The sequence below is a fragment of the Microbacterium sediminis genome (assembly GCF_004564075.1).
In the GTDB taxonomy this organism is placed as follows: domain Bacteria; phylum Actinomycetota; class Actinomycetes; order Actinomycetales; family Microbacteriaceae; genus Microbacterium; species Microbacterium sediminis.
Window position 1 is genome coordinate 1473587 of record NZ_CP038256.1, and the last position, 112753, is coordinate 1586339.

Annotated in this window: 105 protein-coding genes, 3 tRNA genes and 1 pseudogene (2 of these 109 cut by a window edge); 31 read left to right on the forward strand and 78 right to left on the reverse strand. The window is 73.0% G+C overall.

Annotated elements, in window-relative coordinates; genetic code table 11:
• The 7 genes from E3O41_RS06975 to E3O41_RS07005 form a co-directional block, all read right to left on the reverse strand.
• On the reverse strand, positions 1-1036 hold the start of the coding sequence (locus E3O41_RS06975) for an NEW3 domain-containing protein (RefSeq protein ID WP_135012195.1). The gene continues 3380 nt to the left of window position 1, outside the view; 1036 of the gene's 4416 nt are visible here — the first part of the coding sequence; it begins with the start codon at positions 1034-1036; its stop codon lies off the left edge, out of view.
• Positions 1037-1178: 142 nt separating this feature from the next.
• On the reverse strand, positions 1179-4187 hold the full coding sequence (locus tag E3O41_RS06980; protein ID WP_067023413.1) for a helix-turn-helix transcriptional regulator: 3009 nt from the start codon (positions 4185-4187) through the stop codon (positions 1179-1181).
• A 301-nt stretch (positions 4188-4488) separates the two neighbouring features.
• Positions 4489-7419 carry a helix-turn-helix transcriptional regulator gene (locus E3O41_RS06985; protein WP_067023416.1) on the reverse strand — a complete coding sequence of 977 codons (2931 nt, stop codon included), beginning with the start codon at positions 7417-7419 and terminating at the stop codon, positions 4489-4491.
• Positions 7420-7627: 208 nt separating this feature from the next.
• A tRNA-Ile gene (locus E3O41_RS06990) sits at positions 7628-7702 on the reverse strand.
• A gap of 12 nt (positions 7703-7714) precedes the next feature.
• Complete coding sequence (locus E3O41_RS06995; RefSeq protein WP_067023418.1) at positions 7715-8875, reverse strand: DMT family transporter; 1161 nt, start codon at positions 8873-8875, stop codon at positions 7715-7717.
• An 84-nt stretch (positions 8876-8959) separates the two neighbouring features.
• On the reverse strand, positions 8960-10579 hold the full coding sequence (locus E3O41_RS07000) for an NAD-dependent epimerase/dehydratase family protein (RefSeq protein ID WP_135012197.1): 1620 nt from the start codon (positions 10577-10579) through the stop codon (positions 8960-8962).
• A gap of 65 nt (positions 10580-10644) precedes the next feature.
• A complete protein-coding gene (locus E3O41_RS07005; protein ID WP_067023424.1) occupies positions 10645-11187 on the reverse strand; it encodes a metallophosphoesterase family protein in 543 nt (180 codons plus the stop codon).
• A 58-nt stretch (positions 11188-11245) separates the two neighbouring features.
• Here E3O41_RS07005 and def point away from each other — a divergent pair, with 58 nt between their 5' ends.
• Together def and E3O41_RS07015 are read left to right on the forward strand one after the other, a co-directional pair.
• Positions 11246-11812, forward strand: a complete 567-nt coding sequence (gene def / locus E3O41_RS07010; RefSeq protein WP_067023427.1) for a peptide deformylase — start codon at positions 11246-11248, stop codon at positions 11810-11812.
• A gap of 201 nt (positions 11813-12013) precedes the next feature.
• Positions 12014-13282, forward strand: a complete 1269-nt coding sequence (locus E3O41_RS07015; RefSeq protein ID WP_158231513.1) for a glycerophosphodiester phosphodiesterase — start codon at positions 12014-12016, stop codon at positions 13280-13282.
• A gap of 51 nt (positions 13283-13333) precedes the next feature.
• Here E3O41_RS07015 and E3O41_RS07020 read toward each other — a convergent pair.
• The 5 genes from E3O41_RS07020 to dusB form a co-directional block, all read right to left on the reverse strand.
• Positions 13334-13409 (reverse strand) — tRNA-Asn (locus E3O41_RS07020).
• A 53-nt stretch (positions 13410-13462) separates the two neighbouring features.
• Positions 13463-14245, reverse strand: coding sequence for an ATP-binding cassette domain-containing protein (locus tag E3O41_RS07025; RefSeq protein WP_067023432.1), 783 nt, complete (start codon positions 14243-14245; stop codon positions 13463-13465).
• Between the two features lie 27 nt (positions 14246-14272).
• On the reverse strand, positions 14273-16123 hold the full coding sequence (gene dnaG, locus E3O41_RS07030; RefSeq protein WP_067023435.1) for a DNA primase: 1851 nt from the start codon (positions 16121-16123) through the stop codon (positions 14273-14275).
• Position 16124: 1 nt separating this feature from the next.
• A complete protein-coding gene (locus E3O41_RS07035; protein ID WP_173849885.1) occupies positions 16125-17495 on the reverse strand; it encodes a deoxyguanosinetriphosphate triphosphohydrolase in 1371 nt (456 codons plus the stop codon).
• Positions 17488-18663: a tRNA dihydrouridine synthase DusB gene (dusB, locus tag E3O41_RS07040; RefSeq protein ID WP_067023451.1), complete on the reverse strand. Its 1176-nt coding sequence runs from the start codon at positions 18661-18663 to the stop codon at positions 17488-17490. The genes E3O41_RS07035 and dusB overlap by 8 nt, the downstream gene beginning before the upstream one ends.
• Positions 18664-18753: 90 nt before the next feature.
• Here dusB and E3O41_RS07045 point away from each other — a divergent pair, with 90 nt between their 5' ends.
• Positions 18754-19248, forward strand: coding sequence for a glutathione peroxidase (locus E3O41_RS07045; RefSeq protein WP_067023455.1), 495 nt, complete (start codon positions 18754-18756; stop codon positions 19246-19248).
• Positions 19249-19274: 26 nt separating this feature from the next.
• Here the strand turns inward: E3O41_RS07045 and E3O41_RS07050 are convergent, their stop codons facing one another.
• The 3 genes from E3O41_RS07050 to recO are packed head-to-tail and all read right to left on the reverse strand — an operon-like array spanning position 19275 to position 21518.
• Positions 19275-19943: a DsbA family oxidoreductase gene (locus E3O41_RS07050; protein ID WP_067023467.1), complete on the reverse strand. Its 669-nt coding sequence runs from the start codon at positions 19941-19943 to the stop codon at positions 19275-19277.
• 46 nt (positions 19944-19989) lie between these two features.
• Positions 19990-20793 carry an isoprenyl transferase gene (locus E3O41_RS07055; protein WP_067023469.1) on the reverse strand — a complete coding sequence of 268 codons (804 nt, stop codon included), beginning with the start codon at positions 20791-20793 and terminating at the stop codon, positions 19990-19992.
• Complete coding sequence (recO, locus tag E3O41_RS07060; RefSeq protein ID WP_067023471.1) at positions 20790-21518, reverse strand: DNA repair protein RecO; 729 nt, start codon at positions 21516-21518, stop codon at positions 20790-20792. The genes E3O41_RS07055 and recO overlap by 4 nt, the downstream gene beginning before the upstream one ends.
• A 70-nt stretch (positions 21519-21588) precedes the next feature.
• Here recO and E3O41_RS07065 point away from each other — a divergent pair, with 70 nt between their 5' ends.
• Both E3O41_RS07065 and E3O41_RS07070 read left to right on the forward strand, forming a co-directional pair.
• Positions 21589-22380, forward strand: a complete 792-nt coding sequence (locus E3O41_RS07065) for a trimeric intracellular cation channel family protein (protein ID WP_083990800.1) — start codon at positions 21589-21591, stop codon at positions 22378-22380.
• A 100-nt stretch (positions 22381-22480) separates the two neighbouring features.
• Positions 22481-23452 (forward strand): IS481 family transposase, encoded by a 972-nt coding sequence (locus tag E3O41_RS07070; protein ID WP_067023474.1) that lies wholly within the window; start codon positions 22481-22483, stop codon positions 23450-23452.
• Between the two features lie 90 nt (positions 23453-23542).
• Here the strand turns inward: E3O41_RS07070 and leuA are convergent, their stop codons facing one another.
• The 13 genes from leuA to lepA all read right to left on the reverse strand — a co-directional run bounded on the left by leuA (position 23543) and on the right by lepA (position 37178).
• The gene (gene leuA / locus E3O41_RS07075) at positions 23543-25294 is read right to left on the reverse strand and encodes a 2-isopropylmalate synthase (RefSeq protein ID WP_067023476.1); all 1752 of its coding nucleotides are present in this window, start codon (positions 25292-25294) and stop codon (positions 23543-23545) included.
• Positions 25295-25530: 236 nt separating this feature from the next.
• Complete coding sequence (locus E3O41_RS14420; protein WP_240482240.1) at positions 25531-25992, reverse strand: hypothetical protein; 462 nt, start codon at positions 25990-25992, stop codon at positions 25531-25533.
• A gap of 103 nt (positions 25993-26095) precedes the next feature.
• The gene (era, locus tag E3O41_RS07085) at positions 26096-26992 is read right to left on the reverse strand and encodes a GTPase Era (protein ID WP_067023484.1); all 897 of its coding nucleotides are present in this window, start codon (positions 26990-26992) and stop codon (positions 26096-26098) included.
• Positions 26985-28361 (reverse strand): hemolysin family protein, encoded by a 1377-nt coding sequence (locus E3O41_RS07090; RefSeq protein WP_067023486.1) that lies wholly within the window; start codon positions 28359-28361, stop codon positions 26985-26987. Before E3O41_RS07090 ends, era begins: the two co-directional genes overlap by 8 nt.
• Positions 28361-28825 carry an rRNA maturation RNase YbeY gene (gene ybeY, locus E3O41_RS07095; RefSeq protein ID WP_067023489.1) on the reverse strand — a complete coding sequence of 155 codons (465 nt, stop codon included), beginning with the start codon at positions 28823-28825 and terminating at the stop codon, positions 28361-28363. The genes E3O41_RS07090 and ybeY overlap by 1 nt, the downstream gene beginning before the upstream one ends.
• Entirely contained in the window at positions 28822-29841 is a 1020-nt protein-coding gene (locus E3O41_RS07100; protein ID WP_099566269.1) for a PhoH family protein, read from the reverse strand. Before E3O41_RS07100 ends, ybeY begins: the two co-directional genes overlap by 4 nt.
• A 40-nt stretch (positions 29842-29881) precedes the next feature.
• Positions 29882-30229 carry an HIT domain-containing protein gene (locus E3O41_RS07105; protein ID WP_067023495.1) on the reverse strand — a complete coding sequence of 116 codons (348 nt, stop codon included), beginning with the start codon at positions 30227-30229 and terminating at the stop codon, positions 29882-29884.
• Positions 30230-30253: 24 nt separating this feature from the next.
• Complete coding sequence (locus E3O41_RS07110; RefSeq protein ID WP_067023498.1) at positions 30254-30979, reverse strand: 16S rRNA (uracil(1498)-N(3))-methyltransferase; 726 nt, start codon at positions 30977-30979, stop codon at positions 30254-30256.
• 1 nt (position 30980) lies between these two features.
• Positions 30981-32084: a molecular chaperone DnaJ gene (gene dnaJ, locus E3O41_RS07115; RefSeq protein ID WP_067023501.1), complete on the reverse strand. Its 1104-nt coding sequence runs from the start codon at positions 32082-32084 to the stop codon at positions 30981-30983.
• Positions 32085-32138: 54 nt separating this feature from the next.
• Positions 32139-33179, reverse strand: coding sequence for a heat-inducible transcriptional repressor HrcA (gene hrcA / locus E3O41_RS07120; protein ID WP_067023503.1), 1041 nt, complete (start codon positions 33177-33179; stop codon positions 32139-32141).
• A gap of 254 nt (positions 33180-33433) precedes the next feature.
• Complete coding sequence (hemW, locus tag E3O41_RS07125) at positions 33434-34654, reverse strand: radical SAM family heme chaperone HemW (RefSeq protein WP_135012199.1); 1221 nt, start codon at positions 34652-34654, stop codon at positions 33434-33436.
• Between the two features lie 16 nt (positions 34655-34670).
• Positions 34671-35321, reverse strand: coding sequence for a DUF1990 domain-containing protein (locus E3O41_RS07130; protein ID WP_067023510.1), 651 nt, complete (start codon positions 35319-35321; stop codon positions 34671-34673).
• A gap of 9 nt (positions 35322-35330) precedes the next feature.
• Positions 35331-37178: a translation elongation factor 4 gene (lepA, locus tag E3O41_RS07135; protein WP_067023514.1), complete on the reverse strand. Its 1848-nt coding sequence runs from the start codon at positions 37176-37178 to the stop codon at positions 35331-35333.
• 268 nt (positions 37179-37446) lie between these two features.
• On the opposite strand from lepA, the gene E3O41_RS07140 reads away from it, so the two are divergent.
• The 6 genes from E3O41_RS07140 to rpsT all read left to right on the forward strand — a co-directional run bounded on the left by E3O41_RS07140 (position 37447) and on the right by rpsT (position 44863).
• Complete coding sequence (locus E3O41_RS07140; protein ID WP_067023516.1) at positions 37447-39186, forward strand: ABC transporter family substrate-binding protein; 1740 nt, start codon at positions 37447-37449, stop codon at positions 39184-39186.
• Between the two features lie 119 nt (positions 39187-39305).
• Positions 39306-40826 (forward strand): ABC transporter permease, encoded by a 1521-nt coding sequence (locus tag E3O41_RS07145; RefSeq protein WP_067023518.1) that lies wholly within the window; start codon positions 39306-39308, stop codon positions 40824-40826.
• Positions 40823-41998: an ABC transporter permease gene (locus tag E3O41_RS07150; protein ID WP_083990801.1), complete on the forward strand. Its 1176-nt coding sequence runs from the start codon at positions 40823-40825 to the stop codon at positions 41996-41998. The genes E3O41_RS07145 and E3O41_RS07150 overlap by 4 nt, the downstream gene beginning before the upstream one ends.
• Positions 41995-43668, forward strand: a complete 1674-nt coding sequence (locus tag E3O41_RS07155; RefSeq protein ID WP_067023520.1) for an ABC transporter ATP-binding protein — start codon at positions 41995-41997, stop codon at positions 43666-43668. Before E3O41_RS07150 ends, E3O41_RS07155 begins: the two co-directional genes overlap by 4 nt.
• 60 nt (positions 43669-43728) lie before the next feature.
• The gene (locus E3O41_RS07160) at positions 43729-44484 is read left to right on the forward strand and encodes an alpha/beta fold hydrolase (RefSeq protein WP_083990802.1); all 756 of its coding nucleotides are present in this window, start codon (positions 43729-43731) and stop codon (positions 44482-44484) included.
• 118 nt (positions 44485-44602) lie between these two features.
• Complete coding sequence (gene rpsT, locus E3O41_RS07165) at positions 44603-44863, forward strand: 30S ribosomal protein S20 (RefSeq protein WP_067023522.1); 261 nt, start codon at positions 44603-44605, stop codon at positions 44861-44863.
• 351 nt (positions 44864-45214) lie between these two features.
• On the opposite strand, the gene holA is transcribed toward rpsT, so the two are convergent.
• From holA to leuS, 4 genes and pseudogenes are all read right to left on the reverse strand, one after another.
• Complete coding sequence (gene holA / locus E3O41_RS07170; RefSeq protein ID WP_067023525.1) at positions 45215-46264, reverse strand: DNA polymerase III subunit delta; 1050 nt, start codon at positions 46262-46264, stop codon at positions 45215-45217.
• Positions 46265-46844: 580 nt separating this feature from the next.
• Positions 46845-47924 (reverse strand): annotated as a pseudogene (locus E3O41_RS14425) (ComEC/Rec2 family competence protein); the annotation flags it as partial.
• Between the two features lie 722 nt (positions 47925-48646).
• Positions 48647-49303 carry a ComEA family DNA-binding protein gene (locus tag E3O41_RS07180; RefSeq protein WP_067023532.1) on the reverse strand — a complete coding sequence of 219 codons (657 nt, stop codon included), beginning with the start codon at positions 49301-49303 and terminating at the stop codon, positions 48647-48649.
• Positions 49304-49419: 116 nt separating this feature from the next.
• Positions 49420-51987 carry a leucine--tRNA ligase gene (gene leuS / locus E3O41_RS07185; protein ID WP_240482242.1) on the reverse strand — a complete coding sequence of 856 codons (2568 nt, stop codon included), beginning with the start codon at positions 51985-51987 and terminating at the stop codon, positions 49420-49422.
• A gap of 140 nt (positions 51988-52127) precedes the next feature.
• Between leuS and E3O41_RS07190 the strand changes: the two genes are divergently transcribed.
• From E3O41_RS07190 to E3O41_RS07205, 4 genes are read left to right on the forward strand one after another with little or no spacing between them, the layout of a single operon-like run.
• A complete protein-coding gene (locus E3O41_RS07190) occupies positions 52128-52814 on the forward strand; it encodes a DedA family protein (protein ID WP_067024250.1) in 687 nt (228 codons plus the stop codon).
• Between the two features lie 13 nt (positions 52815-52827).
• On the forward strand, positions 52828-53853 hold the full coding sequence (locus E3O41_RS07195) for an App1 family protein phosphatidate phosphatase (RefSeq protein WP_067023540.1): 1026 nt from the start codon (positions 52828-52830) through the stop codon (positions 53851-53853).
• A gap of 40 nt (positions 53854-53893) precedes the next feature.
• Complete coding sequence (locus tag E3O41_RS07200) at positions 53894-55180, forward strand: M18 family aminopeptidase (protein WP_179954874.1); 1287 nt, start codon at positions 53894-53896, stop codon at positions 55178-55180.
• Between the two features lie 2 nt (positions 55181-55182).
• Positions 55183-56097, forward strand: coding sequence for a 3-methyladenine DNA glycosylase (locus E3O41_RS07205; protein ID WP_067023542.1), 915 nt, complete (start codon positions 55183-55185; stop codon positions 56095-56097).
• Here E3O41_RS07205 and E3O41_RS07210 read toward each other — a convergent pair.
• Positions 56070-57299: a glycoside hydrolase family 3 N-terminal domain-containing protein gene (locus tag E3O41_RS07210; RefSeq protein ID WP_240482244.1), complete on the reverse strand. Its 1230-nt coding sequence runs from the start codon at positions 57297-57299 to the stop codon at positions 56070-56072. The two genes, E3O41_RS07205 and E3O41_RS07210, sit on opposite strands and share 28 nt — an antisense overlap.
• A 69-nt stretch (positions 57300-57368) precedes the next feature.
• Here E3O41_RS07210 and E3O41_RS07215 point away from each other — a divergent pair, with 69 nt between their 5' ends.
• A complete protein-coding gene (locus E3O41_RS07215) occupies positions 57369-58049 on the forward strand; it encodes an NUDIX hydrolase (RefSeq protein ID WP_067023544.1) in 681 nt (226 codons plus the stop codon).
• On the opposite strand, the gene fdhD is transcribed toward E3O41_RS07215, so the two are convergent.
• Genes fdhD through modA form a run of 5 tightly spaced genes read right to left on the reverse strand, consistent with a single transcriptional unit; the run spans position 58050 to position 62775 of the window.
• Complete coding sequence (gene fdhD / locus E3O41_RS07220; RefSeq protein ID WP_067023546.1) at positions 58050-58901, reverse strand: formate dehydrogenase accessory sulfurtransferase FdhD; 852 nt, start codon at positions 58899-58901, stop codon at positions 58050-58052. It lies immediately after the preceding gene.
• A gap of 21 nt (positions 58902-58922) precedes the next feature.
• The gene (moaA, locus tag E3O41_RS07225; RefSeq protein ID WP_067023548.1) at positions 58923-59984 is read right to left on the reverse strand and encodes a GTP 3',8-cyclase MoaA; all 1062 of its coding nucleotides are present in this window, start codon (positions 59982-59984) and stop codon (positions 58923-58925) included.
• A 26-nt stretch (positions 59985-60010) separates the two neighbouring features.
• On the reverse strand, positions 60011-61192 hold the full coding sequence (locus E3O41_RS07230) for an ATP-binding cassette domain-containing protein (protein WP_067023550.1): 1182 nt from the start codon (positions 61190-61192) through the stop codon (positions 60011-60013).
• A complete protein-coding gene (locus tag E3O41_RS07235) occupies positions 61189-61992 on the reverse strand; it encodes an ABC transporter permease (protein WP_135012201.1) in 804 nt (267 codons plus the stop codon). The genes E3O41_RS07230 and E3O41_RS07235 overlap by 4 nt, the downstream gene beginning before the upstream one ends.
• Positions 61993-62031: 39 nt before the next feature.
• The gene (modA, locus tag E3O41_RS07240; protein ID WP_240482252.1) at positions 62032-62775 is read right to left on the reverse strand and encodes a molybdate ABC transporter substrate-binding protein; all 744 of its coding nucleotides are present in this window, start codon (positions 62773-62775) and stop codon (positions 62032-62034) included.
• A gap of 32 nt (positions 62776-62807) precedes the next feature.
• Here modA and E3O41_RS07245 point away from each other — a divergent pair, with 32 nt between their 5' ends.
• The 6 genes from E3O41_RS07245 to E3O41_RS07265 are packed head-to-tail and all read left to right on the forward strand — an operon-like array spanning position 62808 to position 66754.
• The gene (locus tag E3O41_RS07245; RefSeq protein ID WP_067023554.1) at positions 62808-63965 is read left to right on the forward strand and encodes a ThiF family adenylyltransferase; all 1158 of its coding nucleotides are present in this window, start codon (positions 62808-62810) and stop codon (positions 63963-63965) included.
• Between the two features lie 2 nt (positions 63966-63967).
• The gene (locus tag E3O41_RS07250; RefSeq protein ID WP_099566271.1) at positions 63968-65191 is read left to right on the forward strand and encodes a molybdopterin molybdotransferase MoeA; all 1224 of its coding nucleotides are present in this window, start codon (positions 63968-63970) and stop codon (positions 65189-65191) included.
• A 12-nt stretch (positions 65192-65203) separates the two neighbouring features.
• Positions 65204-65677 (forward strand): cyclic pyranopterin monophosphate synthase MoaC, encoded by a 474-nt coding sequence (gene moaC / locus E3O41_RS07255; protein ID WP_067023557.1) that lies wholly within the window; start codon positions 65204-65206, stop codon positions 65675-65677.
• Positions 65674-66255 (forward strand): molybdenum cofactor guanylyltransferase, encoded by a 582-nt coding sequence (mobA, locus tag E3O41_RS07260; RefSeq protein ID WP_067024262.1) that lies wholly within the window; start codon positions 65674-65676, stop codon positions 66253-66255. Before moaC ends, mobA begins: the two co-directional genes overlap by 4 nt.
• Positions 66252-66521 (forward strand): DUF6457 domain-containing protein, encoded by a 270-nt coding sequence (locus E3O41_RS14335; protein ID WP_067023560.1) that lies wholly within the window; start codon positions 66252-66254, stop codon positions 66519-66521. The genes mobA and E3O41_RS14335 overlap by 4 nt, the downstream gene beginning before the upstream one ends.
• Positions 66521-66754 (forward strand): MoaD/ThiS family protein, encoded by a 234-nt coding sequence (locus tag E3O41_RS07265; protein ID WP_067023563.1) that lies wholly within the window; start codon positions 66521-66523, stop codon positions 66752-66754. Before E3O41_RS14335 ends, E3O41_RS07265 begins: the two co-directional genes overlap by 1 nt.
• A 3-nt stretch (positions 66755-66757) precedes the next feature.
• On the opposite strand, the gene E3O41_RS07270 is transcribed toward E3O41_RS07265, so the two are convergent.
• The 9 genes from E3O41_RS07270 to E3O41_RS07310 form a co-directional block, all read right to left on the reverse strand.
• Positions 66758-67234 (reverse strand): tetratricopeptide repeat protein, encoded by a 477-nt coding sequence (locus tag E3O41_RS07270; RefSeq protein ID WP_067023576.1) that lies wholly within the window; start codon positions 67232-67234, stop codon positions 66758-66760.
• Positions 67231-67662 (reverse strand): molybdenum cofactor biosynthesis protein MoaE, encoded by a 432-nt coding sequence (locus tag E3O41_RS07275; RefSeq protein ID WP_067023579.1) that lies wholly within the window; start codon positions 67660-67662, stop codon positions 67231-67233. The genes E3O41_RS07270 and E3O41_RS07275 overlap by 4 nt, the downstream gene beginning before the upstream one ends.
• A complete protein-coding gene (locus E3O41_RS07280; RefSeq protein WP_067023582.1) occupies positions 67659-68147 on the reverse strand; it encodes a MogA/MoaB family molybdenum cofactor biosynthesis protein in 489 nt (162 codons plus the stop codon). Before E3O41_RS07280 ends, E3O41_RS07275 begins: the two co-directional genes overlap by 4 nt.
• Positions 68144-70450: an FdhF/YdeP family oxidoreductase gene (locus E3O41_RS07285; RefSeq protein WP_135012203.1), complete on the reverse strand. Its 2307-nt coding sequence runs from the start codon at positions 70448-70450 to the stop codon at positions 68144-68146. The genes E3O41_RS07280 and E3O41_RS07285 overlap by 4 nt, the downstream gene beginning before the upstream one ends.
• A gap of 38 nt (positions 70451-70488) precedes the next feature.
• Positions 70489-71709, reverse strand: coding sequence for a DUF6716 putative glycosyltransferase (locus E3O41_RS07290; RefSeq protein ID WP_067023589.1), 1221 nt, complete (start codon positions 71707-71709; stop codon positions 70489-70491).
• Positions 71706-72578 (reverse strand): N-acetylneuraminate synthase family protein, encoded by an 873-nt coding sequence (locus E3O41_RS07295; protein ID WP_067023593.1) that lies wholly within the window; start codon positions 72576-72578, stop codon positions 71706-71708. The genes E3O41_RS07290 and E3O41_RS07295 overlap by 4 nt, the downstream gene beginning before the upstream one ends.
• Positions 72575-73789, reverse strand: coding sequence for an acylneuraminate cytidylyltransferase (locus E3O41_RS07300; protein WP_067023596.1), 1215 nt, complete (start codon positions 73787-73789; stop codon positions 72575-72577). The genes E3O41_RS07295 and E3O41_RS07300 overlap by 4 nt, the downstream gene beginning before the upstream one ends.
• Positions 73786-74721 carry a hypothetical protein gene (locus E3O41_RS07305; RefSeq protein ID WP_067023598.1) on the reverse strand — a complete coding sequence of 312 codons (936 nt, stop codon included), beginning with the start codon at positions 74719-74721 and terminating at the stop codon, positions 73786-73788. The genes E3O41_RS07300 and E3O41_RS07305 overlap by 4 nt, the downstream gene beginning before the upstream one ends.
• A gap of 95 nt (positions 74722-74816) precedes the next feature.
• Entirely contained in the window at positions 74817-75572 is a 756-nt protein-coding gene (locus E3O41_RS07310) for a lytic transglycosylase domain-containing protein (protein WP_135012205.1), read from the reverse strand.
• A 156-nt stretch (positions 75573-75728) separates the two neighbouring features.
• Here E3O41_RS07310 and E3O41_RS07315 point away from each other — a divergent pair, with 156 nt between their 5' ends.
• Positions 75729-77057 (forward strand): serine/threonine-protein kinase, encoded by a 1329-nt coding sequence (locus tag E3O41_RS07315; protein WP_067023602.1) that lies wholly within the window; start codon positions 75729-75731, stop codon positions 77055-77057.
• Here the strand turns inward: E3O41_RS07315 and E3O41_RS07320 are convergent.
• Both E3O41_RS07320 and E3O41_RS07325 read right to left on the reverse strand, forming a co-directional pair.
• Positions 77054-78076, reverse strand: a complete 1023-nt coding sequence (locus tag E3O41_RS07320) for an NAD(P)H-dependent flavin oxidoreductase (RefSeq protein WP_067023604.1) — start codon at positions 78074-78076, stop codon at positions 77054-77056. The genes E3O41_RS07315 and E3O41_RS07320 overlap by 4 nt on opposite strands.
• A 26-nt stretch (positions 78077-78102) precedes the next feature.
• On the reverse strand, positions 78103-78987 hold the full coding sequence (locus tag E3O41_RS07325; protein WP_135012207.1) for a helix-turn-helix transcriptional regulator: 885 nt from the start codon (positions 78985-78987) through the stop codon (positions 78103-78105).
• A gap of 156 nt (positions 78988-79143) precedes the next feature.
• On the opposite strand from E3O41_RS07325, the gene E3O41_RS07330 reads away from it, so the two are divergent.
• A complete protein-coding gene (locus E3O41_RS07330; protein WP_067023610.1) occupies positions 79144-80217 on the forward strand; it encodes an FUSC family protein in 1074 nt (357 codons plus the stop codon).
• A gap of 10 nt (positions 80218-80227) precedes the next feature.
• Here E3O41_RS07330 and E3O41_RS07335 read toward each other — a convergent pair whose 3' ends face one another.
• Both E3O41_RS07335 and E3O41_RS07340 read right to left on the reverse strand, forming a co-directional pair.
• The gene (locus tag E3O41_RS07335) at positions 80228-81094 is read right to left on the reverse strand and encodes an AraC family transcriptional regulator (protein ID WP_067023613.1); all 867 of its coding nucleotides are present in this window, start codon (positions 81092-81094) and stop codon (positions 80228-80230) included.
• An 87-nt stretch (positions 81095-81181) separates the two neighbouring features.
• Positions 81182-81592: a cupin domain-containing protein gene (locus E3O41_RS07340; protein ID WP_067023616.1), complete on the reverse strand. Its 411-nt coding sequence runs from the start codon at positions 81590-81592 to the stop codon at positions 81182-81184.
• Between the two features lie 300 nt (positions 81593-81892).
• On the opposite strand from E3O41_RS07340, the gene E3O41_RS07350 reads away from it, so the two are divergent.
• Both E3O41_RS07350 and E3O41_RS07355 read left to right on the forward strand, forming a co-directional pair.
• Positions 81893-82918, forward strand: a complete 1026-nt coding sequence (locus E3O41_RS07350; protein WP_067023619.1) for a zinc-dependent alcohol dehydrogenase family protein — start codon at positions 81893-81895, stop codon at positions 82916-82918.
• A 97-nt stretch (positions 82919-83015) separates the two neighbouring features.
• Complete coding sequence (locus E3O41_RS07355) at positions 83016-83576, forward strand: GNAT family N-acetyltransferase (protein ID WP_240482254.1); 561 nt, start codon at positions 83016-83018, stop codon at positions 83574-83576.
• A gap of 69 nt (positions 83577-83645) precedes the next feature.
• Here the strand turns inward: E3O41_RS07355 and E3O41_RS07360 are convergent.
• The 10 genes from E3O41_RS07360 to rplU all read right to left on the reverse strand — a co-directional run bounded on the left by E3O41_RS07360 (position 83646) and on the right by rplU (position 90539).
• A tRNA-Ala gene (locus E3O41_RS07360) sits at positions 83646-83721 on the reverse strand.
• Between the two features lie 71 nt (positions 83722-83792).
• A complete protein-coding gene (rsfS, locus tag E3O41_RS07365) occupies positions 83793-84155 on the reverse strand; it encodes a ribosome silencing factor (protein WP_420845462.1) in 363 nt (120 codons plus the stop codon).
• Between the two features lie 23 nt (positions 84156-84178).
• Positions 84179-85417 carry a hypothetical protein gene (locus E3O41_RS07370; RefSeq protein ID WP_067023628.1) on the reverse strand — a complete coding sequence of 413 codons (1239 nt, stop codon included), beginning with the start codon at positions 85415-85417 and terminating at the stop codon, positions 84179-84181.
• Positions 85414-85977, reverse strand: coding sequence for a nicotinate-nucleotide adenylyltransferase (gene nadD / locus E3O41_RS07375; protein WP_067023631.1), 564 nt, complete (start codon positions 85975-85977; stop codon positions 85414-85416). Before nadD ends, E3O41_RS07370 begins: the two co-directional genes overlap by 4 nt.
• A gap of 43 nt (positions 85978-86020) precedes the next feature.
• Positions 86021-86218 (reverse strand): hypothetical protein, encoded by a 198-nt coding sequence (locus E3O41_RS07380; protein WP_067023633.1) that lies wholly within the window; start codon positions 86216-86218, stop codon positions 86021-86023.
• 40 nt (positions 86219-86258) lie between these two features.
• Entirely contained in the window at positions 86259-87542 is a 1284-nt protein-coding gene (locus tag E3O41_RS07385; protein WP_067023636.1) for a glutamate-5-semialdehyde dehydrogenase, read from the reverse strand.
• Entirely contained in the window at positions 87539-88366 is an 828-nt protein-coding gene (gene proB / locus E3O41_RS07390) for a glutamate 5-kinase (RefSeq protein WP_067023639.1), read from the reverse strand. The genes E3O41_RS07385 and proB overlap by 4 nt, the downstream gene beginning before the upstream one ends.
• A 5-nt stretch (positions 88367-88371) precedes the next feature.
• On the reverse strand, positions 88372-89874 hold the full coding sequence (gene obgE, locus E3O41_RS07395; RefSeq protein WP_067023641.1) for a GTPase ObgE: 1503 nt from the start codon (positions 89872-89874) through the stop codon (positions 88372-88374).
• Between the two features lie 80 nt (positions 89875-89954).
• Positions 89955-90209 carry a 50S ribosomal protein L27 gene (gene rpmA, locus E3O41_RS07400; protein ID WP_067023644.1) on the reverse strand — a complete coding sequence of 85 codons (255 nt, stop codon included), beginning with the start codon at positions 90207-90209 and terminating at the stop codon, positions 89955-89957.
• 21 nt (positions 90210-90230) lie between these two features.
• Entirely contained in the window at positions 90231-90539 is a 309-nt protein-coding gene (gene rplU, locus E3O41_RS07405; protein WP_067023647.1) for a 50S ribosomal protein L21, read from the reverse strand.
• 250 nt (positions 90540-90789) lie between these two features.
• Here rplU and E3O41_RS07410 point away from each other — a divergent pair, with 250 nt between their 5' ends.
• A complete protein-coding gene (locus tag E3O41_RS07410) occupies positions 90790-91062 on the forward strand; it encodes a DUF4031 domain-containing protein (protein WP_067023650.1) in 273 nt (90 codons plus the stop codon).
• A 12-nt stretch (positions 91063-91074) separates the two neighbouring features.
• On the opposite strand, the gene E3O41_RS07415 is transcribed toward E3O41_RS07410, so the two are convergent.
• Entirely contained in the window at positions 91075-93609 is a 2535-nt protein-coding gene (locus E3O41_RS07415) for an Rne/Rng family ribonuclease (RefSeq protein WP_067023653.1), read from the reverse strand.
• A gap of 300 nt (positions 93610-93909) precedes the next feature.
• Here E3O41_RS07415 and E3O41_RS07420 point away from each other — a divergent pair, with 300 nt between their 5' ends.
• Positions 93910-94506: a vitamin K epoxide reductase family protein gene (locus tag E3O41_RS07420; protein WP_173849886.1), complete on the forward strand. Its 597-nt coding sequence runs from the start codon at positions 93910-93912 to the stop codon at positions 94504-94506.
• A gap of 58 nt (positions 94507-94564) precedes the next feature.
• On the opposite strand, the gene E3O41_RS07425 is transcribed toward E3O41_RS07420, so the two are convergent.
• From E3O41_RS07425 to mnmA, 4 genes are all read right to left on the reverse strand, one after another.
• Positions 94565-95320, reverse strand: coding sequence for a YebC/PmpR family DNA-binding transcriptional regulator (locus E3O41_RS07425; RefSeq protein WP_067023659.1), 756 nt, complete (start codon positions 95318-95320; stop codon positions 94565-94567).
• Between the two features lie 34 nt (positions 95321-95354).
• A complete protein-coding gene (locus E3O41_RS07430) occupies positions 95355-96533 on the reverse strand; it encodes a pyridoxal phosphate-dependent aminotransferase (RefSeq protein WP_067023662.1) in 1179 nt (392 codons plus the stop codon).
• Positions 96534-96544: 11 nt separating this feature from the next.
• A complete protein-coding gene (gene ligA, locus E3O41_RS07435; protein ID WP_420845463.1) occupies positions 96545-98782 on the reverse strand; it encodes an NAD-dependent DNA ligase LigA in 2238 nt (745 codons plus the stop codon).
• 203 nt (positions 98783-98985) lie between these two features.
• A complete protein-coding gene (gene mnmA / locus E3O41_RS07440; RefSeq protein WP_083990804.1) occupies positions 98986-100089 on the reverse strand; it encodes a tRNA 2-thiouridine(34) synthase MnmA in 1104 nt (367 codons plus the stop codon).
• Between mnmA and E3O41_RS14140 the strand changes: the two genes are divergently transcribed.
• Positions 100070-100219, forward strand: a complete 150-nt coding sequence (locus E3O41_RS14140) for a hypothetical protein (protein ID WP_158231514.1) — start codon at positions 100070-100072, stop codon at positions 100217-100219. The two genes, mnmA and E3O41_RS14140, sit on opposite strands and share 20 nt — an antisense overlap.
• Before the next feature lie 4 nt (positions 100220-100223).
• On the opposite strand, the gene E3O41_RS07445 is transcribed toward E3O41_RS14140, so the two are convergent.
• From E3O41_RS07445 to E3O41_RS07455, 3 genes are read right to left on the reverse strand one after another with little or no spacing between them, the layout of a single operon-like run.
• Complete coding sequence (locus E3O41_RS07445; protein ID WP_067023668.1) at positions 100224-101384, reverse strand: cysteine desulfurase family protein; 1161 nt, start codon at positions 101382-101384, stop codon at positions 100224-100226.
• A 10-nt stretch (positions 101385-101394) separates the two neighbouring features.
• Entirely contained in the window at positions 101395-102324 is a 930-nt protein-coding gene (locus E3O41_RS07450) for a tetratricopeptide repeat protein (RefSeq protein WP_067023671.1), read from the reverse strand.
• Positions 102325-102340: 16 nt separating this feature from the next.
• Positions 102341-104176: a DUF8094 domain-containing protein gene (locus tag E3O41_RS07455; RefSeq protein ID WP_083990805.1), complete on the reverse strand. Its 1836-nt coding sequence runs from the start codon at positions 104174-104176 to the stop codon at positions 102341-102343.
• 184 nt (positions 104177-104360) lie between these two features.
• On the opposite strand from E3O41_RS07455, the gene E3O41_RS07460 reads away from it, so the two are divergent.
• The gene (locus E3O41_RS07460) at positions 104361-105410 is read left to right on the forward strand and encodes an AI-2E family transporter (protein ID WP_067023677.1); all 1050 of its coding nucleotides are present in this window, start codon (positions 104361-104363) and stop codon (positions 105408-105410) included.
• Between the two features lie 6 nt (positions 105411-105416).
• On the opposite strand, the gene E3O41_RS07465 is transcribed toward E3O41_RS07460, so the two are convergent.
• The 9 genes from E3O41_RS07465 to rpsB all read right to left on the reverse strand — a co-directional run bounded on the left by E3O41_RS07465 (position 105417) and on the right by rpsB (position 112253).
• Positions 105417-106157 carry an alpha/beta hydrolase gene (locus tag E3O41_RS07465; protein WP_067023680.1) on the reverse strand — a complete coding sequence of 247 codons (741 nt, stop codon included), beginning with the start codon at positions 106155-106157 and terminating at the stop codon, positions 105417-105419.
• Positions 106154-106465, reverse strand: a complete 312-nt coding sequence (locus E3O41_RS07470; RefSeq protein WP_067023683.1) for a hypothetical protein — start codon at positions 106463-106465, stop codon at positions 106154-106156. Before E3O41_RS07470 ends, E3O41_RS07465 begins: the two co-directional genes overlap by 4 nt.
• Before the next feature lie 3 nt (positions 106466-106468).
• A complete protein-coding gene (locus E3O41_RS07475; protein WP_240482255.1) occupies positions 106469-107200 on the reverse strand; it encodes an aggregation-promoting factor C-terminal-like domain-containing protein in 732 nt (243 codons plus the stop codon).
• Between the two features lie 50 nt (positions 107201-107250).
• Positions 107251-107964 (reverse strand): DivIVA domain-containing protein, encoded by a 714-nt coding sequence (locus tag E3O41_RS07480; RefSeq protein WP_135012209.1) that lies wholly within the window; start codon positions 107962-107964, stop codon positions 107251-107253.
• 10 nt (positions 107965-107974) lie between these two features.
• Entirely contained in the window at positions 107975-109015 is a 1041-nt protein-coding gene (locus tag E3O41_RS07485) for a phosphatidate cytidylyltransferase (protein WP_135012211.1), read from the reverse strand.
• A 9-nt stretch (positions 109016-109024) separates the two neighbouring features.
• Complete coding sequence (gene frr / locus E3O41_RS07490; RefSeq protein WP_067023690.1) at positions 109025-109579, reverse strand: ribosome recycling factor; 555 nt, start codon at positions 109577-109579, stop codon at positions 109025-109027.
• A gap of 87 nt (positions 109580-109666) precedes the next feature.
• Positions 109667-110383: a UMP kinase gene (pyrH, locus tag E3O41_RS07495; RefSeq protein WP_067023693.1), complete on the reverse strand. Its 717-nt coding sequence runs from the start codon at positions 110381-110383 to the stop codon at positions 109667-109669.
• 124 nt (positions 110384-110507) lie between these two features.
• Positions 110508-111335 (reverse strand): translation elongation factor Ts, encoded by an 828-nt coding sequence (gene tsf / locus E3O41_RS07500; RefSeq protein ID WP_067023696.1) that lies wholly within the window; start codon positions 111333-111335, stop codon positions 110508-110510.
• Between the two features lie 72 nt (positions 111336-111407).
• Positions 111408-112253, reverse strand: a complete 846-nt coding sequence (gene rpsB, locus E3O41_RS07505) for a 30S ribosomal protein S2 (RefSeq protein ID WP_067023699.1) — start codon at positions 112251-112253, stop codon at positions 111408-111410.
• A 337-nt stretch (positions 112254-112590) separates the two neighbouring features.
• Between rpsB and E3O41_RS07510 the strand changes: the two genes are divergently transcribed.
• Positions 112591-112753, forward strand: partial view of a M23 family metallopeptidase gene (locus E3O41_RS07510; RefSeq protein ID WP_083990807.1) — the 5' portion only. Its footprint extends 449 nt past the window's final position; only the first 163 of its 612 coding nucleotides appear in the window; its start codon is at positions 112591-112593; the stop codon falls past the right edge of the window.

A 112753-nucleotide genomic window follows, 5' to 3' on the forward strand; every position in this document is an offset into this window, starting at 1 on the left:
GCTCGATCTCGAGGAACCGCGTCATGGTCGCGTCGCCCACCGACGGGTTCAGCGCGAGGGTCGGGTTGCCGTCCGTGAGCACGATCGCCAGGTCCGCATCGCCCGCCAGCGGGGCGAGACTGCGCAGGCCCGCGTCCCAGTTCGTGCCGCCCGTCGTCGAAGGCGTGAGCCCCTGCAGCATCGCCCGCGCGGTGGCCACGCCGGTGCCGCCCGGGTCGGCGACGGACTGCCAGCCGAGGTTGCCCGCTCCCGACGGGCTCGCGGCGGCGAAGGTGTGGACGGCCAGGCGCGAGGGCGTGCCCGTCAGGGCGTCGAGGAACGACAGCGAGGCGGCGCGCAGCTCGTCGGTGCCGCCGGCGTTCGCGACGGAGCGCGACAGGTCGACGAGCAGCGCCACGTCGAGGCCGCACGACGGGGCGATCACCGGGTTCGCCCGGGTGAACATCCATCGGCCCGCGCTCGCGGTCGGCCCCTCCCCCGGGCCCGGGACGAGGTACGGCTGCGCGCCGTCGCCCGAGTCGCCCGTGTGGAACCGGTACGGCGCGGGGTTCCACGGCGTGTAGCCGGCGCGGAACCGGGTGTTGACGGTCCAGCCGGCGGGCGCCGCCTCGGCCTGCACGAGGTAGCCCCGGTCGCTGCCCTCGGGGCCCGTCCGCGCGGGCAGGTCCATCCAGCAGCTGCCCGAGGCGTCGGTCGTGCACCAGGCGACCGGCGTCCGCTCCGACACGTCGGCGTCGACCGAGCCCACGTCGTAGGCGGCGAACTGCGCCCCCGCGAGGGGCAGCACCGCGTTGGACGCCCCGTCGCGATCCCCGCCGGCACGCACCTCGATCGCGATGCGGCCGTCCGCTATCGCCTGCGGCGCGGGTCCGGGTGCGCCGGCGTTCGGGCTCGGGCTGTGCGGCGTGGCGAGCGCGGCGGCGGCGGGCGCGGCGGTGAGGGCGCTCACGCCCGCGAGCAGGAGGCTCAGCAGCGCCAGCAGGGCCGCCGCGCGCATGGTCGCGGCCGCTCGGCGTGCACCGGACGTGGCCGTCATCGCTGAAGTCATGGGGTGCTCCGTCGGGCTCAGAGGAATCACGCCGACCCTATGGACGCGCCCCACGCCGGCGCGCGCTGTCGGAGCAGAGTCAGGTGGCGACCACGGTGCAAACCCGGTGACCACCACCGGGTGCCCGGGGTCAGGCGTGCGCGCCGGAGGTGCGCAGCAGCCGGCGCAGCTCCACCCGCGACGACAGGTCGAGCTTGTCCAGCACGTTCGCGACGTGATACTCGACGGTGCGCACCGACAGCACGAGCTCCGCCGCGACCTCGCGGTTCGCCAGGCCCGCCCCCACGAGCATGGCGATCTGGCGCTCGCGGGCGGTGAGGCGCGACAGGCCCTCGAGGGCGGGCCCCACCGCGCTGCCGACCGCCCGCAGCGGCACGAGCGGCAGCGAGCGTGCGGCGGGCGTGCGGCCCTGGCGCAGGCGGTCGGCGAACCCGCTCGCGGCGGCCTGGAGGGTGGCGGCGCCGCAGCGGTGGAAGATGTTCGACGCCCACGTCGCGATCCGGATCACGGACTCGCGCTCCTCACCGAGGTCGGCGTCGATGTCGCACGCGAACTCGGCGATGTCGAGGGCGAGCACCGCGCGCGTCAGGCGCAGGCCGTGCACCCGGTCGAGCGACTCCCGCAGCACCGGCTCGGCGTCGAGGTGCTCGAGCGCCTCGCGGAACAGCGCCCCCGCCGCCCTCGCATCCCCCATCGCCCGCGCGTGAAGCGCGCGCACGTGGGCGATCGCGGCGGCGCGCACGCCGGGGATCGCGGGGATCGCGGCGTTCTGCAGGCGGTCGGCGAGCTCCGGCAGCAGCTCCGGCCGGCCGATCTGCGACAGCCCCCGCGCGAGCAGGCCGCCCGCCGGAACGCCGACGAGCCACCATCCGACGGTGCTCTCGCTCACGCGCGTCATCTCGAGGACCAGGCGCTCGGCGTCGCCGGCGCTGAGGGCGGCCCACGCGCGGGCGTAGTGCGCCAGCGCGGCGGCGTTGCCGCTGGCCTGGGCGGCGCGCAGGTCGTCCACGCGCTGCAGGTGTTCCTCGGCCGCCGCGGTCTCGCCCCGGCTGCCGAGGATCAGCGCGGCCACGGCATAGACCATGGCCATCCCGGCGTCCTCGCCGTTCTCCATCGCGTGCGCGAGGGCCACCTCGATCGCGCTGTACGCCTCGTCCCACAGCGCCGCCTCGAAGAGGATGAGCGCCAGCTGCACCTGCGCGCCGACGTTGACCCCCGCCTCCGGCGTCAGCCGCGTCGTGATCTCCTGCAGCTCCCGGTAGGCCTCGCCCCGCGCGCCCATGAGCCGCAGCCGCGCCGCGATCACCGCGCGGATCTCCCGCCGCGCGGGCTCGGTTCCGGGCACCTCCTCCAGCTCGCTCACGAGCGTGCGCAGATCGTCGATCATGCGGACCGCCTGCTGCGGGGCGACCGTGTCGAAGCGGTGCCACATCGTGATGACCGCCCGGCGACTGGCGACCGCCGCGCGGGTGCGGGTGACGTCGGGCAGGGACGCGACGGGATCGGGCGCGACGGGCAGCGCCCGCTCCAGCTCGGCGAGCGCCACCAGGGTGGCGGGCAGCACCTGCCCGATGCGCCCGCGATGGCCGGCCTCGATGAACTGGCGCGCCAGGTCACAGGCGACCTGCGCGTAGATGAGCAGGGTGTCGGCGTCGAGGTCGCGCAGCGGGGCGCCCTGCATGGCGCGCACCGCCTCGTCGCCCGCGCCGCGGACCAGGCTGAGGCGCGCGACGAGCGCGCTGCGCAGCGCGGAGCGCGGCAGGCTGCGCACCTGCGGCTCGATCTCGCTCAGCCGCGCCGGCGCGTTCGCGCGAAAGGCACACTGCGCGGCGAGGGCGACGACGTCGCGGCGCGGCGCATAGCGGACGGCGGCGAGGAGGAAGTCGAGCCCGCGGGCGGGGCGATCCTCGACCATCGCGCGCACGCCGGCCTTCACGAGATCGCCGACGAGGAGCTCGCGCTCGGCGGGCACCGGCGCGGCGTCCATGGCCCCGACGCGGGCGCGGAGGCGCTCGATCTCGCTGCCGTGCCGGGCCAGCCGGCGGAAGATGTGCGCCAGCTCCGCGCGCGAGAGCGGCGCGCGGATCGCCTGGGCGACGTTCGGGTGCTCGATCGCGTAGGCCCGCTCGCGCGCGTGCCACCGCACGAGGCCGGTGGCCATGAGCTCGTCGTGGTCGACCGGCGTGCCGACCAGTTCGGTGAGCACCTCGCGCTTGACCCGGCGATCGGCGACGCCGAGCACGTTCTGGGCGGAGCGGACGGGCTCCCCCGCCGCCGCGACGATGTCGCCGATCGCGCGTTCGAACACCACCAGCCGAGGGTCGGTGGGATCGCGCAGCGCGGTGAGCGCATCGTCGATCGTGCGCTGCCCCCGCGGCGCGCGCTTGAGCCAGCGCGTGAGCACGCCGAGGTGCAGCGGGTAGCCGCCGGTCGCGACATGGGCCCGCTCGGCCACCCGCCCGCTCACTCGCACGCCGAGGTGCTCCTGGAGGTACTGCTGCGACTCGGCGGCGTCCAGCGGCGCGAGAGGCAGGTGCGCGCCCTGCGGGCTGGACTGCGCCAGCCGGCGCAGCCGGGCGAACTGCGGCAGCTCGCTGGGCCGCATCGTGGCGATCAGCAGGCCAGGGTACGTGTCGATCGCCCGCAGCACGTGCCACAGCACCTCCGCCGAGGTGTCATCGATCCAGTGCACGTCCTCGATGACGACGATCGTCGGCTGCGTGTTCGCGTCGCACACCGCGATGTACTGCGCCACCTGGTCGGCGACCGTTCCCGGCACGCTCGACGGCGGCTCCTCGCCCCCGTGGAACACCCGCCACGCCGCCGCCCCGCGGGTCGTGCGGTCCTGCTCGTCCAGCCGCACGTGCAGCTGCCGCCAGCCGTCCAGCGGCGCGAGGGCCTGGTCGACGAGCGTGGTCTTGCCGATCCCGGCCTGGCCCTCGATGACCACGAGCTGCGTCAGCCCGTTCGCCGCGCGGGCGGCGCGGTCGCGCAGGACGGTGATCTCGGCCGCGCGGCCGACGAAGACGTCGTCGGGCTCGAGGAGCGGCGCGGTGCGCTGGCGCGGGTCCAGGGCGAGCAGCCGCTGGCGGGGCGCGGTGGGGAGGCGTTCGGGGATCGCGAGGTCTGACGGGATCATGATCGGGGCTCCTTGTACGAGGCCGCGCGGGACCGCGCGGAGGGGGAACCGGAGACGGGGGACTCTCGGTCGCGGGCACGAAGGGTGGCCGTGCGCCGCGGCATCGGGCTGCGTCCGGGCCGGGCACGCCCCGGGGAGCGCGCGAGCGCCGACATCGCCGCCTGCGGCCGAAGCTAGCCAGTGCCCGGGGCCGGGCGCACCCGCTCCGGGCCCACTCCCGTGGTGTCTACGGGGTCAGTCCCGTAGCGAGCACGAGGTCGCGCCGCGCGGTCTCCACGGGCACCGGTACCGGGCCCGTGCGTCAGGGGTGGCGCCGCGCACGCAGCAGGCGGCGCAGCTCGACGCGCGAGGGAAGCCCGAGCTTGTCGAGCGCGTTCGCGACGTGGAACTCCACCGTCCGCGGCGACAGGAACAGCTCGTCGGCGATCTCGCGATTCGACAGCCCGTCGCCCACCAGAAGGGCGATCTGGCGCTCCCGCGTGGTGAGCGCATCGAGCGCGGTCGTGTCGACGGCCTCGGCCGGCGCCGGGGTCGGGGGTGCCGAGCGGCGGGCGCGCAGCCGCTCGGCCAGATCCATCGCGCGGGCGTGCAGGCCCTCGGCGCCGCACCGGTGGAACAGGTTCGCGGCCCAGGTGACGAGGGCGATGACGTTCTCGCGGTCGGCTCCCACGTCGTCGGCGTTCTCGCACGCGAAGGCCGCGACGTCGAGGGCGAGCACGGCGCGGTGCAGCCCCAGCCCGTGGACGCGCCGGAGCGCCGGACGCATCGGCGGCAGCGCGTCGACGTGCGCGAGCGCCAGGCGGAACTGATCGCGTGCCGCGGCGCGCACGCCGAGCGCCCGCGCGTGCTGGGCACGCACGTGCGCAAGCGCGTAGTCGCGCGCCTCGGGGCTGGCCGGGATGGCGCTCGCCTCCAGGCGGAGCCCGAGGTCGCCGAGCATCTCCGCACGCCCCGCCTCGTACAGGGCGTGCGCGATGAGCCCGGCGGTGGGCAGGCCGAGGAACCACCAGCCCATGAAGTTGTCGCCGACCCGCTCCATGGCGATCGCGAAGCGGTCCGCGTCGCCGGCCGCGAGGGCGCCCCAGGCGTGCGCGTAGTCGACGGCCATCGCGACGATCGGCTCGGCGGCGCGCGGCCCCGACGCCTCGATGCGCCGCAGATGCCGTTCGGCGGCCTCCGTCTCGCCCCGCGCGCCGAGGATCATGGCCGCCACCGCGGCGGCGCACAGGCTCTCGGTCGACAGGGGCCGCTCGACGGCGTGCGCGAGCGTGACGTCGATCGCCGCCCACGCGTCGTCCCACTGCCCCGCCTCGAAGAGGGTCATCGCCAGCATGGTGTGGGCGTACAGGTTCACCGGTGCGGCGGTCGGTGCCGTGATGTCGAGCAGCTCCTCGTAGGCCTCCGCGCGCCGACCCATGGAGCGGTGGCGCGAGGCGGTGAGCATGCGGATGGAGACCTGCGCCGCCTCCGTGCCCGCCTCGCGCCGGAGCGTCTCGAGCACGTCGGGCAGCTGCGCGGCCTGATCCGCCGCGCCGGCGGCTCCCTCGCCGTCGAAGTCGCGCCACAGCGTCGCGAGCGCCCGGGCCGCGACCGCTCGTCCCCGGATGCCGGGGGCGGCGAGCTCGTGCTCGGCCTCGGCGATCTGGGCGGGGTCGGCGAGCAGGGCGTCGAGTCCGGCGACGATGCCGGCGAAGGCGGCGGCGAAGCGACCGCGCCCGAGCTGCCCCGCCGCCATCAGCTGGCTGCCGACCTCGGCCATCTCCTCGGCGAACAGCAGCCGCACGCTCGGCGGCATCGCCGTCGTGCCGCCGGGCGCCGCGATCGTGCGCAGCTCCGTCACCGAGCCGCCGCGCAGCAGCACGAGCCGGTCTCGCAGCACGGTCCGCAGCGGGCCCTCGGGCAGCGCCTCGATCGGATCCGCCAGCTCGAGCAGCAACGATGGCGTCCCGGCCCGGCGCGCGGCCTCGGTCGCGGCGAGGATCCCCGCCGGGGTCGGCGCCGCGCGGCAGGCCGCGACGAGCAGGGCGCTCGCGGCGGCGGCGCGCCCGTCGGCGAGGGCCTCACGACCCGCGGCGAGGAGCGCCGCGGCCAACTCGTCGCGCTGGTCGTCGGTCGGATCGTCCTCCATCGCGTGGGCGCGGTGCAGCAGGGCGTCCGGGCCCGAGGCGAGACTCGCCAGCGCGCGATGCAGGGCGGCCCGGCGCTCGCCCGTCATCGCCCGCCGGATCGCCCGCGCCACGTTCTCGCGGGCGATCTCGTACCCGCTGCCGGGCGTCGTCCACGTCACCATCCCGCGCGCGAGGAGCGCGTCCCGCGGGATCGGCGCGCCCGCGAGCCGCTCCAGCTCCGCCGGCGCGAGCGGGCGGCCCGCGAGCGCGAGCGCCTCGTGTGCGGCGCGATGCGGCTGCGGCAGGTCCGCCACCGCGAGGGCCACGGCGCGATCGAACGCCGCCAGCCGCGGCTCGGCGGCGTCGCGCGCGGCGCACAGGGCGCCGTCGACGGTCCGCTCCGACGGCGGTGCGTGCTCCAGCCAGCGCGTGAACGCCGCCACGTGGAGGGGCGAGCCGCCCGTGTCGGCATGCACCCGACGGGCGGCGGCCTCGGTGAGCGAGTGGCCGATCCCCCGTCGCACCACCTCGCGGGTCTCCTCGAGCGTCAGCGGGTCGAGCACCACGTGCGCGGCTCGGGGGCTCGACTGCGCGAGATGCCGGAACCGGCTCTGCAGCAGCCGGGCCTCCGGGCGCATCGTCGCCACGAGCAGCCCCGGATAGGTGTCGATGGCGCGCAGGACGCGCCACAGCACCTCGGCGGAGGTGTCATCGAGCCACTGGATGTCCTCCATCACGACGATCATCGGCTCGGTGACGGAGTTGCAGATCTCGATGTAGGCGTCGACCTGCTCCTGGACCGACATCGTCACCGGCGCCACCGGCTCGGCGCCCCAGTGGAACACTCGCCACGCGGCCGCGCCCTGGCGGGGCCGGTCGTGCTCGTCCAGGGGCACGATGAGGAGCGGGAACTCCGTGAGCGGCGTGAAGGCGGCGTCGATCAGCGCGGACTTGCCGATCCCCGCGGGGCCCTCGATGAGCGCCATCTGCGTCAGACCGCTCGCGGCGCGGTGGGCGTGCGCCCGGAGCACCGCGATCTCGTCGTCCCGTCCCGCGAAGGCGCCGCCGAGTGCGCCGGAAGCGCGCGCCGGACCACTCTCTGACGCGGGCACGGGCTCGGACATGCGAACATCCCCCTCGAACGTTCCTCGGCCGACCTCCTCGTCGCGCGGCGACGTCGATCATCGCCGACCGGCGCGGGCGGGTGGGGTCCAGCCGGGCGACGACGGAGGCGGGATCTCCGCGCGTCGGGGAGGGTGCTGAGGCCTCAAGCGTACCCATATACTGCTCGCATCGGGCCCCATTTGCCCCGGCCTACCCGGGCACACACTGTGGGGCGGGCGGGACTTGAACCCGCGGATCGTCGAGTTATGAGCTCGCTGCCTTGACCATCTTGGCTACCGCCCCGTGGGTCCGAGCCTACCGCGGCGCGTCGCCGGAGCCCGGCGCGGGAGGGTTGCGGCGGCCGAGCAGATCGTCGGGATCCCGCAGCGCGCGCAGGTCGTCGAGCGGCGTCGAGGCGGCGCGCGGCTCGTCCCGGATCACGGCGTCGTCCTGATCGAACGCGCGCCGCGACTCGACCGAGCGCGCGGCCGCGTCCACTCCCCCGTCGCTGCCGCGGGCGATGCCGAGCTTCTGGCTCTCGCTGATCACCTGCGGGTGGTGGCGCGCGAGCAGGAAGACGCCGATCGAGGCGACCACCCCGGCCCCGACGAACACGAACAGCGCCCACAGCGGCGCATGCGCCGCCTCGCCGAGGACGAGCGCGCCGATCAGCACGGCGACGATCGGGTCGATCACCGTGAGCCCGGCGATCACGAGGTCTGGCGGCCCCGACGAGTAGGCGGTCTGCACGAAGTACCCGCCCACCACGGCCGCCGCCACGAGCGCCACGAGGCAGACGATGGTGATCCATTCGAAGTCGCCGGCCTGGATCCGCTTGATGACGACCTTGGCCAGCGTGGCGACGAACCCGTACAGCACGCCGGCCGCCGTGATGTAGAACAGCGCGCTGAGGCGCTTGCGCAGCAGCGCCCACGCGCCGCCGAGGACGATGACGACGACGAGCAGGATCGCGAGCACCACGAGCAGCTCGTACTCGCTGAGCGTGCGCTCCGACGCGAACATCGCCGCGACGATCACGAACACGAAGATGCCGCCGACGCACAGGCCGATCGCGGTGAGGGACTTGCGGGTGGGCAGGTGCCCGGTGGCCTGCGCGTTCAGCAGCGTGGTGATCACCAGCGAGACCGCACCCAGCGGCTGGACGACGATGAGCGGCGCCACGGCGAGGGCGCTGAGCTGGCAGAGGATCGCGAAGCCGAGCAGCACCGTGCCGATGAGCCACGAGGGCCGCCGCAGCAGCCGCAGCAGGTGCAGGGCGCCCAGGCCGGTCTCGCCGGTCTCGCCCGAGAGGGTCTCGACCTTGCGCACGCCGCGGCTCTGGAACTGCGCGCCGAGCGACATGAACACGGCGCCCGCGAGGGCGAGCGGGATGCCCAGCAGCAGCCCGGGGTTCTGGAAGGCCCCGACGAACTGCTCGCCGACGTCTGCCGCTCCCGGTGCGATCCCCCCATACACGTCTTCGAGCCTAGGCCACGCGGCCCGCCGCGACCGGGTGCGACGGGGCCTCGGCGGCCAAGTCGCGTGCCCGCGGCGGCACCGTCAGCGGTCGTCGCGGCGGAACGCGTCGGGAAGGACGCGCGCGTGCAGCTCCTCGAACGTCGCCGCCTGTGCGCGGGCGCGATCGGCGAGATCGCGGAACGTCTCGACCGGCAGCCCGAGGTCCGGGGCGAGCGCAGCGAGGGTCTCCCACCCGCCGAGCTTGCCGATCACCGCGCTCCGCATGAGCTCCAGCTCGAGCACTGGTGTCATGGGCGATCCGGTGACGCGACCGTTCGTCTTGAGCCGACCGGCGCGCTCCGCGAGCCAGGCCACCGCCTGCCGGTAGGGCCTCCGGCGCAGCTCCAGGCCCGAGATCAGCTCGCGCAGGAACGTCCGCTCCGCCGCGATCTCGTCGGCGATGCGCCCGAGATCCGGGCTCAGCTCCGTGTCGGCGAAGGCCGTCGCCATCCGCCGGATGCGCGCCACGCCCGCCGTCGCGCCGGTGAGGTGGTCCGACAGATACAGCCCGAGCAGCTCGCGGTCGATGCCGACCGGCACCCGATGCCCGTCCGCCGCCGTCGTGGGCGCATCCGAACGGCCGGCCGGGACGTCGCCCGGCGGCAGCTGGTCGTGCGGCCAGCGGCGCCGGGGGCGCATCGGGGCGCTCGCGGTGCCCGTGCCGTCGGCGATCGCGCGCAGCACCTCCCGCAGCGTCTCGGCGGCGCCGTGGCTCGGCGCCCATCCCAGCTCGTCGCGGGCGCGCGCGGTGTCCATCACCGGCACGCGCATCGCCATGTCGAGCCAGCCGGGGTCGGCGGCGACGGCGTGCAGCCGCCACGCCGCGTGCAGGAGCGGCCGCAGCGCGGCCGGCGGGACCGGCACGTGTCGTCCGTGGTCCACGATCGCCGCGATCGCCTCCGCATCGAGGACCGGTTCGGTGGCGATGTTGAACGCGCCGTCGGCCCCGCCGACGACGATCCGCCGATACGCATCGGCGAGGTCGTCGCCGTGCACCACCTGCATCCGCAGGCCCGCCGGCAGCGGGAGGATCGGCAGGGTTCCCGGCCGCAGCAGGCGCGGCGGCACGAGCGCGCCGACGAACAGCCGCGTGATCTGCGCCCCGGCGTAGCCGTCGAAGACGAGCGCGGGGCGCACGCGGGCCACGGACAGGCCCCGCGCCTCGGCGTCGTCGAGCACGCGCTCCTGATCCGCCTTGTCCGCGGAGTAGTGGGAGCTGCGGATGCCCTGCGTCGGCCAGGACTCGTCGCGGCGGTCGTCGTCGCGCACGCCGGAGTACGCGCCGACGGACGACGCGCACACCAGCCGGCCGACGCCCGCTCGCTCCATCGCCGCGACGACGCGGCGGGTGCCGTCGACGTTCGTGCGCCGCAGCAGCTCGCGGTTGCGGTTCGGCTGGATGAGCCAGGCGAGATGCACGACCACATCCACGCCCACGAGCGCCTCCGCGAGCCGCGCCACCGCGCGCTCCTCGCCCGCCGCGTCCGCCGTCGGCACCGCGATGTCGATGCGCTCCCAGCGCGCCGCGCGGTACGGATCACGCGTGACGTCGGGCAGGCGGCGCGCGATGCCCACGATGTCGTCGACCTGCGGCTCGTCCCCGAGCGCGCGCAGCAGGGCCGTGCCCACGTGTCCGCTCGCGCCGATGATGGCGACCTTCATCCCGCGCCTCCTCCCGTGCTCCCTCACGATCGTGCGGCACGGCCGTGCCGGGCCGAAGGGGCTTGTCAGCGGGCGGCGCCGCGAGTAGGACCGCCCCCGCGGGGCACGGTGACGAGGTCCACGTCCACGATGCGCCCGGCGTCGACGGCGACGGTCATCATCGTGCACACCGGCTGACGGCGCCGATCGGTCGGCGAACCCGGGTTGAGCAGCCGCATCCCGCCCGGCGTGACGCTGTCCCACGGGATGTGACTGTGCCCGAAGACGACGAGATCGGGCCGGTCGTCGCCCGCGAACGCCGCGTCCAGTCGGCTCTCCCGGCCCGTCGCCGGTCCCGTCTCGTGCACCACCGCGATCCGCAGCCCGTCGATCTCCGCCCGCGCGACCTCCGGCAGCCGGGCGCGCAGGTCCGGGCCGTCGTTGTTCCCATGCACCGCGACGAGCCGCGCGGCGCGATCCTCGATCGCCTCGAGCGTGGCCAGGTCCACCCAGTCGCCCGCATGGACGACGACGTCGGCGTCGTCGATCGCGCGCCAGACGGCATCGGGCAGGCGCTTCGCGCGCAGCGGCACGTGCGTGTCGGCGAGGAGGAGCACGCTCGTGGTCATGCCTCCATCCTGCCCGGCCGGAGCGGGATCGGTCAGGCGGCGAACGTAGGCTGGGAGGATGGCCATCCTCCCCATCCGCATCTGGGGCGACACCGTGCTGCACGCCGTCGCCGCGCCCGTCGACGAGATCACCGACGAGATCCGCCCCCTCGTGGCGGACATGTTCGAGACGATGGATGCCGCACCCGGCGTGGGCCTGGCGGCCCCGCAGGTGGGCGTCGGCCTGCGCATCTACACGTACTCGTACGAGGACGACGAGGGGGCACCCTGGCGCGGCGTGGTGATCAACCCGGAGCTGTGGATGACGCCGCCCGAGCCGGGCGAGCCGGACGAGGACACCGAGTCCGAGGGCTGCCTCTCGTTCCCGGGCGAGCGCTTCCCGCTGCGCCGCAGCGACCGCGTGATCGTGACGGGCATCGACCTCGACGGCGAGCCCGTGCGCATCGAGGTCGACGGCTGGCGCGCCCGCATCATGCAGCACGAGTTCGATCACCTCAACGGCGTGATCTACATCGACCGGATCTCGGACGGCGACTGGAAGACCGCGCAGAAGATCTCCAAGAAGCGCGGCTGGGGCCGCCCGGGCGTGAGCTGGACCCCGGGCGTCGACGACCTGGAGGCCTGACCGGCCGCCCGGTCTTCCCCGCGTCGGCGCGGCCCTGCTCGCGCGCCGGGCGCGCTGCCCGGTGAGCCTCGGGCACCGACAACCCAGGGTTCGAACGCGCGTCGGTGACGGACTACCGACGATTCACACGCGGTTCATGCGGGGCCGCTCGGCTGAGGACGTTCCGTCGTTCTCCGCTGAAAGGACCCGATGTCCCTCTCGTTGCGTTCTCGGACCACCCGCCTGCTCGCCGCGGGCCTCACCGCGGCCGCCGCCCTCGGGCTCGCCCTCACGGCGCCGGCCGGCGCCGCGGTCGAGCCGCCGCCCTACAGCGGCGAGCCGCTCGACGGTCGCATCACCGTCGTCGCACATCGCGGCGCGTCGTCGTACGTGCCCGAGCACACCTTCCCGGCGAACGACCTCGCGATCGAGATGGACGCCGACATGCTCGAGTGCGACGTCATGCTCACCGAGGACGAGCAGCTCGTGTGCCTCCACGACACCACCATCGACCGCACCGCCCGCGACCCCGAGACGGGCGAGCGCCTCACCGGCAGCGTCGACAGCTACACCCTCGCCGAACTGCGCGCGATGGACTGGGGCCTATGGAAGGGCGAGGAGTTCGCCGGCGCGACGATCATGCCGCTGGCCGAGCAGCTCATGTGCTACCGGGCGATCAACCCCGACATCCGCTTCCACCTCGAGACGAAGCCGAGCTCGCCCGTGGGCGACCAGCTGCTCGTCGACCTGCTCGACCGCCTCGGCTTCATCCACGAGGGCGCACAGCCCGACCCGCAGCACGATCAGGTGATGATCCAGTCGTTCCACGCCGACAGCCTGCGGCGCATCAAGGCGATCGAGCCCTCGCTGGCGACCGCCTACCTCGGCGTCACCTTCCCCGAGGGCACGATCGTGCCCGACACCTACGACGCGGTCGCGCCGAACTACAAGCAGATCCTCGAGGACCCGGCGTTCGTGGGCCGCATGCACGAGCAGGGCATCCCCGTGCACACGTGGACGGTCGACGACCGCGCCGTGATGGACACCCTCATCGGCTACGGCGTCGACGGCATCTTCTCGAACAAGCCCGACGTGGCGCGCGCCGCGGTCGACGAGGCCGGGCTCGGCATCCCCGCGTCCGAGCGCGGCAACCCGGACGCGTTCGCGCACGGCTGCGAGGGCATCGCCGGCACCGTGCACAGCATCGACGACGTCCCCATCACGCCGGCCGCGATCGTGGGCGACGCACCCGGCATCGTCCAGCCCGGCCGCACCGTTCCGGTCCCGTTCGAGCTCGACCTGCGCGGCGGCGACGACGCCGGCGCCGTCCAGGCCGAGGTCACCCGTCCCGACGGCAGCGTCATCGCCGCCGAGATCCGCGGCGGGAACATCCTCGTCCACACGGCGCAGGCGCTTCCCGGCACCTACACGATCGAGGTGCAGGACGAGGTCGGCTTCGCGATCGGCGAGGGCACGATCACGACCCGCTGACCGCCCCAGATGCAAGAAGACCCCCACGAACTCGTGGGGGTCTTCTTCGCTTGGCTCCCCGGCTTGGACTCGAACCAAGAACCTGCCGGTTAACAGCCGGCTGCTCTGCCAATTGAGCTACCGAGGAATGCTGTCCGCTCTCGCGGCAACTAGAAAATCTTAGCAAACATCAGAGCGTGCTCACGACACGGCCACGCCGCCGGGCGTGTGCGTGTCGGGAGTGCGCAGGGCGCCGTCGGCGTCGCCGCGCGCCACGACGTGCCCGCCCTGCAGCCGGATCTGGTCGGCGCCCAGCTCGCGCGCGAAGGCGGTGTCGTTGGTGACGAGCAGCGCGGCCATCCCCCACTGGCGCCGGCGGCTCACGATCGCGTCGTACACGAGGTGGCGCACCTCGAGATCGAGGTTCGCCAGCGGCTCGTCGGCGATGAGCAGCTTCGGGTCGAGCATGAGGGCGCGCGCGAAGGCGACGCGCTGGCGCATGCCGGCGCTCAGCTCGTAGGGGAACTTGTCGGCGGTGCCGATCGGCAGGTGCAGTTCGTCGAGCAGCGACGCGATCCGGATGCCGAGCGCGCGCCCGTCGACCCGCCGGTCGCGCGAGAGCAGCGGCTCCGAGAGCACCTCAGCGACCGAGAGGCTGGCCGGCAGGTCGTTGCCCGCGCCCTGGGGCAGGTAGCCGGTTCGGAAGGTGAGGACCCGGCGGGCGCGGCCCGGGTTGCGCACCGACACACCGCAGACGGTGGCGTCTCCCCCGGCCACGGCGATCGTCTCGTCGCGCTCCCCCGTGAGGATCGCCGCGAGGCTCGACTTGCCCGATCCCGTGGGGCCCGAGACGCACAGCGCCGCGCCCCACGGCAGCGTGAACGAGACCCCGTCGACGGCGCGGATCGCGGGGCCGCGACCCGATCGCGAGACGCTCAGATCGTCGCAGCGGATCGCGACGTCGGGATCATCGGGCACGCGCATGTGTCCATGATGCCGGATGGCGCCGGCTCAGTCGTCCGGCTGCAGGCGGTGGCGCTCGGCGTCGAGGTCGCGCAGCTGCACCCGCAGCGCCCGGCCCTCCTCGGAGTCGGGCGGGACGCGCTGGATCGCGCCGAGCAGCTCGTTCTTGCGCTGCGCGAGCGCCGCGATCACGATCTGGCGCGCGAGGTCGTTGATCGAGGCGACGGCGTGCTCCTCGGTGCGGGCCGGGAAGTCGCGCGCGAGCAGCTCGCCCGCCAGCGTGCGGTACGCGGCCGGTGTGCCCTCGACCACGGCGAGGGCCCACCCGGGCCGCGAGCGATCGGTCGCCTCGAGCGTGGCGCGCACGGCCTCGAGCGCCGGGTGGTGGAACGGCACGGCCAGCGCGCGCAGGAACAGCTCGGGGTCGACGCGGTGGCCGTACTGCAGGAACCCCGTGAGGGCGTCGCGCTCGCGCGCCACGGCCACCGTGCGGGGCAGCGCGGCCAGCGTCACGGCGGGTGCGGCCACCGCCGGCTCCGCCGCCTCGGCGCGCCCCGTGCGCGCCTCGCGCCCGTTCGCCGCGGCGCGTCGCTGCACCTCCTGGTGCACCTCGCGCGGGTCCATGCCCAGGCGCCGGGCGAGCACGCGCTCGTAGCCCGGCTGCAGCAGCCGGTCGCGGATCTCGGCCACGATGGGCGCGGCCGAGCGCAGCGCCCCCACGCGCCCCTCCACGGTGCCGAGGTCGAAGCCGGAGATGCGGCGATCGATCATGAACTCGAACATGGGCACCTTGTGGTCCATGAGCGCGCGCACGGCGCCGTCGCCGCGCTGCAGCCGCAGATCGCACGGGTCCAGCCCGTCGGGCGCGACGGCCACGAAGCTCTGCGCGTTGAAGCGCTTCTCCTCCGCGAAGGCGCGCACCGCCGCCTTCTGACCGGCCTCGTCGGGATCGAACGTGAACACGACCTCGCCCGAGGCGTCGTCGTCGCCCATCACGCGCCGCAGCACCGTCACGTGCTCGGAGCCGAAGGCCGTGCCGCAGGTGGCGATCGCCGTCGTCACGCCGGCGAGGTGGCACGCCATGACGTCGGTGTAGCCCTCCACCACGACGACGCGCTTGGGATCGCCGCGCGAGATGTCGCGCTTGGCCAGATCGAGGCCGTACAGCACCTGGTTCTTCTTGTAGATCGGCGTCTCGGGCGTGTTCAGGTACTTGGGGCCCTGGTCGTCGTCGTAGAGCTTGCGGGCGCCGAAGCCGATCGTCTGGCCCGTGACGTCGCGGATCGGCCACATCACCCGCCCGCGGAACCGGTCGTACACCCCGCCGCGCTGGTTGGTCGAGACCAGGCCCGCGGTGGTCAGCTCCTCGCGCGTGAAGCCCTGCTTCGTGAGCGCGTGCAGCATCGCGTCCCAGCCCTTGGGCGCGTAGCCGACGCCGAAGTGCGCCGCCGCGGCCGGATCGAAGCCGCGCTCGCCCAGAAAGCGGCGGGCGGTCTCGGCCTCGGGCGTGACGAGCTGCGCACGGAAGAACTCCGCGGCGGCGGCGTTGGCCGCCAGCAGCCGGGCGCGGCCCGAGGTCTCGGGCGCGGGGCCGCCGTCCTCGTAGTGCAGCGTGATGCCCACGCGGGCCGCGAGCTTCTCGACCGCCTCGGTGAAGGAGAGGTGGTCCATCTGCCGCAGGAAGCTGTACACGTCGCCCGACTCGCCGCAGCCGAAGCAGTGGTAGTAGCCGTGCTGGGGGCGCACGTGGAAGCTCGGCGACTTCTCGTCGTGGAAGGGGCACAGGCCCTTGAGCGATCCCACACCGGCGGACTTCAGCGCGACCCGCTCCCCGATGATGTCGGCGATGTTGGTGCGGGCCTTGACCTCGTCGACGTCGGCTTGACGGATGCGCGGCATCTCAGCGTGCCCCTGCCGCCAGGCCGACCCCCGGGCGCGTGCGCCCGTCGTGCCGATCGTGGCGCGACGACCAGATGCCGACCTCGCGGGGATCGATCTCGCCGACCAGCCGGTTGTGCCACTCGACCGCCGTCTGGTCGGTGAGGCTGGCGATCTGGTCCACGATCACGCGCTTGCGGGCCGCGTCGGTGTCGGCGGCGTGGAAGTCGGCGGCGAAGGCCGGCTCCAGCGCCTCGGCGCCGGTGGACCACAGCGTGTCGGTGGACAGCAGCGCCTCGGCGATGCGCTTGAGCACCCGGCGCTGCTCCTTGTAGACGCCCTTGCGGGCGTCGATCGTGACGATCGTGGCGCCCATGAGGCCCTTGAGCACGGCGATCTCGACCTCGATCACGCGCGGCACGATGACGTGCGCCTGATACCGGGCCAGCGACTCCCCCGGGTACGCCTCGCGCGTGGCGCTGACCGCGGCGCGGGCGAAGCGGCCGATGAGGTCGCTGGTGAGGTTCTTCAGCCGCGCGAGGTCGGCGCGCGAGCGGTCGAAGCTGCGCAGCCACATCGGCTGGCGCGTGAGGCGGTAAAGGCCGTCGGCGAGCTCGTCGCGCGTGTACTCGTAGCCGACCCACTGCTGGATCTGGCCGATGAGCGGGTGGTGCTCGACGGGATCGCTCAGCCGCGCCAGGTCGAGATAGCCGTTGAGCACGGCGTCCTCGAAGTCGTGCACCGAGTAAGCGATGTCGTCGGAGAGGTCCATCACCTCGGCCTCGATGCAGCGCAGCCGCCCGGTCGCGCCCTGCCGCATCCAGTGGAAGACATCCTCGTCCTCGGGGTACACGCCGAACTTCAGGCGTCCGCCGGGGTCGGGCAGGGGGTTGTCGACCGTCCACGGGTACTTGCACGTGGCGTCGATGCTGGCCCGGGTGAGGTTGAGGCCGTACGAGCGGCCGTCCTCCTCGATCTTCGCCTCGAGGCGCGTGAGGATGCGCAGGCTCTGGGCGTTGCCCTCGAACCCGCCCACGTCGGCGGCCCACTCGTTCAGCGCCCGCTCGCCGTTGTGGCCGAAGGGCGGGTGGCCCAGGTCGTGGCTGAGGCACGCCGTATCGACGACGTCGGCGGCGAGGCCCAGCGCGTTGCCGATCTCGCGGCCCACCTGCGCCACCTCGAGCGAGTGGGTCAGCCGGTTGCGCGCGAAATCGGCGGGGCTGGCCGGGCTGAGCACCTGGGTCTTGGCGGCCAGGCGCCGCAGGCCCGCCGAGTGCAGCACGCGCGCGCGGTCGCGCGCGAAGTCGTCACGCTCCGATCGGTGCTTCTCGTGGAAGAAGCGCTCGGCGTCGGCGTCGCTGTAGCCCGGATGACGGGCAGCCGCCTCAGCCACCACTGGTGTCCAGCTCCGCGTCCGCGAGCTCACGGGTGGCCGAGTCGTCCATCGTGCGCGACTCGAGCCAGCGGTCCGGCAGCACGGTGCGCTTGGGGCGCCCGGCCCGGCCCCGCTGGCCCTCGGCCGCGTCGCCCGGGTACGGCGCGTCGAGGTCGAGCTGCTCGATGAGCGAGTCGATGTGGGCCAGGCTCGTGACCTGGGCGAACTGGCCGCGCAGGTCGCCGCCCACCGGGTAGCCCTTGAAGTACCAGGCGGCGTGCTTGCGGATGTCGCGGCAGCCGCGCTCCTCGCTCTCGAAGAACTCCACGAGCAGCTCGGCGTGCCGGCGGAACGCGTTCGCGACGAAGCCGAGCGTCGCGTCCACGCGCGTGCCCTCGCCGCCGAACGCCGCGGCGAGCTCGCCGAACAGCCACGGGCGCCCCAGGCAGCCGCGGCCCACCACGACGCCGTCACAGCCGGTCTCGTCCATCATCCGCACCGCGTCGGCGGCGCTCCAGATGTCGCCGTTGCCGAGCACGGGGATGCTCGTGACGGTCTCCTTGAGCTTGGCGATCGCCGACCAGTCGGCGTGCCCCGAGTAGAACTCATTCGCCGTGCGCGCGTGCAGCGCGACGGCCTTAACGCCCTCATCCTCGGCGATCTTCGCCGCGTCCAGGTACGTGAGGTGATCGGCGTCGATGCCCTTGCGCATCTTCACGGTCACGGGCAGCCCGCCCGCGCCCTCCACCGCGCCGCGCACGATCGAGCGGAACAGGTCGAGCTTCCACGGCAGTGCGGATCCGCCGCCCTTGCGGGTGACCTTGGGCACCGGGCAGCCGAAGTTGAGGTCGATGTGATCGGCCCGGTCCTCCTCGGCGATGAGCCGTGCGGCCTCGCGCGTGTAGTGCGGGTCGACGCCGTAGAGCTGGATCGACCGCGGCGTCTCGGACTCGTGGAACTGCACGAGCCGCATCGTCACCGGGTTGCGCTCCACGAGCGCGCGCGTGGTGATCATCTCGCTCACGTACAGCCCGGCGCCGTACTCGCGGCACAGGCGCCGGAAGGCCGTGTTCGTGATGCCCGCCATCGGGGCCAGCACGACCGGCACATCCGAGCGGATGTCGCCGATCTGCAGCCCGCGGGTGTGCGCGGGAGCGGTCGGAGCATCGGCGAGTACGGGGGTCACGCGTCCATTCTTTCAGAACCGGCCTGGGCGAAGGCGAAGCGGCCTAGAGTGGCGGCATGCGATGCACCGAACGAACGAAGGCGAGCTGACGTGAGCGACCCCGTGGACCTTCACCGCATCCCGTTCGCCGACGCCGAGGGCGCCGAGCGCACGCTCGCCGACTACGCTCCCGGCCCCGTTCTCGTCGTGAACGTCGCCTCGAAGTGCGGCCTCACGCCCCAGTACGAGCAGCTCGAGCAGCTGCAGCGCACCTACGGCGACCGTGGGCTGACCGTGCTCGGCTTCCCGTGCAACCAGTTCATGGGCCAGGAGCCGGGCTCGATCGACGAGATCCTCGACTACTGCGCCACGACCTGGGGCGTCTCGTTCCCGATCAACGACAAGATCAACGTCAACGGTCGTCACGCGCACCCGCTGTACAAGGCCCTCAAGAAGACGAAGGACGCCCACGGCCTCGCCGGACCGATCGCGTGGAACTTCGAGAAGTTCCTCATCGCGCCCGACGGATCGGTCACCCGCTTCCGCCCGCCGGTCAAGCCCGACGCCCCCGAGGTGATCGCCGCGATCGAGGCCGCGCTGGCCTAGCGCCGCGGTCGAGGCCTGCGCCGGCGTCAGGCCTGTTTCTCGGCCCAGACCTGGCGGGCGACCTGCGCGAACGCCTCGGGCGGCTGCGCGCCGCTGACACCGTACTTCCCGTCGATCACGAAGAAGGGCACGCCGTTGATCCCATAGGCCTGCGCCTGCGCCTGGTCCGCGCGCACGGCGTCGAGGTAGGCGTCCGACTCCAGCGCGTCGCGCGCGGCGACCGGGTCGAGCCCGACCTCCTCCGCCATCGCCACGAGCTCGTCGATGCGGCCCACGTGGCGCCCCTCGACGAAGTACGCGCTCAGCAGGCGCTCCTTCATCTCGAGCTGCTTGCCATGCGCCTTGGCGAAGTGGATCAGCTCGTGCGCCTTGACCGTGTTGGTGTGCTGCTGCAGGTCGAAGCGATAGTGCAGCCCCGCGCCCTCGGCGATCTGGGCGACGCGCTCGTTCATCGCGCGCGCCTCGTCGATGCCGATGCCCTTGCGCTCGGCGAGGAACTCGGCCGAGCTGCCCTCGAAGTCGACGGGCGTGTCGGGCGAGAGCTCGAAGGAGTGATACTCGATCTCCACGCGCGGAGCGTCGTCGTCGCCGGCCGTCTCGGCGAGCCCCTTCTCCAGGTTCCGCTTGCCGATGTAGCACCACGGGCAGGCGATGTCGCTCCAGATGTCGATCTTCAGGGGTGCGCGAGAGGTCATATGGATCCCAACGCTCGATGCGTGCGCATATTCCGGGCCGGCCGGATCAGGACGCCGTCGGCCTGTCGATCGCCCCGCCGAACCGGCGGTCGCGGTCGAGGTAGAGCTGGATCGCGTGCCACAGGTCCGTGCGCGAGAAGTCGGGCCACAGCGTGTCGAGGAAGACCATCTCGGCGTACGCCGACTCCCACAGCATGAAGTTCGACGTGCGCTGCTCGCCGCTGGAGCGCACGAACAGGTCGACATCGGGCATGTCGGGCACGTAGAGGTGCCGCTGCACCGTCTTCTCGGTGATCGCGGAGGGGCTGATGCGGCCGGCGCGCGCGTCCTCGGCGATCTGCCGGATCGCATCGACGATCTCGTTGCGGCCGCCGTAGTTGACGCACATCGACAGGGTGAGGACGTCGTTGCCCTCGGTGAGCCGCTCGGCCGCCTGCAGCTCGCTGAGCACCGAGCGCCACAGCCGCGGCTTGCGCCCCGCCCAGCGCACCCGCACGCCCCACTCGTTGAGCTGATCGCGCCGACGGCGCAGCACGTCGCGGTTGAAGCCCATGAGGAAGCGGACCTCGTCGGGCGAGCGCCGCCAGTTCTCGGTCGAGAAGGCGTAGAGCGAGAGGTGCTTGACCCCGGCCTGGATCGCGCCCGCCACGACGTCGAGGATCACGGCCTCGCCGGCCTTGTGCCCCTCGATGCGCGAGAGCCCGCGGCGGTTGGCCCAGCGCCCGTTGCCGTCCATGACGATCGCGATGTGGTGGGGAACGCGGCCCTCGAACGCCGGCGGCTGCTGCCCGGTCCAGTCGAGCGGGCGGGAGGGCTCGGCCTCCTTGGTCGTGAACGGCTTGGGGCTCAACGCTTCCCTCCCACGTGCGAGAGCGCGCGCAGGCCGCGCTCGAGGTGCCACTGGACGTATGCCGACACGAGCCCCGACGCGGCGGCGAGCTCCCGCTCGGCGGCCGCGTCGACCACGGCCCAGTCGCCCGCCAACAGCGCGCGCAGCAGCTCGAGCGTGCGCGCGTCGATCCGCGGGCTGCCCGCCGGCGCGCAGCGGGCGCAGACGGTGCCGCCGAGCTGCGAGACAAAGGCGTCGTGCGGGCCGGGCGAGCCGCAGCGCGCGCAGTCGCCCAGCGCCGGCGCCCAGCCGGCCAGCGACATCGCCCGCAGCAGGTACGAGCTCATGGTCGCGCCGTCGGCGTGCTCGCCGCGTGAGAGCGAGCGGAGCGCGCCGACGAGCAGATAGAAGTGATCCGGGTTCGCCTCGTTCTCGTTGAGGCGATCGGCCGCCTCCACCATCGCGCTCGCGGCGGTGTATCGGTCGTAGTCCCCGGCGATGTCGGCGCCGTACGAGCCGAGCGACTCGACCTGCTGCACGATGTCGAGGCTCCGCCCCGCATACAGCTGCACGTCGACGACCATGAACGGCTCCAGGCGCGCGCCGAACTTCGACGAGGTGCGCCGCACCCCCTTGGCGACCGCGCGGACCTTGCCGTGGCGGCGGCTCAGCATCGTGACGATCCGGTCGGCCTCGCCCAGCTTGTGGGTGCGCAGCACGACGGCTTCGTCTCGATAGGTGGGCACACTCGATTATCCGCCCGGATCATGCGCGCGGCCTGGAGGCGCGACGTGCGCCGGCTGGCACGATGGAGGCGTGGACGCTCCCCTCTTCGTCATCCCGCTGTGGGCCGACCTCCTGGCCGTCGCCCTCGGCGGCATCCAGGGTGCCGTCTTCGCCGCGGGCTTCCAGGGGCAGCGCCGCCTCGACTGGCTCGGGGTCGCCCTCATCGGCATCATGCTCGGCATGGGCGGCGGTCTCATCCGCGATCTGCTGCTGAGCGTGACGCCCGCGACGCTGCAGTCGAACTGGTACCTGCTCACGGCGGTCACCGCGTCGCTCGTCGGCATGCTCCTGGCCGGCGTCTTCCAGCGCCTGAACCGACTCATCATCGGCCTCGACGCCGTGGCGATGGGCCTGTTCGGCGCCGTCGGCACGTCGAAGGCGCTGGCGTACGGGCTGCCGATCGTGCCCGCCATCTTCGTCGGCGTCTGCGCCGCGGTGGGCGGCGGCATTATCCGCGACATCGCGATGGGGCTGCCGATCGCGATCATGCACGTCGGCTCGCTGTACGCGATCGCCGCGCTCGTGGGCAACGCCGCGCTCGCGGCCTCGTTCACGCTCGGCATGGAGATCGGCTGGGCCGCGGCGATCGGCGTCGTCGTGACCACCGTGATCCGCCTGCTCGCCGTGATCTTCGACGTCTCGCTCCCCGAGCAGCGGCGCATCCACCGCCGCAAGGTCGCCCTGGAGACCACCGCGATCCCGGTGATCACCACCCAGGAGGTTCGCGACGGCGCGGAGATCCCCCTGACGGGCGCGATCATCCTGCCCGATGCCGCCGGCGCGCCGAAGCGGCGCCGGTTCCGCTGGCATCGGCGCCGCTAGATGTACTCGGCAGAGACGTTGGTGACACGGGCGTTGTGAAAGGAGGAGACCTCCTGGCGTAGTGGAGCTGTCTAGTTCCCCACGTTGACCAGGAGGTCTCGTGTCACACGCTAACGCGCGGCTGAATGTCCGCGGCAGGTTGTTGCTGGTCGAACGGGTGATCGGTGAGCACCGCCCCGTCGCGCATGTCGCGAAAGAGCTCGGTGTCTCGCGCCAGTGCGCGCATCGCTGGGTGAACAGGTTCCGAGTCGAGGGCATCGAGGGGCTGCAGGACCGCTCATCTCGACCGCACTCGTCACCGCGACGGACACCGGCCGATGTCGAAGAGCGGGTGCTTGCGCTGCGGCGCGAGCTGCGCCAGGGACAAGACCGGATCGGACCGGTCGCCGGCGTTCCCGCTCGCACGGTCGGGGCGATCCTGGCACGGAACCGAGTACCGTGCCTGGACGAATGCGACCCGTTGACCGGCGTGGTGATCCGCGCGTCGAAGCAGACCGCGACGCGCTACGAGCGGTCCGAGCCGGGCGAGCTGGTCCACATGGATGTGAAGAAGCTCGGCCGCATCCCCGACGGCGGCGGCTGGAGAGCAAACGGCCGCGAGCACGGCCAGACCTCAGCGCAGAAGCGAGCCCGGATCGGCTTCGACTACGTCCATTCCCTCGTCGATGACCACTCCCGGTTGGCCTACTCGGAGATCCTCCCCGACGAGAAGGGCCCCACCTGCGGAGCATTCCTGCTGCGCGCCGCGACCTACTTCGCCGGGCACGGCATCACCCGCATCGAACGAGTGATGACCGACAACCACTTCAGCTACCGGCTCTCGGGCGACGTCCGCGCCGCGATCGCCGTCCTGGGCGCAAAGCACGTCCTCATCCGGCCGCACTGCCCCTGGCAGAACGGCAAGGTCGAACGCCTCAACCGCACCCTGCAGACCGAATGGGCCTACCGCCAGGTGTTCCGCTCAAACGACGAGCGAACCGCCGCCCTTGCGCCCTGGCTCGAGCACTACAACACTCAACGACACCACTCCGCTGTCGGAGGCCCACCGATCAGCCGACTGTCACCAACGTGACTGCCGAGTACAGCTAGACCTCGACTGCGGCGCTGCGCGGCTCCGCTCGGCCCGTCTCCGCTCCGCGCTTCGCGCGTCGACGACCGAGCGTCAGACCGCGACGAGCTCCCGCTCGCGCGCCCGGATCGAGCGGTTCACCGACGAGACGATCGCCTTCAGCGATGCCATCGAGATGTCACCGTCGATCCCGACGCCCCACAGGCGCTGGTCGTCGACCTGCAGCTCCACGTAGGCCGCGGCCTGCGCGTCGCCGGAGGCCGCCATGGTGTGCTCGACGTAGTCGTAGAGCGTGACCTCGTGGCCGGCCTCGCGCAGCACCTCGAGGAACGCGGCGATCGGGCCGTTGCCGCGCGCGTGCACCGTGCGCTGGTCGTCGCCGTCGCGCAGCACGACCGTGAGCGCCACGTCCGACCCGGAGCTCTGGGTCTCGGTCGAGAGGATCTCGAACCGGCCCCAGCGCTCGGCCGGGTTGGCGGCGGGCAGGTACTCGTCCTGGAAGATCCGCCAGATCTCGGCGCTCGTGACCTCGCCGCCCTCGGCGTCGGTGTGCTCCTGCACGACGCCCGAGAACTCGATCTGCAACTTGCGCGGCAGGTCGAGCGCGTGGTCGGCCTTGAGCAGGTACGCGACGCCGCCCTTGCCCGACTGCGAGTTGACGCGGATGACGGCCTCGTAGGAGCGGCCCAGATCCTTCGGGTCGACGGGCAGGTACGGCACCGCCCATTCGATCTCGTCGACCGAGACGCCCTGCGCCGCGGCCCGGGCCGCCATCGCCTCGAAGCCCTTCTTGATGGCGTCCTGGTGCGATCCGCTGAACGCCGTGAAGACCAGGTCGCCCGCCCACGGGCTGCGCTCGGGCACGGGGAGCTGATTGCAGTACTCGACGGTGCGCTTGATCTGGTCGATGTCGCTGAAGTCGATCTGCGGGTCGATGCCCTGCGTGAACATGTTCACGCCGAGCGCCACGAGATCCACGTTGCCCGTGCGCTCGCCGTTGCCGAACAGGCAGCCCTCGATGCGATCGGCGCCGGCGAGGTATCCCAGCTCGGCGGCGGCGATCCCCGTGCCGCGGTCGTTGTGCGGGTGCAGCGAGAGGATCACGTTCTCGCGGTGGTTCAGGTGCCGGCTCATCCACTCGATCGAGTCGGCGTAGACGTTGGGCGTGGCCATCTCGACGGTGGCGGGCAGGTTCAGGATCAGCTTGCGCTCGGGCGTGGGCACGAACACCTCCATCACCCGGTTGCAGATCTCGGCGGCGAACTCCAGCTCGGTGCCCGTGTACGACTCGGGCGAGTACTCGTAATACACCGTGGTCTCGGGCACGGTCGCCTCGTACGTCTTGCACAGGCGCGCGCCCTCGAGCGCGATGTCGATGATGCCCTGCTTGTCGGTGCGGAACACGACGTCGCGCTGGAGAACGCTCGTCGAGTTGTACAGGTGCACGATCGCCTGCTTGGCGCCGCGGATCGCCTCGTAGGTGCGGGCGATGAGGTGCTCGCGCGCCTGCGTCAGCACCTGGATCGTGACGTCGTCCGGGATCGCGCCGTCCTCGATGAGGTGGCGCACGAAGTCGAAGTCGGTCTGGCTCGCCGACGGGAAGCCGACCTCGATCTCCTTGTAGCCCATCTTCACGAGCAGGTCGAACATGACCCGCTTGCGCTGCGGATCCATCGGATCGATGAGGGCCTGGTTCCCGTCGCGCAGGTCGACGGCGCACCACCGGGGCGCCTTCTCGATGCGCTTCGAGGGCCAGGTGCGGTCGGGCAGATCCACGACGATCTGCTCGTGATACGGGCGGTACTTGTGGATCGGCATCGCCGAGGGGCGCTGGTTGTTCTGCATGTTCTGCTCTTTCGCTGGTGGCGGGTGCGGGCCACGCGAAACTCCGCGACGAGAGAGGCCCTAGATCGAGGTCTCGCCGCGGCAGCTAAGAAGGAGCACGCCGACATGCATGCTGCGAGCCTACCACGCAATCTGCGCGGCGCGCGGGCCTCGCTGCGCCGCCCCACTGAGCAGGAAGATCGAGAAGGGGCCACCGGGGCGACAGAGTGCACCCGGTGGCCCCGACGCGGGGTGCGTCAGCGGCGCTCCTCCTCGTGCTTGAGGGCGACGCCCAGGGCGAAGAGGGTCGGCGCCCACTCGCCGATGAACAGCCCCGTGCGGTCCGCCTGCTCGCGCGGTTCGTGCGTGAGGGTCAGCAGCCACTTCACCACCGTGGCGCCGATCGCCAGGAAGCCCGCCGCGTACGCGTGCGAGCTGCGGATGCCCCACCGGCCGAGCACGGCGAGCGGGTTCCAGTTCGTCTTCTCCGCCGCCTGGCGGACGGTGCCCTCGGCGCGGTGCATCGCCTGCTGCGCCTTGCCGGCCACCTCCTGGGCCTTGTCGGCCACGTCCCCGGCGACCTTGCTCGCCGCCCCCTGCGCCTTGTTCGCCACGCCCTGGGCCTTGCCGGCGACGTCCTCGGCCACACCCTGCGCCTTGCCGGCCGCCTGCTCGGCCTTGTCCCCCAGGTCCTGGGGCTTGCCGGAGATATCGCTCATGGTCGTTCCTCCCGAGTCGGATCGTTGGAGATTCCAGACTCGGCGCCGCCGCGGGGCCGCAGAAGGGACTTGACGCGTGGCGAGCCGCCGCGTAGGCGTCCGTTCAGAACCCGAGGCGGCCGAGCTGCTTGGGGTCGCGCTGCCACTCCTTGGCCACGCGCACGTGCAGGGCGAGGTAGATCTTCGTGCCGATGAGCGGCTCGAGCTCGGCGCGGGCGCGCGCGCCCACATCCTTCAGCCGCGCACCCTTGCGACCGATGATGATCGCCTTCTGGCTGTCGCGCTCGACCACGATGTTCGCGTAGACGTCGGTGAGGTCGTCGCGCCCCTCGCGCGGGGAGATGTCCTCGACCGTGACGGCGATCGAGTGCGGGAGCTCGTCGCGCACGCCCTCGAGGGCGGCCTCGCGGATGATCTCGGCCACGCGATCCTCGAGCGTCTCGTCGGTGGTGACGCCCTCGGGGTACAGCGCGGGCCCAACCGGCATGAGCTTCAGCAGCTCATCGGTGAGCACGTCGAGCTGGTCGCCCGAGACGGACGAGAGCGGGATCACCGCCGCCCAGTCCTCGCGCAGCGCGTTCACCTCGATGAGGCGCTCCATGATCTCGTCCTTCGTCGCCGCGTCGGTCTTGGTCACGAGCGCGACCTTCTTCGCGCGCCCGTAGCCGTCGAGCGACTCGGCGATGCGCCGGTCGCCGGGGCCCACCTTCTCGGTCGCGGGGGCGCAGAACGCGATCACGTCGACGTCGCCGAGCACCTGCTCCACGAGGTCGTTGAGGCGCTGGCCGAGCAGCGTGCGGGGGCGGTGGATGCCGGGGGTGTCGACGACCACGAGCTGACCGCCGGGGCGGTTCAGGATGCCGCGGATCGCGCGCCGCGTGGTCTGCGGCTTCTCGCTGGTGATCGCGACCTTCTCGCCCACGAGGGCGTTGGTGAGCGTGGACTTGCCGACGTTGGGGCGCCCCACGAACGTCACGAAGCCGCTGCGCAGCTCAGTCATCGGACCGATCCTTCCGGTTGCGTCCGCGAGCGATCGGGGTCTCCCCCGTCGACGGAACGGTGATCTCTCCCGTGCGCGGCTGGCGCGATCGCACGTCGGCCAGCGCGCGCAGGCCCTCGCCCGCCTCGACGAACACGGTCGCCAGACCGCGCCCGCGCCCGCGCGAGGTGCCGCCGGTCAGCACGAGACCCGCGACCTCCACGGTCTCGCCCGGCTGCGGCACGTGCCCCAGCTGCTTGCCCAGCAGTCCGCCGATCGAGTCGACGTCCTCGTCCTCGAGCTCGATGCCGAACAGGTCGCCGACCTCGTCGAGCGACAGGCGGGCGGCCACGCGGTAGCTGCCCTCGCCGAGCTCGACGATCTCGGTGGTGGGGGTGTCGTACTCGTCGGAGATCTCGCCCACGAGCTCCTCGATGAGGTCCTCGAGGGTGACGATCCCGGCGATGCCGCCGTACTCGTCCACGACGAGGCACACGTGCACCGCCTCGCGCTTCATCTGCTGCAGCAGCGTCTCGGCCCGCATCTGCTCGGGGACGAACACCGCCGGGCGCGCCAGCGGCCGCACGCTCGCGTCGCGCCAGCCGGGCGTCTCGCGGAAGCCGAACTGCACGAGGTCCTTGAGGTAGAGCACGCCGACGACGTCGTCGACCTCGCCATCCACGACCGGCATGCGCGAGATCCCCGTGTCGAGGAACGCCTGCAGCGCCTCGCGCGTGGTGACGGATGCGTCGACGGTGATCATGTCGGTGCGCGGCACCATGACCGCCCGCACCACCTGATCGGTGAAGTCGAACACCGAGTGCACGAGCTCGCGATCATCGTCGTCGATGAGGTCGTTCGAGGCCGCCTCGTCGACGATGCTCAGCAGCTGCTCCTCCGACTCGAAGCTGCGGCGGCCGCCGCCGGGCGTGGCGCGGGCGCCGATGCTCATGAGCAGGCGGGCGACGGGACCGAGCACCACGCGCACACCGTGCACGAGGGGCGCGGCGAAGCGCAGCAGCGGCTCGGCGCCGCGGCGCCCGAGCGCGCGGGGGCTCGAGTAGACGGCGACGAACGAGAGCACCGTCATGACGACGGCGGCCGCGAGGATCGCCCACCAGATGCTCGCGAAGGCGAGGGTGAAGGCGGCGGTGACGAGGACAGCGGCCGCCATCTCCGACAGCACCCGCACGAAGGTCACGGCGTCGGCGTGCGCGTCGGGATCGTCGGCGATGCGCGCCAGCGCACGGGCCTGGCGCTCGGGAGCCTCGGCCGCGAAGTCGACGAGGTCGCCGCGCGAGCTCACCGACAGTGCGGCGTCGACGGCCGACATCACCCCGCCGAGGACGACGAGCAGCAGGGCGGCGAGGAAGAGGAGCGTCTCGACCATCACCGCGTGCGGCGGCGCTCGTCGGCCGCGAAGCCCGCGATGAGCTCCTTCTGCAGGCCGAACATCTCGCGCTCCTCGTCGGGCTCGGCGTGGTCGAAGCCGAGCAGGTGGAGCAGACCGTGGGTGGTGAGCAGGATCAGCTCGTCCATCGTGGAGTGACCGGCCGTCTCGGCCTGCGACTCCGCCACCTGCGGGCACAGCACGATGTCGCCCAGCAGCCCGGCGGGCGTGGGCTCCTCCTCGGAGCCGGGACGCAGCTCGTCCATCGGGAAGCTCAGCACGTCGGTGGGACCGGGCTCGTCCATCCACTGCACGTGCAGGGCCTCCATGGCGCCCTCGTCCACGAGCACGATGGCCACGTCGGCGTCGCCGCTGACGTGCAGCTCGGCGAGGTTGCGCTGGGTCAGGCGCAGCAGCACCGACTCGTCGACCTCGACCCCGGACTCGTTGTTGATGTCGATCATGAGCGTCCTCCGTGCCCTCGCGTCTGTCGGTCTCTGCGGATCGCGCTGCGGCGCTCGGCCCGGTTGGCGAACTCGCGCGCCTCCTCGAGCTCGTGCCGGTGCGCGGTGCGCCGCTCGTCGTACTCCGTGTAGGCGTCGACGATCTTGCCCACGAGCGTGTGGCGCACGACATCGTCGCTCGTCAGCCGCGAGAAGTGGATGTCGTCCACGTCGCCGAGGATCTTCGTCACGAGCCGCAGACCGCTCGTGCCGCCCGGCAGGTCGACCTGCGTGATGTCGCCGGTGACCACCATCTTCGTGCCGAACCCGAGCCGGGTCAGGAACATCTTCATCTGCTCGGGCGTGGTGTTCTGCGCCTCGTCGAGCACGACGAACGCGTTGTTCAGCGTGCGACCGCGCATGTACGCCAGCGGAGCCACCTCGATCGTGCCGCTCGCGATGAGCTTGGGCACCACCTCGGGGTCCATCATCTCGTTGACGGCGTCGTACAGCGGGCGCAGGTACGGGTCGATCTTGTCGGTGAGCGTGCCGGGGAGGAACCCCAGCCGCTCCCCCGCCTCGACGGCCGGGCGCGTGAGGATGATCTTCTCGACCTCGCGCCGCTGCAGCGCCTGGACGGCCTTCGCCATGGCCAGATACGTCTTGCCGGTGCCGGCGGGGCCGATGCCGAAGACGATCGTGTTCTCGTCGATCGCGTCGACGTAGGCCTTCTGGCCGGCCGTCTTCGGGCGGATCACGCGGCCGCGCGACGACAGGATCGCCTCGCCCATGACCTCGGTGGGGCGCGGTCCGTCGCCGCGCATCATGCGCGCCGACGAGGCGACATCGGCCGGGGCGAGCTGGTGGCCGCCGCGAGTGAGCTCGAGCAGCTCGTCGACGAGGGCGCGCGCTGCGCGGACGGCGGGCTCCTCGCCGCTGAGGGTGATCTCGTTGCCGCGGACGTGGACGTCGACGTCGGGGTGGGCGCCCTCGACCATGCGCAGGAGGCGGTCCTGCGGGCCGAGCAGCTGGACCATCGCCACGCCGTCGGCGTAGACCCGGTCGGTGTAGGGGGCGTCAGCCAACGAGCTTCTTCTCCTCGAGTCCGCCGGCGAGGACGTGTGCGTGGACGTGGAACACCGTCTGTCCGGCGCCGGCACCGGAGTTGAAGATGAGGCGGAAGTCGCCGTCGGCGTGCTCGGCGGCGACCTTCTGGGCCATGGCGACGACCTCGGCGAGCAGCGCGGGATCGCCGGCGGCGAGCTCCGCGACGTTCGCGTACTCCTGCGTCTTGGGGATGACGAGCAGGTGCACGGGGGCCTGGGGGTGGATGTCGCGGAGCACGAACACGCGCTCGTTCTGCGCGACGATCTCGCCGGGGATCTCTCCCTGCAGGATGCGCGTGAAGATGGACGGCTCGCTCATAGCCACAAGTCTAGTGAGCGACCGTCACCAACGGCCGAGCCGCGCGTTCAGCACGGCCAGGGCCGCGGGCCCGGCGGTCGAGGTGCGCAGCACGGTGTCGCCCAGCCGTACGCGGCGGGCGCCGGCCGCCTCGAGGCGCTCGAGCTCGTCGGGTGCGATGCCGCCCTCGGGGCCCACGACCAGCGTCAGCTCCTCGACGCCGGCGATGTCGACGCGCGACAGCGCGGTGTCGGTCCACGGATCGAGCACGAGGATCAGCCCGTCGCGCTGGGCGAGCTGGCCGGTGGTCGCGATCTCGGCGACCTCGGGCACCCATGCGCGATGCGCCTGCTTGGCGGCCTCGCGCACGATCGCGACCCACCGATCCCGTCCCTTGCGCGCCTTCGGGCCCTCCCAGCGCGAGACGCTGCGAGCGGCCTGCCACGGCACGACCTCGTCGACGCCGAGCTCGGTGGCAGCCTGCACCGCGAGCTCGTCGCGGTCGCCCTTGGCGAGGGCCTGCACCAGCGCGAGGCGCGGGGCGGCGCGCTCCTCCACGCGTCGCGCGTCGACGCGCACGCGCACGCGCTTGGGCTCGGCGGCGATCACCTCGCCCTCCAGCCACACACCGCGCCCGTCTCCGACCGTCACGGCCTCGCCCGGGCGCACGCGGCGCACCGCGGCGGCGTGGTGCGCCTCGGCGCCGGTCAGCTCGAGCTCGTCGCCCGGCTGCGCGTCGGCGGCCGCGTCGTCGACGAAGTGCAGCGCCATCTCAGCCGCGGAACCGGTCGCGGAGCTTGGCGAACAGGCCCTGATGGTGCTCGGACAGGCGCGGGGCGGGCGCCTTCTGCCGGCGGGCCAGCTCCTCCACGAGCGAGCGGGTCTTCGCGTCGAGCTTGGTGGGGGTCACCACGCGGACGCCGACGCGCAGGTCGCCGCGGCGCTTCGAGCGCAGGCCCGTGATACCGCGGCCCTCGATGCGCAGCTCGTCACCGGACTGCACGCCCGGCCGCAGCTCGAGATCGACCGGCCCGTCGAGACCGTCGACGGTGACGTTCGTGCCGAGGATCGCGTCGGTCATCGCGACCTCGACCACCGCCGTCAGATCGTCGCCCTCCCGCCCGAACACGGGGTGCGGGGCGATCTCGACCTGCAGGTACAGGTCGCCGTTCGGGCCGCCGGCCTCGCCGACCTCGCCCGAGCCGGGCAGCTGCAGGCGCAGTCCGCTCTCGACGCCGGCGGGGATGTCGACCGAGACCGTGCGGCGCGCGCGCACGCGGCCGTGGCCGTGGCACGTCGGGCACGGGTGAGGGATCACGGTGCCGAAGCCCTGGCAGGAGCCGCAGGGCTGGGTGGTGACCATGTTGCCGAGCAGGCTGCGCACCTGGGTGCGCACGTGGCCGGAGCCGCCGCAGATGTCGCAGCGCTCCGGGTGGGTGCCCGGCTGGCAGCACGAGCCCTGGCAGGTCTCGCACAGCACGGCGGTATCGACCTCGATGTCGCGGTGCACGCCGAACACGATGTCGCCGAGCTCGAGCGTGAGGCGCACGAGCGCGTCCTCGCCCCGCTGGCGGCGATCGCGCGGACGCCCGGCGCGGCCGCCGCCGGCGGCGCCGAAGAACGTCTCGAAGATGTCGCCGAAGCCGCCGAAGCCCCCGCCACCGAAGGCGTCGTCGCCGCCCATGTCGTAGCGGCGCCGCTGCTCGGGGTCGCTGAGCACGTCGTACGCGTGCGTCACGTCCTTGAACTTCTCGGCCGCGTCGGGGCTCGGATTCACATCGGGGTGGAGCTGGCGTGCCAGCTTGCGGTACGCCTTCTTGATCTCCTCGTCGCTCGCCTCGCGCGAGACCCCGAGCACCTCGTAGTGGTCTGCCACAGTCGCCTTTCCGGGATCGCCGTGCCGACGATCCGATCCTGTCTCCGTCGCGCCTCAGCGGCGCGCGGCGTCCTCGTCCAGCAGCCTCGTCAGGTACCGCGCCACGGCCCGTGCCGCGGACAGGTTGCTGGGATAGTCCATGCGGGTCGGCCCCATCAGCCCCACACGCGCCGTGCCGGTGCGCGTGTCGTAGTCGCTGGCCACGAGCGAGGCGTCGCCGAGGCCGAACGGCTCGTTCTCGCGGCCGATGCTCGCCGCCAGCCCCTGCTCGTCGGCCTCCATCTCGGTGAGCAGGCGCAGGAGCGTCACCTGCTCCTCGATCGCCTCCAGCAGCGGGTGGATGCTGCCGCGGAAGTCCTGCTCGCGCCGCGCGAGCGTGGCCGCGCCGGCCATCACGAGCCGGTTCTGCCGGAACTCCTCCAGCTCGTCGCCGATCACGCGCGCGAGCTCGCGCACCGCGCCGTCGAGCCGGTTGCCGGCCTCCGCCGCGGTGCCCAGCAGCGCCGCGACGCGCTCCGATCCCTCGCCCACGGAGCGTCCGGTGACGAGCATCGACAGCTGCGCCCGCAGCAGCGCGACGTCGGCCTCCTCGAGGATCGCCGGCACCGTCGTGAGCCGCTGCGAGACGCGACCGGTGTCGGTGACGAGGATGACGATCAGCCGCGACGGCTCGATCGCCACGAGCTCGAGATGCGTCACGTTGGCGCGCGCGAACGACGGGTACTGCACGAGCGCCACCTGGCCGGTGAGCTGCGTGAGCAGGCGCACCGTGCGGGTGAGGAGGTCGTCGAGGTCCTGCGGATCGGCGAGGAACGTCGAGATCGCCGCCCGCTGGGCCGAGGTGAGGGGCCGGATCTCGGCCAGATGGTCGACGAACACGCGGTAGCCCTTGTCGGTGGGCACGCGGCCCGACGACGTGTGCGGAGCCGTGATCAGCTCCTCGTCCTCGAGCATCGCCATGTCGTTGCGGATCGTCGCCGCCGAGACGTCGAAGGCGTGGCGCTCGACGATCGCCTTGCTGCCGACCGGCTCATGCGTGTCGACATAGTCCTGCACGATCGCACGGAGCACCTGCAGGCCTCGTTCCGTGACCATGCGCGCTCCCTCCTGGCACTCGTCCCACTGGAGTGCCAATTCTATCCTGCGGCGCCACCAATGGGTGGGAACCGACCATTCGGTCCCGGGTCCCCGCTCTCGACTCGCTTCGCTCGCTCGAGCCGTCTCCGCTCGCTTCGCTCGGTCGACGAGCCGTCGGGGTCACGGCTCGTCGACCGGAGGCGCGAAGCGCCGGAGCGGAGACGGGTCGAGCGGAGCCGCGCAGCGGCGAAGTCGAGACCAGGCCCACCCGCTCAGTCGGTCAGCGCCCGTACCACCGCGTCGGCGAGCAGTCGACCCTTGAGGGTGAGCACCACGCGCCCGCGGATCGCGGCGAGGCCCTCGATGAGGCCATCGGCGATGAGGCCGGCGACGGCCTCGCGTCGTCCGGGAGGAAGGTCGGCGATCGCGAGCCCCTCGCGGATGCGGCTCTCGAGCAGCACGCGCTCGAGAAGGCGCGCCTCGGCGTCGGGGCGCTCGCGGCCTGCGGCGGGCGACTCCCCCGCCGCGAGCCGCTGGGCGTAGGCCGCCGGGTGCTTCACGTTCCACCAGCGCAGGCCGGCGACGTGGCTGTGGGCGCCGGGCCCGAAGCCCCACCAGTCCTGCCCGCGCCAGTAGTTGAGGTTGTGGCGGGAGCGGTGCGCCGCTCCCCCGCGCGACCAGTTCGACACCTCGTACCAGCCGAACCCGGCCGCGGCCAGGCGCGCGTCGGCGAGCTCGTACATGTCGGCCTGGAGATCCCCGTCCGGCTCGGGCACCTCGCCGCGGGCGATCTGCCGGGCGAGCTTCGTGCCCTCCTCGATGATGAGCGCGTACGCCGAGATGTGGTCGGGCTCCAGGCCGAGGGCGGTCTCGAGCGAGGCCTCCCAGTCGGCCAGGCTCTCGCCCGGGGCGCCGTAGATGAGGTCGACCGAGACGTCCAGCCCGGCGGCGCGCGCCGCGGCCACGGCGGTGCCGACGTTGGCGGGCGTGTGCGTGCGATCCAGCGCGGCGAGCACGTGCGGCACCGACGACTGCATGCCGACCGACATGCGCGTGACGCCGGCGGCGGCCAGCTCGTCGGCCACCGCCGGGGTGACGGTGTCGGGGTTGGCCTCGACGGTGATCTCCGCCCCGGCCTCGAGGCCGAACGCGTCGCGCACCGCCGCGAGCATCCGCGCCAGGTCGCCGGCCGGCAGCAGCGTCGGGGTGCCGCCGCCGAAGAAGACGGTGGTCGCGGGGCGCGCGGCCCCGGCGTCCCCCAGCACGGTGCGGGCGAGCTCGACCTCGCGGATGAGCGTGTCGGCGTAGGTGTCCTGGCGCGCCCCGCGCAGCTCGGTGGCGGTGTACGTGTTGAAGTCGCAGTAGCCGCAGCGCACCCGGCAGAAGGGCACATGCAGGTACACGCCGAGATCGGCGGCGGGGTCGACAGCGAGGTCGGCCGGCAGGGCGCCGTCGGGCGGCGCGGGATCCCCGATCGGGAGGGCCGCGCCCATCAGCTGCGCGCCCGCATCAGGACGGCGTCGCGAACAGCGGCGAGATGGCCCGCAGGTAGCGGTCGAACAGCGCGCGACGACGGCGGCGCACGAGACCCGGGAACAGGCGGCCCAGCGGACGCGTGGGGCGATCGAAGGCGCGCACCGAGAACCAGACCTCGTCGTTGTCGCGCCACTCGATCATGAACGACTCCTCGCCGCTGACGACCGCGCCGCCCACGGTGCCGAGCGCGAAGCCGACCCGGCGCTTCTCCTCGACGACGAAGATCACGCGGTACTCGCCGCCGGCGTGGTGGCCGCGCACGCGCCCCTGCAGCTTGACGGTCGCGCCCGCGCTCACGAGCGGCGTGCCCTCGGCGTCGAAGCGCTGCTCGCCCTCCATGCCGGCCGGGGCGATCGGGTTGCCCTCGCCGTCGAAGCTCACGCCCGTGTAGGCGGGGCCGGCGGCGGGCCGCACCTCGGCGACGCGAATGCTGGCGCCGCGCTGCGCGCCCCACGACAGCAGCTCCTCGGCCGCCGTGCGGAACCGCTCCTCGCCGCTGCCGATGCGCATCGACTCGATCGCCGGCAGGCTCTTCTCCGGCGGGTACTGCAGCAGGTCGTCGGCCTGAGAGCCGCCGACGGCGGCGTAGTCGACGGTCTCGTCTCGGAACGTGCCCCGGCGCATCTGCACAGCCTACTTGCCCTTGGTCTCGACGTCTCCCGAGAGCGCGGCGATGAAGGCCTCCTGGGGGACCTCGACGCGGCCCACCATCTTCATGCGCTTCTTGCCCTCCTTCTGCTTCTCGAGGAGCTTGCGCTTGCGGGTGATGTCACCGCCGTAGCACTTGGCGAGCACGTCCTTGCGCATCGCGCGGATGTTCTCGCGCGCGATGATCCGCGCGCCGATCGCCGCCTGGATGGGCACCTCGAACTGCTGCCGCGGGATGAGCTTGCGCAGCCGCTCGGTCATCGTCGTGCCGTACGAGTACGCCTTGTCGCGGTGCACGATCGCGCTGAACGCGTCGACCCGATCGCCCTGCAGCAGGATGTCGACCTTCACCAGGTCAGCCTCCTGCTGGCCCGCCGGCTCGTAGTCGAAGCTGGCGTAGCCCTGGGTGCGGCTCTTGAGCTGGTCGAAGAAGTCGAACACGATCTCGCCGAGCGGCATCGTGTACTTCAGCTCCACGCGCTCCTCGGAGAGGTAGTCCATCCCCTCCATCGTGCCGCGGCGCTGCTGGCACAGCTCCATCACCGTGCCGACGTAGTCCTTCGGCGTCAGGATCGAGGCGCGCACGATCGGCTCCGAGACCGCGTTGATCTTGCCCTCGGGGTACTCGCTCGGGTTGGTGACGACGATCGTCTGGCCGGTCTCGGTGGTGACCTCGTAGATCACGCTCGGCGCGGTCGTGATGAGGTCCAGCCCGAACTCGCGCGAGAGGCGCTCGGTCACGATCTCGAGGTGCAGCAGTCCGAGGAACCCGCAGCGGAAGCCGAAGCCCAGGGCCACCGACGTCTCCGGCTCGTACGCGAGCGCGGCGTCCGACAGCTTGAGCTTGTCGAGCGCGTCGCGCAGCTCCGGGTAGTCGCTGGCATCGATCGGGTACAGGCCCGAGAACACCATCGGCTTGGGCTCGACGTAGCCCGCGAGCGGGGTCTCGGCCGGCTTGCGCTGGTTGGTGACCGTGTCGCCGACCTTCGACTGGCGCACGTCCTTCACGCCCGTGATGAGGTAACCGACCTCGCCCACGCCGAGGCCCTTCGTCGGCTCCGGCTCGGGGCTCGACACGCCGATCTCGAGCAGCTCGTGGGTGGCCTTCGTCGACATCATCTGCACGCGTTCACGCGGCTCGAGCCGGCCGTCCACCATGCGCACGTATGTGACCACGCCGCGGTAGGCGTCGTAGACCGAGTCGAAGATCATCGCGCGCGCCGGCGCGTCGGCATCGCCCACCGGCGCCGGGATGCGCTCGACGAGGCGGTCGAGCAGCTCGTCGACGCCCTGGCCGGTCTTGCCCGAGACGCGCAGCACGTCGTCGGGGTCGCCGCCGATGAGGTCGGCGAGCTCCTTGGCGAAACGCTCCGGATCGGCCGCGGGCAGGTCGATCTTGTTGAGCACCGGGATGATCGTGAGGTCGTTCTCGAGCGCCATGTAGAGGTTCGCGAGCGTCTGCGCCTCGATCCCCTGCGCGGCGTCGACGAGCAGGATCGCGCCCTCGCACGCCGCGAGCGAGCGCGAGACCTCGTAGCTGAAGTCGACGTGCCCGGGCGTGTCGATCATGTTGAGCGCGAACGTCTGGCCGTCCAGCTCCCACGGGATGCGCACCGCCTGGCTCTTGACCGTGATGCCGCGCTCGCGCTCGATGTCCATCCGGTCCAGGTACTGCGCGCGCATGTCGCGATCCGAGACCACGCCGGTCAGCTGCAGCATGCGATCGGCCAACGTCGACTTGCCGTGGTCGATGTGGGCGATGATGCAGAAATTGCGAATGCGCTCGGGCGGCGTGGCAGCGGGCTGGAGCGGCGTCAGGGCACGGGGAGACATGTCCGTCCGATTCTACGGTGCGCGACCTGTCCGCCCCTCCGCGGGTCGATCCGAGCAGATCGCTCAGACACGCCCGGGCTGCACCACTCACAATCAGCGGATTGCTTCATAACGATTGATCACGGTTTCCTCACGAAGTCCGGCTCCGTAACATCCCCGGAACATTCGGTGTGTGAGAGTGACCAACTATGGATGGGGGTCGTCCCCGGACGGCAGCGACGAAGAGCCCTCGACGCGTCCCCAGCATCACCCAACCCAAGGAGAAGGAATGCGTCTGCGACGTATCTATGGCGGAGTGGCTGCTGCGGCCGCGCTCGGCCTGGCCCTCACGGCCTGCGCCCCCGCCGACAGCGGCGACAACGGCGGTGACGGCGAAGGCACCACCAGCCAGTCCATCGCGGTCACGGTCGGCCCGAACGACTTCATCAGCTACAACGGCTTCACGCCCGAGTCGTACTCGACGTACAACTCGGCGATCGCCGACCAGCTGAAGGCCGGCTTCGCCTACTTCGGTCCCGACGGATCGATCGTCCCCAACGAGGACCTCGGCTCGTTCGAGCTGGTCTCGGAGGACCCGATGGTCGTCGAGTTCACCATCAGCGATGACGCTGTGTGGTCGGACGGCACGCCCATCACCGTCGCCGACGCGATCCTGGCCTGGGGCATCCAGAACCCGAACCTGACCTCGGGCGACGCCCCGCTGTTCAACTCGGTCTCGCAGGACCTCGGCGACACGATCCCCGCCGGCCCGCAGGGCGACCCGACGGGCAAGACCTTCACGGTCGAGTTCGCCGCGCCGGACCCCGACTGGCAGATCCAGACCTACATCCTCGACCCGGCGCACGTCGTGGCCGAGCAGGCCGGGATGACCGTCGAGGAGCTCTCCGAGGCGATCCTCTCGGGCGACACCAAGGCACTGGCCCCGGCCGCCGAGTTCTGGAACAACGGCTGGATGACGGAGCCGGGCACGCTGCCCGACGCCGAGCTCATCCCCTCGTCGGGTCCCTACATCCTCGACTCGTGGAGCGCCACGCAGTCGGTGACGCTGAAGGCCAACCCGGAGTACTACGGCGAGCAGCTGGCGCCGCAGAACGACGAGATCGTCTTCCGCTTCATCGCGCAGGACGCGATGCCGCAGGCGCTCGAGAACGGTGACGTCGACGTCATCTCCCCGCAGCCGACGGTCGACACGATCGCCCAGCTCGAGGAGATCGGCGACGCCGCGACCATCCACACGGGACCGACGCTCACGTGGGAGCACCTCGACTTCAACTTCGTCGAGGGCTCGCTGTTCGCCGACAACCTGGAGCTGCGCAAGGCCTTCGCCATGTGCGTCCCGCGCCAGCAGATCGTCGACAACCTCATCAAGCCGCTGGACCCCGAGGCCGAGGTCATGAACGCCCGCGAGGTGTTCCCCTTCCAGGAGACCTATGACGAGGTCGTCAGCGAGTCCTACGCGGGCCAGTACGACGAGGTCGACATCGAGGGCGCGAAGGCGATCGTCGAGGCGGAGGGTGCCACGGGCGCCGAGGTCCGCATCGGCTACTCGGCTCCGAACCCCCGCCGCACCGACGAGGTCGCCATGATCAAGTCGTCGTGCGACCAGGCCGGCTTCAACATCGTCGACGCGGGCAACGAGGACTTCTTCGCCCCGGGCGGCACGCAGGAGCGCGGTGACTACGAGGTCGCGCTGTTCGCGTGGGCCGGTTCGGGCCAGATCACCTCTGGTCAGAACATCTACGCCACCGGCAAGCCGCAGAACTACGGTCAGTACTCGAACCCCGAGGTCGACGCCGCGTACGAGACCCTCGTCTCGTCGCTCGACACCGAGGTGCACCTCGAGCAGACCAAGGTGATCGAGAAGCTCCTGTGGGACACGCTGTACGGCATCCCGGTCTTCGCCCACCCCGGCGTGGACGCCTCCGCCTCGGACATCGAGGGCGTTGAGCGCACCACGACGCAGAGCGGAATCAGCTGGAACGCGTACAACTGGCACCGCGCAGAGTAATCTGCGAGCCTGAATCACCGGCGGTGTGGCCCGGCTCTCTCTGAGCCGGGCCACACTCCCGTGAAGGCCACCGATATGTCGCGTCTGCGACAGGCCGACGACCAAGGAACCCTCATCTCGTGCTCATCTTCATCCTCAGGCGCCTCGCCGCGGCCGTAGGCATCCTGCTGGCCTCGTCGGTGCTCATGTACGTCCTCGCGATCAACTCCGGCGATCCCCTCGCCGATCTGCGCGAGAGCAACGCGGAGAACCGCGAGCTGCTCATCCAGCAGCGCATCGAGTACATGAACCTCGACATGCCCTGGTACCAGCGGTACTTCACCTGGCTCACCGGCGTCGGCAAGTGCGTCGTCGGCGCCTGCGACCTCGGCCTCAACCGGAGCGGCCAGGACGTCGCCGCGCTGCTCGGCCAGGCCGCCAGCTCCACGCTGCAGCTCGTCTTCCTCGCCACGATCATCGCCCTCGTCGTGGGCATCGCGATCGGTGTGCTGACCGCCGTGCGTCAGTACTCGGGCCTGGACTACGGCGTCACCTTCCTGACCTTCCTCTTCTTCTCGCTGCCCGTGTTCTGGGCCGCCGTGCTCTTCAAGGAGTACCTGGCGATCGGCTACAACGACTGGCTGCGCGATCCGCAGTTCACGCCGATCGAGATCGCGATCATCGCGATCGTCGCGGGCCTGCTCATGCAGATCTTCCTGGGCGGCTCGCTCAGGCGCCGGCTGATCACCTTCGCCATCACCGCGGCCTTCTTCGCGATCGCGATCCCGACGCTCCTGGCGCTGAACTTCTTCCGCCAGCCGCAGCTCGGGCCGGTCGGGGTGGCCGTGCTCACCATCGCCGCGGCGCTGACGATCGTGATCCTCAGCGTCGGCCTGCAGAACCGCAAGGTGCTCTATCCGGTGCTCATCACGGCCGGCATCGTGATCGTGATGCAGTTCGCCCTGATCAACGTGTTCATCTACTACATGAACTGGTGGATCGTCATCGGCGGGCTCGTCCTCGCCGTCGCGGTGCCGTGGGTGATCGCGCACTACATGGGCGGTCGCTACCGCAACGTCGCCATCGGCGCGAGCGTCGCGACCGGCGTGATCGGCGCGGGGCTGACGGTGCTGGACCACCTCTTCCGCACGTGGCCGAGCTTCCTCGACAAGAAGCCGCGCCCCATCTCGACGATCGGCTCGCACACGCCGAACTTCACGGGCGACTTCTGGCAGGTCTTCCTCGACCACGCCACGCAGCTGCTGCTGCCGACGCTCGTGCTCACGGTGATCTCGCTGGCCAGCTACAGCCGCTACACGCGCAGCTCGATGCTCGAGGTGAATCGTCAGGACTTCATCCGCACCGCGCGCGCCAAGGGCGCCCCGGAGCGCATCGTGATCTTCCGTCACGCGCTGCGCAACGCCCTCATCCCCATCGCCACGATCGCCGCGTTCGACTTCGCGGGCCTCATCGGCGGCGCCGTCATCACCGAGCGCGTGTTCGGCTGGACCGGCATGGGCGCGATGTTCAGCACGGGGCTCGAGCAGGTCGACCCCGCGCCGGTCATGGCGTTCTTCCTGGTGACCGGCCTGGCCGCGATCGTCTTCAACATGCTGGCGGACATCTTCTACGCCGTCCTGGACCCGAGGATCCGAGTATGAGCACCACCGACAGCCACAACTCCGCCCCGGTCACGTCGACCGACATCTACGACCTCGCCGAGGCCGAGGACGCGGCGCTTCTCAAGAAGAGCGCCAAGCCGCTCTCGCAGGGCCAGCTCGTCCGGCGCCGCTTCTTCCGCCACAAGGCGGCGATGATCTCGCTCGTCGCGATCATCATCATCGTCGGCGTCTCGTTCAGCTCCATGGGCTTCCTCGGGATCCCCGGCTGGTGGGACAAGAGCTACACGCAGGCCGGCACCGTCGTCAACGGCGGGGCGCCGACCCTCAGCCTCATCCCGACCTGGCTCGGCGGCGAGGGCATCCACCTCGGCGAGCACCCGTTCGGCCAGGAGAGCACGGGCAAGGACTACTTCGCCCTCGTCATGGTCGGCACGCAGCGCTCGATCATCATGGGCCTCGTGGTCGGCATCATCTCGACCTTCATCGGCTCGGTGGTGGGCGCCGTCTCCGGGTACTTCCGCGGCCGCACCGACTCGGTGCTCATGCGCATCACCGACGTCGTCATCGTGATCCCGCTGCTGGCCATCGCGGCCGCGCTGGGCCAGATCGCCGGCAACATCGGCAGCTCGGTGTTCCTGCTCGCGCTCATGATCGGCCTCATCTCGTGGACGGGACTGGCGCGCCTCGTCCGCGGCGAGATCCTCTCGCTGCGCGAGCGCGAGTTCGTCGCCGCCGCCCAGTCGATGGGCGCCGGCGCGGGCCGGATCATCTTCCAGCACCTCATGCCCAACACGGTCGGCGTCATCATCGTCAACGCCACGTTCGCGATCGCCAGCGCCATCCTCCTCGAGAGCTCGCTGTCGTTCCTGGGCTTCGGCGTGCGCCCGCCCGAGACCTCGCTGGGTCTGCTCATCAACCAGTACCAGGGTGCGTTCACCAACCGCCCGTGGCTGTTCTGGTGGCCCGGTGGACTGATCGTGGCGTTCGCCCTCGCGGTGAACTTCCTCGGCGACGGCCTGCGCGACGCGTTCGACCCGCGTCAGAGCGGCCGCATCCGCCGCGCCGGGCTGTTCGACTGGTCGGGGCGCAACAAGCAGGCGCCCGCCGCGGCGATCGTGCCGCCGCAGGTGGAGATCCAGCCGGGCCCCAGCAACCCCGACGCCGCCGACACCGAGGGCGGATACGACATGGACAAGGGAGGCCGCGCATGACCGCCGTCGATCCGAACGCGGCACCCGCGCTCTCGTTCACCGACCTGAACGTGCGCTTCGCCACCGAGGGCGGGCTCGTGCACGCCGTGAAGGGCCTCTCGCTCGACGTGAAGCCCGGCGAGGTCGTGGCACTGGTGGGCGAGTCCGGTTCGGGCAAGTCGGTCACCTCGACCGCCGCCATGGGCCTGCTCCCCGCCAACGCGGTCGTGACCGGCGAGGCCCGTGTGGGCGGCGTCAACGTCGTCGGCCTCCCGCAGGACAAGATCCGCGCGATGCGGGCCACGGAGATCGCGATGATCTTCCAGGAGCCGATGACGGCACTCAACCCGGTGCTCTCCATCGAGACGCAGCTCGTCGAGACCTTCGAGCTGCACGACGTCGCGTACGGCGCTGACGCGGTCGATCGCGCCATCGAGCTGCTGCGCCTGGTGGGCATCCCCGAGCCCGAGAAGCGGATCAAGCAGTACCCGCACCAGTTCTCGGGCGGTCAGCGCCAGCGCATCGTCATCGCGATCGCCATCTCGCTGCGCCCCAAGGTGATCATCGCCGACGAGCCGACCACGGCCCTCGACGTGACCGTGCAGGCCGAGATCCTCGACCTCCTGCGCCGCCTGAAGGACGAGCTCGACTCGGGCATCCTGCTCATCACGCACAACATGGGCGTCGTCGCCGACCTCGCCGATCGCGTGGCGGTGATGTTCCGCGGCAGCCTCGTGGAGACGGGGCCCGTGCAGGACGTGCTCACCAATCCGCAGCACCCGTACACGAAGAAGCTGCTGGCCGCCGTGCCGCGCCTCGAGAACGTCGAGCTCGTCACCGGGCACGGCGACGAGGCTCCCGTGGCCGGGCGCGAGCTCGTGCTGCGCGCCGAGGACGTGGCGATCGAGTACCACATGCGCGGCAAGCGGTTCCGCGCCGTGGAGGGCGTCTCGTTCGACCTGGCGAAGAACGAGATCCTCGGCATCGTGGGCGAGTCCGGATCGGGCAAGTCGACGATCGCCAAGGCCGTGCTCGGACTCATCCCCGTCGCCGACGGCACGCTCGCCGTGCACGGCGAGGATCTCGCGTCGATCTCGCGCCGCCGCGCGAAGGCCGTGCGCCGGCGCATCGGCGTGGTGTTCCAGGACCCCGCGGCCTCGCTCGACCCCCGCTTCCCGATCGGCGACGTGCTCATGGAGCCGATGGTGATCCACCGCGTGGGAACCAAGTCCTCCCGGCTGGAGCGCGCGCACGAGCTGCTCGATGCCGTGCGGCTGCCGCGCGACGTGGTGAACCGCTACCCGCACGAGCTCTCGGGCGGTCAGCGCCAGCGCGTCTCGCTCGCACGGGCGCTCATGCTCAAGCCGGAGCTGCTCATCGCCGACGAGCCGACCTCGGCGCTCGACGTCTCGGTGCAGGCCGCGGTGCTCGAGATGATCAAGGAGCTGCAGCAGGAGTACGCGTTCGCGTGCCTGTTCGTGAGCCACGATCTGGCCGTGGTTGACCTGCTCGCCGACCACGTGCTCGTCATGAAGGACGGCCACATGGTGGAGCACGGCACCACGAGCAGCGTGCTGCACCACCCGCAGGCCGACTACACCAAGCGCCTGCTGGCGGCCGCCCCCGTGCCGGACCCGGCCGAGCAGCGCGAGCGCCGCGAGGCCCGACGCGCCCTGCTCGCCTCGCTGTAGGATCGATGCCCCGCCGGCCCCGCTCCGGCGGGGCATCGTCCGAAAGGGGGTGACGCGCCCGTGCCGGCCCAGGTCGTGCTCGTCCACGGCATCCGCACGTCCGCCACGATGTGGCGCGCCCAGGTGTCGCACCTGCAGGAGCGCGGGGTCGACGTGCACGCGATCGATCTTCCCGGCCACGGCTCCCGCATCGACGAGCGATGGTCGCTGGAGGAGGCGATCGGATCGATCGATCGGGCCGTGACGGCCGCCGCCGAGAAGGGCCCGGTCGTCCTCGCGGGCCACTCGCTCGGCGGGATCCTCTCGACCGCATACGTGGGCCGGCCGGGGGCGGCGCCGCCCGTTGCCGCGTTCGTGGCGTTCTCGTGCACGGCGCTCCCCCGCGGCGCCACGCTGAGCGCCTACCGCTTCGTCACGCGCAGCTTCAATCGCCTGCCGCGCAACGGCCGCTGGTTCGTGGAGCGCGCCCTCGACGCGCAGCTGCCGTTGGAGACGCGGTACGACTTCGGCGCGGGCGGCTACTCGCTCACGCAGGAGGACATCGCGCTCGGGTCGCTGCGCGATCTGGACATGGTGAGGGCCCTCACGCGCCTGCAGCGGCGGTCGATGCCGGTGTGGTTCGTCAACGGCGAGTGGGATCAGCTGCGCGTCAACGAGCGGCTGTTCACCCGGCTTGTGCCGCGTGCCGAGCTGATCCTCGTGCGCCGCTCCACCCATCTGGTCACGGTGATGCGCCCGCGGGTGGCGAATGCCGCGATCGATCTCGCCCTCGCCTCGGCCTCCGCGTCGGCCGCCGGATCGGACGGCACAGGATGACCTGCTAAGATCGATCCTTGGCTTGCGTGTGGGGCCACCCACACATGCCGAGCGACAGCCCTCTTCCTGGCGCGCGGCGACATCCGATTCCCACCTGAAACGAAAGTCCTACGACACAGTGGCAAACATCAAGTCGCAGATCAAGCGCAACAAGACCAACGAGAAGGCCCGCGAGCGCAACAAGGCGGTCAAGACCGAGCTGAAGTCGCTCGTCCGCAAGACGCGTGAGGCCATCGCCGCCGGCGAGAAGGAGGCGGCGACCGCCGCTCTCGCGAAGGCGTCGAAGAAGCTCGACAAGGCCGTCAGCAAGGGCGTCATCCACAAGAACCAGGCGGCGAACCGCAAGTCGGCCATCGCCAAGCAGGTCGCGGCGCTCTGAGCCGAGTCCTTCGCTGAAGGCCCGTCCCGTTCCGGGGCGGGCCTTTTGCGTTGCGTGGGGCGGGGTGCTCTCGACTCCGCTTCGCTCCACTCGAGCCGTCTCGGCTCCCTTCGGTCGCTCGACGAGCCGCCAGGAGTTGCAGCTCGAAACCGAAGGGATCGCGCCCCAGCTCTCGACTCCGCTTCGCTCCGCTCGAGCCGTCTCGGCTCCCTTCGGTCGCTCGACGAGCCGTGAGTGGTGACGGCTCGTCGACCGGAGTGAGCGAAGCGAACGAAGCGGAGACGGGTCGAGCGCAGCGGCGAAGCCGCGGAGTCGAGACCAAGGCCTCACGCTCCGCGCGAGCCGTATCGGTCAGGCGCCGAAGGGGCGGCGGGTGGCCACCACGGTGACCATGCGCTCCAGGGCGAAGACGGGATCGCGCGAGGCGCCCTTGACCTCCGCATCGGCGCGGGCGATCGCCTGGATCGCGAGGCCGAGGGTGCGCTCGGTCCAGCCCGACTGCAGATCGCGGCGGGCGCGGTCCACCTGCCAGTCCTTCATGCCGAGCTCGGCCGCGACCTGCCGCGAGGCGCCGCGCGCGCCCGCCACGCGCGCCATGGTGCGCAGCTTCATCGCGAACGCCGCCACGAGCGGCACGGGGTCGGCGCCCGAGGCGAGGGCGTGGCGGAGCGTGAGCAGCGCCTCGCCGTAGCGGCCCGCGATCGCCGTGTCGGCCACGACGAACGAGTTCGTCTCGACCCGCCCGCCGTAGTACCGGGCGACGACCTGCTCGGTCACGTCGCCCTCCACGTCGGAGATAAGCTGCTGGCACGCCGCCGCAAGCTCGGTGAGGTCGTCGGCGAAGGCCGAGGTCAGCGCACGCAGCGCGGCGGGCAGGATCCGCTTGCCGGCGGCCTGGAACTCGCCCGCGGCGAAGTCGTAGCGGTCGGAGTCGCGCTTGACGGCCGGGCACGGTACCTCGACGCCGCCGCCCGTGCCGGCGCGCACCGCGTCGAGCAGCTTCTTGCCGCGCACCGTGGCCCCGTTGTGGCGGAGCACGACCGTGGCGCCCTCCTGCGGCGACTCGATGTAGGCGAGCGCCTCGGCGAGGAAGGCGTCGCTGCACTTCTCGACGCCGCTGACCCGCACCAGGCGGGGCTCGCCGAACAGCGAGGGCGCAGAGACGGCCAGCAGCGTGCCGGCCGTGTAGTCGTCGGCGCGGATGTCGCTGATCTCGAGCGCGGGGTCCTCGGCCTTCAGCTGCTCGCGGATCGTCGAGATCGCGCGCTCGGCGCAGACCTCCTCGGGGCCGGAGACGAGCACGACGGGCGCCGCCTTCGGGTTGCGCCACGGCAGCTGCGGGATCGCCGGCCCCTTGCCCGCACCCCGGCCGGTGGACGATCGAGCGGGTGCGGCTGGCATGGTCCGATCCTACCGGCGGCCCCCGACGTCGACCGCGCCGGCGGCCGGCGCCGCCCCGCTCGCGCCAGACGATCAGCGCCTCGTCGTCGGTGCCGATGAGCACCAGGCCGTCGGTGTCGGTGCGCGCGATCGCCGCGCCGATCCGCTCGAGCTCCTCCAGGATCGAGGCGCGCGGGTGCCCGTAGTCGTTGTCGGCGCCGACGGTCACCAGCGCGAGCGCCGGGTCGAGCCGGCGGTACAGCGCTGCCGACTGATCCGCCGATCCGTGGTGGGCGACCTTGACGAGGTCGTAGCCCCCGACGATCGGGCTCTGCGCCATCATCGCCTCCTGCGCGTCGGCCGACAGGTCGCCGAGGAAGATCGACCGCGGCAGGCCGGGTCCCGTGATCTCGACGACGACGCTCGCATCGTTGCCCGGCGGGAACCCCACCGAGCGCGGGGCCGGCCACAGCACCCGCCACCGCGCCGCCCCGAGGGTGCCGTGCATGCCCGTCGACGCCTGCACGCGATCGACGGTGCCGAGCGCCCGCCACACGGCGCCCGACTCCGCCACGGGCGGCCCGTGCACGACGAGGCCGACGCGGTCGCGCAGCGCGGACGCGCCGCCGACGTGATCGAGATCGAAGTGCGTGAGCACGAGCAGGTCGATCCGCCCGATGCCGAGCCGGTCGAGGCAGGCGCGCAGCGGCTCGGGATCCGGACCGGTGTCGATGAGGGCCACGGCGCCGGCAGAGCGGACGAGCACGGCATCGCCCTGCCCGACGTCGCACGCCGCCACGACCCAGTCCCGCGGCGCGGTGAGCGGGCCGATCACGGGGCCGCTCACCGCCGCGCCGGCCACGCCCAGCCCCGTGATCAGCGCGACGACGACGGCGGCCGCGCGGCGCGACGCCTCGGCGGCCGGACCCGGCCGCGGCGGCACGATCAGCAGCGCAACGCAGGCGCCGAGGGCCGCCAGCGCGGCCGCGCCGACCGGCCCCTCCCACCACGGCAGCGACGCCCGGGGAAGGCTCGCGAAGGTCTCGGCGGTCGCGGCGACCCACGAGGCCGGCAGCCACGCGATCCACGCCAGCGCGTCGGCGAGGGGCGGCGCGAACGCGAGCAGGCACGATGCGGTGCCCAGCAGCGTCGCGATCGGCGCCGCGGGCCCGGCGAGCACGTTGGCCACGACGCCGTACAGCGCCACATCGGGCGCGAACAGCACGATGATGGGCCCGCACACGAGCTGGGCCGACAGCGGCACGGCCAGCGCCAGCGCGAGGGGGCCGGGCATCCACCGCGACAGCCCGTCGGCCAGCGGCGCCGCGAGGGTGAGGAGGGCGCCGGTCGCGGCCGCCGAGAGCAGGAAGCCGAAGCTCGTCGCCAGCCACGGGTCGGTCACGAGCAGCACCGCCACCGCGCACGAGAGCACGGCCATGCCGCCGCCGGCCCGCCCGAGCAGCAGCGCGATCATCGCCACCCCCGCCATGGCCGAGGCGCGGATGACGCTCGGCTCCGGGGTGACGAGCACCACGAATCCCGCCAGGGCGATCGACGCCGCGGCCACACGCGCGCCGCGGCCCGCGCCGCACCAGGCCGCCGCGCCGAATGCGATGCCCACGATGAGCGCGCAGTTCGCGCCGGACACCGCCGTGAGGTGACTGAGCGAGGACGCCGTCATCGCGGCGTCGAGCTCGTCGGACACCGCGCGCGTGTCGCCGACGGCCACGCCGGGCAGCAGCTGCCCGCCGCCGCCTGGCAGCGCCTGCGCGCGGGCGACGAAGGCGTCGCGCAGCCGGGCCGTGGCGCCGAGCAGCCCGGGAGGATCCCCGCGGATCTCCACGGTGCGGGCGAAGAGCACGATCGGCTCCGCCGCGCCGGCGTCGGCGGGCTCGGCGCCGCCGCGGACCGCGATCACCGAGCCGAGGTCGAGGCGATCGGCGCCCGGGGCCGAGGCGTCGACCGCGATCCGCACGGGCACCGGCGCGGGCAACGTGGCGCCGGCGGCCTCGACGCCGGACGCGACCGCGCCGAACCACAGCCGCGCCCCGTGCGGCTCGACCTTCGTGGTGATCGTCACGGTCGCCGCGAGCTCGCCGTCACCCGCGATCTGCGCCGCGGCGGCGCGGGTCGGGTGCTGGAGGGCCACGTGCCCCGCGGCACCGCCCGCGGCCGCCAGCGCCACCGCGGCGAGGGCCAGCGCCCCGCGCAGCCCGTCCCCACGCCGCGTGCGCGTCGCGGCCCACAGCGACGCCGCGGCGCCGAGGAAGAGCGCCACCGCCCCGACCCCGGCGAGCTGCGGCGCGAGCACGCTCACCGCCGCAGCGGCCCAGGCGGCCAGCGCCACGGGCACGAGCCGGCGATCAGCACGCACCCCGACCGCGGCGGCCCGGGCGGGCGCGCTCACAGCGTCACCTGGTCGCGCAGCGCCTCGAGCACCTTCGGGCCGATGCCCTCGATGGCGAGCAGGTCGTCGATCGCGCCGAAGGGGCCGTTCTCCTCGCGCCAGGCCACGATCCGCTCCGCCAGCGCCGGCCCGATCCGCGGCAGCGCCTCCAGCGCGGCGGCGTCGGCCGTGTTGATGTTGACCACGCCGGCGCCCGCGCCCGCCCCGCCGCCCGCGCCCGCCCCGCCGGCGCCGCTCGCACCCGCGGCGCCGTCCGGCGGCGGCGCCTGCGCGAGCTCATCGGCCGTCGGCACCGCGAGCTGCTCGCCGTCGGAGAGCGGGCGCGCCAGATTCACCCCCTCGAGCGCGGCACCCTCGGCCGCTCCCCCGGCGGCCGCGATCGCATCGACCACGCGCGCGCCGGCGGGCAGCACGTACAGGCCCGGCGCGCGGACAGCACCGGAGACGTGAACGTAGAGCTCCCCGGCCGCGACGGTCACGCCCGGCGTCGGCGAGGCCGCCTGCTCCTCGACGACGTCCACCGGCGAGGACACGCCCCGCCACACGGAGAAGCCGATCGCGACGGCGGCGATCGCCAGCACGAGCGCCACCGCGGCGCCGATCCCCAGCCGGGCCCGCGCGGGCGCGCGGTAGGCCTCGAGATCGTCGGACATGGCCCGACGCTACGACGCGCGCCGCCGTCAGGGACGGCTGTCCACAGGGCCGCCGCGACCGCACCGCGGGAGGCGGGCCTGTGAGCGGGCGGAGGCCGGCCCCCGCCCGCCCCGGGTCACTTCACGACGAGGCTGACGATCTTCGGCGCGCGGACGATGGCCTTGACGATCTGGCCGTCGCCGACCGCGCGCAGCACGCGCTCGTCCGAGCGGGCCAGCGCCTCCAGCGCCGTCGAGTCGATCTTCGCCGGCACCTGCAGCTGCGCGCGCACCTTGCCGTTGATCTGCACGACCGCGGTGACCTCGTCCTCGACGAGCAGCGCCGGGTCGGCCGAGCGCCACGGCACCAGGCCCACCGAGGGCTCGTAGCCCAGCTGCTCCCACATCTCCTCGGCCGTGTGCGGCGCGAACAGGTCGAGCACCATGGCCGTGACCTCCGCGGCCTCGCGCACGGCCGGATCGGCGGCGCCCGCGCCCGCGCCCGCGCCCGCGCCCGCGTCGATCGTCTTGCGGATCGCGTTGACGAGCTCCATCAGGCGGGCGACGACGACGTTGAACTTCGTCTGCTCGATGAGCACCGGGGCGTCGGCGAGCAGGCGGTGGGTGACGCGGCGCAGCGCCTGGTCGCCCTCCGCCCAGACGACGTCCTTCTCGCTCGTCACGTCGGCGGCGACGCGCAGGGCGCGCGCCAGGAACTTCTGGGCGCCCGTGGTCGAGACGTCCTTCCAGTCCTTGTCGTCCTCCACCGGGCCCGCGAAGGCGAGCGCCACGCGCAGCGCGTCCGCGCCGTGCGCGTCGAGCTCGTCGCTGAAGAGCACGAGGTTGCCCTTCGACTTCGACATCTTCGCGCCGTCGAGGATCACCATGCCCTGGTTGATCAGGCTCGAGAACGGCTCCGTGAAGTCCACCAGGCCCATGTCGAACAGGACCTTGGTGATGAAGCGGGCGTACAGCAGGTGCAGGATCGCGTGCTCGACGCCGCCGACGTAGGTGTCCACCGGCGCCCAGCGCAGCGCGTCCTTCGGGTCGAACGCCTTCTCCGCGTTCCCCGGCGAGAGGAAGCGCAGGAAGTACCACGACGAGTCCACGAACGTGTCCATCGTGTCGGGATCGCGCCGCGCGGGCGCGCCGGTCTCCGGGTCGGTCGTCTCGACCCAGCCCGTCGCCGCGCCGAGCGGCGAGGAGCCCTTCGGCTTCAGGTCGATGTCGCGCGCCTCGGGCAGGCGCACGGGCAGCTGCTCGTCGGGGACCGGCACAATGCGGCCGTCCTCGGTGTGGATCATCGGGATCGGCGTGCCCCAGAAGCGCTGGCGCGAGATGAGCCAGTCGCGCAGGCGGTACTGCTTGGCGGCGCGGCCGGCGCCGGCCGCCTCCAGCTGCTCGATGACGCGCGCGATCGCGTTGCGCTTGCTCAGCCCGTCGAGCGGACCCGAGTTGATCATGCGGCCCTCGCCCGTGAGCGCCTCGCCGGTCTCGGCGGGGCTGGGCAGCGGCACGTCGATCGGCACGCCGTCCTCGTCGAGCTCGATCACCGGCATCGCGCCCGTGATCGGCGCGGTGGTGTCGACGACCACCTTGACCGGCAGATCGAACTTCCGGGCGAAGTCGAGGTCGCGCTGGTCGTGGGCGGGGACGGCCATCACGGCGCCGTGGCCGTAGTCGGCCAGCACGTAGTCCGCCGCCCAGATCGGCAGGCGCTCGCCCGTGAGCGGGTGGATCGCGTAGCGGTCGAGGAAGACGCCGGTCTTCTCGCGGTCGGTCGCCTGGCGCTCGATCTCGGTCTGCTTCTGCGTCTGCTCCAGGTAGTCCTGGAACCGCATGCGCACCTCCGCCGACGCACCGGCGGCCAGCTCGGCGGCCAGGTCGGAGTCGGGGGCGACGACCATGAACGTCGCCCCGTACAGCGTGTCGGGGCGCGTGGAGAACACCGTGACCTTCTCGTCACGGCCCTCGATCGCGAAGTCGATGTCCGCACCCACCGAGCGACCGATCCAGTTGCGCTGCATCTGCAGCACCTTGGTCGGCCAGAAGCCCTCGAGCTGGTTCAGGTCGTCGAGCAGGCGATCGGCGTAGTCGGTGATCTTGAAGTACCACTGCGTGAGCTTCTTCTTCACGACCGTGGCGCCGCAGCGGTCGCACTGGCCGTCGACGACCTGCTCGTTGGCGAGCACCGTCTGGTCGTTGGGACACCAGTTGACCGGGCTCTCCTTGCGGTACGCCAGGCCGCGCTCGTGCAGCTGCTGGAACAGCCACTGGTTCCAGCGGTAGTAGTCGGGATCGCTCGTGTGCAGCACCCGCGACCAGTCGAACGAGACGCCGTAGGCCTTCATCGACTCGCGTTGCTGGGCGATGTTCTCGTAGGTCCACTCACGCGGATCGGCGCCGCGCTGGATCGCCGCGTTCTCGGCGGGCAGGCCGAAGGAGTCCCAGCCGATGGGGTTGAGCACGTTGTAGCCGCGGTGCCGCCAGAACCGGGCGACGATGTCGCTGTAGAGGTAGTTCTCGGCGTGACCCATGTGCAGGTCGCCCGACGGGTACGGGAACATCGCCAGCACGTACTTGCGGGGCCGGGTGTCGTCGTCGCCGCCCGCAAGGAACGTGCCGTTCTCCGCCCAGTACGCCTGCCACTTCGCCTGGATGGCGTGCGGGTCGTGAGCGGTCTCGGTGACGGTGGTCTGCGACACGTTTCGTGGGGCCAATCGATCGGGTGCGGGGACGCCCGCGGGCGCGAGAGGACGGGAGTTTCCAGGTTACTCCACCGTTTCGGGGTGCTTTCCCTCCCGTTTCCGGTCGGGCCGCCGCCTAGGCTGAGCACGTGGGCTGGCTGAACGACGCGCTGACCGCGATCCTCGACGCGGTCCAGAGCGTGGATCCCGTGCTCCGGACCGTGCTGGCCGCCGTCGCGATCGCCCTCGAGACGAGCGTGCTCGTCGGGCTCATCGTGCCGGGCGACACCATCGTGATCGTCGCGGCCACCGGCGTCGACGGCGTGCCTCAGGCGATCATCCTCGGCGTGAGCGTCGTGCTCGGCGCGCTGGTGGGCGAGAGCGTGGGCTACGCGCTGGGCCGCTGGCTCGGCCCGCACATCCGGCACTCGTGGCTGGGGCGGCGGATCGGCGAGCGCAACTGGGAGCGCTCGGAGCGGTACCTGCGCAAGCGGGGCGGGCTGGCGATCTTCCTCTCGCGATTCCTGCCCGTGCTGCACTCGCTCGTCCCGCTCACGGTCGGCATGACCGGCTACCCGTACCGGCGCTTCATCGCGTGGACGCTGCCGGCGTGCACGCTGTGGGCCGGCATCTACGTGACGATCGCCGCGGCCGCCGCCGACTCGTACCGCGAGCTCGCCGACCGCGCGCACTGGATCGGCTACGTGTTCGTCGCCGCCATCGCGGTGTTCCTGCTGTTCGCCTGGCTGGTCAAGCACCTGCTGTACCGCGCCGAGCAGCGGCACATGGAGGCCGACGCCGTGGAGCACCCCGAAGCGCCGGACGAGTCGCCGCGGCAGGCATGAAAGACTGAGGGGGATGCCTTCTCCCGAACCCCGCGAGAAGATCCACTGGATCGCCAAGCTCGAGGGACGCTTCCACGGCCTCCGCGAACGCCTCGCGCGTCGCTCGGGCCGCAAACCCACCGTCGTTCCCTTCGCCGGCTACGGCGGCGAGGACTGGGTGCGCGTGCTGGGCCGCGTGCTCATCGTGCCGCCCCGCAAGCACGGCCCCGACGGCGAGCCGGCCAGCGTGCGCGGCTGGCGCTCGTTCCTGGGCATCCCCGTCGGCTTCGCGCCGGTGGCGATCACGATCGGCGGCGTCACGCACGACGTCGTGACCGACCGCGGCGGCGTCATCGACGTCGTGCTGCCGGCGCGACTGGAGCCGGGCTGGCAGGTGTTCCAGCTGTCGGTCGAGGGCGGCGCCACCGTCGAGGGGCGCGCGTTCATCGTCGCCGCCGACGTGCGCTTCGGGGTGGTCAGCGACGTGGACGACACCGTCATGGTCACGGCCCTGCCGCGCCCCCTGCTGGCCGCCTGGAACTCGTTCGTCGTCGACGAGCACGCCCGCCAGCCGGTGCCGGGCATGGCCGTGCTGCTCGAGCGGCTGTCGCGGACGAACGCCGGCAGCCCGATCATCTACCTCTCCACCGGCGCCTGGAACGTGGCGCCCACGCTCACGCGCTTCCTGGAGCGCCACCTGTTCCCCTCCGGCTCGATGCTCCTCACCGACTGGGGCCCCACGCACGACCGCTGGTTCCGCAGCGGCAAGGAGCACAAGCTCACCAACCTGCGCCGCCTCGCCGAGGAGTTCCCGCAGATCGAGTGGCTGCTCATCGGCGACGACGGCCAGCACGACGACGAGATCTACACGACGTTCACGCGCGAATACCCCTCGTCGGTGGCGGGCGTCGCGATCCGGCGCCTCTCGCCCGCGCAGGCGGTGCTGGCCGGCGGTCGCACCGCGGTCGACGACCACACCGCGGCCGGCGTGCCGTGGGTGACGGGCGACGACGGCGCGGGGCTGGCCGAGCGGCTCGAGGATGTCGGTCTGCTGCGCTGAGCCGCCCGCGGCCCGGCGCCGTTGCGGGGATAATCGAGGGATGACCCCCTCCGTGCCTGCCGAAGCCCGCGCCCACGTCGACGATCTCGCCGCCTTCGTCCAGGCGTCCCCGTCGTCGTACCACGCCGCCGCCGAGACGGTGAGGCGCCTGACGGAGGCCGGGTTCGCCGAGCTGAGCGAGCGCGACGCGTGGACGATCGCTCCCGGCGGCCGCTACGTGATCGCGCGGGACGGATCCGTCATCGCGTTCGTCGTGCCCGAGGGCGCCGGCCCGCTCACGCCGTTCACGATCGTGGGCGCCCACACCGACTCCCCCGGCTTCAAGCTCAAGCCGAAGCCGACCGTGATCGGCGCCGGCGGCTGGTGGCAGCTCGGCTGGGAGGTGTACGGCGGCCCGCTGCTGAACTCGTGGCTGGACCGCGAGCTCGAGCTCGCCGGGCGCATCGTGACGCTCGACGGCACCGAGCACCTCGTGCGCACGGGGCCGCTCGTGCGCATCCCGCAGTTGGCCGTGCACCTGGACCGGGGCGTGAACGACGGCCTCAAGCTCGACCGGCAGCGCCACACCGCGCCGATCTGGGGCCTCGGCGACGACGAGAGCGCCGACATCCTCGCCACCCTCGCCGCCGCGGCGGGCGTGACGGCCGATCGCATCGGCGGCTACGACATCGTGGCGGCCGACACGCAGCAGCCCCGCGTCTTCGGCGCCGGCGACGCGTTCTTCGCCTCGGGACGCCTCGACAACCTGCTCTCCACGCACGCGGGCCTCGTCGCGATCGCCGACGCGCACCCGACCGACGCAATCGCGATGTTCGCGAGCTTCGACCACGAGGAGATCGGCAGCAGCTCGCGCTCCGGTGCCGCCGGCCCGTTCCTCGAGGACGTGCTCGGCCGCATCGGCGCGGCGCTGGGCGGCACCGCGGACGACCGGGCGCGCGCGTTCGCGGCGTCGTTCCACGTCTCCAGCGACGTGGGCCACTCGGTGCACCCGAACTACCCGGAGAAGCACGACCCGGTCAATCACCCGATCGCCGGCGGCGGCCCGATCCTGAAGATCAACGCGGTGCAGCGCTACGCCACCGACGCGCACGGGGCCGCGGTCTGGATGGCGGCGTGCGAGGCCGCCGGCGTGCCCACGCAGGAGTTCGTCTCGCACAACGACGTGCCGTGCGGGTCGACCATCGGCCCGATCGCCGCGACGCGCCTCGGCATCCGCACGGTCGACGTGGGCGTGCCGATCCTCTCCATGCACTCCGCCCGCGAGCTCACGGCCGTCCTCGACCCCTGGTACCTGGCGCGCGCGATGGGCGCGGTCCTGGCGCGCTGATCGTGTCGCCCCTCGCGCCCGTCGCCCCCGCCCGGCCGGTCGTCCGGCTGGAGCGGGACGACTGGCGCGCCCGCGCGCAGGCCCACGCCGACCGCGCCGACGCGCTCACGGCCGATCATCGGGCCCGCGCCGCCCGTGGCGAGAAGCACCCCGTCTGGGACTTCCTCTTCACGTACTACGGCTACAAGCCGGCGCTGCTGCGGCGGTGGCACCCGGGCGCGGGCGTGGAGCTGGCGGATGCGGCCGACGATGCGCGCGCGGGGTGGCGCTGGTACCGGCGCGGCTCCTCCCCCGATGCGCTGATCCCGGACGCCGAGGCGTTCGCGGCCGAGAAGCCGCAGCTGGCGGACCTCATCGCGCGCATCCTGCGCTCGACCGCGGCCCGCCCGGGGCGGTTCGGATGCTTCGGCCTGCACGAGTGGGCGATGGTGTACCGGCAGGACGCGCATCGCCACCCGCAGCCGCTGCGACTGGGTCAGGAGGGCACGGATCGGGTGGTGGAGACGCACGATCTGCGCTGCACCCACATCGACGCGTTCCGGTTCTTCACCCCCGATGCGGCGCCGCGCAACGAGCTGACTCCCACGCGCGAGACGCAGCCGCTCCTCGAGCAGCCGGGGTGCCTGCACGCGGGCATGGACGTGTACAAGTGGGCCGTCAAGCTCGGCCCGCTGGTGCCGGGCGAGCTGCTCCTCGACGCGTTCGAGCTGGCCCGCGACATCCGCCGGCTCGACATGGAGGCCGCGCCCTACGACCTGCGGGAGTGGGGCTTCGAGCCCGTGCGCATCGAGACGCCCGAGGGCAAGGCCGAGTACGTGCGCCGGCAGCGGGCGTTCGCCGAGCGCGCGAACCGCCTGCGCGCCGCGATCCTCGAGGCCTGGCAGGGGCCTCAGCCCACCGGCACCGCGACGGACTGACCCGACAGCTGCAGCCGCAGCGCCAGCACCCGCTCGGCCGCCTGGCGCAGCCGCGCCTCGGGGATCAGCCCCGCGTCGGCGGCCGCCGCGATGCCGTCGGCGAGATCCCCCGCGGTGGTCCAGTCGGAGCGGACCACCTGCAGCACGAGGTCGGCGCCGGCCGCGACCGCCGCCACCGCGTTGGAGACCGGGTCGGTGTAGCGCTCGTCGCCGCTGGAGAGCAGCATGCCCAGGTCGTCGGTCACCGTGACGCCGGTGAAGCCGAGATCCTCGCGCAGGATCCGGTACCACTCGGGCGCCAGCGAGGCGGGCTGGTCGGAGATCTGCGGGTAGGCCAGGTGCCCCATCATGACGAGCGGCGCGCCCGCGTCGATGCCGGCCTGGAACGGCACCGCCGTGGTGGCGAGCCAGTCGTCGTACGACTGATCCGCGACCGGGATCCCCCAGTGCGAGTCGTCGGCGACCGTGCCGTGCCCCGGGAAGTGCTTGAGCGTCGTGAGCGCGTAGGGAGCCTCGCCCTCGGTGGCGGCCGTGACGCGCTCGGCGGCGGCCTGGGGGTCGGTGCCGAGCACGCGGGGCGCGATGAACGAGTACGGATCGTCGGTCGCGTCGGCGACCACGCCGTAGTTGACGCCGATGCCCGCGCGCGCGACGAGCGCCCCGCGCGCGGCGAAGGCGATCTCGGCCTCGCCCGGGTCCGCAGCGGCGAGGTCGCCGCCGGCCGCGAAGTCGTCCCACGGCAGCCGCGTGACGGTGCCGCCCTCCTCGTCGACGCCCACGAGCGCGGGCAGCGCCGGGTCGCCGCGCAGCGCGGTCGTCAGCTCCCGCAGGCGCTCCTCGTCGTACGGCACGTTCGAGCCCATCAGCAGGAAGCCGCCCACGCGCGCCTCCGCCAGGTAGCGCACGGCGGTCGCCGGGTTCTGCGTGCCGTAGTGCCCCATCACGATCGTGCCGGCCAGCGCGCGGGAGTCCATCTCGGCGGCCAGGGCCTGGGCGCGGGCGGCGATCGTGTCGGGCTCGGCGGCGACGACGGTGACGGCCTCGTCCTCGGGCGCCGCGGGCGCTGCCGCGGGGGCGGCGGCGTGTGCGGGCGGCGCATCGGCGGCGGTCGCCGGGAGCGCGCCGGACGCCGTCGCCGCGAGCACGGCGAGCGGGAGGCACAGCGCGAGCGCGCGACGCCCCCGTCCCCCGACTCCGATCACCCCTCCAGGGTACGCAGTTCGGCCGGCCTTCACCCGAGGGGGCGCGGCGATGGCGTAACGTCGATCGACGTGACGGAACCGGTGGCATCGGCTCGCGAGCAGCTCCGAGCGCTCGCCGGCGATCCCGCCTTCGCGCAGCCGTGGGGCGACTTCTCCTTCGGCCGCGACGACCGGCCGGCCGCGGTCCTCGTGCTCTTCGGGGTGCTCGACGCGCGGCGCGCCGATCGCGACGCGCCGGCCGTCTCGCGCGACCTCGACGTGCTGCTGCTCTCGCGCGCCACGACGCTGCGCAGCCACGCGGGCCAGGTGGCGTTCCCCGGCGGACGCATCGATCCCGGCGACGCCGGCCCCGTCGAGGCGGCGCTGCGCGAGGCCGTCGAGGAGACGGGGCTCGACCCCACCGGCGTCGAGGTGCTCGGCACCCTCCCCGAGGTGCCGCTGCCCTACTCGCTGCACCGCGTCACGCCGGTGCTGGGCTGGTGGGCGCGGCCCACGCCGGTGCGCGTGGTCGACGAGGGCGAGTCGTCGTCGGTGTTCCGCGCGCCCGTCGCCGAGCTGCTGGACCCGGCCAACCGCTACACGACGCGGCTGCGGCGCGATGAGGCGGAGCACCGCGGTCCCGCCTGGCTGCTGCAGATCGACGGCCAGGAGCGCCTCGTGTGGGGCTTCACGGCGATCATCCTCGACACGCTGTTCACGCGCCTGGGCTGGACGGAGCCGTGGGACCCGGAGCGCGTCATCGACCTCTGATCAGCCGGTCACGGGTACCGGGGCGACGACCCGCTCGACGCCCGCGTAGACGTTCAGGTGATCGCCGCGGACGAAGCCGACCAGCGTGAGCCCGCCCTCCTCGGCGAGCTCGACCGCGAGCGAGGACGGCGCCGAGACGGCCGAGAGCATCGGGATCCCCGCCATGAGCGCCTTCTGCACGAGCTCGAAGCTCGCGCGGCCCGACACCTGCAGCACGTGGCGGCGCAGCGGCAGCCGGTCGTTGAGCACCGCCCAGCCGACGACCTTGTCGACGGCGTTGTGGCGGCCCACGTCCTCGCGCACCACGAGGAGCTCGCCGGTCTCGGCGTCGAACAGCGCGGCCGCGTGCAGCCCGCCCGTCCGGTCGAACACCTCCTGGCGCTCGCGGAGGGCATCGGGGAAGCCGGCGATCGTGCGCGCGTCGATCGTGAACGCGTCACCGGACACATCGTGCGCCGAGACGGTGCGCACCGCGTCGATCGAGGCCTTGCCGCACACGCCGCACGAGCTGGTCGTGTAGAAGTTCCGCGTGAGATCGGTGCTCGGAGGCTCTACGCCGGGAGCGAGCGCCACGTCGAGCACGTTGTACGTGTTCTCCACGCCGCCGGTGCCGGGACCGCCGCAGTGGATCGCGGTGCGGAAGTCCGCCCCCGTGCGCACCACGCCCTCGGAGACGAGGAAGCCGGCCGCGAGCTCCACGTCGTGCCCCGGCGTGCGCATGGTGACGGCGAGCGGCTGCCCCAGCACGCGGATCTCGAGCGGCTCCTCGACGGCGAGCGTGTCGGGGCGCCTCGTGGCCCCGTGCCCGAGGGAGATGCGGGTGACGGGACGTCGCTGCGTGATGCGGCCCATCTCGCCATCGTACGCGCGCGCTCAGCCGCCGATCGCGTTCATTCCGCGGGACGGCTGCAGGAAGGACGGATCGTCGATCGCGTGACCGGGCAGCTTGCCGGCCACGCAGGCGCGCAGCACCCGCTCGATGTCGGTTGCCGATCCGCCGCCGCGCAGCACGGGCACGAGGTCGTACTCGCTGGTGGAGAACAGGCAGTTGCGCAGCTGGCCGTCGGCCGTCAGGCGCATCCGGTCGCACGCCCCGCAGAACGGCGCCGTCACGGAGGCGATGACGCCGACGGTGTGCGGGCCGCCGTCGAGCCGCCAGGTCTCGGCGGGCGCGCCGCCGCGGCCGGGCACGGGGTCGAGCCGCCAGCGCCGCGCGAGGGACTCGAGGATCTCCTCGCGCGTGACCATGGCGTCGCGCCGCCAGGTGTGCCCCGCGTCGAGCGGCATCTGCTCGATGAAGCGCAGTTGCGCGTCGTGCCCGACGGCGAACTCCACCAGGTCGACGAGCTCGTCGTCGTTGACGCCGCGCATCGCGACGGCGTTGAGCTTGAGGGGACGCAGGCCCGAGGCGGCCGCCGCCGCGACGCCCTCGAGCACGTCGTCGAGCCGATCGCGCCGGGTGAGCGCGTGGAAGCGATCGCGCCGCAGCGTGTCGAGGGAGATGTTCAGCCGCGCCAGGCCCGCCTCGATCAGCTCGGGCAGCACCCGGCCCAGGCCGATGCCGTTGGTGGTCATGGCCAGCTGCACGGGACCGTCGGGGCCGGTGATGCGGGCGAGGCGGCGCACGACCTCCGGCAGGTCGCGGCGCAGCAGCGGCTCGCCTCCCGTGAGCCGGAACGTCGTGACCCCGCAGGCGGCGGCCACGCGCGCGACGGCCTCGATCTCGTCGAGCGTGAGGATGCTCCCGCGCGCCAGCCACTCGTTGCCCTGCTCGGGCATGCAGTAGGTGCAGCGCAGCGAGCAGCGGTCGGTGAGCGAGACGCGCAGGTCGCGGTGCACGCGCCCGAAGCGGTCGACGAGCGCGCCGCCCACCGCCGCGTCGTCGACGGCGGGCGCGCTCGGTCGCGGTCCGAGCCGGACCGGGACGGCCGTCATGGGCGCCTCCTGTGCATCGCTCCAGGCTACGCGGCGGCGGCGGGGTCGGGGCTCGTCTCGGGCTCGCCCGCGCGCGCCGCCCGCACCGGCACGATGCGCACGTCGTGCGATCGCACCGACAGCCGCACCGGATCGCCGGGCGCCAGGCGCAGCTCCGCGAGCCGATCGGCGGACAGCTCGGCCGCGACGGCGGGGTCGGAGGTCAGCACGCGCGCGCCGGACGGCGTCGCCTCGAAGCGCACCACGCGCGAGATCCACTCCCCCGGCTCGGGCACGTCGTCGCGCGCCAGGCGCAGGGCGGCCGTCCAGGTCTCCTGCGCGGCGCGCTCGATGCGGACGGCGCCGGGCCGGAACAGCGCCGCGACCGCGGTGTCGTCGGCCGCGCCGGTGGGCCAGCGCGCCCCGAGCCGGATGCGCCCCTGGCCGCTCGGCACGAGGGCCTCGCCGTCGCGCGCGCTGCCGAGCACGCGGTTCAGGCCGGCGATCGTCGCTCCGAACGGCGTCGCCGGCTCCTGGAGCACCTCGCGCACGGCGCCCTGCTGCGTGATCCGCCCCTTCTCGAGCAGGATGAGCCGGCGCGCGAGCGCCGCCGCATCGGCGACGTCGTGGGTGACGACGATCGTCGCCACGCGCGCGGCGGCGAGCTGAGTCTGGAGCATCGCGCGGATGTCGCCGGCCGTCTCCGGATCGAGCGAGGTGAGCGGCTCGTCCAGCAGGAGCGCGCGGGGCGCCGCGGCGAGGGCGCGCGCGATCGCCACGCGCTGGTGCTGGCCGCCCGAGAGCGTGCGGGGCAGGCGATCGCCGGAGCCGCCCAGGCCCACGTGCCAGAGCCACTCGTCGGCCTCCGTGCGCGCGTGCGCCCGGTCCAGGCCGCGCACGCGCAGCCCGAAGGCCACGTTGTCGCGCGCGTTCAGGTGAGGGAACAGCCGCGGGTCCTGGCCGAGCAGGACGACGCCGCGCCGCTGCGGGCGCACGTTGCGCCGGTGCGTCGCCGTGACCCGGCCATCGAACGTGACGGCGCCCGCCGCCAGGCGCGTCGTGCCGGCGATGGCCTCGAGCAGCGTCGACTTGCCGGCCCCGCTGGGGCCCATGACGGCCAGCACCTCGCCGTGATCGACCGACAGCTCCGCGTCGAGCGTGAAGCCGCGGCGCCGCACGACGACGTGGGCGTCGATCGCGTTCTCGTCGCGCCCGATCGCAAGGGTCATCGCACCGCCCCCGGGCGCCAGGCGCGCACGAGCAGCAGCACCGCGACGGCGGTGACGAGCAGCAGCAGCGACAGAGCGACCGCGGGACCCTGCGCGAGACCCGAGCCATTGAACGCGGTGTAGATCGCCAGCGGCATCGTGCGGGTGATGCCGGGGGCGTTGCCGGCGAACAGCGCGGTGGCCCCGAACTCGCCCACGGCCCGCGCGAAGCACAGCACGGTGCCGGCGACGAGGCCCGGCGCGGCCAACGGCAGGGTGACGCGCCACAGGATGCGCCAGCGGCCGGCGCCGAGCCCGGCCGCGGCGAGCTCGTAGTCGGTGCCGGTCGAGCGCAGCGAGCCCTCGAGCGCGAGGACGAGGAAGGGCAGCGCGACGAACACCTGCGCGAGGACCACGGCCGTCGTCGTGAACGGGATCTCCACGCCCTGGCGGGCCAGCCACTGCCCGACCGGCCCGCTCTGCCCGAACAGGAACAGCAGGGCCACGCCGCCGACCATCGGCGGCAGCACGAGCGGGATGGTCACGAGCGCGCGCAGCACCGCCGCGACGGACCGCGCCGATCGCGCGATGAGCACCGCCAGCGGCACGCCCAGGATCAGGCAGATCGCCGTCGCGAGCAGCGCCGTGCGCACCGACAGCCACAGCGCCTCGAGCGTCTCGGGTGCGGTGATGTCCGCCCACACGGTGTCCCAGCGCACGCGGGCGACCAGCGCCACGAGCGGCGCGACGAGCAGCACCAGCCCCAGCAGCGCCGGCACCGCGAGCACCCGAGGCAACTGTCCGGCGGCCCGCGTGGTCATATCCTCATCCTGCCGTGAAGCGCCCCGGCGATGCCACGATCACGGCGCTCCCGGCGCGCCGAACCCGTGGCGGTCGAGGATCCGCTGCCCCTCGGGTCCGCTCACGAACGCCGCGAACGCCGCGGCGGCGTCGGGCTCGCGGGCGTCGTCGAGCACGGCGATCGGATAGCGGTTGACGATGTCGGCCGCCTCGGGCGGCTCGGTGACCGTCACGTCGCGGCCGATCGCGTCGGTGCGGTACACGAGCCCCGCGTCGGCGACGCCGGTCTCGACCTTCGTGAGCACGGCCGTGACGTTCTGCTCCTCGCTGGCCGGCACCACCGCGATCCCGGCCCGCTCCAGCAGCGCGCGCGAGGCCGCGCCGCACGGCACCTCGGGCGCGCAGAGCACCACGTCGAGCGACCGATCGGCAAGGTCCGCGAGCTCGCCGACCGCGCCGCCGACGGGGGCGACGAGCACCAGCGTGTTCGTGGCGAACACCTCCGCGGGGCCGGCGAGTTCGGCCGCCCGCGTCATCGTCTGCTCGTCGGCGGTGGCGAGCACATCGGCGTGCGCGCCCTCCTCGAGCTGGGTGACGAGCACGCTCGAGCCGTCGGAGACGATCGGCCGCACGTCGATGTCGGGCCGCTCCGCCTCGAACGCCCGGGCGATGTCCTCGAACGCGTCGTGCAGCGAGGCGGCGGCGAACACCGTGACGGGCGCGCGCTCCTCGGCCGCCGGCGCACAGGCCGCCACGAGCGCGAGCGCGAGCATCCCGATCGCTGCCGCCCGCACGCTCCGCACCCGTCGATCCTGGCACGTCTTACGCTGGTGCCATGCCGTTCCCGCCCCTCGTCGAGCCCGTCGCCGCGCTCTCCGACGCGGAACGGGCGCGCACCGCCCGTCACCGCGCGCTCGGCGGCTTCGGCGAGCTCGCGCAGCGCCGCCTCGCCGGGGCCCACGTCGCGCTGGTCGGCGCCGGCGGCCTCGGCTCCCCCGCGATCCTCGCGCTCGCCGCCGCCGGCGTGGGGCGGCTCACGGTGATCGACGACGACGCGGTCGAGCTGTCGAACCTGCAGCGGCAGGTGCTGCATCGCGTGGCCGACGTCGGCACGCCCAAGGCCCTCAGCGCCGCGCGCGCCGCCGCCGAGCTGTCGCCGCAGACCCGCGTCGACGCCGTCCGGGAGCGGCTCCACGCCGGCAACGCGCGCGAGCTGCTGGCCGGAGCCGATCTCGTGCTCGACGGATCGGACACGTTCGACACCCGCGTGGCGGTCGCCGCCGCCTGCGAGGACCTCGGCGCGCCGCTGGTGTGGGGCGTGGTGCAGGAGTTCCACGCGCAGGTGACGGTGTTCTGGTCGCGGCCACCGGCGGGCGCCTCGCCCGTGCGCCTCGGCGACCTGTACCCGTCCGGCAGCGCCGGCGAGGTGCCCACCTGCGCCGAGGTCGGCGTGCTGGGCGCCCTGTGCCTGCAGGTGGGCGCGCTCATGGCGCAGCAGGCGATCGCACTGATCACCGGCGTCGGCGAGCCGCTGCTCGGGCGCCTCGTGCTCCTCGACGGCCTGCGCATGACGCAGCGCGAGGTCCCGCTGCGCGCCTCGGCTGCCGATCGCGGCGCGGGCACCGAGCACCCCGCCGTCGCCGGTCCCCCACCCGCGGCGGGCGAGGAGCCCCGCGCGATCCGGCCGGGCGACCTGCGCGCCGCCCTCGCCACGGCCGACGCTCCCCTGCTCGTCGACGTGCGCGGCGCCGACGAGCGCGCCACCGACCCCGCGCCCGCCCCGTCGCTGCACGTGCCGCTGGACGCCCTGCTCGCCGATCCCGGCGCCGTCGCCACCGCGGCGGCCGGGCGCGACATCGTGACGCTGTGCCGGTCGGGCGTGCGCTCGCGCACGGCCGCCCTCGCCCTGCGCGCCGCGGGCGCTCCGGCGGCGACCCTCGCGGGCGGCATCGACGCGTGGCGCTCCGAGCGCGCGGCCGAGGTGCCCGCGTGAGCCTGCGTTCCGTCGAGGAGCAGCTCGAGGTCGTCCTGGCCGAGGCGGCGCCGCTGCCCACGATGCGCGTGCCCCTCGAGGCCGCCGCGGGCGCCACCCTGGCCGAGGCGGTCCGGGCCCGCGTGGCGATCCCCGTCTTCGACAACTCGGCCATGGACGGCTTCGCGGTGCGCTTCGAGGACGTGCGCGCGGCGTCGCCCGAGACGCCGATCACCCTGCGCGTGGTGGCCGATCTGCCCGCCGGCAGCCCGGACGATCCGCCGCTGGCGGCCGGCGAGGCCGCTCGGATCATGACGGGCGCCGCCGTGCCGACCGCGGCCGACGCGATCGTCCCGTTCGAGGACACCGCCGGCGGCCTCGAGGACTCGCTGCGCTCCGCCGTGGTCACGCGCGCGCCCCGCGCCCGCGGTGCGCACATCCGCCGCCGCGGCGAGGACCTCTTGCCGGACGACATCGTGCTCGAGCCGGGCGTCGCGCTCGGCGGCCTCGCGCTCTCGGCCGCGGCCGCCGCCGGGGTGACGGAGGTGGTCGTGCACCGCCGGCCCCGCGTGATCGTCGTCTCCACCGGCGCCGAGCTCGCCGCGCCCGGCGCCGAGCTGCGCCGCGGCCAGATCCCCGAGTCCAACTCGGTGCTGCTCGCGTCCCTCGCCCGCGAGGCGGGGGCCGAGGTGATCTCCGTCGCCACCGTCGACGACGAGCCGCACTCGCTGCGCGCCGTCCTCGACGGCGCGGCCGACGCCGATGTCGTCCTCACCTCGGGTGGGGTCAGCGCGGGCGCCTACGAGGTGGTGAAGAACGTCCTCGGCGGCCAGATCGCGTTCACGAAGGTCGCGATGCAGCCGGGCAAGCCGCAGGCCTTCGGCCGGCTGTCCTCCGGGGCCCTGGTCTTCGGCCTGCCGGGCAACCCCGTCAGCGCGGCCGTGTCCTTCGAGGTGTTCGTCCGTCCCGCCCTGCTGCGCATGCAGGGCCGCACCGAGATCGCCCGCCCGAGGCTGCGGCTCCCCGCCGCCCGGGCGTGGCCGACGCCGCCGGGCCGCCGGCAGTACCTGCCCGCCGCGGTGGACCGATCCGATCCCTCGCGCTGGACGGTGCGCCCCGCGACGGCCGGCGGGTCCGGATCGCACCTGGCGGGCGGGCTCGGGCGCGCCGAGGCGCTCGCGGTCGTCCCCGCCGATGTCGAGTCCGTCGCGGTCGGCGACCCGGTCGACGTGCTGCTGCTCACCTGACAAGGAGACCCCATGACCTTCACCCACCTCGACGCGGCCGGTCACGCCCGCATGGTCGACGTCACCGAGAAGCAGCCGACGGTGCGGGCGGCCACCGCCCGCGGCCGCGTGCGATGCGCCCCCGAGACCGTCGCGGCCCTGCGCGACGGCGCCGTGCCGAAGGGCGACGTGCTGGCCGTGGCGCGCATCGCCGGCATCCAGGGCGCCAAGAAGTGCGCCGAGCTGCTGCCCCTCGCGCATGTGATCGGCGTGCACGGCGCCACGGTGGATCTCACGATCGACGACGACGGCGTCGCCATCGAGGCCACGGTCCGCACGGCCGATCGCACGGGCGTCGAGATGGAGGCGCTCACGGCCGTGAGCGTCGCCGGGCTCGCGATCGTCGACATGATCAAGGGCATCGACCGCTCGGCCCTCATGACCGACATGCGCATCGTGGCCAAGGAGGGCGGGCGCAGCGGCTCGTGGACGCGACCGGGCGAGTGAGCGCCGCCGCGATCGTGCTCGCGGGCGGCCGGGCGTCGCGCCTGGACGGCGCGGCCAAGCCGCTGCTCAAGGTCGGCGGCCGCACGCTGCTCGACGGGGTCGTCGCGGCGCTGGCCGACGCGGGCTTCGAGCCGATCGTCGTGTCTGGCCCGCCGCTGCCGACGGCGCGGCCGGTCGTGCGGGTGCGGGAGCATCCCCCGTTCGGCGGCCCGGTGGCCGGGATCGCCGCGGGCCTGGGCGCCGTCGCCGCCGAGCACGTCGCCCTGCTCGCGGCCGACCTCGCCCGCCCGGCGGCGGTCCTCGCGGCGCTGCGGCCGCACGTGGGCGAGCTCGCGGCGGCGGACGCCGTGTGCCTGGCCGACCCCGACGGCCACGCCCAGTGGCTGGCCGGGCTCTACCGCGCCGAGGCGCTGTGCCGCGGCCTCGCCGCGCTGCCCGATGGCGGGCGCGACGCCTCGCTGCGCGCGCTGCTGCGGGGCCTGCGCGTCGTCACCGTCACGGCCTCGCGCGAGGCCGTGCTCGACGTCGACACGTGGCAGGATCTGGATCAGGCCCGCGCGAGTGAGGAGACGACATGAGCGAGTCCCGCACCCTTCCCCCCGAGGCCCTCGACGCGTGGGCCGACGCCGCCTGCGCGCGCCTCGGCATCGACCGCGCCGCGCTGTCGGTCCCGCTCGTGCTGGACCTGGCGCGCGACGTGGCGCACGGGGTGGCCCGCCCCGCGGCGCCGCTGAGCGCCTTCATCGCCGGGCTCGCCGCCGGGCGCGCGGGCGGCGATGCGGAGGCCCAGCGCGAGGCCGTCGCCGCGCTGACCGCGCTCGCCAACGAGTGGGCGGAGCGCTGATGGCGCGCGTGCGCTACTTCGCGGCCGCCGAGGAGGCCGCCGGCCGCGCCGAGGAGCTGCGCGGCGAGACCACGCTCGCCGCGCTGCGTGCCGCGCTCGCCGACGCGCACCCGGCGCTGGGGCCGATCCTCCCCCGCTGCGCCGTGCTCGTCGACGGGCGCCGGCACGACGACAACGTGCCGCTGGCCGAGGGCGCGCTCGTCGACGTCCTGCCGCCGTTCGCGGGTGGCTGAGGCTCAGGCGGTCAACGCCGCGGCGTAGGCCCGCACCGACCGGTTGTACCGGGGCAGCGTCGGCTCGACGGCCTCGATCGCCACGCGCAGCGCCTCGTCGTGCCGGCCCGCGCTGTGCAGGGCGAGCGCGAGGAACACCGCGTGCGCCGCGCCCACGGAGGGGTGCGCGGGGGCGGCGCGGAGCATCGCGATCGCCTCGTCGACGCGCCCCAGGTTGCGCAGCGTGGACGCGTGCTGGATCGCCAGCTGGGCGGCCCGGGCGGGATCGACGCGGGCCAGGCCTGCCGCGGTGGCGGCGGCGTACTCGGCGTCGGCCTCCGCCTCGCGCCCGGCGGAGTCCAGCGCGCCGCCGAGCTCGAAGTGGCCGAGGGCGGGCTCGGGCGCCTCGGCCGCGAGGGCGCGCATCCGCTCCACCCTCTCGGCGTCGTCGACGCCCTCGTCGTCCCACAGCGCCTCGACGAGGGCCTCCCATGCGCTCATCCGCCCAGTCCCTTCCACGCCGTCGTTCCGTCGGCCTCGATCTGCCGCTTCCACACGGCGAGCTCCCGCTTGATGTCCTCGATCACGTCGCGGCAGGCGGCGAAGGCCTCCGCGCGGTGACCGGTCGACACCGCGATCACCACTGCCGCGTCGCCGACCTCGAGGCGGCCGATCCGGTGGCTCACCGCGATCCTCGCGTCGTGGGCGGCCGCCGCGCGCTCGGCGATGGCGCGCAGCGTCGCCTCGGCGTCGGGGTGGGCCGTGTACTCCAGCGCCCGGACGGCGCCCGCCGCGTCAGGGTCGTGATCGCGCACCCGCCCGACGAACGAGGTCTCCGCGCCGGCCGATTCGTGCGCGACTGCGTCGAGGTGGGCGGCGACGTCGAGCGGATCCGCGGTGATCGCCGCGATGACGACGGCGCCGGTCATGCCGCGCCGCCGTGGTGGTCAGCCCCGTCGAGCTGCGCGAGCACGTGCCGCGCGACCGACAGGATCACCGGCATCCCCTCGGCCACGGCCGACGGGGAGCCCGGGAGGTTCACGATGAGCGCGTCGCCGGCGGCCCCCGCGATGCCGCGGCTGAGGATCGCGGCGGGCGTGCTGGCGATGCCGCGGCGCCGCAGCTCCTCGGCGATGCCCGGCAGCTCGCGGTCGATCACGGCGCGGGTGCCCTCGGGGGTCTCATCGCGCGGCGCGATGCCCGTGCCTCCCGTCGTCACGATCAGCCGCGCGCCGCCGTCGAGCGCCGCCCGGAGCGCCCGTTCCACGCTCGCCGCGCCGTCGGGCACGATCGCCGCGTCCGCGCAGGCGAAGCCGGCCTCGCGCAGGGCGGCGACCGCCACGGGCCCGCCGGCGTCGGGCCGCGCCCCGGCGGCGGAGCGATCGCTGACCGTGATGACCGCCGCGGCGGTCACGCGCGGCGCTCCAGGCGCACGATCACGGCCTTCGACGTGGGTGTGCCCGACACGTCGGCGACGGAGTCCAGCGGCACGAGCACATTCGTCTCCGGGTAGTACGCCGCGGCGTTGCGCCGGGGTGTGTCGTACGAGACGAGCCGGAACGCCTCGGCGCGCCGCTCCTCCACGCCGCGCGGCCCGGCCCACTCCGACACGAGGTCGACGATGTCGCCGTCGGCGAATCCGGCGTCTGCGATGTCGTCGGGGTGGATGAGCACCACCCGGCGCCCGTTGTGGATGCCGCGGTAGCGATCGTCCTTGCCGTAGATCGTGGTGTTGTACTGATCGTGCGAGCGCAGCGTCTGCAGCAGCAGGCGGCCCTCGGGGATGCGGGGGTACTCCAGCGTGTTGGCCGTGAACATGGCGCGCCCCGTGGCCGTGCGGAACAGACGGGCGTCGCGCGGACCGTTCGGCAGGTAGAACGTCTGCCCCTTGTCCACGCGCTTCTCGTAGTCCTCGAACCCGGGGATGACGCGCGAGATGTGCCCGCGGATCTGCGCGTAGTCCGCCTCCAGGGCGCCCCAGTCCGCCCGCGGCGCGCCGTCGCGCCCGGCGAACACGCGGGCGCAGAGCTGGGCGATGATCGCCGTCTCGCTGAGCAGGTCGTCCTTGGGCGGCGCGAGCCGGCCGCGCGAGGCGTGCACGGCGCCCATGGAGTCCTCGACCGTCACGCGCTGCTCCTTGCCGCCGCGGCGATCGCGGTCGGTGCGGCCGAGGGTCGGCAGGATGATCGCGCGGCGGCCCGTGACGACGTGGGAGCGGTTGAGCTTGGTGGAGACCTGCACGCTCAGCCCGACCCGCGACATCGCCTCCTCGACGACCGCGGTGTCGGGCGTGGCGCTGACGAAGTTGCCGCCCAGGCCCATGAAGAACCGCGCCCTGCCGTCGCGCATCGCCCGGATCGCCGCCACGGTGTCGTAGCCGTGCGCGCGCGGTGCGGTGAAGTCGAACTCGCGGTCCAGCGCCTCGAGGAACGCGACGGGGGGCTTCTCGTAGATCCCCACCGTGCGGTCGCCCTGCACGTTCGAGTGCCCGCGCACGGGGCACACGCCGGCGCCCTCGCGCCCGATGTTGCCCTGCAGCAGCAGCACGTTCACCACGTCGCGCAGGGTCGGCACCGAGTGCTTGTGCTGCGTCAGCCCCATCGCCCAGCACACGATCGTCGCCCTCGACGCCCGCACGCGCTCGGCGATCCCGCGCAGCCGCTGCTCGTCGAGCCCGGTCGCCGCCTCGAGCTCCGCCCACGGCACCGCCGCGACGGCCGCCGCGTAGTCCTCGAAGCCGGACGTGTGCATCTCGATGAAGGCCCGGTCCAGCACCTCGGGGTCGTCGGCGGCGACCTCGAGCAGGTGCTTGCCGATCGCCTGGAACAGTCCCTGGTCGCCGCCCGCGCGGATCTGCACGAAGTCGTCGGCGAGCTTGGTGCCGCCGAGGATCACGCCGCGCGGCGTCTGCGGGTTGTTGAAGTGCATCAGCCCGGCCTCGGGCAGCGGGTTGACGGCGATGATCGTGGCGCCGTTGTGCTTGGCCTTCTCGAGCGCGCTGAGCATGCGCGGGTGGTTCGTGCCCGGGTTCTGGCCGGCGACGATCAGCAGGTCGGCGCGGTGGATGTCCTCGATCGACACGGTTCCCTTGCCGATGCCGAGGGTCTCGGTCAGCGCCGATCCGCTCGACTCGTGGCACATGTTCGAGCAGTCCGGCAGGTTGTTGGTGCCCAGGCCGCGCACGAGGAGCTGGTACAGGAACGCCGACTCGTTGGAGGCGCGGCCCGACGTGTAGAAGATCGCCTCGTCGGGGTCGTCGAGCGACCGCAGCTCCTCGGCGATGATGTCGAGCGCCTCGTCCCAGCCGATCGGCCGGTAGTGGGTGGCGCCCTCGTCGAGAATCATCGGATCGGTCAGCCGGCCCTGCTGCCCCAGCCACCAGTCGTCGTGGCCGCGCAGCTCGTCGACGGAGTGCGCGGCGAAGAAGTCGGGGCCGATCCGCCGCAGCGTGGCCTCGTCGGCGACGGCCTTGGCGCCGTTCTCGCAGAACTCGGCGATGTGCCGCTTGTCCTCCTCCGGCCACGCGCAGCCGGGGCAGTCGAAGCCGTCCTTCTGGTTGATCCGGACGAGCGACTGCACCGATCGGACGACGCCCATCTGCTCGACCGAGATCTTCAGCGCGTTGAGCACGGCCGGCACCCCGACCGCCTCCGACTCCGGCGCGCTCACCCGGAGCCGGGTCTCGTCGATGTCGTTCCGGGGTGCCTTCGTCGCCATGTGCCCATCGTAGGACCCGCCGGCGCGCGCCGGGGGTCTCAGGCGACGCGGCGGCGCAGCCGGTTGCGCCAGCGCCGGGTGGTGCGCACCACCGCGCGCGCCGGCACGCCGACCGCGTACGCGAGCGAGCCCGCGACGGTCTGATCGGCCGTGCCGAGGGCGAGGCGGCGCTCCCAGGCGTCGCGCGCGCGACCGCCCACGCGGGCGTGCGCGCGGCGGCCCGGGAGCATGCCCGCCCGGCGCCGCGCGACGAGCTCGCGCACCCGGTCGAGCCAGTCGTCCTCGGCCGGGTCGTGGAAGTAGTTGTCGCCGATCCACTGCGGGTCGGGCGTGCGGAAGCGCCGCGCGATCACGTCGTCGGCGCCGGCCAGCAGGCCGCTGCCCTCGAACACGACGTTGATGAGCGAGGGATGCACGCCGAACGAGTCGAGCGCGATCACGGGCACCCCCTGCGCCGCCGCCTCGATCGCGGCGGTGGAGCTCACGGTCACGAGCCCCTCGGCCGTGCGCAGCGCATCGCGCATCGACGCGGTCGAGGTGTCGAGGTTGGGCGGCAGCGGACCGAGCGAGGCGAGCAGCTCCGGGTACGGGAACTGCTCGCGGTGCGTCTCGGCCTCGCCGGGGCGTCCCCGCAGCTTCAGCACCACGCGTCGGTCGGGATGCTCCTCGGCCGCGCGGACGAGCAGCCGCGCCACCTCCAGGCGTGCCTCGTACCCGCGCGGCACGAGCGCCTGCGCGGCGAACACCAGGTCGGTGCCCTTCCGCGCGATCGGGGCGCCCGTCCGCGCGAACGGCAGCGTGGCCAGGGCGAACCGCTGGCGGATGCCCCGCGCCACCGCCAGGTCCGAGAACTCCGCCACCTCGCGCCGCGAGTGCAGGATGAACAGGTCGCACTGCCGCCGGAAGTGCAGCGCCAGCCAGGTCGCCGGGATCGAGATCCCGGGCAGGCCCGTGAGGATCACCGGCGGCGGGTCCAGGCGCGACACCAGCCGCGCGAGCACCCGCACGAGCGGCCCGCGCGCGGCCAGCAGCACGGCCTCGGCGCCCGCGAGCAGCCCCGGCAGCTCGGCGAAGGTGGCGCGGCGCACGCGCTCCAGGCCGCTGCCGGCCAGCGCCGCCTCCTGCTGGGCCGGGCTGACGACGAGCTCGGTCTCGAGCACGATCAGCTCCGCGCCCGGGACGGGGCCCAGGAGGGCCGCCGCCCACTTGACGTAGGAGTCGGTGTCGGCGACCGCGACGATCCGCGGCGTGGGGATCACGCCGGGACGCGCCGCAGCTTCGCCATCGGCGCCTCCTCACCCGGGAAGACGCGCTTCACGCCGTCGCCGAACGCGGTCTCGATGATGCGGATGTCGCGCACGAGGTTCTTCAGACCGGTCGGCTCGAGCGAGGCGGCGTGGTCCGAGCCCCACATGGTGCGGTCGAGGGTGATGTGGCGCTCGACTGCCTGGGCGCCCATCGCGACGGCGGCGAGCGAGATCTGCAGGCCCCGCTCGTGGCCCGAGTAGCCCACCGGCACGCCCGGGAAGCGGTCGCTGAGCACGCGGATCATGCGGAGGTTCGCCTCGTCGGGCTCCATCGGGTACGTCGACGTCGCGTGCATGAGCACGAGGTTCTCGGTGCCGAGCACCTCGATGGCGCGGTCGATCTGCTCCATCGTCGACATGCCGGTCGAGAGGATGATCGGCTTGCCGGTGTCGCGCAGCGCCTGCAGCAGCTCGATGTCGGTCAGGCTGGCCGAGGCGACCTTGTGCGCGACGACGTTGAGGTCCTCGAGGAACTCCACGCTCGGCACGTCCCACGGCGACGCGAACCAGTCGAGGCCGCGCAGGGTCGCGTGGTCGCCGATCGCCACGTACTCCTCGCGGCCGAACTCCACGCGGTGGCGGTACTCGAGGTAGGTCATGGTGCCCCACGGCGTCTCGCGCAGCGTGTCGCGCATGTGCTCGGGCGTGGCGATCTCGGGGGTGCGCTTCTGGAACTTCACGGCGTCGGCGCCGGCCTCGGCCGCGACGTCGATGAGCTGCTTCGCGATCTCCACGTCGCCGTTGTGGTTCAGGCCGATCTCGGCGATGACGTACGCGGGGTTGCCCCCGCCGATCACGCGGGTTCCGATGCGGACGGTCATGGTGCCTCCTTGGGTGAAGCGTCGGCCGCGCCCATGCGCAGCCCTGGTCGGATGTCGCGGGCGCGCAGCACCCGCTCGGCGAGGTCGCGGACGGCGCCGCGCCCCCCTGGCTTGTCGAGCACCACGCGCGCCGCGGCGAGCACGAGCGGATGGGCCTCGGGCACCGCGACCGGCCAGCCGACCAGGTCGAGGGCCGGCAGGTCGTTGACGTCGTTGCCGAGGTAGGCGATGCGGGCGAGCGGGATCCCCTGCTCGTCGGCCCACCGCCGCAGCGCCGCCGCCTTGTCGTCCTGCGACTGCAGCACGTCGACGCGCAGCTTGCGGGCGCGGGCGCCGACGACCGGATCGGTCTCGGTCGAGAGGATGAGCACGGGGATGCCGGCCTCGCGCAGCAGGCGCACGCCCATCCCGTCGGAGCGGCTCACCCTGACCTGCTCCACCCCGTCGCTCGTCACGCCCACGGTGTCGTCGGTGTGCACGCCGTCGAAGTCGGTCACGACCGCGTCGACGTCGACGCGGTCGGTGCGCGCCGCCGACACGAGCGGCGCCGTCGCGCGGGCCAGCTCGAGCTGACCCGGGGTGTCGATCTCGAGCGCGGTCTCCTCGGGCACCTCGACGATCGCGATGCGGCCGAAGAAGCGGTGGCCCGCCCGGCGGAAGCCGTCGGCGTCCATGACGTAGAACGCGCCCGTCTCGAGGTAGTGCGGCTCGCGGTCCTGGCGGCGCGGGCGGTGGGTGGCGTCGTGGTTGATGCCGACCGCGCCCTGATCGGTGGCGCGCCACAGGAAGCCGTAGGTCTCGATCGCCGAGAAGCTGCTGTCGGCCTCGCCCGCGGTCACGCGGCGGACGGCCTCGGCGAGCCCCGCGACGTCGATGAACGGCGAGGTCGCCTGCAGGAACGCGAGCACCCCGACCTCGACGCCACGCGCCGCGAGCTCATCCAGCGCATGGATGAGCGCGCTCTCCGAGCTGGCGCCGTCGCCCGCGAGCTCCGCGGGGCGGTGCACGATCTCGGCACCCCACTCCGCGGCGGTCGAGGCGATGTCGTCGTCGTCCGTGGTGACCACCACGCGGTCGATGCCTGGCGTCGCGCGCGCCGCCGACACGGCCCGCGCGACGAGCGGGACCCCGGCCACCCGCAGGATGTTCTTGCCCGGCACGCCCTTCGATCCGCCTCGGGCGGGGATGATCGCGACCGTCTCGCGCGTCACGACGCCGCCTCCATGCGCCGCTCCCCCGTCGCCTCGATCGGCGCCTCCGTGATCGTGCTGCCCGTTCCCTCGAGCACCAGCGGCAGGGTCGACAGCGTGCTCGACAGCAGGGTGCGCACGTCCAGGCGGCGCCCGAGTCCGGCCAGCGCCACCTCGACGGGAAGGCCGAGCTTCACCACGCGCACGCGCGGGATCGCGGCGATGGCGGCAAGCAGGTCGTCGGGCTCGCGGCGGTGCGGCAGGTAGGCGACCTCGCCGCGTCGCGCCTCGCGCTCCACCCACCGCAGGTGCGCCTCGCGGCTCATCAGTCCATCGGTCGAACGCGCGCTGCCCAGCACGATGCGGTCCTCGCGCAGGGTGCGGGCGACCGCCGCGGACGGCGTGGTCCCGCGCAGCCAGTCGAACCGGTGCGCCTCGACCCGAAGCCCGAAGTCGGCCACCGCCGCGCGGCGCGCGTCACCCAGCGGGAACGCGGTGAACAGGTCGACGGCGCCGGCCAGCGAGCGGCGGCGCACGTGATCGAGCACAAGCGGCGCGAGGCGGGTCGTCAGCCCGCGCTCGTCGATGCGCGGCCGGCGATAGGGGCGGCTCCCGGCGATCGCGTCGGCGAGGGCCAGCGTGTTCAGGCCGTCGTCGAGGAACGTGATCCGGCGCGGCCGCAGCACCGCGGCGGCGAGCCGGAACTGCCCCGAGAAGCCGTCGCCGATGAGCCAGTGCGTGTGCGCGGCGAGCATGCGCCACGGGATGCCGAAGTACGGCTGCTTCTCGGCGAAGGCGGCGCCGCGACCGATCAGCTCCTCGGCCGTCTCGGGCACCTGCGGCGTGACCCGCGCGGCGAGGTCGATGCGCCTGTCGTGGGCCGCCGCCCACTCGGCGGCGCCGAGCAGCTGCAGCGGGGATTCCACCCACGCGAGCACCGATTCGCGCACCATGTGTTCACCTTGCGTCGGTCCGGTGAACGGGACGGCGGGCGAAGGTTACGCGTCGGGAACGCGCCGGGGAACGGTCGGCAACGCGATGGGGGCGGTCACCCGGCCGCCGCGGCATAGCCGACGGCCGCGTCGGCGACCTGCAGCTGGTAGTCGAGCGTGTCGTTGTAGGAGCGGATCGCGCGGATCCACTGGTCGGGCTGCTCGAGCGATCCGTCGAGCCGGCAGAGGTAGGCCGCGGCGGTGGCGGCGACGTCGTCGATGCTGTGCGGGCTGGCGATGCCGTCGCCGTTGGCGTCGATCGCCCAGCGGCTCCAGGTCTCCGGGATGAACTGCATGGGCCCGACCGCGCGGTCCCACACGGCGTCGCCGTCGAGCGCGCCGCCGTCGGTGTCGGGGATCGCCAGGGTGTCGTCGGTGCCGTCGAGGGGAATGCCGATGATGTCGGGGCGGGCGAACCCGTCGTCGGCGATGCGGCTGCCGAAGATCGATCCGTGCCGGCTCTCGACCCATCCGATCCCCGCGAGCGTGTTCCATCCCACGGCGCACCCCTCCGCGCGGGCGCGCAGATCGGCGCTGACGTAGGCGGTGAGCGCGCGGTCCGGGATCCCCGTGACCGCCGAGACGTTGCCCAGCCACTCGGCGTCGATGCTGCCGTCCGCCCCGACGAGCGGCGCCGCCGGGGTCGCCGAGGTGGGTGCGGGCGGCTGCTCGCCCTCGGGCACGCCCTGCCACGCCTCCGAGGGACGGAAGTCGTCGAGCGCGTCGACCACCGCGAACACGCCCCAGGCCGCCGCCGCCCCGACGAGCACGATCACGCCCGCCACGACCCCGTACCCTCGCTTCGACCCCACGGCGACGATCCTGCCCGACCGGCCTGGACGATCCCCGATCCGCGATCCGGCGCCTTGCACGCCCGGCCGCGTTCGTCAAGGCCGGGGCGACGCTCAGCCGGGCTCGCCTACCCTCGAACCACGCCCGCACACACGGAACGGCCCGAGGAGGACTCGTTGAGCCAGACGATCACGGAGGACACGGCGGCCCTCCTGGATGGGCGCTATCAGATCCTGGACTGCATCGGCTCCGGCGGCATGGCCTCGGTCTATCGCGCGGTGGACGTGATGCTCGGCCGCTCCGTCGCCATCAAGATGGTGCGTGCGGGCCTGGAGGGCGCGTCACTGCGATCGGCGCGCAGCGAGACGGCGGTGCTCGCCTCGTTGAGCCATCCCAGCCTGGTGACGCTCTTCGACGCGCACGTGGAGCCGGGACGGCCCGAGTACCTCGTCATGGAGCTCGTGGACGGGCCGACCCTCGGCGAGCGGCTGCGCCAGGGCCCCCTCACCTCGCGCGAGACGGCGTTGCTCGGTGCCGAGCTGGCCGACGCCCTTCACGTGGTCCACGAGGCCGGCATCGTGCACCGCGACGTGAAGCCGTCGAACGTGCTGCTGGCGCCGTCGAGCAGCCCGAGCCGCGGCTTCCGCGCCAAGCTGGCCGACTTCGGCGTCGCGTTCCTGCTCGGCGAGGCCCGCGTCACCTCGCCCGGCATGGTGATCGGCACGCTGGGCTACCTCGCGCCGGAGCAGCTGCGCGGCGAGGCGCCGAGTCCCGCGAGCGACGTGTACTCGCTGGGCCTCGTGCTGCTGGAGGCCCTCACCGGCACGCGCGTGTTCCCCGCGCACGGCGGCGCGGAGGCGCTCGCGGCGCGGCATGCGGGCCCGGTCGAAATCCCGCCGGGCGTGCCGGCCGAATGGGCCACGCTGCTGCGCCGGATGACGGCCGATGACGCCGCGGAGCGCCCCTCGGCGCTCGAGGTGGCGCAGCAGGCCGAGGAGCTCGCCGCGCGGCGCGACCTCGCGGTGACGCCGACGGCGACGCTGCCGTACCCGGAGGCCACCACGGCGGTCATCGCCCCCTCCGCCGAGGCGCCCCGGCCGCTCCGAACCGGGCCCGGCGGACGCCGCCGCGCCGCGGCCGTGCTCGCGGGCCTGGCCGCCGTGACGGCCATCGGCGCGGGCGTCTGGATCGGCGCGGAGGGCAGCCAGGCGCCGGCGGCCACGCGCCTGAAGGGCGTGGTCGAGCGCCCCGTCACCACCGTCGAGGAGCCGGCCGTGATCACCCCCGAGGTGACCGACGAGCAGCCGGGCGGCGCGACCGATCCCGTCGTCACGACGCCGCAGGACGACAAGGCCGCCGAGAAGGCCGCGGAAGAGGCGCGCAAGACCGACGAGAAGGCCGCCGAGGAGGCGCGCAAAGCCGCCGAGGAGGCCCAGAAGGCGGCGGACAAGAAGGCCGAGGAGGCCCAGAAGCAGGGCAAAGAGGCGCAGAAGAAGGGCGACTAGGCCGCGTCGCCCGCGAGGGCCCGCAGCACGTCGGCCGCCGGTCCCGTCGGCGCCGCGCGCCAGCCGACCCCGGCCCACAGGTGCAGCCGGTCGGCGTCGCCGGCGGCACCGGCCGCCTGGCGCAGCTGCCGCGTGAGGTGGTGGACGGCCGGATAGGCGGTCGGCGCGTGCGGGTGGCGATCGATGAATCCGTTGCGCAGGGCCCGTGCCGGGCGCCCCGTGAACGCGCGGGTGAGCACCGTCTCGGTGGCGGCAGGGTCGGCCAGCGCGGCGCGGTGCGTGGGCGAGGTGCCCGCCTCGTCGGTGCGCAGCAGCAGCGTGCCGACCGCGACCGCCACCGCGCCGGCGTCGAGCAGCTCGCGCACATCCCGCGGGCCCTGCACGCCGCCCGCGCCGATGATCGGCAGGTCCACGCGCGCGCGGACGCGGCGGATCAGCTCCGCGACGGGGATGTCGGCGGGATCGGCGGCGGGATCGAAGGTGGCGCTGTGGCCGCCCGCCCCGGCGCCCTGCACCACGAGTCCGTCGACACCGAGCGCCGCGGCCCGCGCCGCCTCGTCGGGCGTGGTCACCGACGCGACCACGCGCGATCCGGCCCGCTGCAGCGCGCGGATGTCGGCGGGGCCGGGCAGCCCGAAGGTCAGCGAGACCACGGGCACGGGATCGGCGACCAGCAGCGCGATCTTCTCTCCCCAGTGGTCGTCGTCCCGCACCGGAACGGTGTCGGGCGTCAGGCCGTAGGCTGCGGCCTCGGGCGCGAGCTCGGCGGCGTAGGCGCGGAAGGCCGCTTCGTCGACGGGGTCGGCCGCCGGGACGAAGAGGTTGACCCCGAACGGGGCGCCGAGCCCACGCACCTCCGCGATCTCGCCCGCCAGCGCCTCGGGCGTCTTGTACCCGCCCGCGAGGAACGGGAACGCGCCGGCCGAGATCGCCGCGCCGGCGAGCCGGGTGTTCATGGGGCCGCCGGCCATGGGCGCGGCGACGACGGGCAGGGCGGAACCGAGCAGCGGTGTCGACACGCCTTCAGGCTACGCCGGGGACCGCATCACGACGCCGCGGCGTAGGCGGCGATCTGCGGGGCCGCCTCGGTCGCCGCCCACGAGGCGAGCAGCCGCAGCGACTCCTCCGTGGGCGAGCCGGGCGTGGCCAGGTAGACGGTCATCGCAAGGCCCGGATCGCCGTCGAGCTCGAGGGTCTGATAGTGCAGCTCGAGGTCCCCCACCACGGGGTGGCGGAACGTCTTCTGACCGGCGTAGTGACGGCGCACGTCGTGCGCGGCCCAGTACTCGCGGAACTCGACGCTGTGGGCCGACAGCTCCCCGATCAGCGCCTGCAGCCGCTTGTCGTGCGGGTTGCGCCCGACCTCGCGGCGAAGGATGGTGACGTTGGTCCACGCCGCGCGATCCCAGTCCGGGTAGAAGTCGCGCGAGCCGGGGTCGAGGAAGATGTGCCGCGAGAAGTTCGCGGGCCGCCGCGCGCCGGTGAACATCGGCGAGTACATGGCGTAGCCGAGCGTGTTGGCGGCAACCAGATCCATCCGGTTGTTCTGGACGAAGGCCGGCGCCGTCGTGAGCGCGTCGAGGAAGTAGTGCAGCTGCGGGCGCACCGGCGTGTCTCCCGGCGCGCGCACGGGCCGCAGCCCGACGGGGTTGGCGTTGCGCGCGAGATCGAACAGGTGGTCGTGCTCGGCCTGGTCCAGCAGCAGCGCCCGCGAGATCGCCTCGAGCACGCTGTCGGAGACGCCGCGGAGGTTCCCCCGCTCGAGGCGCGTGTAGTAGTCGACACTCATCCCCGCCAGGCGGGCGACCTCCTCGCGGCGCAGTCCCGGCACGCGGCGACGGTCGCCGAACGTCTCCACGCCCGCCTGCTGCGGCGTGATGCGCGCGCGGCGCGTCATGAGGAACTCGCGCACCTCGGATCGGTTGTCCATGTTTTCCACGGTATGCCCCGCGCGCGATGCGAGGGAGGGCCTGGCGGAACCCGTCACGTGACACACGCGGGCGCCGAGCGCAACCGCTCGCGACGCGGCGCGCGCGATCGCTAGCGTGGGGAGGCCGCCGGAGCGACAACGATACGGAGGTCCGCCATGGCTCGCCGCGTGCTCGACACGGCCGTCAGCTGGGGTCGCGACATCGTCGATCAGCCCCGCCTGCTGCTGGCGGCGAAGACGGCGGTGGCGGCCGCGATCGCCTGGTACCTGGCGCCGCTGATCCCGTACGCGGCCGACGAGTACTCGTACTACGCCCCGCTCGGCGTGCTCGTGAGCATGTATCCCACGCTGGCGCGGTCGGCGCGCTCCGGGCTGCTGACGCTGCTGGGCGTGGCGCTGGGGATCGCGCTCGGCATCGGCGGGCTGCTGCTCGTGTGGGCCGACGTGATGGGGATCGTGGCCGTCGCGCTCGTGGTGGGCCTGGGCGTGGCGCTGGGCGGCGTGCGCGCGCTCGGGCCGGGGCGTGACTTCATCGGCATGGCCGGCCTGTTCACGCTGCTGCTGGGCGGGGCGAGCATCGAGGAGTTCTCGATCTCGTACCTCGTGACGATGGCGTTCGGCGTCCTCGTCGGCATCGCGGTCAACCTGCTCGTGTTTCCGCCGCTGTACCTGCAGCGGGCGAGCAACCGGCTCTCGGCGCTGCGCGGCATCGCGGTGGGTCAGCTGCGCGCCCTCGCCGAGGGGGTGGCCCGGGGATCGGCGTCCGCCGACGACGTGGAGCGCGGGCTGCACGAGCTGAGCGATGTCGCGACGGCCGTGGCCGATGAGGTGCGCGAGGCCGACGAGAGCCGCCGCGCGAACCCCCGGGCGCGCGGGCGCGTGCAGATGCAGGAGCAGAACACGCAGCGACTGCGCGCACTCGAGCGCAGCACCGCCTCCACGCGCGAGCTGGCCGGCATGCTGCTGGACGCCGAGAGCCTCTGGACCGAGCGCGGCGAGCCGCTCCGGCACCAGCTCGCCGAGGCGATCGCCCGTGCCGCGGATCTCGTCGACGCCCCGATCGATGACCCGTCCGGTGCGGAGCGGCTCGCCGCCGCGCAGTCGGCGATCACCCGGTTCCGCGAGGCCGTCGACGTCCACCACGCGGGCACGCCGACCTCAGCCGACCATCTTCTGGCCGCCACCGTGTACCTGCAGCGGATCGTCGACGCCTCGCGACCATTCGTGTGACAAGCGCCGGTCAGTCGCGCTCCACCGGCAGCCACAGCTCGCACGTCGCGGTGCGGAAGTCCGCGGCCCGCTCAAGCACGGCCACGATCGACGGCCCGGGCCGCAGGCGCCACGGGTTGGACGGGAACCACTCGGTCGCCGTGGCCGCCCACATCGACTGGAGCGCCGCCGGGTACTCCCCCGCGACGCGGAACACCGCCCACGAGCCGGCGGTCACCTCGATCGCGTCGAGGTCGTCGGGCACCGGCGTCTCGGCCGGCACGGCCACGCCGTGCAGGTAGGTCAGCTCGCTGCCCTCGGCGTAGTCCGGGTCGACGTCGGCACTGACCTGCAGCAGTCCTCGCGGCTCGGTGGCGCTGAGCGCCTTGAGGCGCTCGTGCTCCTCGGGCGGGATCGCGGCGATGTGCGCCTGGATGTGCGGGTTGACCCCCTCGTGGATCAGCGGCACGCGCACGGCGTGGCCGATGAGGCGGAAGGCGGGTCGTTCGGTGATGCGGGCATCCATGGGGGTGCTCCCTTCGACGGTCAGGCGGAACCTGAGCTGTGGTTGTGTTCGAAGGGGACCGCCGTCGCGCCGCACCTCGGCAGGGCTCGCGCCGTGCACGGCGCGGAACGCCCGCCCGAAGGCTTCGGTCGATCCGTACCCGTAGCGCACCGCGGTGGCGAGGATCTCCTCGCCGGCGATGATGTCACCGGCGGCGACGGTCATCCGCCGGCGCCGGATGTACTCCGACAGCGGTACTCCCGCCAGCGACGAGAACATCCGCCGCAGGTGGTACTCCGTCGTGCCGGCGCCGGCGGCCAGCGACGCCAGGTCCGGCTCGTCGCCGAGCCCGGCCTCGATCGCGTCGCTCACCCGGTTCAGGACCTCGATCACGGTGGTCTCCCTTCGCTGACCAGCCTGATCGAGTCGGCGCCGCCGCACCCGATCTCCGCGGTCCGATTCCATCGGATCCGCGCGGGATCACGCGCCGACGCGCCCCTCGAACTCCTCGTCCGTGACCTGCTCGCCCCACCACGAGGCGATGTCGGCGCCCTCGTCGCCCTCGAGGATCGCGAGGTGCGCCATGAAGTGACCGGGCGCGGCGGCGTGCCAGTGCTCCTCGCCCGGAGGCGTGTAGAGCGTCTGCCCGGCGTGCACCTCGATGATCTCGCCCCGGCGGTTGCCGAAGCGCGCGACGCCGTCGATCACGTGGCAGTACTGGCCGCGCGCGTGCGAATGCCAGGCGGTGCGGGCGCCGGGCAGGAAGCGCACCTTGCCCACGGTGGTGCGCTGGTCGCCGTCATGCGGCACGACCAGCAGGTCGAGGTACACGCCCCCGGGGAACCTGTCCTCGGGGTTGAGGATCGTCTTCGGCTGCGGCTCGATGTTCATGCGTCCTCCTCGCTCAGCGCGTCCTTGGCCACCGTCATCGCCGACATCGCGTTCGGCCACCCGGCGTAGAACGCCAGATGGGTGATCAGCTGCGTCGGTTCCATGGCGCCACGGTAAGCACGACGCCGCGCCGGCTGAGAGGCCCTGACGCAACCCGTCACGGCCGCGCCGGCTGCCGGTTGAGGGGGGTCTGCTGAGGCCTCTCACCTCGGCGGCCCCAGGGCGTTGACTGTCGGTGAGGCCTCCGTGATCCGACGGTGCGCCTCGCTGACACGAACGACCTCACGAAGGAGACCACGCATGCGTGGAGTCATGATGTACGGGCCCGGCGACGTCCGCGTCGAGGAGCGAGCCGACGCGACGATCGTCGAGCCCACCGATGCGGTGATCCGCCTGGCGGCGAGCTGCATCTGCGGATCGGATCTCTGGCCCTACCGCGGAGCCGAGCCGCTGTCCGTCACACCGCAGCCCATGGGACACGAGTATGTCGGCGTCGTCACCGAGATCGGCGCGGACGTGAAGAACGTCAAGGTCGGCGACTTCGTCGTCGGCTCGTTCGTCGCCTCCGACAACACGTGCGAGATCTGCGAGGCCGGCTACCAGTCGCGCTGCATCCACAACGTGATGATGGGATCGGTCGGCACCCAGGCCGAGTACGCCCGCATCCCGCTCGCCGACGGCACGCTCGTCGCCACACCGGGCCAGCCCGACGCCGATCTCCTGCCGTCGCTGCTTGCCGCATCCGACGTGCTCGGCACGGGCTGGTTCGGCGCCGTCGCCGCCGAGGCGGGCCCCGGCAAGACGATCGCGATCGTGGGTGATGGCGCGGTCGGGCTTTCGGCCGTTCTCGCGGCGAAGCACCTCGGCGCGGAGCGGATCATCGTGTTCAGCCGGCACGCGGACCGCCAGGAGCTCGCGCGCCGGTTCGGCGCCACCGACATCATCGAGGAGCGCGGCGACGATGGCGCGGCGAAGGTCAAGGAGCTCACCGGCGGGTACGGCGCGCACGGCACCGTCGAGGCCGTGGGCACCCAGGAGTCGATGTGGCAGGCGATCCATTCCACGCGTGCCGGCGGTTACGTCGGCTACGTCGGCGTCTCGCACGGCGTGAAGCTGGACGGCCTCGACCTGTTCTTCACCGGCGTGCACCTGCACGGCGGTCCCGCCCCGGTGCGTCGCTTCCTGCCCGAGCTGATCCAGCTCATCTGGGACCGCACCATCGATCCGGGCCAGGTGTTCGACCTGACGCTCCCGCTCGAGGGGGCGGCCGAGGGCTACCGGGCGATGGACGAGCGCCGCGCCACCAAGGTGCTGCTTACGCTGTGACCTCCCGACCGGCCCGCGCACCTCGGCTGCGCGGGCCGGTTCGCGCTCGTCGCGATTCTTGCGGGACTGGACCCCTCGGCCTACGCTGTACGGGCTCGTGCACCCCGACGAAAGCGACCCGATGTCGTTGGTCTTCCCCGCGGATCCCGCATCGCACGCGGACGTCCAGATCCGCCCCGCCACGGCGGCGGACGCCGTGGCGATCGCCGAGATCTGGCGGGGCGGCTGGCGCGACGCCCACCTCGGGCATGTGCCCGATGCCCTCGTCACGGCGCGCACGCCCGAGTCCTTCGCGCGGCGCTCCCGCGAGCGGATCGGCGACACGATCGTCGCCACACGCGCGGACGAGGTCGTCGGCTTCGCGATGACGCAGGGCGACGAGATCGACCAGCTCTACACGGGTCCGGCCGCGCGCGGCACCGGCATCGGCGGGTGCCTGCTCGCGGCGGCCGAGCGCGCCGCCCGCCACACCACCGGCCGGTCGGCGTGGCTGGCGGTCGCCACCGGCAACGCGCCGGCGCGGCGGTTCTACGCGCGTCAGGGCTGGACCGACGAGGGCCGGTTCGCGCACGCGGCGCCGGTGCCCGGCGGCACCGTGCAGGTGGACTGCCATCGCTTCCGCGCCCCGTCCGCCGCCGCGGAGACCGCCACGAACTGATCGCCGTCCGCGATGCCGCGTGAGCGATCGCCGGAAACACGAAATCCCCGGTGCGAGACCGGGGATTCTTGGTGGACCTGAGGGGACTCGAACCCCTGACCCCCTGCATGCCATGCAGGTGCGCTACCAGCTGCGCCACAGGCCCAGATGTTGTCCGGTAGAAGCCCCGGACAACTCATTTAGCTTACAACACCGTGAGCGGGACGAGAAATCGGCTCACTCCCCGGGCGTGCCGAGCACGGGGCGCTCGGGCAGCGTCACGGGCACGACGGGGCAGTCCTTCCACAGGCGCTCGAGCGCGTAGAAGGCGCGCTCCTCCTGATGGAAGACGTGGACGACGAGATCGCCGAAGTCGAGCAGGATCCAGCGGGACTCCTGACGACCCTCACGACGCAGGCGCTTGTGCCCGGCCTCGTGGAGCTTGTCCTCGATCTCGTCGGCGATCGCCGCGACGTTGCGCTCGTTGCGACCGGTGACGAGCAGGAAGATGTCGACGAGCGGAAGCGGCTCCGACACGTCGAGCGCGACGAGATCGTCCCCGCCCTTCGCATCGGCCGCCTCGGCGGCCAGCTGCAGCATCTCGAGGGATGTGGGGGTGGGACTCAACCGAATACTCCTGTCGCAAACGCGTAGATGAGGACTCCTGCCAGGCCCACGCCGAGCACGCCGGCGACGATGCCGAGCGTGAGCATGAGCCCGTGGTTCTTGTCGGGCTGCGGCGGACGGATCACGTCGCCGGGGGCCTTCGAGGTGCTCACGGCCGAGCTGGCGGCGATCGGCGTGGGCGACGAGTGCAGCGGGATCTCGCCGTCCATGAGCGTGGCGTCGACGTCCTTGCCGTCGGTGGTGCCGGTCGCCGCGCCGCGCGAGGCGAGACCGGCGGGGAGCACGTGCGAGCTCGTGATCATGAACTCGCCGGTCGCGGTCATCGGTCCGCTGAGCGATCCCGTTCCCGGCATGTCGTGGAGCACGAGGCTCGTGCCCGTCGCCGTGGTGGATCCGCCGGCGTCGAGCGAGCGCTGGAAGGCCTCGGCGAACAGCTCGCCCTCGACCTGCGGCTGCGCGGGCGTCGCCGTGGCGGTGGCCGTCGCCTCGCGGCGCTGCTGCGCCTCGCGCTCGGCGCGCTCGCGCTCCTGGCGCTGACGCTCCTCGGCCTGCTGGAACACGGCGGCGCCGAAGCTGGCACCCACCTTGGGGCGCTCCTCGGGCTCGTCCTCGCGTGCGGCGGTCGCCTCGGGCGTGCTCATGGCGTCGGTGAAGCCCGCGGGCAGACGCACCGCGGTCTCGGCCGGCTTGGGCGCCTCGGGGGCCGGCGCGGGTCGCGCTGCGGGCGCCGCGTCACGGGCGGGCGCCGGCGCCTCGGGCTTCGGCTCGCTCGGCGCGGAGCGGCCCTCCTCCGGTGCCTCGGTGACCGCGATCTCGTTGGTCCGCAGCACGCGCGCCTGACGCCGCGTGAGCGGCGGAGTGGGCGCCACGGGGGCGGCCGCGGGCGCGGGCGACGGCACGGGCTTCGGCGCCTCCTCGCGCGCGGGCTCGGCGGGCTTCTCGTCGCTCACGGGCTCGGCGGGCTTCTTCTCACTCGCAGGCGCGGCGGGCTTCTCGTCGCGCGCGGGCTGCGGGGTGGCCTCGGCGCGCTCGTCCGCGGCGGGCGCGGGGACGACCGGCGCGGCCTTCGGCAGGCCGCCGAGCCGACTCTCGGCCGAGCCGGCGGCGGGCGCGCCGACGGGGGCCGGCTGCTCGGCCGGTGCCTGCGCCTTCTCGGCGTCGACGACGGGCAATGCGCCGGTCCGGCGCATCTCCTTGAGCTGGCGACGGGTGAGGGGCTGCTCCGGAGTGCTCATTCGCTGCTCCTATACAGGTGATGCTTCGCGATGTACTGCACGACGCCGTCCGGTACGAGGTACCAGACCGGAAGTCCGCGTCGGGCACGGCTCCGACAGTCGGTCGACGAGATGGCGAGGGCCGGGATCTCGAGTCGGCTCACGTCGTCGGTCGGCAGGCCCTCGGTGTCGAGCACATGACCCGGGCGCGAGACGGCGACGAAGTGGGCGAGATCCCACAGTTCATCATGGTCCCGCCAGCTGAGAATCTGCGCCACGGCATCCGCGCCGGTGATGAAGAACAGCTCGGCGTCGGGGCGCTCCGCCTTGAGGTCGCGCAGGGTGTCGACCGTGTAGGTGGGACCCTCGCGATCGATGTCCACGCGGCTGACGGTGAACTGCGGGTTCGAGGCGGTCGCGATGACCGTCATCTCGTACCGCGCCTCGGCGGGCGAGACCTCCGGCTTGTGCGCGGGCTGACCGGTGGGAACGAACACCACCTCGTCGAGGTCGAACGACTGCGCCACCTCGCTCGCGGCCACGAGGTGACCGTGATGGATCGGGTCGAAGGTGCCGCCCATCACCCCGATTCGCGGCGCTCGCGTGTCCGTCACCGCTCCTGGCCTAGTGGCCGTGCCCCTCGTGCGAGGACGCGCGCTCCACCTTGTCGGCGTGGCGGTTGGCGACGTTGCGGTACGAGAACGCCACGAGTCCCAGCGCCGCGAACACGACGGCGGCGATGATGCCATAGGGCAGGGTCTCGAGTGCGACGTTGCCGTGCTCGCCTTCGGCGAGAACCGCGAGCGCTGCGGGGAAGGTCATCCTGACTCCGTTCGGTGCGTGATCCCCCTAAGCCTACCGCTCAGCGGCGGACTTGCCCGGCACCGCGGACGAGCCACTTGGTGCTCGTCAGCTCGGCCAGGCCCATGGGGCCGCGGGCGTGCAGCTTCTGCGTGGAGATGCCCAGCTCGGCACCGAAGCCGAACTCGCCGCCGTCGCTGAAGCGGGTCGAGGCGTTGACCATCACGACGGCCGAATCGACCTCGCGGAGGAACCGCTCGGCGCGCACCTGGTCGGTGGTGATGATCGACTCGGTGTGGCCGGTGGAGTACGCGCGGATGTGGTCGATCGCGTCGTCGAGGGTGTCGACCACGCGGATCGCGATCTCGAGGGCGAGGTACTCGGTGGCCCAGTCCTCCTCCGTGGCGGGGACGACGCCCGGCACGAGCCGCTGCACGGTCTCGTCGCCGTGGATCGTGACGCCGTGCGCGCGCAGCGCCGCCACGACGCCCGGCACGAGCCGCTCGGCGGCGGCGCGCAGCACGAGCACCGTCTCGACGGCGTTGCACACGCTGGGACGCTGCACCTTGGCGTTGACCACGATGTCGCGCGCCCAGTCCTCCGGCGCCGTCTCGTCCAGCACGATGTGCACGATGCCGGCGCCGGTCTCGATCACCGGCACCGTCGACTCGGCCACGACCGTCTCGATCAGCCCGGCGCTGCCGCGCGGCACGAGCACATCGATGAACCCGCGGCCGTGCATCAGCGAGCGTGCGCCGTCGCGGCCGAAGTCGTCGACGGTCTGCACGGCGTCGGGCGTGATGCCCTGGGCGTCGAGGGCGGCGCGCATGACGTCGATGAGCACGGTGTTGCTCTGGCGCGCGGCGCTCCCGCCGCGGAGCACCGCGGCGTTGCCCGACCGCAGCGCGAGGGCGGCGATGTCGACGGTGACGTTGGGACGGGCCTCGTAGATCGCGCCGACCACGCCGAACGGCACGCGGACCTCCTCGAGCGCCGCACCGGCGGGCATCCGGTGGCCGCGCACGACCTGCCCGATCGGGTCGGGCAGCGCGGCGATGTCACGCACGGCCGCGGCGAGGCCGCCGATCCGCGCGTCGTCGAGCAGCAGGCGGTCGAGCAGCGCCGATGCGAGGCCCTCCCGCTCCCCGCGCGCGAGGTCGTCGGCGTTGGCCGCGAGGATCCGATCGCGGTGCGCGACGAGGGCGTCGGCGATCGCGTGCAGCGCGGCGGCCTTGTCGTCGCTCGTCAGGCCCGCCGTCGCGCGGGAGGCCTCCTTCGCGCGCGCGAGCCGGTCCCGCATCGCGTCGGCGGTCGGGACGGCGTCCGGCACGAGGGTCTGGCTCATCCCGCCAGTGTATCGAGGGGCCCGGTGGTGACGACCTGGTCGACGTCGGCCGGCTCGAACCAGGTGCCCACCTGCTGACCGGTCAGCGCCTCGGCCACGAGGTCGGCGCTCGTGACGAGCACGCCGATACCCGCACCCGCCGCGAGCAGCGCGGCCGACGCCTTGGTCGATGCCCCGCCGGTGCCGACGCTGTTGACGATCGACGAGCCGAACTCCACGGCGCTGAGGTCCTGCCCGTGCGCGATCGTGTCGATGCGCTCGGCGCCCGGCTCGCTCGGCGGGCGCGTGTAGAGCGAGTCGACGTCGCTGAGCAGCACGAGGGCGTCGGCGCCGACCAGCCGCGCCACGCGGGCGGCGAGGCGGTCGTTGTCGCCGAAGCGGATCTCCTGCGTGGCGACCGTGTCGTTCTCGTTGACGATCGGCAGGATCCGCAGCCCCAGCAGCCGCTCGATCGCGCGGCGGGCGTTGGAGCGCGGCACCGCGTTGTCGAGGTCACTCGCCGTCAGCAGCACCTGGCCCGCGACGATCCCGAAGGGACGCAGCGCCTCCTGATAGCGGTACACGAGGATGTTCTGCCCCACCGCGGCGGCCGCCTGCTGCGTGGCCAGATCGGTCGGGCGCGAGTCGAGGTTGAGGAACGGCATGCCCGAGGCGATCGCGCCGGACGAGACGAGCAGCACCTCGGCGCCACGCGCGTGGGCCTCGGCGAGGGAGTAGACGAGCTTGGGGATGCGCCACGACGACGTCCCGCTGATCGATGACGAGCCGACCTTGACGACGATCCGTCGCGCGGTGGCCAGATCGGCACGGGTCTTCGCGGTCACCGGCCTCAGCCCTCCTCGCCGTCGTCGCGGCGCGCCACGCGCCGCACCTCCTCGTCGGCGCGCTCGGCGGCGCGAGCGTCCATGACGGCGTGGTAGTGCTCGCGCCGCTCGGTCGTGGTGCGGCGGCGGTTGTCCGCGAAGCGCGGGTCGGTGCCGCGGGGCGCGGTGGCCAGTTCCGCCGCCGAGCTGATCGCCGGATCCCAGTCGAAGACGACGCTCTCGCCCTCGCCGATGAGCACGGTTGAGCCGGGGACGGCGCCGACCTTGAACAGGGCGTCCTCGACCCCGAGCTTCTCGAGGCGGTCGGCCAGGAAGCCCACGGCCTCCTCGTTCGTGAAGTCGGTCTGCTGCACCCAGCGCTCGGGCTTCTCGCCGAGGATGCGGTACACGTTGCCGTAGGTGCCGCCCTCCACGCGGATCTCGAACTCCTTCTTCGAGCCGCGGGGACGGATCACGATGCGCTCGGGCGCCGCCTGGGCCGGGGCCGCCTTGCGGTGCTCGTCGATGACCTCGCCGAGCGCGAAGGTCAGCTCGCGCAGGCCCTGGCGGGCGACCGTCGAGATCTCGAACACGCGGTAGCCGCGCGACTCCAGCTCCGGGCGCACGAAGTCCGCGAGCTCGCGGGCCTCGGGCACGTCGACCTTGTTGAGCGCGACCAGCTGCGGGCGCTCGAGCAGCGGCACCTGCCCCTCGGGCACGGGGTAGGCGGCCAGCTCGGCGAGGATGACCTCGAGGTCGGTGATCGGGTCGCGCCCGGGGTCGAGCGTGGCGCAGTCGAGCACGTGCACGAGCGCGGTGCACCGCTCCACGTGCCGCAGGAACTCCAGGCCCAGCCCGCGGCCCTCGCTCGCGCCCTCGATGAGGCCGGGCACGTCGGCGACGGTGAAGCGCACGTCGCCCGCCTGCACGACACCGAGGTTGGGGTGCAGCGTGGTGAAGGGGTAGTCGGCGATCTTGGGGCGCGCGGCCGAGATCGCCGCGATGAGGCTGGACTTGCCGGCGGAGGGGAAGCCCACCAGCGCGACGTCGGCGACGGTCTTCAGCTCGAGGACGACATCGCCCTCCCAGCCGGGCGTGCCCAGCAGCGCGAAGCCGGGGGCCTTGCGCTTGGGCGACGCGAGCGCCGCGTTGCCGAGGCCGCCCTTGCCGCCCGGCGCGACGATGAAGCGCATGCCGGGCTCGACCATGTCGACGAGCACCTCGCCGGAGGGGTCCTTGACGACCGTGCCCACGGGGACGGGCAGCTCGAGGTCCTCGCCCTGCGCGCCGGCGCGCATGTCACCCATGCCGAAGCCGCCGTTGCCGGCGGAGCGGTGCGGCGAGTGGTGGTAGCTCAGCAGCGTGGTGGTCTGCGGGTCCGTGACCAGGATGATGTCACCGCCGTCGCCGCCATTGGCGCCGTCGGGGCCGGCGAGCGGCTTGAACTTCTCGCGCCGGACCGACACGCAGCCGTTCCCGCCCTTGCCGGCGCGGAGGTGCAGAGTGACCTCGTCGACGAACGTGACCATGGGGAACCGCCTCGATCCTGAATGTGGAAACGGGGCGAGCCGAAGCTCGCCCCGTTCCGAAAGCTACTGCCTCGTCGCGATTACTCGCCCGCGACGATGTTGACGACCTTGCGGCCGCCCTTGTTGCCGAACTCGACCGCACCGGCGGCGAGGGCGAAGAGCGTGTCGTCGCCACCGCGGCCGACGTTGGCGCCCGGGTGGAAGTGCGTGCCGCGCTGGCGGACGAGGATCTCGCCCGCGTTGACGACCTGACCGCCGAAGCGCTTCACGCCCAGTCGCTGGGCGTTGGAGTCGCGACCGTTACGGGTAGAGCTTGCGCCCTTCTTGTGTGCCATTTCGCTGAACCTCTTCCGCGCTTACTTGATGCCGGTGATCTTGACGCGCGTGAGGTCCTGACGGTGGCCCTGGCGCTTCTTGTAGCCGGTCTTGTTCTTGTACTTCTGGATGATGATCTTCGGCCCGCGCAGGTCCTTGATGACCTCGGCCGTGACCTTGACCTTCGCCAGCTTCTGGGCGTCGGTGACGACCTTGTCGCCGTCCACGAACAGCACGGCGGGCAGCTCGATGGTCTCACCCGCGGCCACCGGCACGCGGTTGAACTGAATCACCGAGCCGACCTCGACCTTCTCCTGCCGGCCGCCGGCGCGCACGACTGCGTAAACCACTTCACACCTTGTTTTCATCAGGGAGAACCCGGGTCTCGGGCCTCCGGATCTCTCACGGAAAGACTTCGCTTGCACTCGCTGGATGCGAGGGGCGTCTGCAAGGCTTCGTCGCGCCGCTCCAGCGAGCGGGCGGCACGGGGGACGCACCAACCGTCTACTTTACCCGATGCAGGGCCGATCCGGCAAAAGCACGCGGCGGCGCGTCCCGCGTGTCGGCGCCGCTCCCCCGCGCGAGCCTAGGCTGGGAGCGATGGCGATTCTCGTGGACAGTGCGATCTGGCCCGCGCACGGGCGACTCTGGGCACATCTCGTGAGCGACTCGGACCTCGAGGAGCTGCACGCGTTCGCCGCCGCCCACGGCGTCCCGGCCCGCGCGTTCGACCTCGACCACTACGACGCGCCGGCCGACATGGTCGATCGCCTCGTCGCCGACGGCGCGCTGCGCGTCACCGGCCGCGAGCTCGTCCGCCGCCTCGCGGCGTCGGGTCTGCGCGTCTCGCAGCGCGAGCGCCGCGGGCTCTGAGTCGAACCCGCGTCACTCCCCTGCCGGCGCGACGGGGTTGACCGACACCGCGGTGCCCGTGAGGGCGGCCGTGGTGACGCGGCGGCTGCGGTTGCGGCCCTGGCCCGGGGCCTTCGGCTCGGGCAACGCGTTGAGCACCGAGTCGAGCAGCTGCTCGGCCTCGGACTTGCGCGGCGCGGGTCGCTCCGGGCGCTCGCGCTCGGCGCGCTCGCGCTCCACGGGGCGCTTGCGGCGCTTGCGGGGGCGCTCCTCCGCGCCGGGCTCGTCGGCGCGGCCGCTGTCGGCCCGCGGGCCCTCCGGCAGCTCGATCGCGAGGTCCGGGTCCAGCTTGGCCGGCTCGGCGGCCGGCGTCGCCGGGGCGGGCGCGATCGTCGAGGCCGCGATCTGCGCGAGCGCCGACTTCACGCCCTCGGTGATCGTGTGGGTCGCCGCCGCCGAGGGCGCCGGAGCGGCGCCGTTCGCGCCCGATCCCCCGTTGCCACCGCGTCCGCGACGGCCATTGCCGTTGCCGTTCCCGGTGGCGGCGGGGCGGTGCTTCACGACGGGATCGTGGTGCACGATGACGCCGCGGCCCGCGCAGACCTCGCACGGCTCGCTGAACGTCTCGAGCAGGCCCAGGCCCAGCTTCTTGCGCGTCATCTGCACGAGACCGAGCGAGGTGACCTCGGCGACCTGGTGCTTGGTGCGGTCGCGGCTCAGGCACTCCACCAGGCGGCGCAGCACGAGGTCGCGGTTGGACTCGAGCACCATGTCGATGAAGTCGACCACGATGATGCCGCCGATGTCGCGCAGCCGCAGCTGGCGCACGATCTCCTCGGCCGCCTCGAGGTTGTTCTTCGTGACGGTTTCCTCGAGGTTGCCGCCGGATCCGACGAACTTGCCCGTGTTGACGTCGACGACCGTCATCGCCTCGGTGCGGTCGATCACGAGCGATCCGCCCGAGGGCAGCCAGACCTTGCGGTCGAGGGCCTTCTCGATCTGCTCGGTGATGCGGAACTCGTCGAACGGGTCGCGCTCGCCCTCGTAGCGCTCCACGCGCTCGAGCAGATCCGGCGCCACCTGCTCGAGGTACGTCGTGATCGTGCTGTGCGCGTCGTCGCCCTGGATGAGCATCTTCGTGAAGTCCTCGTTGAAGACGTCGCGGACGATCTTCACGAGCAGGTCGGGCTCGCTGTGCAGCAGGCTCGGGGCGCTGCCCTTCTCGACCTTCTGCTGGATGTGCGCCCACTGGGCGGTGAGGCGGTTGACGTCGCGCGTCAGCTGCTCCTCGGTGGCGCCCTCGGCGGCGGTGCGGACGATGACGCCCGACGACTCCGGCAGCACCTCCTTGAGGATCTTCTTCAGGCGCGAGCGCTCGGTGTCGGGGAGCTTGCGCGAGATGCCGTTCATGGCGCCGCCGGGCACGTACACGAGGTAGCGACCCGGGAGCGAGATCTGGCTCGTCAGGCGCGCGCCCTTGTGGCCGACCGGGTCCTTCGTGACCTGCACGAGCACCTTGTCGCCCGGCTTGAGGGCCAGCTCGATGCGGCGGGGCTGGTTGCCGGTCTCGACGGCGTCCCAGTCGACCTCGCCCGAATAGAGCACGGCGTTGCGGCCGCGGCCGATGTCGACGAACGCGGCCTCCATGCTCGGCAGCACGTTCTGCACGCGACCGAGGTAGACGTTGCCGATGAGCGAGGCGTCCTGGTTGCGCGCCACGTAGTGCTCGACGAGCACCTTGTCCTCGAGCACCGCGATCTGCACGCGCCCGCTCTTGGAGCGCACGATCATCTGGCGGTCGACGGCCTCGCGGCGGGCGAGGAACTCGGCCTCGGTGACGACGGGGCGGCGACGGCCGGCCTCGCGGCCGTCGCGGCGGCGCTGCTTCTTGGCCTCCAGGCGGGTGGAGCCCTTGATCTTCTGCGGCTCGGTGATCACCTCGACCGGGCGCTGCGCGCGCGACGGACGCTCCGCCGGCGCGGACGCGCCATTGCCGGCGCGGCGGCGGCGATTGCGGCCGCGACCGCGGGACGAACCGCCGTCCTGGTCGTCGTCATCCTCGTCCTCGTCCTCGACGGGCGCCGGCGGCAGCAGGCTGATGTCGGGCGCGTAGAAGTGCAGCGCGGTCGACACCTGCGAGACGAACGTCTCGGGCAGCAGGCCCAGGCTCACGGCGGTGACGGGGCCCGCGGGGGCCTCGGGCTCGGGTGCGGGGGCCTCGGTCGACGCGGCGGGCTCCGCGTCCGCGGCGGGCTCGGCCTCCGCGGCGGGCTCGGCCTCCGCGGGCTCGGCGGCGGACGCCTCCGGCTCGGCGGCGGACGCCTCCGGCTCGGTCGCGGCGTCGCTCGGCTCCGCTGCGGGCTCGGCGCCCTCGGCCGCTGCGGGCTCAGCGCCCTCCGGAGTCTCGGCCTCGTCAGCGCCCTCCGGAGTCTCGGCCTCGTCGGCGCCCTCCGGAGCCTCGGTCGGCTCGGAGGCGACCGCCTCCGTGCCCTCGTCCGCGGGGGTCAGCCCCGGGGCAGCGGCCTCGTCGACGGTACGGTCATCGGTCTCGTTGTTCTGTTCAGCCATCGCTGGCGCGCTCCCTGCGGGCGGACATCCGCGCGTCGCCCGGAAATCTCGTGCGGCACCGGGGTGCCGCGAACTCACTCGGCTTGCGACCGGCACTCGGCTCTGGTCGCGCGAGGCATTCATCGCCTCGAAGTCTTCTCTTCGGTGCCGTTCGCGGCGCGGCCGCGGGTTGCACCTTGCACGCCATTATCGCACTACTCGGCGCTCCTCGCCGAAGCGGCGCGATCCGACCCGCCGTCGAGCGGCCTCGCACCGGGCTCTCCCACCGATCCGGTCATGCCCCGGTGCGATAATCCCCGCATGCCCACGCCCCGCACTCGCCCCACTCTGCTCGCCGTCTGGCTCATGATCGCGGGGGCGATCGGCTGGTGGGCGGCGTTCTCGCTCACGATGGAGCGCTTCGCTCAGCTCGCCGATCCCGATGCCTCCGCCGGCTGCGATTTCAGCGTCCTGGTGCAGTGCAGCGCCAACCTCGAGTCGGTGCAGGGCTCGGCGTTCGGCTTCCCGAACCCGATCCTCGGACTCACCGGCTGGGTCGCGCCGATCGTGGTGGGGGCGGCGATCCTCGCCGGCGCCCAGTTCGGGCGCGTCTTCTGGCTGCTGTTCGCGGCCGGCATGACGTTCGCCTTCGGGTTCGTCGTGTGGCTGATCGTGCAGAGCATCTTCGTGCTGCACACGCTGTGCCCGTGGTGCATGGTCACGTGGGTCGTGACGATCCCGTCGTTCTATGCGGTGCTGCTGCACGTCATGCGCAACGGGGCGCTGCCGCTCCCCCGGGCCGCGCAGCGCAGCGCCGATCGCCTCATGAGCTGGCTGCCGCTGCTCGCGGTGGGCAGCTACGCCGTCATCGCCGTCGTCGCGCAGCTGCGCCTCGACGTGCTGGCCACCTTCCTCTGACGCGACAGGGCGCGGCGGCCGTGGTGGCCGCCGCGCCCTGTCGCGCGGGTGGGATCGCTCAGTCGTTCTCGAGCTCGGCGAGGACCTCGGGCGAGACGTCGATGTTCGTGTAGACGTTCTGCACGTCGTCGCTGTCCTCGAGCGCGTCGATGAGGCGGAAGACCTTGCGGGCCGTGTCGGCGTCGGCGGGCACCTTGACGTTCGCGACGAACTCGGCGTCGGCCGACTCGTACTCGATGCCGGCGTCCTGCAGCGCGGTGCGCACGGCCACCAGGTCGCTCGCCTCGGTGACGACCTCGAACCCGTCGGGGTGCGGCTCGATCTCCTGCGCGCCGGCCTCGAGGGCGGCCATCATGACGTCGTCCTCGGTCGTGCCCTCGCCGGAGACGACGATGACGCCCTTGCGCTCGAAGTTGAACGACACGCTGCCCGGGTCGGCCATGTTGCCGCCGTTGCGCGTGACCGCCGTGCGGACCTCGGCCGCCGCGCGGTTCTTGTTGTCGGTGAGGCACTCGATCAGCATCGCGACGCCGCCGGGCGCGTAGCACTCGTACATGATCGTCGTGTAGTCGACGGCCTCGCCGCCGATGCCGGCGCCGCGCTTGATGGCGCGCTCGATGTTGTCCTTCGGCACCGAGGTCTTCTTCGCCTTCAGCACCGCGTCGAACAGGGTCGGGTTGCCCGACTCGTCGGGGCCGCCCAGGCGCGCCGCGACCTCGATGTTCTTGATGAGCTTCGCCCACGACTTCGCGCGCTTGGCGTCGATGACGGCCTTCTTGTGCTTCGTGGTGGCCCACTTGGAATGCCCGGACATGAAACTCCCGATCGTCTGGCTGGTTCTGACAATTCTATTCCGCGCGGCCGCGGACCCGCCGCGCGGGGCGCGGCAGCCGCTCCAGAGCGGTGCGGACGTCGTCGGGATCGGCGGCGAGGCAGATGCGGATCCAGCCCTCTCCCCCGCGCCCGAAGGCGCTGCCCGGCGCCACCGCGACGTTCTCGGTGAGCAGGAAGCGCTGCGCCCACGCGGCGACGTCGCCCTCGGTGGCGTGCGACACGTCGATCCACAGGTAGAACGCGCCCTGCGGTCGCTGGTACCGCAGCCCAAGATCGTCGAGCTGCGCGGTCGCCGCGTCGATCGCGGCGCGGTAGTCCGCGCGGGCGCGCTCGATGTGGTCGGTCGGCCCGGTCAGCGCCGCGATCGCCGCGAACTGCTCGGGCATGGCGACGCAGGCGATCATGGCCTCCTGCAGCGCGCGCATGGTGCCGGCCAGGCCGGTGGGCGTGACGAGCCACCCGACGCGGGCGCCGGTCATGGCGTGGCTCTTCGACGTGGAGAACACGCTGAGCACCCGCTCCTGCTCGCCGAGGTCGGCGGCCACGGCCGCGAGCGACGTGTGCGGCCCGTCCCAGACGAAGTGCTCGTACACCTCGTCGCTGATGACCCACAGATCGTGTTCCGCGGCGAAGCGGACGATCTGCTCGAGCACCGGCCGGGCGTACACGACGCCGAGCGGGTTGGACGGCGAGTTGACGACGATGGCGCGCGTGCGCGGGGTCACGAGGCGCTCGAGCTCGGCGGCGTGCGGCGTGAAGCCGTGCTCCGCGCGCAGCGGGTACGGCACGGGCACGGCGCCCTGGGCGCGCGGGAACATCGTGAACGTCGTGTAGCCGGGGTCGGGAATGAGGACATCGTCGCCCTCGGCGAGGGTGAGCGTGAACGCCTGCGCGAGCGCCTGCGTGCCGCCCACCGTCACCCACACCTGCTCGATGTCGACGTCGATGCCGTTCTCGCGCGCCAGCTTGTCGACGATCGCGCGGCGCAGCGCCGGCAGGCCGCCGTTACCCGCGTAGTTCGTGTCGTCGCGATCCCATGCCTGCCGCGCCGCATCGGCGATGTGCGGCGGAACGGCCTGGTTCGGCTCGCCCACGACGAGCATGATGGGGTCGTCGAGCGTCATGGCGAGCTCGAAGATGCGGCGGGTGCCCGATTCCGGCACGGAGGAGAGGTGAGCGGCGAGCTGAGGCACGAGGACTCACGTTACCCGAGCGCGTCCGGTCCCTCCGTGACGAGCACGTGGAACTGCGCGGCGTCGAGGATTCGGATGCCCAGCTCCTCGGCCTTGGCGAGCTTGGAGCCCGCTCCGGGGCCCGCGGCCACGAAGTCGGTCTTCTTGCTCACGCTCGAGGCCGCCTTGCCCCCCGCGCGGATGATCGCCTCCTGCGCGCCCTCGCGGGTGTAGCCCTCGAGGGTGCCCGTGGCCACGACCGTGAGGCCCTCGAGCACGCCCCCGGCCGCGACGGCGGCGCCGGGTCCCGGGTGCCCGGGCGTCTCGAAGCGCACTCCGGCCGCGGTCCAGCGCTCGATGATCTCGCGGTGCCAGTCGACCTCGAACCACTCCAGGAGCGAGTCGGCGATGATCGGGCCGACGCCCTCGACCGCGGCGAGCTCGTCGCGCGAAGCGGCGCGGATCGCATCGAGCGAGCCGAACCAGCCGGCCAGCGCGCGCGCCGCGACCGGCCCGACGTGCCGGATGTTGAGCGAGACGAGCAGGCGCCAGAGCTCCTTCGTCTTGGCCTTCTCGAGCTCCTCGAGCAGCTTCGTGGCCTGCGCCGACGGGTGCACGAGGCGGAAGTCCTTCTTGATCCCGGCCTTGCGCCGCTCGGCCGGCGTGGCGTCCTCCCAGCCCGGCGGGTACGTGAGCTCCACGCGCTGGAACGGCGCGCGCCGCACCGGCTCGCCGGTCTGCGGGTCGATCTTCGCCTCGCCGGTCTCGACGTCGTGCACCTCGACCTCGATCGGCACGATCTCGTCGAGGGTGAGATCGAACAGCCCGGCCTCCGTGCGCAGCGGCGGCCGCATGCGCTCGCCGGACGCCGTGGAGGCGCCCTGCGTGAGGGCCGCGGCGGTCACCTCACCGAGGGCCTCGATGTCGAGCGCACCGCGCGACCCGATGTGCTCCACGCGCCCGCGCACCTGGGCTGGGCAGTCCTTCGCGTTCGGGCAGCGGAGGTCGATGTCGCCCTCCTTCATGGGCCGCAGCGGCGTGCCGCACACGGGGCAGTCCGCCGGCATCACGAACGCCCGCTCCGTGCCGTCGCGCTTGTCGACGACCGGGCCGAGCACCTCGGGGATGACATCGCCGGCCTTGCGCAGCACCACCGTGTCGCCGATCAGCACGCCCTTGGCCTTGACGACGTCCTGGTTGTGCAGCGTCGCCTGGCGCACCACCGAACCGGCCACGTGCGCCGGCTCCATGACGGCGTAGGGCGTGGCGCGCCCCGTGCGCCCGACCGAGACGACGATGTCGAGCAGCCGGGTGTGGACCTCCTCGGGCGGGTACTTGTATGCGATCGCCCATCGCGGCGCCCGGCTGGTCGCGCCGAGCTCGTCGTGCAGGTCGAGCTCGTCGACCTTCACCACGATGCCGTCCAGCTCGTGCTCGATGGAGTGGCGCCGCTCGCCGTAGCCCTCGACGAACGCGATCACCTCGTCGGCGCCGTGGCACACCCTCGTGTGCGGGCTCGTGGGCAGTCCCCACCCGGCAAGCAGCTCGTACACCTCGCTCTGGGCCGCGACGGGCGGATCGGGCCAGGCGCCGATGCCGTGCACGTAGAGCTGCAGCGACCCGACGCGCGCGAGCGCCGCCTCGAGCTCGAGGCCGCTCTTCTTCTCGATCTGCTGCCGCAGCCCGCCGCTGGCGGCGTTGCGCGGGTTTGCGAAGGCCGGGAACCGCCGCGCCGCCGAGGCGACCGCCCTGGCCTCGTCGAACTCCCGCCCGCGCGCCGCGGCGCGCTCGCGCCCCTCGGCGACGGCGCGCTCGCGCAGCTCGGCCTGCAGCGCGTTGAGGCGCTCGAACGCGGCGACCGGGATGAACACCTCGCCGCGCACCTCGACGATCGCCGGGTGGCCCTCGCCGCTCAGCCGCTCCGGGATCCCCGCGACGCGCAACGCGTTCTCGGTGACGATCTCGCCCACCCGCCCGTCGCCGCGCGTGGCGGCGGAGGTGAGCACGCCGTTCTCGTAGCGCAGCGAGATCGCCAGCCCGTCGATCTTCAGCTCGGTGAGCCAGGCCACCTCGCGCCCCGCGGCGGCGCGGGTCTTGGCGAGCCAGTCGCGCAGCTCGTCGATCGAGAAGACGTTGTCGAGGCTCAGCATGCGCTCGGCGTGCTCGATCGTGGCCAGATCGCTCGCCTCGGCCGCGCCGACCGCCTGGGTCGGCGAGTCCTGGCCGCGCAGCTCGGGGTAGCGCCGCTCGAGCGCCTCGAGCCGCCGCATCCACGCGTCGTAGGTGGCGTCGTCGACCAGCGACGTGTCGCGGCCGTAGTAGGCCTCCTTCGCCTCGAGGATCCGCTCCGTCAGCCCCCGGGCCTCGGTGCGCGCCTCGTCGAGAGTCAGCTGCTCGATGTCGTCTGCCACGATCCGAGTCTAGAGACGCCCTCCGACATCCCCGCGGGGCTGGACACCGCCCGGACGCGGCGTCAGACGGCCGCGGGCACGGCCGAGACGGTGCGATCGATCGTGCACTGGCCGAGCACGCGCGTGCCGGCGTAGACGACGGCGGTCTGCCCGGGCGCGACGCCGTGCAGCGGCTCGTCCGGGCGGATCACGAGCTCGCCGTCGCGCACCACGGCGACCGCCGGAACCGGGTCGGCGTGCGCGCGCACCTGCACGTCGCACGCGAACTCCTCGTGCGGCGCGTCGGGCGCCGTGCCGGCCCACGTGAACCGGGCGCCGGCGAGCTCCGCGATCGCCAAGGCCTCGCGCGGGCCGACCACGACGGTGTTGGACACGGGCCGCACCTCGAGGACGAATCGCGGCTTGCCGTCGGGCGCCGGCACGCCGAGGCGCAGGCCCTTGCGCTGGCCGACCGTGAACGCGTGGGCGCCGTCGTGCGAGCCGACGACCGCGCCGCTGCGATCGACGATCTCCCCGGGCGCCGTGCCGACCTTCTCGGCCAGCCAGCCGCGCGTGTCGCCGTCGGGGATGAAGCAGATGTCGTAGCTGTCGGGCTTCGACGCCACGGCGAGGCCGCGCGCCTCGGCCTCGGCCCGCACGAGCGCCTTGGACGGCGTCTCGCCGAGCGGGAAGAGGCAGTGCGCCAGCTGATCGGCGGTGAGCACGCCCAGCACGTAGGACTGGTCCTTGGCCTCCTCGCTGGAGCGGTGCAGCTCCAGCCCATTCTCGCCGTCGCGCAGGATCGCGTAGTGACCGGTGCACACGGCGTCGAACCCCAGTTCGAGCGCCCGCTCGAGGAGCGCCGCGAACTTGATCCGCTCGTTGCAGCGCATGCACGGGTTCGGGGTGCGCCCGGCGCGGTACTCGCTGACGAAGTCCTCGATCACGTCGTCGCGGAAGCGCTCGGAGAAGTCCCACACGTAGAACGGGATTCCGAGCCGGTCGGCCACGCGACGGGCGTCCATCGCGTCCTCGATCGTGCAGCAGCCCCGGCTGCCGGTGCGCAGCGTGCCGCCCGCGCGCGAGAGCGCCAGGTGCACGCCGACCACCTCGTGACCGGCCTCCACGGCGCGCGCGGCCGCGACGGCGGAGTCCACTCCGCCGCTCATGGCCGCCAGCACGCGCATGCTCCCAGGGTACGCGCGTCGGCTGGGCGGGGACTCCGGCGCAGCGCTCGATACGCTGCCGGCATGGCCCTCCGGATCCGTCGCGCTCGAGGGCTACACCGACGCGATCGTCGACGCGATCTGGGGCTGAGCCGCTACCGGCCGAGCCGGCGATAGGCGTCCGGCAGGGCGCGCAGCAGCGCGTCGAGGTCGTCGGGCGTCGTCGTGCGCCCGAGCGTGATGCGCAGCACCTGCCGGGCCTCGGCCTCGGAGCGCCCCATCGCGAGCACCACGTGCGAGGGCTCGGCGACGCCCGCCTGGCAGGCCGAGCCGGTCGAGACGGCGATCCCCGCCTGGTCGAGCAGGAACAGCAGCGACTCCCCCGCCGCGCCCGGCAGCAGCAGCAGGATCGTGCCGGGGAGCCGATCGATCGGGTCGCCGAGCAGCTGCGCCTCGGGCAGCGCGTCGCCCAGGCGCGTCAGGAACTCCTCGCGCAGCGCCCCGAGGCGCGCCGCCTCGTCCTCGCGCTCGGCCTCGGCGCGTTCGGCGGCCGTGGCCAGCGCGACCGCCCCCGCCACGTCCTGCGTGCCGGCGCGCAGGCCCCGCTGCTGCCCGCCGCCGTGCAGGAGCGGCTCCAGCGCCGCGGTGCGGGAGACCACGAGGGCGCCGGTGCCGACCGGGGCGCCGAGCTTGTGGCCCGACACGCTCAGCGCGACGAGGCCGGCGCCCGATGGCGCGTCCCCCCGCCACCGCGCGAACGACACGGGAACGTGCCCGAAGGCCGAGACGGCGTCGACGTGCAGCGGCACGCCCGCCTCCCCCGCCGCCGCCGCGAGCGACGCGACGTCGTTGATCGTGCCGCTCTCGTTGCCGGCCGCGATCGCCGTCGCCAGCGCGATCGCCCCCGAGCCGACCGCCGCGGCGAACGCCGGAGCCGGGATGCGTCCCACCGCGTCGATGCCGACCGGCACGACGCGAGCGCCCTCGCGCGCGGCCAGCCACGCGGCGGTGTCGAGCACGGAGTGATGCTCGCCGTCGGGCAGGACGATCCCGTCGTTCCCCGCCCGCCGGGCCCGCCACAGGCCCTGCAGCGCGAGGCCGACCGACTCCGTGCCGCCCGAGGTGAACACGACCTCGATCGGCTGCGCGTGCAGCACCGCGGCGAGGCGCTCGCGCGCGTCCTCGAGCAGCCGCCGGGCGTCCTGACCGGCGCCGTGGATCGACGACGCGTTGCCGATCGTCTCGTGCGCCGCGAGCCACGCGTCACGCACCTCGGGCCGCAGCGGCGTGGTGGCCGCGTGGTCGAGGTAGATCACGGCGCTCGTCTCAGAACAGCAGGTTCGTCAGGCGCCCGCGGGCCCGCACGACGCGCGGGTCGGTGGCGCCGACCACGCCGAACAGCTCCACGAGGCGCTCCTGCACGGGCTTGCGCGCGTCCGCGGGAAGCGCCGCGAACAGATCGAGCAGACGGTCGAAGGCGTCGTCGACGTGGCCGCCGGCCAGGTCGAGGTCGGCCACGGCCAGCTGCGCGTCGACGTCGGTGGGCGACTCGGCGGCGGCGGCGCGGACCGCGACCGGGTCGGCCTCCTGCACGCGCGAGAGCAGCCGCACCTGGCCGAGACCGGCTTGGGCGTCGGCGTCGCGCGGGTTCTCCTTCAGCGCCTTCTCGTACGCCGCGATCGCCCGCGGGTAGTCGCCCGCCTCGATGGCCGCGTACGCCTCGGCGTGCAGCGGCGGCAGCGGCGGCTCGGCGGGCGCCTCGGGGGCGTCGCCGCCCTCGACGGGCACCGTGCCGGTCACGCCGTTCTGCGCCGCGAGCTGCAGCAGCTGGTCGAACACCTGGCGCACCTGCTCCTCGGGCACCGCGCCGGTGAACAGCGGCACGGGCTGCCCACCCACGAGCGCGACCACGAGCGGGATCGACTGGGCGCGGAACGCCTGCATGAGCTGCGGGTTCGCGTCGACATCGACCTTCGCCAGCACCAGGCGCCCGGCGAGCTCGGTGACGACCTTCTCGAGCACGGGCGAGAGCTGCTTGCACGGGCCGCACCACTCGGCCCACAGATCCACGACCACCGGCACGGTGCGCGACAGCTCGAGCATCTGCCCGAACGTGGCGTCGGTGACGTCGTGGACGAGGCCGCTCGGGGCGGCGCCGGAGGGGGTGCCGGCCTGCGCCTGCGGCGCGGGGCGGTTGCGCAGCGCGGACAGATCGACCGCGCCGCGCAGGGCGGCGGTGGGTGCGTAGTCGCTCATCGGTCCTCTTCCTCGATCACTGGGGCTCTTCGATCACACCATCGGTGACGGCCGACGACCAGCCGAGCAGGCGGATCTTCTCGTCGCTGCCCTGCGCCGGCACGTAGAAGAACAGCGGGCTGGTGTCGGTGCGCACGAAGCTGCCGGCCGTCTCGGTCTCGCCCGTGAGGGCCTCGAGGGCGGGATCGCCGTTGTTGCGCACCACGCCGAGCTCGTTGGTGGCCGTGACCTTCTCGAAGCGCGTCACGCCCACGGCGACGATCGCGCCGTTGTGCAGCGTGGCCAGGGCGATCGGCTCGGAGTCCGCGGGGTCCTGGCCGAAGGTGATCTCGCCCGCGACGTCGTCGGCGGTGAACTTCGCCGCGGTCTCGTCGCGCACGCGCTTGACCTCGGTGCGGAACGTGTCGCCCTCGGCCTGGAACGCGGCGGCGAACTCGCTCTCGTCGCCGTGACCGAGCACGTCGGCGTAGGCGGCGGCGACGTCGGCGGGCGCCATCTGCAGGAACGACGAGTCCGGCGGCACGAGCGCCGAGCCCTGGTACGACGGCGCGAGATCGGGGATCTCGGCGCTCGGCTCGAGGCTGGCGATGTACGAGACCTTGTACTTCGCCCACGGGTCGGCCTGCGTCATCGTGAGGATCGTGGGCGGCACGGCGGGGTCGGCCTCGTCCGAGACGACCACGAGCGCGGTGCGCGGCCACTCGTCGAACGCCTGCGGCAGCAGCACCTCGATGGGCGACGCGGGAATCTTCGGCAGCGGCGCGTAGTCGCCGAACTGGCCGCGGATGCGGTAGTTCACGCTGCGCATCTGCAGGGCGAGACCGTCGAGCCGCTCCTGGGCGACGTTCTCGTCTGCGGCCTCGTCGGCGGCCGCGACCGTCGCGGACACGTCGGCGACGATCCGCGCCGCCTGCGCGTCGGTGAGGGCCGGCGCCTGCTGATTCTCGGGCGCGATGACCGTCTCGGTCGGCGTGGGGCTGGGTTCGGGGAACGCCTCGCCCGTGCAGCCGGCCAGCAGCGCCACGCTCAGCCCGATCGCCGGCACGGCGATGAGCGAGCGGCGCTTCGGGCCGATCGAGCGACGCGTGGGCGTGCCGGACGAGATCACGCCCTTCTGCTCGCCGCCCTCGATGGCGCCGCCGTCCTTGGCGAGGTCGATGGGCTCGGTGCGCGGCACGGGCAGTCCCTTGCGACGCGGGCCGCGGGCGCGGCGCGAGTGCAGGATGCCCGAGATGTACAGCAGGAGCCCGACGAGCAGCAGCGCCGCGCCGCCCGCCATGAGCCACGGCGCGTACGGCGTGCTGTTGTCGATCGGCCACGTGAGCGTGATGTCGCTCGGGGCGGGCGCGGCGCCGTCGGTGGCCAGCAGCACCGCCATGTCGCTGCCCTCCGGGAAGCGGAATCGCTCCTGCAGCGAGCCGTCGCCCGTGAACTCCTCGAGCCACAGGTCGGAGCCGGCGGGATTGCGCACCGCGGGCTCCTCGCCCTCGGCCGGCGCCACCTCGGCGTCCACGGTCTCCGACTCGATCGCCACGCCCTCCGTGGCGTCGTCGCTCACCGAGACGCGCGTGTAGGTCTGATCCGACAGCCAGGCCTCCATGTCGTGCGCCCGGCCGTACGAGGCGAACAGGGTGCCCTCGCCCGCCACGTCCAGCGTGCCCGACTCGCCGTCGAGCGCCTCGGGCAGCGCGGCGAAGACGTCGTCCTCCAGGAGCACGAACGGGGTCTGCTCCTCGACATCGATCGACACGGTGCGCTCGTCCGGTCCGAGCCAGACCGTGCGCTGGGCGATGCCCAGGCCGATCAGCCCGGCGGCGAGCACGAACGCCACGACGGCCCAGACGAATCGCACGGCATCACTCCTTCGAGGATCCGCCGGACGCGCCTTCCGGCGATGAACGATCGACCGCGGATCGCAGAGAACTCGACTTCTCAGCCTAGCGAACCCTCCCCTGGACGTCGCCAGGGAGCGTCGTCACGGCGAAGTCGCCGCGTGCCCCTATCCTGACTCGGAGGTCCGCCCCAGAAGGAGCACGATGAAGATCCACAACCCGTTCCGCGTCGCCCTCGTGGCCACCCTCGGTGTGGGGCTGGGGATCCTGCTCATCGGCAGCCTCCAGTCGCTGTCGACGATCCTGCTGTATGTCGGCACGGCCCTGTTCATCTCGCTCGGTCTGGACCCCGTGGTCTCCTGGCTGGAGCGCCGCCGCCTGCCCCGCTGGGCGGCCGTGCTGATCACCCTCGTGCTCGTGCTCGGGGTGTTCGCCGGGATCGTGTGGATCATCCTGCCCACGCTCATCCAGCAGGTCTCGCAGCTGGTGCGCCAGATCACGATCATCGTCAACGGCGACACGTGGCAGGAGGACATCCGCGGCTTCCTGACCGACACGTTCCCCGGGCTGATGGTGGACGACATCTTCGATCAGGCCAACCAGTGGCTCCTCGACAACATCGCCACGATCAGCGAGAGCGTTCTCGGGGCGACGCTGGGCGTCGTGAACGGCCTGTTCGGCGTGTTCATCGTGCTCATCCTCACGATCTACCTGACGGCCTCGACGCCCTCGCTGAAGAACGCCGTCTACCAGCTCGTGCCCGCCTCCCAGCGCGAGTCGTTCATCGGCCTCGCCGACCAGATCACCGACTCGGTCGGCTACTACGTCATGGGGCAGGTGACGCTCGGCGTCATCAACGGCGTGCTGAGCGCGATCTTCCTCACGATCATCGACGCGCCCTTCCCCGCCGTGCTGGCCGTGGTGGCGTTCCTCGGGTCGCTCATCCCGCTCGTCGGCACCATCTCGGCCTCGGCGATCATCGTGCTGACGTGCCTGATCCCGAACCTCGGCTCCACCACCACCGCGATCATCGCCGCGATCTACTACCTCGTCTACATGCAGATCGAGGCCTACGTCGTCTCGCCGCGCGTCATGAGCCGCGCCGTCTCGGTCCCCGGCGGCGTGGTCGTCGTCGCCGCCCTGGCCGGCGGCGCGCTCCTCGGGCTGCTCGGGGCGCTCATCGCCATCCCCGTGGCGGCGAGCGTGCTGATCATCTACCGCCAGGTGGTCATCCCGCGCATGAACGAGCGCTGACGCCCGTCAGGCGGCCGGCCACACGGTCGGCAGCGGCAGCGCCGACGGGTTCACGGCCGCGACGATCTCGCTGAGCACGCGGGAGGTCTGCTTCTCGCCGACCCAGAGGTGCTTGCCCTCGGCCACGGGGATCAGGCGGATGTTCGGGGCGACGGCGAAGCGCTGCGCCGCCTCCGCGGGCCGGAGGAAGTCATCGTGCTCCGGGATGAGCGCGATCACGGGCCGCGGGTCGTCCCGCCAGGCTCGCACCTCGTCCTCGGTGGCGCGGTGCAGCGGCGGCGAGAGCAGCACCATGCCGCGGATGTCGTGGTCGCGGCCGTACTTGAGCGCCAGCTCGGTGCCGAAGGACCAGCCGACGATCCAGGGGTTCGGCAGCCCCCGCTCAGCGACGAACGCCATCGCGGCGGCCACGTCGGCCTCCTCGGTCACGCCCTCGCCGAACGCGCCCTCGCTCGTCCCCCGCGGCGAGCTCGTGCCGCGCGTGTTGAACCGGAGCACCGCGAGGTCGGCCAGCGCCGGGAGGCGGGCGGCGGCCTTGCGGATGATGTGCGAGTCCATGAAGCCACCCGCGGTCGGCAGCGGATGCAGGGTGACGAGCGTCGCGACGGGATCGCGGTCGGCCGGCAGCGCGAGCTCGCCCACCAGGGTGAGCCCGTCGGCGGTGTGCAGCTCGATGTCCTCGCGGCGGGCGGGCAGCAGCGTCGCCCCGCGGATCTCGGTCGGCTCGAGGCCGGTCGCGTCGGTCATCCGTGGATCCTCCAGCAGTGGGTGTGCCAGTGCCGGCGCGCCGCCAGGTCGGCCTGGGCGCCGAGGATGCCGTCCTCGCGCCAGACGACCACGTGCGGCGTGCCGATCTCGATGGTCTGATGGCAGCCGGGGCAGGTGTAGGTCTTCTCCGTGCGCGCGCCGGTCACCGGCTGCACGGAGTACTCGCGCCCGCGGCGCGTCTCGGTGCGCCGCCAGCCGGCGAGCATCCGCTGGAACGACGCATCGCGGGCGTCGTCACGGTCGCGATCGCCCGCACCGCGACCGCGGGGGCGATTCGACCGCGGCACGGCTCAATACCAGCCGACGCTCTGCGAGTGTCCCCACGCACCGCACGGCGATCCGTAGCGGCCCTGGATGTAGTTGAGACCCCACGTGATCTGCGTGGCCGGGTTGGTCTGCCAGTCGGCGCCGACGCTGGCCATCTTGCTGCCGGGCAGCGACTGCGGGATGCCGTAGGCGCCGCTGTAGGGGTTGTACGCGTTCACGCGCCAGCCCGACTCCTTGTTCCACAGCGCCACGAGGCACGAGAACTCGGAGTCGCCCCAGCCGCGCGCCGCGACCATGCCGTACGCGATGTCCTGCGCGGTGCCCGGCGAGGGCGCCACGAACGACGGGATCGAGACGCCGCCACCGCCGCCACCGCCGGTGCTCGCCGCGGCCACGACGGGCTCGGGCTCCGGGGTCGGCGTGGGCGTGACGTAGATCTCGTAGTCGGTGATCGACAGCGCGTTGGCGTTGCTCAGCTCGGCCGGCGCCGTGAAGATCTGCGCGTCGGCGACGGAGGCGGCGTAGCTGCTGGTGACCTCGTCCTGCGGCTCCGCGTTGGCCGTGGCGGTCGGCACGATGTAGGCCGCGATGAAGCCGAGCGCGGCGACGCCCGCACCCGCGCTGGCGATGGCGCGCTTCAGCGACCACGCGGATCGGGTGGGTCGCGACGGGGCGAGACCGGCCTGGGCCATGAGGGCTCGGGTCTCGCGTCGGGACAGCGTGGTGGGAGTGGTTCGCTCGGGCGTGGAAGTCACAGTGGGGCCTACTGTACCAGGCGCGTTATCGCGCCGTGATAATCGATTCGTCAGCGCACCGCGAGGAGCACGTCGACGACGGAGTCGAGGAGCGCGTCGACCTGCTCCTCGCGGTACCCGCGGCGCGTCATCCGGAACGCCGCCGCACGCACCTGCTCCGTGGTCAGCGGGTCGCCCGACTGCAGGAAGGCGGTGATGCGATCGGCGACCACGTCCACCTCCTTGGGCGCGTAGCCGTAGGAGAGGAAGCTCACGCGCTGGAAGCGCTTCCCGCGCGGGCGGGCAAGGCGGTCGAGGATCTCCTGCGCGTCGGCGCGGGCGCGCTCGACCCAGGCGGCCGCGCCCTCGGTGGCCACGACGGCCTGGCGTCGACGCGCGGCGAACGCGTCCTCGATGCGGCCGAGCGCTGCATCGACGGCCGCCACCTGGTAGCCGTTGCGCACCAGCGGGAACCCGACCTCGCGCACCGCCCGGGCGTCGACGCTGCCGTCGCCGCTCTCGAACGCGGCGCGCGCCTTGGCGAGGAACGCTTCGACCGCGTCGCGGCGGTAGCCCTTCTCGCGGCCGTGCACGAGCGGGAACGGCAGGCTGCGCGGCTCGCCGCCCGACGTCGCCCGCGGGGCGGGGTCGCGCGTGATGCGCTGCGTCTGCGTCGCGGACGCGGGGGCCTCGGTGGTCTCGGCCTCCACCGCGTGCAGCAGTGCCGTCGCATCGCCGATCGTGTCGTTCACTTTCGCCTCCTCGGGCGTCGTCTCGTGCGTCATCGGGTGGTCCTCACAGTCCGCCCAGCGGCGAGAGCAGGGCGTGCAGGGCGAGCGCGGCGGCCGCCGAGAGCAGGATGCTGTCGAGGCGGTCGAGCACGCCGCCGTGGCCGGGCACCCAGGAGCTCATGTCCTTGATGCCCAGGTCGCGCTTGAGCATCGACTCCCCCAGGTCGCCGATCGTCGCGGTGGCCAGGATCACGGCGCCGAAGATCAGGCCGGCCCACCAGGGCACGCCGAGCATGAACTGGGCCAGGAGCGCGCCCGCGACGAGGGCGGCGACCGCCGCTCCGGCGAACCCCTCCCACGTCTTCTTGGGGCTGATGCGGGGAGCCATCGGGTGGCGGCCGAAGGCGAGCCCCGCGGCGTAGGCGCCCGTGTCGGCGGTGATCACCGTGATGAGGAACGCCAGCACCCACCACTCGCCCTCGGGCTGGCGCAGCAGCGCGACGGCCAGGCTGGCGAGGAACGCCACGTACACCGGCACGAAGGCCCCGGCGAGCACATCGCCGAGCACGTCGCCGTAGAGCCGACCGTCGCGGGCCGTCATCTGGCCGAGCATGCGCCAGACCGCGATGAGGAACACCGACGCGAACAGCGCCGTCCACTGCAGCCAGCTCTCGGAGAAGTAGGCGGGCAGCACGATGAGCGGCACGGCGATCAGCTGCGGGATCACGTCGACGCGGCGACCGCCCGTCTGCAGCGCGCGCACGAGCTCGAACGTCCCCAGCGCGGCGGCGGCCAGCGCCAGCAGCGCGAACGTCCACTTCACGATCAGCAGCGAGGCGAGCACGACGGCGCCGAGGATCAGGCCCGTCAGGATCGCGAGGATGAGGTCGCGCCCCGTGCGCTGCTTGATCCGCTCGTTGGTCGCCTCGAACTGCTCGCGCGCCTGCTCGAGATGCTCGCGCGCGTGGCCGAACTGGTCGCGCGCGTGCTCCCTGGCGTGCTCGAACGGGTCGCGGCCGCTCCCCCGGGAGTCGACGGCACGAGGGGCGCCGGCCTCGCGGCGCGAGTCGGGCGCATCGCCTCCGGCGGCGGGAGAGTCGGTCATGGGCCGGCCTCAGACCTCGAGGAGCTCGGCTTCTTTGTGCTTCAGCGCCTCGTCGACCTTGTCGACGTGCGCCTTGGTCAGCGCGTCGAGCTCCTTCTCCGCGCGCGCGATGTCGTCCTCGCCGATCTCGTCCTTCAGCGCGTCGAGGTCGTCCTTGATCTGGCGGCGGATGCCGCGGATGCGGACCTTCGCGTCCTCGGCCTTCGCCTTGACGATCTTGACGTACTCCTTGCGGCGCTCGGCCGTGAGCTCGGGCATCGTGATGCGCACGATGTTGCCGTCGTTGGTCGGGTTCGCCCCGAGGTTCGGCATGTCGCGGATCGCGTCCTCGATCGCCTTGAGGGCCGACTTGTCGTAGGGCGTGACGATGAGTGTGCGCGCCTCGGGGTTCTGCATCGAGGCGAGCTGCTGCAGCGGCGTGGGAGTGCCGTAGTAGTCGACCATGAGCCGCTGGAACAGCTGCGGGTTGGCCCGGCCGGTGCGCACGGTGGCGAAGTCCTCCTTCGCCGCCTCCACGGCGCGATCCATGCGGTCGGTGGCCTCGGTCATGACATCCGCGATCACGGGTCACTCCATTCGTCGTGTGGAACTCGTATGAGTGTAGTCGCCGGGCGCGTTCGCCCCGGCGCGCGCCGAGGGCGCGGGAGGGGCTCAGGCGGTGACGATCGTCCCGATCGCCTCGCCGCGCAGCGCCTTGGTCACGTTGCCGGCCGGCTCCATGCCGAACACGCGCATGTCCATGCCGTTGTCCATGCAGAGGCTGAAGGCGGTCGAGTCGACGACCTTGAGGCCCTTCTGGAGCGCGTCGGAGTACGTCACGCGGTCGAGGCGCGTGGCGGTGGCGTCGACGCGCGGATCGGCCGTGTAGACGCCGTCGACGCCGTTCTTGGCCACGAGCACCTCGCGGGCGCGGATCTCGAGCGCGCGCTGGGCGGCGACCGTGTCGGTCGAGAAGTACGGCAGTCCGGCGCCGGCGCCGAAGATCACGACGCGGCCCTTCTCGAGGTGGCGGATCGCCCGCAGCGGGATGTAGGGCTCGGCGACCTGCATCATCTCGATGGCGGACTGCACGCGCGTGGCGGCACCGGCCTGCTCGAGGAAGTCCTGCAGCGCGAGCGCGTTCATCACCGTGCCGAGCATGCCCATGTAGTCGGCGCGGCCGCGGTCCATGCCGCGCTGGCTCAGTTCGGCGCCGCGGAAGAAGTTGCCGCCGCCGACGACGATCGCGATCTCGACCTCGTCGGTCGCCTCGGCGATCTCGCGGGCGATCTGGCTGACCACGTCCGGGTTGACACCCAGCTGGCCGCCTCCGAACGCCTCTCCCGACAGCTTCAGAAGGACGCGGCGGCGTCCGGTGCTCTCTCGCATGGTGTCTCCCTCGTAGCGTCTCTCACCGTATCGCCTCGAAGGGTTCCGAGGCTGATCATCCGCCCCGATGGGCGGGCATGGGAAGGGGGCCCGGATCGTGGATCCGGGCCCCCTTCGCGGCGTCTTACGCGCCGACCTCGAAGCGCGCGAAGCCGGTCAGCGTGATGCCGGCGTCCTTCGCGACCTGCTCGATCGACAGCTTGTTGTCCTTCGCGTACGGCTGGTCGAGGAGGACGACCTGCTTGAAGAACGCGTTCACGCGGCCCTCGACGATCTTCGGCAGCGCGGCCTCCGGCTTGCCCTCGTTGCGCGAGATCTCGGTGACGATCTCGCGCTCCTTGTCGACGACGTCCGTCGGGACCTCGTCGCGCGTGAGGTACTGCGGAGCGGCGAACGAGATGTGCTGCGCGATGCTGCGAGCCGTCTCGGCGTCGTCACCCGAGAAGGCGACGACCACGCCGACCTGCGGGGGCAGGTCCTTGTTGCGCTTGTGCAGGTAGACCTGGAACGCGTCGCCCGACAGGGTCGCCACGCGGTTCAGCTCGATCTTCTCGCCGATGATGGCGGCCTCGTCGGCGATGAGCTCGGCGACGGTCTGGTCGCCCGCGGGGGCGGCCAGCGCGGCCTCGGGCGTCTCGGCGGCGACGGCGGCGACCGCGTCGGCCACCTTGTCGGCCAGCGCGATGAAGCGCTCGTTCTTGGCGACGAAGTCGGTCTCGCAGGCGAGGGCGATCAGGGTGGCCTTGCCGCCCACCTCGCGAGCGGTGACCAGGCCCTCGCTCGTGGCGCGGTCGGCACGCTTGGCGTTGCCCTTCGCACCCTTCAGGCGGAGGATCTCGATGGCCTTCTCGACGTTGCCGTCGGCCTCCTCGAGCGCCTTCTTGGTGTCGACCATGCCCGTGCCGAGCTGCTCACGCAGGGCCTTGATGTCGGCGATGCTGAAGTTGGCCATGTGTCCTGGCTCTCCTTGGTTCGATTCGGTGATCCGCCGGCCCCGGTTCGCGGAACCGGCGGATCGGGAGAATTACTCGGCGGGGGTCGTCTCGGCAGCGACCTCGGCCTCGGCGGCCGGAGCCTCCGCGGCGGGCGCCTCGGCCTCGGCGGGCGCCTCGGCAGCGTCACCGGAGAGGAGCTCCTGCTCCCACTCGGCGAGCGGCTCGGCGTCGCCGGCCTCGGGGTTGTGCTTCTGCTGCAGGCCCTCGGCGGCGGCGTCGGCGATGATGCGCGTCAGCAGCGAGACCGAGCGGATGGCGTCGTCGTTGCCCGGGATCGGGTACTGGAGGTCGTCGGGGTCGACGTTGGTGTCGAGGATGCCGATCACCGGGATGCCGAGCTTCTTGGCCTCGTCGATGGCGAGGTGCTCGCGCTTGGCGTCGACGACCCACAGGGCCGACGGCGTCTTGGTGAGGTTGCGGATGCCGCCGAGCGACTTGTGCAGCTTGTCGAGCTCGCGCTTCTTGAGCAGGAGCTCCTTCTTGGTGAAGCCCGACTCGGCGGGGTTGTCGTAGTCGAGCTCCTCGAGCTCCTTCATGCGGGCGAGGCGCTTCGAGACGGTCTGGAAGTTGGTCAGCAGACCACCGAGCCAGCGCTCGTTGACGTAGGGCTGGCCGACGCGGGTCGCCTGCTCGGCGAGAACCTCCTGCGCCTGCTTCTTGGTGCCCACGAAGAGGACGGTGCCGCCGCGGGCGACCGTCTCCTTGACGAAGTCGTACGCCTTGTCGATGTAGGCGAGCGACTGCTGCAGGTCGATGATGTGGATGCCCGAGCGCTCCGTGAGGATGAAGCGCTTCACCTTCGGGTTCCAGCGACGGGTCTGGTGTCCGAAGTGGACGCCGCTGTCGAGCAGCTGGCGAATGGTAACGACGGCCATGGCCGTTCTCCTTCTGTTGCGGTTTCGTGCCGACCGGTCGGTCGGCGATCCTGGTGCCCGACACACGCCCGCCCTCTGTCGAGGGACCGTGGGGTGGATGTGCCGCGATCGAGATCGCTGTGGACACGCGAAGTCATCCCGAACACGCGGGATGCCCTCTCAGCATACCAGCCGCGGGACCGCGCGCCCGCGCGAGGACGAGGACGTCACGCGGCGTTCGCCCGGGATTCACGACCGGCCCGCAGGCGGCCCGCTCACAGGCCGCCCGCGCGGGTGATCCGTCCACAGATCCGCCGGCGGCGTTCCGCGGGCGCCGGCGCCGCCGCAGGGTGGGGGCATGCCCCGTCTGCGCCCTGCCCTCGCCCTGGCCGCGGTCCTCGCGCTGGCCGCCGTCGCGCCTACCGGTGCCGCGCCCGTTTCGGACGCCGCGGGGGCGGCGGCCGGGGCGGTGGTCGCCCCCGGTGTGGCCGCCGCGGCGGCACCGGCCGCGGTTTCGGGGG

Excerpts from the sequence above, each read along its gene's own strand:
- E3O41_RS06980 (WP_067023413.1), bottom strand. The coding sequence starts at position 4,187 with ATGATCCCGTCAGACCTCGCGATCCCCGAACGCCTCCCCACCGCGCCC.
- E3O41_RS06985 (WP_067023416.1), bottom strand. The coding sequence starts at position 7,419 with ATGTCCGAGCCCGTGCCCGCGTCAGAGAGTGGTCCGGCGCGCGCTTCC.
- E3O41_RS07000 (WP_135012197.1), bottom strand. The coding sequence starts at position 10,579 with ATGAAGGTCGCCATCATCGGCGCGAGCGGACACGTGGGCACGGCCCTG.
- E3O41_RS07005 (WP_067023424.1), bottom strand. The coding sequence starts at position 11,187 with ATGACCACGAGCGTGCTCCTCCTCGCCGACACGCACGTGCCGCTGCGC.
- def (WP_067023427.1), top strand. The coding sequence starts at position 11,246 with ATGGCCATCCTCCCCATCCGCATCTGGGGCGACACCGTGCTGCACGCC.
- E3O41_RS07025 (WP_067023432.1), bottom strand. The coding sequence starts at position 14,245 with ATGCGCGTGCCCGATGATCCCGACGTCGCGATCCGCTGCGACGATCTG.
- dnaG (WP_067023435.1), bottom strand. The coding sequence starts at position 16,123 with ATGCCGCGCATCCGTCAAGCCGACGTCGACGAGGTCAAGGCCCGCACC.
- E3O41_RS07050 (WP_067023467.1), bottom strand. The coding sequence starts at position 19,943 with ATGACCTCTCGCGCACCCCTGAAGATCGACATCTGGAGCGACATCGCC.
- leuA (WP_067023476.1), bottom strand. The coding sequence starts at position 25,294 with ATGCAGAACAACCAGCGCCCCTCGGCGATGCCGATCCACAAGTACCGC.
- E3O41_RS14420 (WP_240482240.1), bottom strand. The coding sequence starts at position 25,992 with ATGAGCGATATCTCCGGCAAGCCCCAGGACCTGGGGGACAAGGCCGAG.
- era (WP_067023484.1), bottom strand. The coding sequence starts at position 26,992 with ATGACTGAGCTGCGCAGCGGCTTCGTGACGTTCGTGGGGCGCCCCAAC.
- E3O41_RS07090 (WP_067023486.1), bottom strand. The coding sequence starts at position 28,361 with ATGGTCGAGACGCTCCTCTTCCTCGCCGCCCTGCTGCTCGTCGTCCTC.
- ybeY (WP_067023489.1), bottom strand. The coding sequence starts at position 28,825 with ATGATCGACATCAACAACGAGTCCGGGGTCGAGGTCGACGAGTCGGTG.
- E3O41_RS07100 (WP_099566269.1), bottom strand. The coding sequence starts at position 29,841 with ATGGTCCAGCTGCTCGGCCCGCAGGACCGCCTCCTGCGCATGGTCGAG.
- E3O41_RS07105 (WP_067023495.1), bottom strand. The coding sequence starts at position 30,229 with ATGAGCGAGCCGTCCATCTTCACGCGCATCCTGCAGGGAGAGATCCCC.
- E3O41_RS07110 (WP_067023498.1), bottom strand. The coding sequence starts at position 30,979 with ATGGCGCTGCACTTCGTCGACGACGCGGCCGCCGACGCGCAGCCGGGC.
- hrcA (WP_067023503.1), bottom strand. The coding sequence starts at position 33,179 with ATGGTCACGGAACGAGGCCTGCAGGTGCTCCGTGCGATCGTGCAGGAC.
- hemW (WP_135012199.1), bottom strand. The coding sequence starts at position 34,654 with ATGGGCGCGGCCCTCCCGATCGGGGATCCCGCGCCGCCCGACGGCGCC.
- E3O41_RS07130 (WP_067023510.1), bottom strand. The coding sequence starts at position 35,321 with ATGCGCCGGGGCACGTTCCGAGACGAGACCGTCGACTACGCCGCCGTC.
- lepA (WP_067023514.1), bottom strand. The coding sequence starts at position 37,178 with ATGTCTCCCCGTGCCCTGACGCCGCTCCAGCCCGCTGCCACGCCGCCC.
- E3O41_RS07140 (WP_067023516.1), top strand. The coding sequence starts at position 37,447 with ATGCGTCTGCGACGTATCTATGGCGGAGTGGCTGCTGCGGCCGCGCTC.
- E3O41_RS07150 (WP_083990801.1), top strand. The coding sequence starts at position 40,823 with ATGAGCACCACCGACAGCCACAACTCCGCCCCGGTCACGTCGACCGAC.
- E3O41_RS07155 (WP_067023520.1), top strand. The coding sequence starts at position 41,995 with ATGACCGCCGTCGATCCGAACGCGGCACCCGCGCTCTCGTTCACCGAC.
- holA (WP_067023525.1), bottom strand. The coding sequence starts at position 46,264 with ATGCCAGCCGCACCCGCTCGATCGTCCACCGGCCGGGGTGCGGGCAAG.
- E3O41_RS07180 (WP_067023532.1), bottom strand. The coding sequence starts at position 49,303 with ATGTCCGACGATCTCGAGGCCTACCGCGCGCCCGCGCGGGCCCGGCTG.
- E3O41_RS07195 (WP_067023540.1), top strand. The coding sequence starts at position 52,828 with ATGCCTTCTCCCGAACCCCGCGAGAAGATCCACTGGATCGCCAAGCTC.
- E3O41_RS07200 (WP_179954874.1), top strand. The coding sequence starts at position 53,894 with ATGACCCCCTCCGTGCCTGCCGAAGCCCGCGCCCACGTCGACGATCTC.
- fdhD (WP_067023546.1), bottom strand. The coding sequence starts at position 58,901 with ATGGGCCGCATCACGCAGCGACGTCCCGTCACCCGCATCTCCCTCGGG.
- moaA (WP_067023548.1), bottom strand. The coding sequence starts at position 59,984 with ATGACGGCCGTCCCGGTCCGGCTCGGACCGCGACCGAGCGCGCCCGCC.
- E3O41_RS07230 (WP_067023550.1), bottom strand. The coding sequence starts at position 61,192 with ATGACCCTTGCGATCGGGCGCGACGAGAACGCGATCGACGCCCACGTC.
- E3O41_RS07235 (WP_135012201.1), bottom strand. The coding sequence starts at position 61,992 with ATGACCACGCGGGCCGCCGGACAGTTGCCTCGGGTGCTCGCGGTGCCG.
- E3O41_RS07245 (WP_067023554.1), top strand. The coding sequence starts at position 62,808 with ATGCCGTTCCCGCCCCTCGTCGAGCCCGTCGCCGCGCTCTCCGACGCG.
- moaC (WP_067023557.1), top strand. The coding sequence starts at position 65,204 with ATGACCTTCACCCACCTCGACGCGGCCGGTCACGCCCGCATGGTCGAC.
- E3O41_RS14335 (WP_067023560.1), top strand. The coding sequence starts at position 66,252 with ATGAGCGAGTCCCGCACCCTTCCCCCCGAGGCCCTCGACGCGTGGGCC.
- E3O41_RS07265 (WP_067023563.1), top strand. The coding sequence starts at position 66,521 with ATGGCGCGCGTGCGCTACTTCGCGGCCGCCGAGGAGGCCGCCGGCCGC.
- E3O41_RS07270 (WP_067023576.1), bottom strand. The coding sequence starts at position 67,234 with ATGAGCGCATGGGAGGCCCTCGTCGAGGCGCTGTGGGACGACGAGGGC.
- E3O41_RS07275 (WP_067023579.1), bottom strand. The coding sequence starts at position 67,662 with ATGACCGGCGCCGTCGTCATCGCGGCGATCACCGCGGATCCGCTCGAC.
- E3O41_RS07285 (WP_135012203.1), bottom strand. The coding sequence starts at position 70,450 with ATGGCGACGAAGGCACCCCGGAACGACATCGACGAGACCCGGCTCCGG.
- E3O41_RS07295 (WP_067023593.1), bottom strand. The coding sequence starts at position 72,578 with ATGACCGTCCGCATCGGAACCCGCGTGATCGGCGGGGGCAACCCCGCG.
- E3O41_RS07305 (WP_067023598.1), bottom strand. The coding sequence starts at position 74,721 with ATGGTGCGCGAATCGGTGCTCGCGTGGGTGGAATCCCCGCTGCAGCTG.
- E3O41_RS07325 (WP_135012207.1), bottom strand. The coding sequence starts at position 78,987 with ATGGACAACCGATCCGAGGTGCGCGAGTTCCTCATGACGCGCCGCGCG.
- E3O41_RS07330 (WP_067023610.1), top strand. The coding sequence starts at position 79,144 with ATGGCTCGCCGCGTGCTCGACACGGCCGTCAGCTGGGGTCGCGACATC.
- E3O41_RS07340 (WP_067023616.1), bottom strand. The coding sequence starts at position 81,592 with ATGAACATCGAGCCGCAGCCGAAGACGATCCTCAACCCCGAGGACAGG.
- E3O41_RS07350 (WP_067023619.1), top strand. The coding sequence starts at position 81,893 with ATGCGTGGAGTCATGATGTACGGGCCCGGCGACGTCCGCGTCGAGGAG.
- rsfS (WP_420845462.1), bottom strand. The coding sequence starts at position 84,155 with ATGCTGCAGCTGGCCGCCGAGGCGGCCGATGCGAAGGGCGGGGACGAT.
- E3O41_RS07370 (WP_067023628.1), bottom strand. The coding sequence starts at position 85,417 with ATGAGCACTCCGGAGCAGCCCCTCACCCGTCGCCAGCTCAAGGAGATG.
- nadD (WP_067023631.1), bottom strand. The coding sequence starts at position 85,977 with ATGGGCGGCACCTTCGACCCGATCCATCACGGTCACCTCGTGGCCGCG.
- E3O41_RS07380 (WP_067023633.1), bottom strand. The coding sequence starts at position 86,218 with ATGACCTTCCCCGCAGCGCTCGCGGTTCTCGCCGAAGGCGAGCACGGC.
- E3O41_RS07385 (WP_067023636.1), bottom strand. The coding sequence starts at position 87,542 with ATGAGCCAGACCCTCGTGCCGGACGCCGTCCCGACCGCCGACGCGATG.
- obgE (WP_067023641.1), bottom strand. The coding sequence starts at position 89,874 with ATGGTCACGTTCGTCGACGAGGTCACTCTGCACCTCCGCGCCGGCAAG.
- rpmA (WP_067023644.1), bottom strand. The coding sequence starts at position 90,209 with ATGGCACACAAGAAGGGCGCAAGCTCTACCCGTAACGGTCGCGACTCC.
- E3O41_RS07410 (WP_067023650.1), top strand. The coding sequence starts at position 90,790 with ATGGCGATTCTCGTGGACAGTGCGATCTGGCCCGCGCACGGGCGACTC.
- E3O41_RS07415 (WP_067023653.1), bottom strand. The coding sequence starts at position 93,609 with ATGGCTGAACAGAACAACGAGACCGATGACCGTACCGTCGACGAGGCC.
- E3O41_RS07420 (WP_173849886.1), top strand. The coding sequence starts at position 93,910 with ATGCCCACGCCCCGCACTCGCCCCACTCTGCTCGCCGTCTGGCTCATG.
- E3O41_RS07425 (WP_067023659.1), bottom strand. The coding sequence starts at position 95,320 with ATGTCCGGGCATTCCAAGTGGGCCACCACGAAGCACAAGAAGGCCGTC.
- ligA (WP_420845463.1), bottom strand. The coding sequence starts at position 98,782 with ATGCGGCGGCTCGAGGCGCTCGAGCGGCGCTACCCCGAGCTGCGCGGC.
- E3O41_RS14140 (WP_158231514.1), top strand. The coding sequence starts at position 100,070 with ATGGCCGCCAGCACGCGCATGCTCCCAGGGTACGCGCGTCGGCTGGGC.
- mnmA (WP_083990804.1), bottom strand. The coding sequence starts at position 100,089 with ATGCGCGTGCTGGCGGCCATGAGCGGCGGAGTGGACTCCGCCGTCGCG.
- E3O41_RS07450 (WP_067023671.1), bottom strand. The coding sequence starts at position 102,324 with ATGAGCGACTACGCACCCACCGCCGCCCTGCGCGGCGCGGTCGATCTG.
- E3O41_RS07460 (WP_067023677.1), top strand. The coding sequence starts at position 104,361 with ATGAAGATCCACAACCCGTTCCGCGTCGCCCTCGTGGCCACCCTCGGT.
- E3O41_RS07465 (WP_067023680.1), bottom strand. The coding sequence starts at position 106,157 with ATGACCGACGCGACCGGCCTCGAGCCGACCGAGATCCGCGGGGCGACG.
- E3O41_RS07480 (WP_135012209.1), bottom strand. The coding sequence starts at position 107,964 with ATGACGCACGAGACGACGCCCGAGGAGGCGAAAGTGAACGACACGATC.
- E3O41_RS07485 (WP_135012211.1), bottom strand. The coding sequence starts at position 109,015 with ATGACCGACTCTCCCGCCGCCGGAGGCGATGCGCCCGACTCGCGCCGC.
- pyrH (WP_067023693.1), bottom strand. The coding sequence starts at position 110,383 with ATGCGAGAGAGCACCGGACGCCGCCGCGTCCTTCTGAAGCTGTCGGGA.
- tsf (WP_067023696.1), bottom strand. The coding sequence starts at position 111,335 with ATGGCCAACTTCAGCATCGCCGACATCAAGGCCCTGCGTGAGCAGCTC.
- rpsB (WP_067023699.1), bottom strand. The coding sequence starts at position 112,253 with ATGGCCGTCGTTACCATTCGCCAGCTGCTCGACAGCGGCGTCCACTTC.